The sequence below is a fragment of the Streptomyces sp. MP131-18 genome, from assembly GCF_001984575.1.
Taxonomy (GTDB): Bacteria; Actinomycetota; Actinomycetes; order Streptomycetales; family Streptomycetaceae; genus Streptomyces; species Streptomyces johnsoniae.
Genome location: NZ_LZNS01000001.1, coordinates 7,021,012 through 7,136,354 on the forward strand (window position 1 = coordinate 7,021,012; position 115,343 = coordinate 7,136,354).

The 115,343-nt window shown below is 72.7% G+C and carries 84 protein-coding genes and 1 tRNA gene (1 of these 85 running past the window's edge); 45 read left to right on the top strand and 40 right to left on the bottom strand.

Annotated elements, in window-relative coordinates; translation table 11 throughout:
* Both STBA_RS31240 and STBA_RS31245 read left to right on the top strand, forming a co-directional pair.
* Positions 1 to 2,149, top strand: a 2,149-nt coding sequence (locus STBA_RS31240) for a beta-ketoacyl reductase (protein WP_216355995.1), incomplete at its 5' end; no start/stop codon positions are given.
* Complete coding sequence (locus STBA_RS31245) at positions 2,146 to 11,466, top strand: type I polyketide synthase (protein WP_077062383.1); 9,321 nt, start codon at positions 2,146 to 2,148, stop codon at positions 11,464 to 11,466. The genes STBA_RS31240 and STBA_RS31245, both read left to right, overlap by 4 nt.
* Here the strand turns inward: STBA_RS31245 and STBA_RS31250 are convergent.
* The 8 genes from STBA_RS31250 to STBA_RS31285 all read right to left on the bottom strand — a co-directional run bounded on the left by STBA_RS31250 (position 11,402) and on the right by STBA_RS31285 (position 18,650).
* Entirely contained in the window at positions 11,402 to 12,046 is a 645-nt protein-coding gene (locus STBA_RS31250; protein WP_077062384.1) for a TetR/AcrR family transcriptional regulator, read from the bottom strand. The genes STBA_RS31245 and STBA_RS31250 overlap by 65 nt on opposite strands.
* A 205-nt stretch (positions 12,047 to 12,251) precedes the next feature.
* A complete protein-coding gene (locus tag STBA_RS31255) occupies positions 12,252 to 12,566 on the bottom strand; it encodes a hypothetical protein (protein ID WP_077062385.1) in 315 nt (104 codons plus the stop codon).
* Between the two features lie 98 nt (positions 12,567 to 12,664).
* Positions 12,665 to 14,227: a peptidoglycan-binding protein gene (locus STBA_RS31260; RefSeq protein WP_253195137.1), complete on the bottom strand. Its 1,563-nt coding sequence runs from the start codon at positions 14,225 to 14,227 to the stop codon at positions 12,665 to 12,667.
* Positions 14,228 to 14,432: 205 nt separating this feature from the next.
* Positions 14,433 to 15,458, bottom strand: coding sequence for a ketoacyl-ACP synthase III (locus tag STBA_RS31265; RefSeq protein WP_077062386.1), 1,026 nt, complete (start codon positions 15,456 to 15,458; stop codon positions 14,433 to 14,435).
* Between the two features lie 43 nt (positions 15,459 to 15,501).
* Entirely contained in the window at positions 15,502 to 16,335 is an 834-nt protein-coding gene (locus tag STBA_RS31270) for an arylamine N-acetyltransferase (RefSeq protein WP_077062387.1), read from the bottom strand.
* A gap of 6 nt (positions 16,336 to 16,341) precedes the next feature.
* Entirely contained in the window at positions 16,342 to 17,151 is an 810-nt protein-coding gene (locus tag STBA_RS31275; protein WP_077062388.1) for an arylamine N-acetyltransferase, read from the bottom strand.
* A gap of 6 nt (positions 17,152 to 17,157) precedes the next feature.
* The gene (locus STBA_RS31280; protein WP_079252256.1) at positions 17,158 to 18,153 is read right to left on the bottom strand and encodes an amidohydrolase family protein; all 996 of its coding nucleotides are present in this window, start codon (positions 18,151 to 18,153) and stop codon (positions 17,158 to 17,160) included.
* A 92-nt stretch (positions 18,154 to 18,245) separates the two neighbouring features.
* Positions 18,246 to 18,650, bottom strand: coding sequence for a DUF4440 domain-containing protein (locus tag STBA_RS31285; RefSeq protein ID WP_077062389.1), 405 nt, complete (start codon positions 18,648 to 18,650; stop codon positions 18,246 to 18,248).
* On the opposite strand from STBA_RS31285, the gene STBA_RS38135 reads away from it, so the two are divergent.
* The 3 genes from STBA_RS38135 (at position 18,649) to STBA_RS31295 (ending at position 20,494) form a co-directional block, all read left to right on the top strand.
* Positions 18,649 to 18,825: a hypothetical protein gene (locus STBA_RS38135; protein WP_171987829.1), complete on the top strand. Its 177-nt coding sequence runs from the start codon at positions 18,649 to 18,651 to the stop codon at positions 18,823 to 18,825. The genes STBA_RS31285 and STBA_RS38135 overlap by 2 nt on opposite strands.
* 37 nt (positions 18,826 to 18,862) lie before the next feature.
* Positions 18,863 to 19,543, top strand: coding sequence for an NAD(P)H-dependent oxidoreductase (locus STBA_RS31290; RefSeq protein ID WP_077062390.1), 681 nt, complete (start codon positions 18,863 to 18,865; stop codon positions 19,541 to 19,543).
* Positions 19,544 to 19,792: 249 nt separating this feature from the next.
* Positions 19,793 to 20,494 carry an NAD(P)-dependent oxidoreductase gene (locus STBA_RS31295; protein WP_077062391.1) on the top strand — a complete coding sequence of 234 codons (702 nt, stop codon included), beginning with the start codon at positions 19,793 to 19,795 and terminating at the stop codon, positions 20,492 to 20,494.
* A 44-nt stretch (positions 20,495 to 20,538) separates the two neighbouring features.
* Here STBA_RS31295 and STBA_RS31300 read toward each other — a convergent pair whose 3' ends face one another.
* Positions 20,539 to 21,543, bottom strand: a complete 1,005-nt coding sequence (locus tag STBA_RS31300) for a ketoacyl-ACP synthase III (protein ID WP_077062392.1) — start codon at positions 21,541 to 21,543, stop codon at positions 20,539 to 20,541.
* Positions 21,544 to 21,721: 178 nt separating this feature from the next.
* The gene (locus STBA_RS31305) at positions 21,722 to 22,447 is read right to left on the bottom strand and encodes a TetR/AcrR family transcriptional regulator (protein WP_253195139.1); all 726 of its coding nucleotides are present in this window, start codon (positions 22,445 to 22,447) and stop codon (positions 21,722 to 21,724) included.
* 230 nt (positions 22,448 to 22,677) lie between these two features.
* On the opposite strand from STBA_RS31305, the gene STBA_RS31310 reads away from it, so the two are divergent.
* Positions 22,678 to 23,385, top strand: a complete 708-nt coding sequence (locus STBA_RS31310) for an NAD(P)H-binding protein (RefSeq protein ID WP_077062393.1) — start codon at positions 22,678 to 22,680, stop codon at positions 23,383 to 23,385.
* A 105-nt stretch (positions 23,386 to 23,490) separates the two neighbouring features.
* Here STBA_RS31310 and STBA_RS31315 read toward each other — a convergent pair whose 3' ends face one another.
* Positions 23,491 to 23,691 (bottom strand): hypothetical protein, encoded by a 201-nt coding sequence (locus STBA_RS31315; protein ID WP_077062394.1) that lies wholly within the window; start codon positions 23,689 to 23,691, stop codon positions 23,491 to 23,493.
* 555 nt (positions 23,692 to 24,246) lie between these two features.
* Here STBA_RS31315 and STBA_RS31320 point away from each other — a divergent pair.
* The 5 genes from STBA_RS31320 (at position 24,247) to STBA_RS31340 (ending at position 30,242) form a co-directional block, all read left to right on the top strand.
* Complete coding sequence (locus STBA_RS31320; RefSeq protein WP_079252258.1) at positions 24,247 to 25,413, top strand: transposase; 1,167 nt, start codon at positions 24,247 to 24,249, stop codon at positions 25,411 to 25,413.
* Positions 25,414 to 25,676: 263 nt separating this feature from the next.
* Complete coding sequence (locus tag STBA_RS31325) at positions 25,677 to 26,849, top strand: 3-deoxy-7-phosphoheptulonate synthase (protein WP_077062395.1); 1,173 nt, start codon at positions 25,677 to 25,679, stop codon at positions 26,847 to 26,849.
* A gap of 67 nt (positions 26,850 to 26,916) precedes the next feature.
* A complete protein-coding gene (locus tag STBA_RS31330) occupies positions 26,917 to 27,687 on the top strand; it encodes a 2,3-dihydro-2,3-dihydroxybenzoate dehydrogenase (protein ID WP_077062396.1) in 771 nt (256 codons plus the stop codon).
* Positions 27,688 to 27,744: 57 nt separating this feature from the next.
* On the top strand, positions 27,745 to 28,368 hold the full coding sequence (locus STBA_RS31335) for an isochorismatase family protein (RefSeq protein WP_077062397.1): 624 nt from the start codon (positions 27,745 to 27,747) through the stop codon (positions 28,366 to 28,368).
* Positions 28,365 to 30,242 carry a chorismate-binding protein gene (locus STBA_RS31340; protein WP_077062398.1) on the top strand — a complete coding sequence of 626 codons (1,878 nt, stop codon included), beginning with the start codon at positions 28,365 to 28,367 and terminating at the stop codon, positions 30,240 to 30,242. The genes STBA_RS31335 and STBA_RS31340 overlap by 4 nt, the downstream gene beginning before the upstream one ends.
* 85 nt (positions 30,243 to 30,327) lie before the next feature.
* On the opposite strand, the gene STBA_RS31345 is transcribed toward STBA_RS31340, so the two are convergent.
* Both STBA_RS31345 and STBA_RS31350 read right to left on the bottom strand, forming a co-directional pair.
* The gene (locus STBA_RS31345; protein WP_077062399.1) at positions 30,328 to 31,515 is read right to left on the bottom strand and encodes an FAD-dependent monooxygenase; all 1,188 of its coding nucleotides are present in this window, start codon (positions 31,513 to 31,515) and stop codon (positions 30,328 to 30,330) included.
* 187 nt (positions 31,516 to 31,702) lie between these two features.
* Positions 31,703 to 32,245 (bottom strand): SRPBCC family protein, encoded by a 543-nt coding sequence (locus STBA_RS31350; protein ID WP_077062400.1) that lies wholly within the window; start codon positions 32,243 to 32,245, stop codon positions 31,703 to 31,705.
* A 251-nt stretch (positions 32,246 to 32,496) separates the two neighbouring features.
* Between STBA_RS31350 and STBA_RS31355 the strand changes: the two genes are divergently transcribed.
* From STBA_RS31355 to STBA_RS31365, 3 genes are all read left to right on the top strand, one after another.
* Entirely contained in the window at positions 32,497 to 33,477 is a 981-nt protein-coding gene (locus STBA_RS31355) for a LysR family transcriptional regulator (RefSeq protein ID WP_077062401.1), read from the top strand.
* Between the two features lie 88 nt (positions 33,478 to 33,565).
* The gene (locus STBA_RS31360) at positions 33,566 to 34,912 is read left to right on the top strand and encodes a carbohydrate-binding protein (protein ID WP_077062402.1); all 1,347 of its coding nucleotides are present in this window, start codon (positions 33,566 to 33,568) and stop codon (positions 34,910 to 34,912) included.
* Between the two features lie 97 nt (positions 34,913 to 35,009).
* Positions 35,010 to 35,819, top strand: a complete 810-nt coding sequence (locus STBA_RS31365) for a carbohydrate-binding protein (protein WP_077062403.1) — start codon at positions 35,010 to 35,012, stop codon at positions 35,817 to 35,819.
* Positions 35,820 to 35,840: 21 nt separating this feature from the next.
* On the opposite strand, the gene ptsP is transcribed toward STBA_RS31365, so the two are convergent.
* The 8 genes from ptsP to STBA_RS31405 form a co-directional block, all read right to left on the bottom strand.
* Positions 35,841 to 37,508, bottom strand: a complete 1,668-nt coding sequence (ptsP, locus tag STBA_RS31370) for a phosphoenolpyruvate--protein phosphotransferase (RefSeq protein ID WP_077062404.1) — start codon at positions 37,506 to 37,508, stop codon at positions 35,841 to 35,843.
* A gap of 2 nt (positions 37,509 to 37,510) precedes the next feature.
* Positions 37,511 to 37,825: an HPr family phosphocarrier protein gene (locus STBA_RS31375; protein ID WP_077062405.1), complete on the bottom strand. Its 315-nt coding sequence runs from the start codon at positions 37,823 to 37,825 to the stop codon at positions 37,511 to 37,513.
* A 43-nt stretch (positions 37,826 to 37,868) separates the two neighbouring features.
* Positions 37,869 to 39,866, bottom strand: a complete 1,998-nt coding sequence (locus STBA_RS31380; RefSeq protein WP_077062406.1) for a fructose-specific PTS transporter subunit EIIC — start codon at positions 39,864 to 39,866, stop codon at positions 37,869 to 37,871.
* Between the two features lie 91 nt (positions 39,867 to 39,957).
* Positions 39,958 to 40,917 (bottom strand): 1-phosphofructokinase, encoded by a 960-nt coding sequence (pfkB, locus tag STBA_RS31385; protein ID WP_077062407.1) that lies wholly within the window; start codon positions 40,915 to 40,917, stop codon positions 39,958 to 39,960.
* Entirely contained in the window at positions 40,914 to 41,675 is a 762-nt protein-coding gene (locus STBA_RS31390) for a DeoR/GlpR family DNA-binding transcription regulator (RefSeq protein WP_077062408.1), read from the bottom strand. Before STBA_RS31390 ends, pfkB begins: the two co-directional genes overlap by 4 nt.
* Before the next feature lie 178 nt (positions 41,676 to 41,853).
* Positions 41,854 to 42,261 carry a DUF779 domain-containing protein gene (locus STBA_RS31395; RefSeq protein ID WP_077062409.1) on the bottom strand — a complete coding sequence of 136 codons (408 nt, stop codon included), beginning with the start codon at positions 42,259 to 42,261 and terminating at the stop codon, positions 41,854 to 41,856.
* A complete protein-coding gene (adh, locus tag STBA_RS31400; protein WP_077062410.1) occupies positions 42,261 to 43,778 on the bottom strand; it encodes an aldehyde dehydrogenase in 1,518 nt (505 codons plus the stop codon). Before adh ends, STBA_RS31395 begins: the two co-directional genes overlap by 1 nt.
* Before the next feature lie 110 nt (positions 43,779 to 43,888).
* Positions 43,889 to 45,121 (bottom strand): helix-turn-helix domain-containing protein, encoded by a 1,233-nt coding sequence (locus tag STBA_RS31405; RefSeq protein ID WP_077062411.1) that lies wholly within the window; start codon positions 45,119 to 45,121, stop codon positions 43,889 to 43,891.
* Positions 45,122 to 45,390: 269 nt separating this feature from the next.
* Between STBA_RS31405 and STBA_RS31410 the strand changes: the two genes are divergently transcribed.
* Both STBA_RS31410 and STBA_RS31415 read left to right on the top strand, forming a co-directional pair.
* The gene (locus STBA_RS31410; protein ID WP_079252259.1) at positions 45,391 to 47,280 is read left to right on the top strand and encodes a calcineurin-like phosphoesterase family protein; all 1,890 of its coding nucleotides are present in this window, start codon (positions 45,391 to 45,393) and stop codon (positions 47,278 to 47,280) included.
* A gap of 201 nt (positions 47,281 to 47,481) precedes the next feature.
* Entirely contained in the window at positions 47,482 to 48,273 is a 792-nt protein-coding gene (locus STBA_RS31415; RefSeq protein ID WP_077062412.1) for a transporter substrate-binding domain-containing protein, read from the top strand.
* Positions 48,274 to 48,438: 165 nt separating this feature from the next.
* Here STBA_RS31415 and STBA_RS31420 read toward each other — a convergent pair whose 3' ends face one another.
* Positions 48,439 to 49,260 (bottom strand): helix-turn-helix transcriptional regulator, encoded by an 822-nt coding sequence (locus STBA_RS31420; protein ID WP_077062413.1) that lies wholly within the window; start codon positions 49,258 to 49,260, stop codon positions 48,439 to 48,441.
* Between the two features lie 317 nt (positions 49,261 to 49,577).
* Between STBA_RS31420 and STBA_RS31425 the strand changes: the two genes are divergently transcribed.
* The 3 genes from STBA_RS31425 (at position 49,578) to STBA_RS31435 (ending at position 62,930) form a co-directional block, all read left to right on the top strand.
* Positions 49,578 to 50,918, top strand: coding sequence for an MFS transporter (locus STBA_RS31425; protein WP_077062414.1), 1,341 nt, complete (start codon positions 49,578 to 49,580; stop codon positions 50,916 to 50,918).
* Between the two features lie 5 nt (positions 50,919 to 50,923).
* The gene (locus STBA_RS31430; RefSeq protein WP_077062415.1) at positions 50,924 to 61,786 is read left to right on the top strand and encodes a hybrid non-ribosomal peptide synthetase/type I polyketide synthase; all 10,863 of its coding nucleotides are present in this window, start codon (positions 50,924 to 50,926) and stop codon (positions 61,784 to 61,786) included.
* 100 nt (positions 61,787 to 61,886) lie between these two features.
* Positions 61,887 to 62,930, top strand: a complete 1,044-nt coding sequence (locus STBA_RS31435; protein WP_079252260.1) for a cupin domain-containing protein — start codon at positions 61,887 to 61,889, stop codon at positions 62,928 to 62,930.
* Between the two features lie 183 nt (positions 62,931 to 63,113).
* Here STBA_RS31435 and STBA_RS31440 read toward each other — a convergent pair whose 3' ends face one another.
* Positions 63,114 to 64,874 (bottom strand): hypothetical protein, encoded by a 1,761-nt coding sequence (locus tag STBA_RS31440; RefSeq protein WP_077062417.1) that lies wholly within the window; start codon positions 64,872 to 64,874, stop codon positions 63,114 to 63,116.
* 1,216 nt (positions 64,875 to 66,090) lie between these two features.
* Between STBA_RS31440 and STBA_RS31450 the strand changes: the two genes are divergently transcribed.
* Positions 66,091 to 66,822: an alpha/beta hydrolase gene (locus STBA_RS31450; RefSeq protein ID WP_077062419.1), complete on the top strand. Its 732-nt coding sequence runs from the start codon at positions 66,091 to 66,093 to the stop codon at positions 66,820 to 66,822.
* Between the two features lie 1,347 nt (positions 66,823 to 68,169).
* Positions 68,170 to 69,267, top strand: a complete 1,098-nt coding sequence (locus STBA_RS31465) for a MerR family transcriptional regulator (RefSeq protein WP_077063747.1) — start codon at positions 68,170 to 68,172, stop codon at positions 69,265 to 69,267.
* Positions 69,268 to 69,634: 367 nt separating this feature from the next.
* Here STBA_RS31465 and STBA_RS31470 read toward each other — a convergent pair whose 3' ends face one another.
* A complete protein-coding gene (locus tag STBA_RS31470; RefSeq protein WP_077062420.1) occupies positions 69,635 to 71,344 on the bottom strand; it encodes a helix-turn-helix transcriptional regulator in 1,710 nt (569 codons plus the stop codon).
* 152 nt (positions 71,345 to 71,496) lie between these two features.
* Here STBA_RS31470 and STBA_RS31475 point away from each other — a divergent pair, with 152 nt between their 5' ends.
* Both STBA_RS31475 and STBA_RS37420 read left to right on the top strand, forming a co-directional pair.
* Positions 71,497 to 71,658 carry a hypothetical protein gene (locus STBA_RS31475; protein WP_216355997.1) on the top strand — a complete coding sequence of 54 codons (162 nt, stop codon included), beginning with the start codon at positions 71,497 to 71,499 and terminating at the stop codon, positions 71,656 to 71,658.
* Between the two features lie 586 nt (positions 71,659 to 72,244).
* Positions 72,245 to 72,475, top strand: a complete 231-nt coding sequence (locus tag STBA_RS37420; RefSeq protein WP_143659594.1) for a hypothetical protein — start codon at positions 72,245 to 72,247, stop codon at positions 72,473 to 72,475.
* A 208-nt stretch (positions 72,476 to 72,683) separates the two neighbouring features.
* Here the strand turns inward: STBA_RS37420 and STBA_RS31480 are convergent, their stop codons facing one another.
* From STBA_RS31480 to STBA_RS31490, 3 genes are read right to left on the bottom strand one after another with little or no spacing between them, the layout of a single operon-like run.
* Entirely contained in the window at positions 72,684 to 73,079 is a 396-nt protein-coding gene (locus tag STBA_RS31480; RefSeq protein WP_253195141.1) for a hypothetical protein, read from the bottom strand.
* Positions 73,080 to 73,086: 7 nt separating this feature from the next.
* Positions 73,087 to 77,427, bottom strand: a complete 4,341-nt coding sequence (locus tag STBA_RS31485; protein ID WP_077062422.1) for a trypsin-like peptidase domain-containing protein — start codon at positions 77,425 to 77,427, stop codon at positions 73,087 to 73,089.
* Entirely contained in the window at positions 77,424 to 77,750 is a 327-nt protein-coding gene (locus STBA_RS31490; protein ID WP_253195143.1) for a CU044_2847 family protein, read from the bottom strand. The genes STBA_RS31485 and STBA_RS31490 overlap by 4 nt, the downstream gene beginning before the upstream one ends.
* Positions 77,751 to 77,984: 234 nt before the next feature.
* Here STBA_RS31490 and STBA_RS31495 point away from each other — a divergent pair, with 234 nt between their 5' ends.
* A complete protein-coding gene (locus STBA_RS31495) occupies positions 77,985 to 79,073 on the top strand; it encodes a recombinase family protein (RefSeq protein WP_077062424.1) in 1,089 nt (362 codons plus the stop codon).
* Here STBA_RS31495 and STBA_RS31500 read toward each other — a convergent pair.
* Positions 79,039 to 79,123 (bottom strand) — tRNA-Leu (locus STBA_RS31500). The two genes, STBA_RS31495 and STBA_RS31500, sit on opposite strands and share 35 nt — an antisense overlap.
* Before the next feature lie 126 nt (positions 79,124 to 79,249).
* On the opposite strand from STBA_RS31500, the gene STBA_RS31505 reads away from it, so the two are divergent.
* The 3 genes from STBA_RS31505 to STBA_RS31515 all read left to right on the top strand — a co-directional run bounded on the left by STBA_RS31505 (position 79,250) and on the right by STBA_RS31515 (position 81,886).
* On the top strand, positions 79,250 to 80,623 hold the full coding sequence (locus tag STBA_RS31505) for a M20/M25/M40 family metallo-hydrolase (protein ID WP_253195145.1): 1,374 nt from the start codon (positions 79,250 to 79,252) through the stop codon (positions 80,621 to 80,623).
* Between the two features lie 147 nt (positions 80,624 to 80,770).
* Positions 80,771 to 81,004 (top strand): chaplin, encoded by a 234-nt coding sequence (locus STBA_RS31510; RefSeq protein ID WP_077062426.1) that lies wholly within the window; start codon positions 80,771 to 80,773, stop codon positions 81,002 to 81,004.
* Positions 81,005 to 81,151: 147 nt separating this feature from the next.
* Positions 81,152 to 81,886: a chaplin gene (locus tag STBA_RS31515; protein ID WP_077062427.1), complete on the top strand. Its 735-nt coding sequence runs from the start codon at positions 81,152 to 81,154 to the stop codon at positions 81,884 to 81,886.
* Between the two features lie 55 nt (positions 81,887 to 81,941).
* Here STBA_RS31515 and STBA_RS31520 read toward each other — a convergent pair whose 3' ends face one another.
* A complete protein-coding gene (locus STBA_RS31520; RefSeq protein WP_077062428.1) occupies positions 81,942 to 82,130 on the bottom strand; it encodes a DUF5703 family protein in 189 nt (62 codons plus the stop codon).
* A 47-nt stretch (positions 82,131 to 82,177) separates the two neighbouring features.
* Here STBA_RS31520 and STBA_RS31525 point away from each other — a divergent pair, with 47 nt between their 5' ends.
* On the top strand, positions 82,178 to 82,837 hold the full coding sequence (locus STBA_RS31525; protein WP_077062429.1) for a hypothetical protein: 660 nt from the start codon (positions 82,178 to 82,180) through the stop codon (positions 82,835 to 82,837).
* A gap of 6 nt (positions 82,838 to 82,843) precedes the next feature.
* Here STBA_RS31525 and STBA_RS31530 read toward each other — a convergent pair whose 3' ends face one another.
* A complete protein-coding gene (locus tag STBA_RS31530; RefSeq protein ID WP_077063748.1) occupies positions 82,844 to 84,766 on the bottom strand; it encodes a helix-hairpin-helix domain-containing protein in 1,923 nt (640 codons plus the stop codon).
* 14 nt (positions 84,767 to 84,780) lie between these two features.
* Positions 84,781 to 85,767: an aldo/keto reductase gene (locus STBA_RS31535; RefSeq protein WP_077062430.1), complete on the bottom strand. Its 987-nt coding sequence runs from the start codon at positions 85,765 to 85,767 to the stop codon at positions 84,781 to 84,783.
* An 87-nt stretch (positions 85,768 to 85,854) separates the two neighbouring features.
* On the opposite strand from STBA_RS31535, the gene STBA_RS31540 reads away from it, so the two are divergent.
* The 5 genes from STBA_RS31540 (at position 85,855) to mshC (ending at position 90,366) form a co-directional block, all read left to right on the top strand.
* Positions 85,855 to 86,904 (top strand): LLM class F420-dependent oxidoreductase, encoded by a 1,050-nt coding sequence (locus tag STBA_RS31540; protein ID WP_077062431.1) that lies wholly within the window; start codon positions 85,855 to 85,857, stop codon positions 86,902 to 86,904.
* 24 nt (positions 86,905 to 86,928) lie between these two features.
* Positions 86,929 to 87,621, top strand: a complete 693-nt coding sequence (locus tag STBA_RS31545; RefSeq protein ID WP_077062432.1) for an MSMEG_4193 family putative phosphomutase — start codon at positions 86,929 to 86,931, stop codon at positions 87,619 to 87,621.
* Between the two features lie 65 nt (positions 87,622 to 87,686).
* Entirely contained in the window at positions 87,687 to 88,280 is a 594-nt protein-coding gene (locus STBA_RS31550) for a DUF3090 domain-containing protein (protein ID WP_077062433.1), read from the top strand.
* Entirely contained in the window at positions 88,241 to 89,086 is an 846-nt protein-coding gene (locus STBA_RS31555; RefSeq protein WP_079252263.1) for an SCO1664 family protein, read from the top strand. Before STBA_RS31550 ends, STBA_RS31555 begins: the two co-directional genes overlap by 40 nt.
* A gap of 50 nt (positions 89,087 to 89,136) precedes the next feature.
* Positions 89,137 to 90,366: a cysteine--1-D-myo-inosityl 2-amino-2-deoxy-alpha-D-glucopyranoside ligase gene (mshC, locus tag STBA_RS31560; RefSeq protein ID WP_077062435.1), complete on the top strand. Its 1,230-nt coding sequence runs from the start codon at positions 89,137 to 89,139 to the stop codon at positions 90,364 to 90,366.
* A 30-nt stretch (positions 90,367 to 90,396) separates the two neighbouring features.
* On the opposite strand, the gene STBA_RS31565 is transcribed toward mshC, so the two are convergent.
* The 5 genes from STBA_RS31565 to STBA_RS31585 form a co-directional block, all read right to left on the bottom strand.
* Positions 90,397 to 91,377: a PAC2 family protein gene (locus STBA_RS31565; RefSeq protein ID WP_077062436.1), complete on the bottom strand. Its 981-nt coding sequence runs from the start codon at positions 91,375 to 91,377 to the stop codon at positions 90,397 to 90,399.
* 246 nt (positions 91,378 to 91,623) lie between these two features.
* Positions 91,624 to 93,219 (bottom strand): glycerol-3-phosphate dehydrogenase/oxidase, encoded by a 1,596-nt coding sequence (locus tag STBA_RS31570; RefSeq protein WP_077062437.1) that lies wholly within the window; start codon positions 93,217 to 93,219, stop codon positions 91,624 to 91,626.
* A 6-nt stretch (positions 93,220 to 93,225) separates the two neighbouring features.
* Complete coding sequence (glpK, locus tag STBA_RS31575) at positions 93,226 to 94,767, bottom strand: glycerol kinase GlpK (RefSeq protein ID WP_077062438.1); 1,542 nt, start codon at positions 94,765 to 94,767, stop codon at positions 93,226 to 93,228.
* Between the two features lie 45 nt (positions 94,768 to 94,812).
* Positions 94,813 to 95,625 (bottom strand): MIP/aquaporin family protein, encoded by an 813-nt coding sequence (locus STBA_RS31580; protein ID WP_077062439.1) that lies wholly within the window; start codon positions 95,623 to 95,625, stop codon positions 94,813 to 94,815.
* A gap of 147 nt (positions 95,626 to 95,772) precedes the next feature.
* On the bottom strand, positions 95,773 to 96,537 hold the full coding sequence (locus tag STBA_RS31585) for an IclR family transcriptional regulator (protein WP_077062440.1): 765 nt from the start codon (positions 96,535 to 96,537) through the stop codon (positions 95,773 to 95,775).
* 220 nt (positions 96,538 to 96,757) lie between these two features.
* Between STBA_RS31585 and metH the strand changes: the two genes are divergently transcribed.
* The 3 genes from metH to STBA_RS31600 all read left to right on the top strand — a co-directional run bounded on the left by metH (position 96,758) and on the right by STBA_RS31600 (position 102,781).
* Complete coding sequence (metH, locus tag STBA_RS31590) at positions 96,758 to 100,270, top strand: methionine synthase (protein ID WP_077062441.1); 3,513 nt, start codon at positions 96,758 to 96,760, stop codon at positions 100,268 to 100,270.
* Between the two features lie 121 nt (positions 100,271 to 100,391).
* Positions 100,392 to 101,126, top strand: a complete 735-nt coding sequence (locus STBA_RS31595; RefSeq protein ID WP_077062442.1) for an HAD family phosphatase — start codon at positions 100,392 to 100,394, stop codon at positions 101,124 to 101,126.
* Positions 101,123 to 102,781: an ABC transporter substrate-binding protein gene (locus STBA_RS31600; RefSeq protein ID WP_077062443.1), complete on the top strand. Its 1,659-nt coding sequence runs from the start codon at positions 101,123 to 101,125 to the stop codon at positions 102,779 to 102,781. Before STBA_RS31595 ends, STBA_RS31600 begins: the two co-directional genes overlap by 4 nt.
* Positions 102,782 to 102,787: 6 nt before the next feature.
* Here STBA_RS31600 and STBA_RS31605 read toward each other — a convergent pair whose 3' ends face one another.
* Both STBA_RS31605 and STBA_RS31610 read right to left on the bottom strand, forming a co-directional pair.
* Entirely contained in the window at positions 102,788 to 103,456 is a 669-nt protein-coding gene (locus tag STBA_RS31605) for a response regulator transcription factor (protein ID WP_077062444.1), read from the bottom strand.
* Between the two features lie 63 nt (positions 103,457 to 103,519).
* Entirely contained in the window at positions 103,520 to 104,515 is a 996-nt protein-coding gene (locus tag STBA_RS31610; protein ID WP_253195147.1) for a PD-(D/E)XK nuclease family protein, read from the bottom strand.
* A gap of 99 nt (positions 104,516 to 104,614) precedes the next feature.
* Here STBA_RS31610 and STBA_RS31615 point away from each other — a divergent pair, with 99 nt between their 5' ends.
* From STBA_RS31615 to STBA_RS31625, 3 genes are all read left to right on the top strand, one after another.
* Positions 104,615 to 105,868: a site-2 protease family protein gene (locus STBA_RS31615; RefSeq protein WP_077062445.1), complete on the top strand. Its 1,254-nt coding sequence runs from the start codon at positions 104,615 to 104,617 to the stop codon at positions 105,866 to 105,868.
* Between the two features lie 24 nt (positions 105,869 to 105,892).
* Positions 105,893 to 106,792, top strand: a complete 900-nt coding sequence (locus STBA_RS31620; RefSeq protein WP_077062446.1) for a tRNA (adenine-N1)-methyltransferase — start codon at positions 105,893 to 105,895, stop codon at positions 106,790 to 106,792.
* A gap of 128 nt (positions 106,793 to 106,920) precedes the next feature.
* Entirely contained in the window at positions 106,921 to 107,484 is a 564-nt protein-coding gene (locus tag STBA_RS31625; RefSeq protein ID WP_077062447.1) for a hypothetical protein, read from the top strand.
* A 194-nt stretch (positions 107,485 to 107,678) separates the two neighbouring features.
* On the opposite strand, the gene STBA_RS31630 is transcribed toward STBA_RS31625, so the two are convergent.
* Positions 107,679 to 107,990: a ferredoxin gene (locus tag STBA_RS31630; protein ID WP_077062448.1), complete on the bottom strand. Its 312-nt coding sequence runs from the start codon at positions 107,988 to 107,990 to the stop codon at positions 107,679 to 107,681.
* A 242-nt stretch (positions 107,991 to 108,232) separates the two neighbouring features.
* Between STBA_RS31630 and arc the strand changes: the two genes are divergently transcribed.
* The 5 genes from arc (at position 108,233) to prcA (ending at position 113,845) form a co-directional block, all read left to right on the top strand.
* Entirely contained in the window at positions 108,233 to 109,999 is a 1,767-nt protein-coding gene (gene arc, locus STBA_RS31635) for a proteasome ATPase (protein WP_077062449.1), read from the top strand.
* Between the two features lie 171 nt (positions 110,000 to 110,170).
* Complete coding sequence (gene dop / locus STBA_RS31640; RefSeq protein WP_077062450.1) at positions 110,171 to 111,682, top strand: depupylase/deamidase Dop; 1,512 nt, start codon at positions 110,171 to 110,173, stop codon at positions 111,680 to 111,682.
* Positions 111,683 to 111,804: 122 nt separating this feature from the next.
* Complete coding sequence (locus STBA_RS31645) at positions 111,805 to 112,023, top strand: ubiquitin-like protein Pup (protein WP_077062451.1); 219 nt, start codon at positions 111,805 to 111,807, stop codon at positions 112,021 to 112,023.
* 150 nt (positions 112,024 to 112,173) lie between these two features.
* The gene (gene prcB, locus STBA_RS31650) at positions 112,174 to 113,019 is read left to right on the top strand and encodes a proteasome subunit beta (RefSeq protein ID WP_077062452.1); all 846 of its coding nucleotides are present in this window, start codon (positions 112,174 to 112,176) and stop codon (positions 113,017 to 113,019) included.
* 49 nt (positions 113,020 to 113,068) lie between these two features.
* Complete coding sequence (gene prcA / locus STBA_RS31655) at positions 113,069 to 113,845, top strand: proteasome subunit alpha (RefSeq protein WP_077062453.1); 777 nt, start codon at positions 113,069 to 113,071, stop codon at positions 113,843 to 113,845.
* Between the two features lie 3 nt (positions 113,846 to 113,848).
* On the opposite strand, the gene STBA_RS31660 is transcribed toward prcA, so the two are convergent.
* Positions 113,849 to 114,886, bottom strand: a complete 1,038-nt coding sequence (locus STBA_RS31660) for a LacI family DNA-binding transcriptional regulator (RefSeq protein WP_077062454.1) — start codon at positions 114,884 to 114,886, stop codon at positions 113,849 to 113,851.
* Positions 114,887 to 115,004: 118 nt separating this feature from the next.
* Between STBA_RS31660 and STBA_RS31665 the strand changes: the two genes are divergently transcribed.
* A protein-coding gene (locus tag STBA_RS31665) for an MFS transporter (protein ID WP_077062455.1) crosses the window boundary here: on the top strand, positions 115,005 to 115,343 show its 5' end (the start). It continues 924 nt past the right edge of the window; 339 of the gene's 1,263 nt are visible here — the first part of the coding sequence; it begins with the start codon at positions 115,005 to 115,007; its stop codon lies beyond the right edge, outside the window.

Consider the following 115,343-nt stretch of genomic DNA (forward strand, 5'->3'; position numbering starts at 1 on the left):
GGAGCGGTTTTTGGTGTCGGTGTCGGAGGCGTGGGTGCATGGGGTGGCGGTGGAGTGGGCGCGGGTGTTTGAGGGTGCGCGGCGGGTTGATGTGCCGACGTATCCGTTCCAGCGCCGCCGTTACTGGCTCGACGCGCCGCCGCCCGGCCGCCGCGGGACCGGCACGGACGACTGGCTGTACCGCGTCGCCTGGCGACCGGCGAGCGAGCCCGCGCAGCCACCCGCCCTCGCGGGCACGTGGCTGCTGCTCACCCCCTCCGGCGCCGTCGAGAACGACGCCATGGCCGCGGTCGCCGACGGTCTGAAGGGGGCGGGCGCCGACGTCGTGGTCGCCGCGGCCGGCGAGGCCGGGCCGCCCGGCTCGCAGGTCGCCGGGGTGGTGTCGCTGCTGGCCCTGGCCGACGCGGGTGACCCGCTGCCCGCCACCGCCGCGCTGCCCGGCGCGCTGGCGCGCGCGGGCATCGCCGCCCCGCTGTGGGTGCTGACCCGCCAGGCCGTGACGACGGGCACGGCCGACGCGCCGCCTGACCCGTGGCAGGCGCGGCTGTGGGGCCTCGGCCGCGTCGCGGCCCTTGAGCACCCCGAGCGCTGGGGCGGCCTCGTCGACCTGCCCGGCCAGGCCGACCAAGCCGCCGTCGCGCGGCTCGCCGCGGTGCTCGCCGGAGCCGCCGGTCAGGAGGATCAACTTGCCGTCCACGCCACAGGGTTGGCCGTCCGCCGCCTGACCCGGGCGCCCGCCGCCGCGGCGGCGGGCACGTGGCACCCCGGCGAGGGAACGGTGCTGGTCACGGGCGGCACCGGCGCGCTCGGCGCCCATGTGGCCCGCTGGCTGGCGCGCCGTGGCGCCGCCCACCTGCTGCTGCTCAGCCGCCGCGGGGACGGCGCGCCCGGCGCGGCGGTCCTGGCCGAGGAGTTGCGCGGCCTGGGCGCCGGGGTGACGGTGGCCGCGTGCGACGCGGGCGACCGCGACGCGCTTGCCCGCACCCTGGCGGATGTGCCGGAAGACCGGCCGCTGACGGCCGTGTTCCACACCGCGGGGGTGCTGGACGACGGGGCGCTGGACGACCTGACGCCGGAGCGGTTCGCCGCGGTGGCGCGGCCCAAGTCGGACGCGGCCCTGCACTTGCACGAGCTGACCGCGGGCCTGGACCTGTCGGCGTTCGTGCTGTTCTCGTCGTTCGCCGGGGCCGTCGGCAATGTCGGCCAGGCCAACTACGCGGCGGCGAACGCGTTCCTCGACGCGCTCGCGGAGCGCCGCCGCGCCGAGGGCCTGCCCGCCACCTCGCTGGCGTGGGGCGCGTGGGCCGAGGCCGGGCTCGCGACCGGCGAGGTCGGCGAACGGCTCAGGCAGCGCGGCGTCGCGCCGATGGACCCGCAGCGCGCGGTCGCCGCAATGCACACCGCCCTCGACGGGGACGAGACGGCCGTCGGCGTGGCCGCGATCGAGTGGGGCACGTTCGCGCAGGCGCTGCGGGCCGTGCGGCCCGCCCCGCTGCTCGACGAATTGCCCGAGGCGGCGCCCGCGGCCGACGACGGTGCGCCCGGCCAGGGACTGGCGGAGCGCCTCGCCGGACACGACGCCGAGGAGCGGCAGGAGATCGTGTCCGGGCTCGTGCGCGGCCACGTCGCCGCGGTGCTGCGCCATGCCGCGCCCGACAGCGTCGACGGGGGGCGGGCGTTCCGCGACCTCGGGTTCGACTCGCTGACGGCCGTCGACCTGCGCAACCGGCTCGGCGCCGCCACCGGGCTGCGGCTGCCCACGACGCTCGCGTTCGACCACCCGACGATCGACGACCTCACCGCCCACCTGCTGGCCGAGCTGGCCCCGGCGGACACCGGCCCGGCCGAAGGCGCGGCGGAGCTGCGCCGCCTCCTGGACCGCATCCCGTTCACCCGCCTCAAGGAGTCGGGGCTGTACGAGGCGCTGCGGAACCTGGCCGAGGAGCCAGCCCCGGAACGGCCGGCGGAGCCCGCGGGTACGGCGCAGGAGCGCGAGCTGGAGGACGAGGAGATCGACGGCATGAGCGTCGCCGACCTCGTGCAGCTGGTCCTCAGCGACGACGGGGACAGCTCGAACGGCTCGAACCACACGAGCGGCACGGACGACACGGACGACACGGCATACGGAAAGACGGGGGATCAGCAATGACCGGCACCGAGGCGAACGTCGTTGCCGCGCTCCGGGCCTCGGTGAAGGAAACCGAGAAGCTGCGCCGGCAGAACCGGGAGCTGGCGGAGGCCGCCAGGGAGCCCATCGCGATCGTCGCGATGAGCTGCCGCTTCCCCGGCGGCGTCGAGTCGCCCGAGGATCTGTGGCGGCTGCTGGAGTCGGGGGAGGACGCGCTGTCGCTGTTCCCCGACGACCGCGGGTGGGACCTCACCGCGCCCGCGGACGGGGAACCGGTGGACGGCGAGCCGTCCGGGGGTGCCGCGCGCAGCGGCGGATTCCTGCGCGACGCCGGTGCGTTCGACCCCGGCTTCTTCGGCATCAGCCCGCGTGAGGCGCTGGCGATGGACCCGCAGCAGCGGCTGCTGCTGGAGACGTCGTGGGAGGCGTTCGAACGGGCCGGCATCATGCCCGACGCGCTGCGCGGCAGCAGCACCGGTGTCTTCATGGGCACGAACGGCCAGGACTACGCCGCGCTGTTCCCCGGGGCCGCGGGCGGTGCCGAGGGCTTCCTCATCACGGGCACCGCGGCCAGTGTCGTCTCCGGCAGGCTGGCCTACACCTACGGCCTCCAGGGGCCCGCGGTGACGGTCGACACGGCCTGTTCGGCCTCGCTGGTGACGCTGCACCTGGCCGTCCAGGCGCTGCGCGGCGGCGAGTGCACCATGGCGCTCGCGGGCGGCGCCACCGTGATGGCCACGCCGACGGCGTTCGTCGAGTTCAGCCGCCAGCGCGGTCTCGCGGCCGACGGGCGGTGCAAGGCGTTCGCGGAGGCCGCCGACGGCACCGGCTGGGGCGAGGGCGTCGGCGTGCTGCTGCTTGAGCGGCTGTCCGACGCGCGGCGCAACGGGCACCCGGTGCTCGCGGTCGTCCGCGGCAGCGCGGTGAACCAGGACGGGGCCAGCAACGGCCTGACGGCGCCCAGCGGCCCGGCGCAGCAGCGCGTCATCCGCGCCGCGCTGGACAGCGCCGGTCTCGGGCCCGCGGACGTCGACGCGGTGGAGGCGCACGGCACCGGCACCACGCTGGGCGACCCGATCGAGGCCCAGGCGCTCCTCGCCACCTACGGCCGGGACCGCGACGCCGAACGGCCGCTGTGGATCGGCTCCGTCAAGTCCAACATCGGGCACACCCAGGCCGCCGCGGGCGTGGCCGGCGTCATCAAGATGGTGCAGGCGCTGCGCAACGGGGTGCTGCCCAGGACGCTGCACGTCGACCGGCCCACCCCGGCCGTCGACTGGTCCTCCGGCGCCGTGCGGGTGCTCACCGAGCCCGTCCCGTGGGCCGGGCCCGGCGGCCGCCCGCGCCGCGCAGGCGTGTCGTCGTTCGGCGTCAGCGGCACCAACGCCCACGTGCTGCTGGAACAGGCCCAGGACGCCGAGCCCGAGCCCGGCACCACCGGTGAACAGGACGGCCCGGCACGGCCCTTGGTATTCCCGCTGTCCGCCCGCTCCGCGGCGGCGCTGCGCGGCCAGGCCGAACGCCTCGGCGCGCACCTGCGGGAGCGGCCCGGGGCGCGGCTCGCCGATATCGCCCACTCGCTGGCCGGCACCAGGGAGCCGATGGAGCACCGCGCCGCGCTGGTGGCGGACGGCCGGGACGGCCTCCTGGCGGCCTGCGCCGCGCTGGCCGCGGGCGACCCGGCGCCCGGCGCGTGGACCGGCCGGGCCCGCCGCGGCAGGCTCGCGTTCCTCTACACCGGTCAGGGCAGCCAGCGGCCCGGCATGGGCGCGGCGCTCGCCGGGGCGTTCCCCGCCTACGCCGAGGCGCTCGACGAGGTCGCCGCGCACATCGACCCGCTGCTGGGCCGGTCGCTGCGCGACCTGCTGGCCGCGGAGCCGGGCACGCCGCAGGCCGAGGCGCTGCACGGCACCGACCTGGCCCAGCCGGCGCTGTTCGCGCTGGAAATCGCGCTGTCCCGGCTGCTCGCCACCTGGGGCGTACGGCCCGACGCCGTTCTCGGGCACTCCGTCGGCGAGCTGGCCGCGGCGCACGTCGCCGGGCTGCTGACGCTGCCCGACGCCTGCGCCCTCGTCGTCGCCCGCGGCCGCCTGATGGCGGCGGCGCCGGGCGGCGGCGCGATGGCCGCGATCGAGGCGAGCGAGCCCGAGATCGAGCCGTTCCTCAGCGGGAACGCGGACCTGGTGTCGCTCGCCGCCGTCAACGGGCCCTCGGCCGTGGTGATCTCGGGCGACGCCGACGAGGTCGCCAGAATCGCCGCGGCCTGGCGGGACAGGGGCCGCAGAACGAAGGACCTCAAGGTCAGCCACGCGTTCCACTCCCCGCACCTGGCCGGGGTCCTGGACGACTTCCGCGCCGTCGCGGACGGCGTCACCTACCACCGGCCCACCGTTCCGGTGGTGTCCAACGTGACCGGCGCGCTCGCCGACTTCGCGGAGATCGGCACCCCCGACTACTGGGTGCGGCACATGCGCGGCACCGTGCGCTTCGCCGACGGGGTCGCCGCCCTGCTCGGCCACGGCGTGAGCGCCTGCCTCGAAGTGGGGCCCGACGGGGTGCTGACCGGCATGGGGCAGGGCTGCGTGCCCGCGGACGCGGACACGCGCTTCCTGCCGACGCTGCGGGCGGACGGCGACCCCGTCACCGACGTCACCACGGCCGTGGCGCGGCTGCACACCGTGGGGCGGCAGCCCGACTGGGAGGCGTTCCACGCGGGCCTTGCGCCGCGCCGCGTCGATCTGCCGACGTACGCGTTCGCCCGCGAGCGCTACTGGCTGGACGCCGGGCCCGTCGCGGGGCCCGCGACCGGGCCCGCCCCGGCGGCCTCGGCGGCGCAGGCGGGCGACGAGGCGCCGGGCGACCCGCTGGGCGGCCTCGTGCCCGAGGAACGGCAGGCGGCGGCCCTCGACCTGATACGCCGCCACGTCGCCGCCGTCCTCGGCCACGCCGACCCCGGCGCCGTCGAACCCGACGTCGCCTTCAGCGACATGGGCTTCACCTCGCTGACCGCCGTCGAACTGCGCAACAGCCTCGTCGCCGCCACCGGCGTCGACCTGCCCGCCAGCCTCGTCTTCGACCACCCGACGGCGCGCGCCGCCGCCGCGCACCTCGCGGCCGAGGCCGCGGGCACCTCCGGCGCCGCCCGGGCCGCGCGGCTGCGGGCCGCCGCGGCGGCCCGCAGCCGCGCGGACGAGCCGATCGCCATCGTCGGCATGGGCTGCCGCTACCCGGGCGGCGTGCGTTCCCCCGAGGACCTGTGGCAGCTGCTCGCCGCGGGCGGCGACGGCATCACCCCGTTCCCCGACGACCGCGGCTGGGACCTCGACGGCATCTACCACCCCGACCCGGACCACCCCGGCACGACGAACGGCAGGGAAGGCGGCTTCATCGACGGCGCCGACCTGTTCGACGCCGCGTTCTTCGGCATCAACCCGCGCGAGGCGCTGGCCATGGACCCGCAGCAGCGTCAGCTGCTCGAAGTCGCCTGGGAGGCGCTGGAGCGGGCCGGCATCGACCCGTCGGCGCTGCGCGGCAGCGACGCGGGCGTGTTCGTCGGGGCCGCCACCCAGGACTACGGCTCCGACACGGCGGAACTGCCGGACGGCGTGGAGACCTACCTGATGACGGGCAACACCGGCAGCGTCATCTCCGGCCGCCTGTCCTACACCTTCGGCCTCGAAGGGCCGTCGCTGACCGTCGACACCGCCTGCTCCTCCTCGCTGACCGCGCTGCACCTGGCCGCCCGCGCGCTGCGCGAGGGCGAGTGCTCGCTGGCCCTGGCCGGGGGCGTCATGGTGATGCCCTCGCCGACGCCGTTCGTCGCGCTCGCCAAGCAGCGCGGCCTCGCCGAGGACGGCCGCTGCAAACCGTTCGACGCGGCGGCGGACGGCACCGGCTTCTCCGAGGGCGTCGGCATGCTCGTCGTCGAACGGCTCGGCGACGCCCGCCGCAACGGCCACCAGGTGCTCGCCGTCGTCCGCGGCTCCGCCGTCAACTCCGACGGCGCGAGCAACGGCCTGACCGCGCCCAACGGGCCCTCCCAGGAGCGCGTCATCGCCGCCGCGCTCGCCGACGCCGGACTCGCCCCGGCCGACGTCGACGCGGTGGAGGCCCACGGCACCGGCACCCGCCTCGGCGACCCGATCGAGGCCCAGGCCGTCATCGCCACCTACGGCCAGGACCGCGACGCCGAACGGCCGCTGTGGCTGGGCTCCATCAAGTCGAACATCGGGCACAGCCAGGCCGCCGCCGGCGTGGCGGGCATCATCAAGATGGTCGAGGCGATGCGGCACGGCACCCTGCCGGCGACCCTGCACCTCAAGGAGCCCACGCCGCACGTCGACTGGTCCCGCGGCGCCGTCGCCCTCCTCGCCGAGGCCACCCCGTGGCCAGACAGCCCCGGCAGGCCGCGCCGCGCGGGCGTGTCGTCGTTCGGCGTCAGCGGCACCAACGCGCACGTGCTGCTTGAGGAGCCCGCCCCCGAGGACCGGCCGGGCGGCCCCGGGACCGACGACGGAATCGGCGAGGAGGCCGAGGAGAGCGAGGCGGCGGCCGGGCCCGGGCCGTTCGTGGCGCTGCCCGTCTCGGCCAGGACCGGGACCGCGCTGCGCGCCCGGGCCGCCGGGCTCGCCCGGCACCTGACGCGGGAGCGCACCGGCCGGCCCGTCGACGTGGCGCACTCGCTGGCCACCGGGCGCGCCGCGCTGACCCGGCGCGCCGCCGTCCTCGGCCGCGACCGGGCCGGGCTGGCCGAGGCGCTGACCGCCCTCGCCGAGGACCGCCCGCACCCGTCCGTCGTCACCGGCCAGGCCGCCGCGGACGCGGCCAGGCCCGTGTTCGTCTTCCCCGGGCAGGGCTCGCAGTGGACCGGCATGGCCATGGAACTCCTCGACGGCGCACCGGCCTTCGCGGAACGCCTCGCCGAGTGCCAGCAGGCGCTCGACCCGTACATCGACTGGTCGCTGACCGCCGCCATCCGCGGCGAGCCGGACGCGCCGTCGATGGAGCGCCTGGACGTGGTGCAGCCCGCGCTGTTCGCCGTCATGGTGTCCCTCGATGCGCTGTGGCGCGCCCACGGGGTGCGCCCGGCCGCCGTACTCGGCCACAGCCAGGGCGAGATCGCCGCCGCCTGCTCCGTGGGCGCCCTCACCCTCCAGGAGGCGGCGCGGCTGGCCGCGCTGCGCAGCCGCGCCTACCAGCGGCTGGCCGGCACCGGCGCCATGGGCTCCGTCCTGATGCCGCACGAGGAGGTCGAGCCGCATCTGGAACGGTGGGCCGGGCGGGTGTCCGTCGCCGCCGTCAACAGCCCGGGCAGCACGGTCGTCTCCGGCGATCCGGCGGCCGTCGAGGGGCTGCTGGCCGAGCTGGGCGACGCGGGCGTCAAGGTGCGGCGCATCGCGGCCACCGCCGCCGGGCACTCCGCGCACATCGAGGCGCTGCGCTTCGACATCGACACGGCGGCCGGCGGCATCGAGCCGCGGCCGTCCGACGTCGCGTTCTGCTCCTCCGTCACCGGCGACCTCACCGGAACAGAAGAACTCGACGCCGCCTACTGGTTCGCGAACCTGCGGCGCACCGTGCGGTTCGACCGCGCCGCCAGGACGCTGATGGCGGCGGGTCACCGCGCATTCATCGAGCTGAGCCCGCACCCGGTGCTCACCCTCAGCCTCCAGGAGACCGCGGCGTCCCTCGGCCGTGACATCGTCGCGCTCGGCTCGCTGCGGCGCGACGAGGGCGGCACCGAACGTTTCCTCACCTCACTCGCCGAGGCCCACGTGCACGGCGTCGGCGTCGACCTGGCGGCTGCCGCGCCGGGCGGCAGGCGCGTCGCACTGCCCACCCAGCCCTGGGAGGGCAGCCGCTACTGGCTGACCCCCGGGCGCGGCGCGGGCGACCTCGCCGCCGCGGGCGCCGAGGGCGAGCCGCACCCGCTGCTCGGCGCGCACGTCGCACTGCCCGACGGCGGCCTCGTCCTCACCGGGCGGCTGGCCGTGAACGATGTGCCGTGGCTCGCCGACCACGCCGTCGCCGGAACGGTGCTGGTACCAGGCGCGGGGCTGCTCGAACTGGCGCTGCGCGCCGGCGCCGCCACCGGCGCGGCGCGCGTCGCGGAACTGACCCTGCACACCCCGCTGGTGCTGCCGGAACGCGGCGGCGTGCAGCTGCGGCTGGTCGTCGACCCGCCGGGCCCCGGCGGGCGGCGCGCCCTGGGCATCCACACCCGGCAGGCCGACGACGAGCCGTGGCTGCGGCACGCCGACGGCCTGCTGGCCCCGGCGACCGGCGACGCCCCGGCGGACGGGGTGTTCGCGGCGTGGCCGCCCGAGGGCGCCGAGGCCGTCGGCCTGGACGGCGCCTACGAGCGGCTCGCGGAGGCGGGCTACGACTACGGCCCCGCCTTCCAGGGGCTTGCCGCCGTGTGGCGCCGCGGCGAGGACACGTTCGCCGAAGTGCGGCTCGCCGAACGCGAACGCACCGAGGCCGAACGCTACGGCCTGCACCCCGCGGCGCTCGACGCCGCGCTGCACGCTGCGGCGGCCGGCCGTGCCGACACCGCGGTGCGGCTGCCGTTCTCCTGGGCGGGCGTCGACCTGCACGCCGTGGGCGCCGCGACCCTGCGGGTGCACCTGACGGCCCGCGGCGGCGACGCGATGGCGGTGCGCATCGCCGACGGCGCCGGGCGGCCGGTGCTGACCGCGGATGCCCTGGTGACCAGGCCCGTCGACGTCGACGCCGTGAAACGGGCGGGGGAACGGACCGACGCCGCCCACACCTGGCTGTACGAGACGGCCTGGACGCCCCTGGCCGCCGCGGCGCCGCCCGCGTCCGCCCCCGGCCGGTGGGCCGCGCTGGGCGGCATCGCCGCCGCGGAAGGGCTCCAGGCCGTCGGCGTGCCCGTCGACGCCTACCACGACCTGGCCGAGCTGGCCGCGGCCGTCGCCGCGGGCACCCCCGCGCCCGAACTGGTCCTCGCCCTCGCCGACGGCGCGGCACCAGGCCCCGACGAGACCGGCGAGACGGGCGAGACCGGCGAGGAGCTGGCGCTGCGCACGCACGAGGCGGCGCGCCGGACACTGGCGCTGGTCCGCGACTGGCTGACCGCGCCGGGACTCGCCGCCGCGCGGCTCACGCTGCTCACGCGCGGCGCCGACGCCGACCCGGCCGCGGGCGCGCTGTGGGGCCTGGTGCGGTCCGCGCAGTCGGAGAACCCGGGCCGGCTGACGCTGCTCGACGTGGCGGGCGCGGACGAGGAGGTGCCGTGGCGGGACGTCGCCGCGGCCCTCGCGGTCGCCGACGAGGCGCAGCTGTCGATCCGTTCCGGCGCCGTCCACGTGCCGCGACTCGCCCCCGCGCCCGGCGCCGCCGACGCGTCCGGCGACGCCACGCCGGCGCCGCTGCCGGGCACCGCGCTGATCACCGGCGGCACCGGCACCCTCGGCCGGCTCGTCGCCAGGCACCTGGTGACCCGGCACGGCACCACGCACCTGCTGCTGGCCAGCCGCAGCGGGGAACGGGCCGACGGCGCGGCCGAGTTCGCCGCCGAAATGGAGAAGCTCGGCGCGGCCGTCACCACGGTCGCCTGCGACGTCGCCGACCGCGACGCGCTCGCCCGGCTCCTCGCGGACGTCCCGGCGGAACACCCGCTGACCACCGTCGTGCACGCCGCCGGCGCCCTCGACGACGGGCTGGCGGTGTCCCTGACGGACGAGCAACTGGGGCGCGTGCTGCGGCCGAAGGCCGACGCCGCCGCCCACCTCGACGAGCTGACCGCGGACCTGGACCTGAAGGCGTTCGTGCTGTTCTCCTCCGCCTCCGGCACCTTCGGCGGCCTCGGCCAGGCCAACTACGCCGCGGCGAACGCCTTCCTCGACGTGCTGGCCGCGCGCCGCCGCGCCGCCGGCCGGGCCGCCGTGTCCCTGGCCTGGGGCACCTGGGCACCCGCGAGCACCATGACGGCGCTCACCGAGACGGACCTGCGCCGCATGGCCAGGGGCGGCATCGTGCCGCTCACCGCGGAACAGGGCCTGGCGCTGCTGGACACCGCCCTCGCCATGCAGGACCGGCCCGCGCTGGTCCCGGTGCGCCTCGACCTCGACGCGCTCGGCGCCCAGGCGGAGGCGGCGGGCGTGCCCGTTCCCGGCCTCTTCCGCGGCCTGGTGCGGCCCGCCGTGCGGCGGGCCGCGCAGCACGCGGCCGACCCGGGCGCCGGGCAGCGGCTGGCCGCCCTGCCGGACGCCGAACGGCTCGCCGCGCTACGGGAGTTGGTGCGCGAGCAGACCGCGACGGTCCTGGGCCACGGCGCGGCCGACGCGGTCGACGCCGAGGCGGGCTTCGGCGAACTCGGTTTCGACTCGCTGACGGCCGTCGAACTGCGCAACCGGCTCGGCACCGCAACCGGCCTGACGCTGCCGCCCACCCTCGTGTTCGACCACCCCACCCCGGCCGACCTGGCGCGGCGGCTGCACACCGAGCTGGGCGAGGCCGCCGCCGCCCCCGCGGCGGCGCCGGGCGTGGCGAACGGCGGGCCGGCGGGGGGCGGCAGCCTGCTGCCGCTGTTCGCGGACGCCGTGGAACGCGGCGAGATCAGGGAGTTCGTGGGCGCCATGAACGCGCTGTCCCGCTTCCGCCCGGCCTTCGACGACGCGCCGGGCGACGCCGCGGGCGTGCGGCTCGCGGGCGGTGACGAAGGACCGCTGCTGCTGTGCCTGCCGCCGGTCATCGGCATCTCGGGACCGCACCAGTACGCGCGGTTCGCCGCCGCGCTCCGCGGCAGGCGCACGGTGGTCGCCCTGCCGCACCCCGGGTTCCGCACCGGCGAGCCGGTCGCCGCCACCGCCCGCGCCCTGGCGCGCGCCCACGCGGCGACGGCGCTGCGGCTCGCCGCGGGGGCACCGTTCGTGGTGGTCGGGTACTCCTCCGGCGGCTTCGTCGCGCACGCCGTCGCCGAGGAACTGCAGGCCGCGGGCACCGCCCCGGCCGGCGTCGTCCTGCTGGACAGCTACCCGCCGGACGAGACGCAGCTGCTGGAACGGCTCATCCCGGCGGTCGTCCGCGGCATCCAGGACCGCAAGGACCGCATGCTGGGCGGCGAGGACGACGCGTGGCTCACGGCCATGGGGCGCTACATGGGCTTCGACTGGACGCCCTCGCCGGTCGCCGCGCCGACACTGCTGGTCCGCTCCGGCGAACCGCTCCCCGGGCTGCCGGAGAACGAGCCGTGGCGGGCCACGTGGAAGCACCCGCACGACGCGGTGGACGTGCCGGGCGACCACTTCACGATGATGGAGGAGCATGCCGCCGCCGCGGCGGCGGCGGTGGAGGAGTGGCTGGCGCGCTGACGCGGCGGCCCGCGCGGGCCAGGGGCAGCACCACCTCGTCGACCAGCCGGTGCCCCTCCTCGCGCGGCACGGACTCGCCCATCATCAGCCAGCGGAACATCACGACGGCGGGCGCGATCTGCCACAGCACCTCGACGTCGGCGTCCGGGGCGATCTCGCCGCGCTCCCTGGCGCGCGCGAACGCCCCCGCGGCCACCTGCTTGCGCGCGTCGAGAAAGCCCTCCCGCAGCGCCGTCGCCAGCTCCTCGTTCCGCCGTTTCTCGTCGATGAGCCCGGCCATCACGTCGGCCAGCCGCTCCATCTCGTTCAGCAGGTCGTCCATGCCCGCCAGCAGGTCGCCGCGGAGGCTGCCGGTGTCGTACTCGGCCGGCAGGTGGCTGACCGCGTGCACGAACGCGGCGACGACCAGCGCCGACTTGGACGGCCACCGCCGGTACACGGTGGCCTTGCTCGCGTGGACACGCGACACGACCTCGTCGATGGTCAGCCGTTCGTAGCCGGTCTCCTTGAGGACATCGAGCGTGGTGGTCAGCAGTTCATCCATGCGGGCCTGGCCACCCCGCAGCGGTGCGACGGACATGTGATCAGCTTACGTCGCGACCGACCGTACGGTACGAGGCGGTACCGTACACGCGCGGGCCGCCGCGGACTCACCGCAGGGGTCCGGGCCTCGCCTCAGGACCGGCGGGCCGCGTTTTCAAGCGGTCAGCGGGTATTTGCCGGGGGTGTCGTTATCCGCGACGAGTGGACGGCCGCGCTGCGGGCGTGAGGGAGACGTCCGGGGCTCAGAGTCCGCCGCTGCCCCCGGTCCAGGCCGGGGGCTCGGGCATGGCGTCGCCCTGGATGGTCCACGGACCGTCCGGGCCGGCCGCGGTGGCGTACGGCACGCGGCCGTGCCGCGAACCGGTGGAGTACGCCCAGTGGGCGCCGTTCTCCGTGAACACGTCCGGGTCGGGGAAATCGTCGTCGATCACCAGTCCCGGGGCGACCGAGCTGGGGGCGGGGGCGTCGGCGTCCTGGGCGTTCGCGGCGGGGGAGAGAGGCAGCAGCGCGGCGAAGACCGCCACCGCGCCGAGCAGCGCGCCCGTCGTGATGCGCATGGCGTGGCCCTTTCTACGCGGGAGTCGGGGACGTGCGGGACGTGCGTCAGGGCCTGCGGGGCGGGGGCCGCGCCGTGCGGCCCCCGCCCCGCGTGGCGCTACCTGCCCGCCTGGAGCGCTGCCCAGGTCTGCGGGCCGACGAGGCTGTCGGCGGACAGCCCGCGGCTCGACTGGTAGTCGTGGACGGCCTCGCCGGTGAGCGGGCCGAAGATGCCGTCGACGGAGACGGTGCGGCCGAGCGCGGCGGTCAGCGCCCGCTGGAGCCGTGACACGGCCTCACCCGTGCTGCCCTCGCCGAGCGAGGCGGTGGGTCCCGCGGACAGCAGCGCCGTCCAGGTGCTGCTGCCGACGACGCCGTCGACGGGCAGGCCGACCGCCGTCTGGAAGGAGCGGACCGCGGCCGCCGTGGCGGGGCCGAAGTCGCCGTCGGTTTCCCCGGCATCGTGCCCGTTGGTGGTCAGCAGGTGCTGGAGGGCCGCCACCTGGGGGCCGCTCTCACCTTCGGCGAGCGAGCTGTAGGCGGGGAAGTCCAGCTCGGGGGCGCCGGGTTCACCCGGGTCGCCGCCGACCAGCTCCATGTAGTAGTCCCAGTCCCAGTGCGGCCCCGGGTCGGTGTGGTCGTTGCCCGGGACCTCCACGTGGCCGAGGATGTGCTCCCGGTCCTTGGGGATGCCGTGCCGGTCGGCGAGGTGGCTCGTCAGGGCCGCGGAGGAACGGTACATCGCGTCGGTGAACCACGCCGGTTCGTCGACCCAGCCCTCGTGCTCGATGCCGATGCTGTAGGGGTTACCCGACCGCGCGTGCCAGGCGGTGTCCGCGTCGCGGACCGTCTGCGTGACCTCGCCGTCCGAGGAGCGGATCACGTAGTGGGCGCTGACCTGCGAGTCCGGGTTCTGGAACCAGCTGATCGCCCCGGCGTAGGAGCCCTGGGTGACGTGGATGACGACGGCGCTGATCGACTGGGTGCGGCCGGAGGCGTAGTTGGCCTCGTGCGCCGGGACCCAGCGCGCGGCCGGGTAGTCCTCGCTGAGTGCGACCGGTCCCGCGGTGGCGTACCGGCCGCGTTCCGGCGCGACCGCGCGGGGCGTGACCTCGACCGTCTCGCCGCCGCCGACGGGCGCCCTGACCCCGTCCCGCAGCAGCTCGTAGACGGTGTCCGCGTAGAGGCGGGCGGTGGAGTCCTCGGTGGCGCCGCCGTACTGCGCGACCACCGGGTACCAGGCGTCGAGGTCGGCGCGGTCGTGGGGGGACAGGCCGAGCGTGTCGGCGTACTCCCGCAGTACGGCGGCCCCGCCGCGGATGTTCGCGGCGGTGTCCTGCCGCAGCTCCGCGACCGGCAGGCCGGTCTCCGCCGCGGCGGTTTCCAGGGTGCGGTGGGTGGGGTTGCTCACCAGGTGCATCACGCCGTAGCCGCGGGCCTGGCTCGGCAGGCCGTCGTGGCCGTCGAGGCGGGATTCGCCGTAGCCGACCGCGACCAGCAGGTCCCGGGGGACGTCGTACTGTGCGGCGGCCTCGCCGAACGCGGCGGTCACCGGTGCGGTGGCGGCGTCGGCGGCGTCGGTGGCGGCCGCGGGCTGGGCGGGGGCGAGCAGCGCCGCGAGGGCCGCGCCCGCGAGTGCGGTGACGCCGATCCGACGGGGTGGGGCAGATCGTCTGGACACGCTTCTCCGTTCGCAGATACCGTGCGCACGCCCCGTGGGGTCGGGCGTGCGCCGGCTCCCACCCTCGGGCAGCGCCATGGCCATGTCAATCGGCGGGGCCGGTGGGATACCCCGTCCGGCCCACCCGGGTGCGGCGCGGCGGCCCGTACCGGGACCGCCGCGCCGTACCCGGGCCGAACGCGCCCCGCCCGCGCGTGGCGCGCCGTCAGTCCCCGGCCGCGTTGATCTCCTGCGGGAGCCTGAAGCACAGCGAGCCGAAGAGGAAGCCGGCGCCGATGGCTCCCATGACGACGACGTCGTCCCGCTTCGCCCTGCCCTCCTTCGCCAGGCGCCACAGCGACGTCAGGGGCGACACCGAGGCCGTGTTGCTCAGCGTGTCGGCGGTGACGGGCACCCGTTCGGTGTCCGCCCCGACGATGCGCGCCAGTTCGCGCACGAGCCGGGCGTTGGCCTGGTGCAGCGCGAAGCCGCTCACGTCGTCCACCGTGACGCCGGCGGAGGAGAGCGTCTCGGTGATGGACTTCGGCAGCCGGGTCAGCGCCTCCCTCAGCACCACCCGCCCGTCCATCTGGAGGTAGGGGTTGACGGGTGTCGGAGTGCTGGAGCCGGCCGTCTTCTGGTGCACGCGCCAGGGCGCCGCCATCCGGACCGCGTCCGAGTACACGTTCCCGAGGTCGTAGGAGAGGAGGCCGTCCGGTCCGTCCGACTTCCGCAGCACCGTCGCCGCGGCGGCGTCGCCGAAGAAGATCCGCGTCACCCGGTCCGTGGGGTCGGTGCCGCCGGAGCCGCGCTCGGCGCAGACGATCAGGGCCCGTTCGAGGCCGGGCTCCTGGAGCAGGGCGGAGGCCGTGTAGATCCCGTACACCGACGAGGCGCACGCGTGCTGCGTGATGTCGACGATGCGCGGGCTCTCGATTCCGAGGCGCTCGGCGATGCTCACGCCCATGGACGGCATGACCCAGTCCGGGGTGGTGCACGCGACGAGCAGGACGTCGATGTCCCGCGCGCCCGCGCCCGCGGCGTCCAGGGCCTTCTCCGCGGCACGGACGGCCAGGTCGAGCAGGCTGTCCTCCGGTTCGAGGAAACGCCGTTCACGTATGCCGGTCTTCTCCTCGATCCACTCCGGTGTCGTGTCCAGCGTTTCGCACAGCTCGGCGTTGGTGACGACCCTTTCTGGCAGGACAAGACTGACACTCTCGGGACTCACCGGGCTGAGTTGCCACCTGGGCATGACGGCCTCCTCTTCGGCAGTGGACAAGTCGGTGGTGCCGCACTCACTTTTCCTCGAACGCCATGCGCACACGGTCCTTGAGATAAGGGCTCGGGGTGGGGCGCGCGTCCAGTTTCACGCCGAACCACTTTTCGTACGCCGCGAGTATCTCCGCGTCGTCGGCAAGTACTTCGGTACGCGATTCCTTGCCGGTGGTGATCGTGAGCTTGTCGTCCTTGAGGATCACCCAGCCGTTTTCGAGCGGCAGGGAGCAGAACATGTTCTGGAGCAGCATGGAATCCGGGCTCGTCCGGTACCACCAGACCACCTGCTCGAAATCGGCCATCGACAGCGGGCCCTCGTAGAACTGGTACTGCGGCTTTCCGTCGCACAGCACGTCGGTGGCCTTGTCGCTCACCCTGCGCGTCGAGAAGCGGCCGTGCGGGTCGGGCTGCGGCTCGGCCGCGTCGAGCAGCACGGGGAACCGGCTGCCCTTTCCGAATCCCACGTCCACGATCCACGTCGCCCCGTCGATGACGACGGTCATCATGAAATGGTTGTAGGGCGCGTTGAGTTCGCCGCCGATCCACACCCGTGCGTGATGGGCGGTCACGTCGTAGCCGAGGGACTGGAGCAGATAGAGAAAGGCTGTGTTGATCTCGCCGCAGCCGCCGCCGCGGCGCTGGCGCACGATCTTGTCGACGACCCGTTCGTCCTTGTAGTAGATCTCCTTGCCGAGGTGGTAGTCGATGCTCTCGAAGGGCACCGACATCACGTGCCGTTCGTGCAGATGCCGCAGCGCGTCCAGGTCGGGCCGCTTCGGCGGCTCGGCCCCGATGCGCTCCAGGTAGGCGGCGATGGTCGCGTCGTCCAGGATGAGGACCTCGTCGGAAGTCATCTGTTCTCAGTCCTCCTCGAATGAGAACCGGAGCGTGTTGGTCATGTGCGGGCTCGGCGTGGGCCGCTCGTCGAGCTTGATTCCGAACCACTTTTCGTACGCCGCGAGCACCGCCGCGTCGTCCGGCAGCTTCTCGGTCCGCTTCTCCCGCCCCGTGGTGAGCGTCAGCAGGTCGTCGCGCAGGCTGACCCAGCCGCCGGGCAGGGGCAGGGAGCAGAAGAGGTTCGTCAGGAACGGCGAGCGCGGGTTGGTGCGGTACCACCACAGCGTCTGCCGGAAGTCGACCAGCTCCACCGGGTCGTCGTAGAAGCAGTACTGCGGCTTCCCGTTGCGGAAGATGTCGATCGCGCCGTCGTCCATCGGCCGCAGGGTGAACTCGCCCTGCGGGTCGGCCTGCTTACGTCCCGCTTCGAGCAGGAGCGGATGCCTGCTGCCCTTGCCGAAACCGATGTCCACCAGCCACCGCTCGCCGTCGATGGCCACCGTGGCCAGCAGGTGGTGGTACGGGGGGGTGGACCGGTCCCCGATCCGCAGCCGGCCCTGGTGCAGCGTGATGTCGAAGCCGAGCGCTTCGAGCAGCAGGAAGAACGCCGTGTTGATCTCGTAGCAGCCGCCGCCGCGGCGCTGGTGGACGACCTTGTCGACGGCCCGCTCGTCCATGTGTATCTCGGCGCCGAGGTGGTAGTCGATGCTGTCGAAGGGCACCGACATCACGTGCCGCTCATGCAGGTGGCGCAGGGCGTCCGCGTCCGGCTTCCCCGGCGGTTCGGCGGAAATGCGTTCCAGGTACTGGGCCACTGTCTTGTCGTCGAGCATGGCGACTCACCTCTCTTGTCCGTTGAATCGCGGGAAGAGGGCCCGGGCGTTGCCGTGGTCGATCCCGCGCAGGTCCTCGGTGCTGAAACCGCCGTGTTCCACGACGAAGCGCCCGGTGCCGACCGTGTACGACTCGGGCATCAGGGGGAAATCGGACCCGACCAGGATCTGGCTCGCGGGGGCGAAGGAACGCAGGGCCGCGAGGGCGTGCGCGTCGCCGGTCATCGCCACGTCGAAGTACAGCCCTTGGAGGGAGCCGATCGGGTCCGCCGGCAGGCGGTCGGCGAGCGGCGGGCTGATCAGCCCGCCCGAGGCGAGCCGCCCCGCGTAGTACGCGACGCCGCCCCCGCCGTGCGGCAGGATCACCGGCAGCCCGGGGAACCGCTCAAGCGTCCGGTTGTACAGCAGCTGGGCCGCCACCCGCACGCTCTCGAACGGGAACTCGTAGAGCGAGGCCGGCAGACCGAACATCGGCTGGTCGGTGGCGGGCGGCACCGTCGGGTGCACGAACAGCGGCGAACGCCTGCGGGCCGCCTCCGCGAACAGCGGGTCCATGGCCGGGTCCCCGACGTACAGGCCACCGTAGTTGGAGATCAGGCCCGCGCCGTCGAGCCCCAGCGTGTCCACGGCGTACACGAACTCCTGCACCACGGCGTCCATGTGCGGGAACGGCAGCGTGGCGAACGCCCCGAAACGGCCCGGGTTCGCCGCGGCCAGGCCCGCCAGGTACTCGTTCACCCGGCGCGCGAACGCCGCCGCCGGCTTCGGCGCCATCGGCGGAACGCCCGGCCAGATGCTCACCACGGCCGCCCGGATACCGTGCCGGTCCATCATGGTGAGACTGCTGTCCACACTCCACGACGGCTTGTCGACACCAGGAAGTATCGTCGGGATTCCGATGTCCTCCAGCGCGTCGCGGTAGAAATCCGGGAGGATGTGGTGGTGCACGTCGATGGCGTCCATCCACGGCCTGCCGGTGAACTCCTGGTCCGCAGCCAGCATTGATTCAGCCTCGATCCGAATCGTTGAAACGTCTTCTGGTGCCGGTGCGGGCACCGGTGGCCGTGCCCGGCGCCCGGTGCCCGCGGCGCGGGCTACGCGCGATCCGTGCCGGACGGATTGCTGATCACGCACCGCCAGACACCGTCGGCGCCGCGCCGCACGATGTCCGTCGCGGTGCCCTCGATCCGCACGTGCTTTCCGTCCGGGTCCTCGCCCTCGTGGACGTAGTCGATGATCAGGAGCGCGATGTCGCCCACGGCGTACGCGTGCCGGACCGAAAGGGAAATCGGCAGCCGGTGCGCGAGGGTCTCCTCGCTGGCCGCCCACAGTTCCTTGCCCGCCTGGTAATTCCCGGGCGAGATCACGCGCATGGCTTCCGGCTCGAAAATCTCCTTCATGGCCTGGAGATTCCCCGAGTTGAAGGCGTCCACGAACGCCGCGGCCATTTCCTCGGGCTCCGCCGGCAGGCTGATCTTCTCATCAGTGGGATTCGACATGCCAACAGCACAGGGCACCCGCAAGAGCCTCATCAACCGGATGCGGGCCAGTTTGTCAGGTCGCCGGCCCGGCCGCGATGAGCAGCTTTTCCCGTACCTGACGAACTATGCGCCGAATGGCTGGGCCGCCGACCGGCGCACCGATGATGATGCTGGTCACGAAGCCCAGTCGTGACGATTCCCCAGCGACGTTCACCTGCGAGGAGTGCCCCGTGACCAAGGTTGCCATCATCTTCCATTCCCGGAGCGGAAACACCTACCAGCTCGCCGCCGCCGCGGCGGATGCCGCCGCGAAGGCGGGTGCCGAGACCCGGCTGCTGAAGGTCGGTGAACTTCCCGACCCGATGGTGCTGGACAAGGAGGCGTATTCCGCACTGGAAACCGACACCGCCGACCTCAAGGTGGCGACACTTGAGGACCTCGTATGGGCCGACGCCATCATGATCGGCACGCCCGTGCACTTCGGTCTCCCCGCGCCGCAGATCATCAACTTCATCGATCACTCGGGCCCTGTCGCCATTCCGGGAAAGCTCGTGAACAAGGCGGTCACCGTATTCGCCTCCGGGTCCGCCCCGCACTCGGGGGCGCAGACCACGATCCTGGCCGTGCACAACTCGCTGTGCCACTGGGGCTCGCTCATCGTCCCCAACGGGTCGAGCGTCGAGATCCTCGGCTCCGAGAACAACGGGTCCCCGTACGGCACGTGCAGCATCTCGCGGCATGAGGCGAACAACGTGCACGAGGACAACCTGAGGGCCATCGAGTACCAGGCGCTGCGCCTGGTGGAGGTGGCCAGGGCGTACCAGATCGGGCTCCAGCAGACCGAGTCCGCCATCAAGTACGTCACCCTGGACGACCTCACCAGGAAGTTCCCCCGGCTGTCCATGAACTGACGACGGCGGCCACGGCACGGCCCCCGCGCCCCCGGGCGCCGGGGCCGAGCCGCAGACGTCGCGACGGGTGCCCCGCCCCGGGGGCCGTGCCGCCTCGCAGCGCGCACGGCCGCCCGGGGTTTTTCCTGCCCCGCCCGGTACCGCGCCGCGCCCGCCGCGGCATGGCACCGTGCGGTGGGGTAGCCGTTACGTCAGACGCCGTGCCCCCCACGGACAGCCGATGCTGTCGCACCCCCACAGGAGGAACACGTGAAACTGGTGATCTTCGGCGCCAGCGGCCCGACGGGCCGGCTCGCCACCGAACAGGCCCTCGCCGAGGGGCATTCCGTCACCGCCGTCACCCGGCGCCCGGATGCCTTCCCGGCGGGCGCACACCGCCCCGAGGTCGTCGGCGCGGACGTCATGGACGCGGCCGCCGTGGACCGGGCGGTCGCCGGGCACGACGCCGTCATCTCCACGCTCGGCGTCCCCTATACGAAGGAGAACGTGACGGTCTACTCCCAGGGCGCGGCGCACATCGCGCGGGCGATGGCCGGCCACGGCGTCCGGCGCCTGGTCTGCGTCAGCTCGATCGGCGTCACCCCCGAACACGCGCCGGGCGAGACGCTGATGTTCCGCAAGGTGATCGCGCCGATCCTGCTGAAGCTGGGGCGCACCATCTACGCGGACATGGGCCGCATGGAGGAACTGCTGCGCGGCACCGACCTGGAGTGGACCGTCCTGCGTCCCGCCGGGCTCTTCGACGGCGACGAGGTCACCGACTACGTCGTCGGGGAGCCGCGCATCCCCGGGCGTTTCACCTCGCGCCGTGACCTCGCGGACGCGCTGGTGCGCGCGGCCGTCGACGGGCGCCACGTCCGTTCCGCCGTCGAGGTCATCACCACCCGGGGCGTGCCGAGCTACTTCGGCGTCTTCGTCAAGGAGGCCCTGCACATCGGGAACAAGCGGTGATCCCTGCGGCTCCTGCGGCCCGTGAGGGCCGCAGGACGCCGCCGCTACCGGGCGCGCAGCAGCGCGAGCCCCATCGACATCCCGCCGCCGAACGCGGCCAGCAGGATCAGATCGCCACGGGCCACGGCGCCCGAACGGTTGAGCCGGTCCCAGGTGACCGGTACCGAGGCGGCGCCGGTGTTCCCGTAATCGGTGACCGTGGTCGCCGTTTTCTCCAGGGGAATACCGAGCTGCGCGGCCATGTCCGCCAGCATTCTGCCGTTCCCCTGGTGCGGCACGAAGTGCGCTATCTCCTCGGGCCGCACGCCCTGGTCGGCGAGGAACGCCTGAATTCCGGGAACGACTTCGGCCTCGACGAAGTCCCGTACGCCGCGGCCGTTCATGGTGAAGTAGTGCAGCCCTTCCCTGGCCGTTTCCTCCGTGGGGGGAATCCGGCTGCCCCCGGCGGGCACTCCCACGAGGTCACGCGCGCTCGAGAAACTGGCCAGCCGCGTCGCGACGAGCTGCTGCCGGCCGCCGCGGCCCAGGACGACGGCCCCGGCGCCGTCGCCGAACAGCACGGTCGTGCGGCGGTCGTCGGGGGAGAGGATGCGTGAGTAGACGTCGGCGCCGATGACGAGGGCGTGGTCGGTGTCCGCGTCCGCGAGCATGCGCTCGGCGACCGTGAGCGCGAACGCGAAGCCGCTGCACACGGAGTTGATGTCGAAGGCCGTGGTGCCGTCCGGGGCGCCGAGTTCGTCCGCGACGACACAGGCCGTCGGCGGCTGGGGGGAGTCCGGGGTCGAGGTGGCCACGAGGACGAGCCCGAGCTGCGAGGCCCGGACGCCCGCCTGTTCCATGGCCGCTCGTGCGGCGGCCAGGGCCAGGTCGGACGTCGCCTCCTCGGATTTCGCCCAACGGCGTTCGCGAATGGCGGTTTTCCGGTGGATCGCCTCCTCGGTCGTCCCCACCAATTCGCCCACGTCCTTGTTGGTGATGACGCGGCTCGGCACGTAGGAACCCGTTCCGAGCACGCCTGCAACCCGGTGCGCAGCACCGTATGTGATCATTTATTGCTCCGTTATCGTCCAGTCAGTGGCGGAGCACCGCACCCATGAAAAAGCACTTGGGAAACAGGACAGTGCACGTGCACGGAGACGGTCCAGACAATGCGTACGGGTCTGTCAGGTGAGCGGCGGCGGTACGACCGGGCGCCCAGCCGCGCGGATGGCCCGGCCGCGGGGATGGCTATGATGCGGAGCGGATCTGCGCCTCGAGTCCGTCCAGGACGTACGTCAGGCCGAGGCGGAAGTTCTCGTCCCACTCGTCGTCCAGCACGTAACTGTGGTCGAGCAGCGTCGGATACCGGTGGCTGTGGCGGCCCAACTGCTCGTGCGCCGCGTGGCGTTCCGCGTCCGTCCAGCGCAGGTTCGACTGGCTCGCGGTGGAGCCCTGGACGTGGCTGTACAGCAGCCAGCACGCCGCCTGGACGTGCCGGCCCGTGAGCCCGGCCCGGACCAGCGTCGCCTGGAGGTACTCCATCCACATCAGGAAGTTGGGCCCGATCACCGGCCGCTGCCGCAACGGCAGCGCCGCCGACCAGGGGTGCTTCAGGAGCGTGGCCCGGCATCCGGTGAGCAGCGCGACCACGTCGTCCCGCCAGCTCCCGGCGCGCTCCCCAGGCACCGCGGCCTCGGCGAAGATGGCGTCCACCGCGAGGTCGATGACATCGTCCTTGGTGTCGATGTGCCAGTAGAGGGTGGTCGCGCCCACCTGGAGGCGCTCCGCGAGGTGGCGCATCGTCAGCCGCTCGATGCCCTCCTCGTCCAGCAGGGCGACGGCCGCCTCGGTGATGCGCTCCCTGGTCAGGGGCGGCCCGTTCCGCGTGGCGGGCGGCGGTCGCAGCCATACGCTCCGACCACCGCATGTGGGCGCCGCGTCGTCCTCCTGTGGCTTACCCGTGATGATCTCCACCGCCCTTCCCCGGTCATCGTATCCCCGGTGGTAAAAGGGGGTAGTACATTGATCGGGAGGTGGACCAATGTACCGGTGCTCGTTCCGTGTTCGGCGGCTGAAGTATGGGTGATGGTGCCGTTCGCGGGGCATCCGCCGGCCGGCCGCGCTCCTCCACACCTCCCCGCCCGGCGCCGCGCGGCCCGTCCGCCGTCGGCACCCCGGCGGAGCCCGCGCAACGGAGACCTCCCATGAAGCTCGTCGTGTTCGGCGCCAACGGCCCCACCGGACGCATGGCCACGGCCATGGCGATGGCCGCGGGCCACAGCGTGACCGCCATCACCCGCCGGCCCCTCGCCTTCCCCTTCAACGACGTGGTGCTCCAGATCGCCGCGGCCGACGTGCTGGACGCCGACGCGGTGGACTGGGTGATGGCCGGACAGGACGCGGTCATCTCGGCCATCGGCGCGCCCGTGGGCAGCAGGGACGTCTCGCTCTATTCGCGGGGCACCTACAACATCGTCAAGGCGATGGTCCGCCACGGGCTGCGGCGCGTGGTCTGCGTGAGCTCCGCGGGTGTCGCGGGCACCGGCCCGCCGGACGGGGCACCGGTGTCCCTCGGGAACGTCCGGCCGCTGCTGCGGCGGCGGTGGCGGGGTGTCCACCAGGACATGCGGCGCATGGAGAGCATCGTGCGGGCGAGTTCTCTCGACTGGACCATCGTCCGTCCCGCGGTGCTCTTCGACGACGTCACGGTCACGGACTACCGGGTGACCGGGGACGGGGTGCCCGGCCGGTACACCTCACGCGCCGACCTCGCCCACGCGCTGCTCACCCGCGCCGTCGGCAGCCGCGACTGCGGCAGGACCATTCACGTGGTCACCACCGGGCGAACGCCGGGGCCGGCCGTCCTGCGGCCGCTGCGGCGCGCGGCTTCCAAGCCCTTTCCCTACCGCTGATTTGCTGCCGCACACCTGCTGGTGCGACGGCTCCGGGCCGCGGCGCGGCGACTCCGGCCGAAAAAACCTGTTTTCCCCGGCGTGCGCGCGGTGGCGGGCGCCACATCAGCCGGGCGGGGTTTCCCGTTCGAGGTCGAGTAGTCCGGCGAGGGTATAGGTCTCGTCGGCGGGGACTGGCAGATCCTCGCGCAGGGCGGTGCCTTCGAGGCGGCCCGCCAGCGTGTAGGTTTCCTCCGAAAAGGCCGCCTGCCGTGTCGTCTTCGATGGTTCGGGCGTTTGATCCTCCGGTCCTGCCTTGCCGCTCATACCTGCGACGGTGCAAGCGTGGGTCGGAGTGGTCAACGGGGACGGGAACAGTTCGTCACCTTCCCTCCGGGGACCCGGACGCCTTCGGGTCCCGCCTCCCGCGTTCTCCCTCATCAGCGTGGCAGGTGACATAAAAAGATGCCGGTGGTGGTGGCGTGAGGGAAGCGGCAATAAAGTCAGGTCCGGTTTGTTGATTCCCATGCAGCGGACAAGGTGCGACAGGGGCGCACAGGAAGGTGTAAGGGACGTTGGCGGCGGGTAACGGCTGCGCGCTGGCCGAGTAGCCGGTTGATTCCAGACCATGTCACCGCACGGTGACGACTTGCTGCCGGAGGGACACCGGCAGGGTCTTCCTGGGGGAACTGCGGAATCATCACCCCGTCATGCCCGCGTGCGAAACCGTCGAGATCCGTTAGATGTTGCCACGATAGTCCGCAGGCGTTGACTCTTGGCTTGCGGGAGCAATCTACTCGGGGGTACGCCGTGAATGCAGTATGGCTTCCATTGGCACGGATAGAACGCGACAGTGGCTACGCGAGTGGTTTACCTGGAGGCGTGGGGTGCTCCGGGAGTTTGCTCGCCGAAATATCCCGGTCACTATTCGCTTCGCTGCCGCGCGCTGACCAGCGCAAAAAAGGTGTCGAATACGTCCGGGGTCTCCTGGAGACTCCCGGGCGCAAATCAATAAGAAACATGGCCCACCTGCTCGGCGGCCGGGCGACGGACCAGAGCCTGCACCACTTCATCAGCGAGTCGACCTGGGACTGGACACCGGTGCGCCAAGCCCTGGCGCAGTACCTGGTCCCGCGCCTGCCGGTGGCCGCCTGGGTGGTGCAGAACATGGTGATCCGCAAGGCCGGGCAGCACTCGGTCGGCGTGGACCGCAAGTTCGTCCCGGCCGCGGGCCGCGTGCTCAACGCGCAGCAGGCCATCGGGGTATGGGCCGCCTCGGGCAGCCGGAGCAGCCCCGTCAACTGGGGTCTCCACCTGCCCCAGGGCTGGATCGAGGACGCCCCGCGGCGGAGCCGTGCCTCGATCCCGGACAACGCCGAGCTGGAGACGCTAGCCGACCGGGCCGCGAAACTGTGTGTCGAGCTGGTATCCGATTGGGCGATGCCCGTCCGGCCCGTCGTCTTCGACTCCCGCCTGATGGACGTCACCACGATCGTCGACCGGCTCGGCCGCCGGGGCATCCCGTTCGTGACCCGCATCGACGCATCGGTCCCCCTCACCGTCACCGACCCGGCGCTGACCGGCCACCGCGGCTCCACGGTCATGCAGGCGGCGGAGATCATACGAGCCGCCAAGGGCACGTCGCAGCCCGTCCGCCGGCGCGAGCCAGGTCCCGGGGGTGCCCTGCGTCCGGGCCGGCTGGCGCACGTGGCCGTCAAGTACCACGCCGGAAGGACGGGGCTGCGCAGGGCGTGCGGCGCCCGGCAGATGGTGCTGCTCGGCCTCGCCGACATCAACGCCCCGGACTCGCCGCAGCTGTGGCTCACCGACATGCTGAAGGTGCACCCCGCCGTCCTGCTCAAGCTCTGCGCGCTCCTCGACCGCGTCGAGTACGACTTCGACGAGGTCGCCAAGAACGTCGGCATCGAGGACTACGCGGGTCGCTCGTTCGACGGCTGGCACCGCCACGTGACCCTGGCCTCGGCCGCGCACGCCGTGTCCGTCCTGACGTCCGCGCACGGCACGTTCGCGGCGGGCGGCACGGGCTGACGCCGCGCCGCGCGGCACCGCGGTGGGCGGCGGCTCCCGGCACCGGGAGCCGCCGCCCACCGCCGTTCCGCCGTCCGCCGCGCCCGAACGCGGCGGTACCTGACGAAGTGACACACGGCTCGTTGGCCACCGGCGGCCCACGGCTACAGGATCGGGTTGCCGGTCGCCGCCCACTCGGCGCACCCCCGCACGCACCCGCGCCTCCCCGCACGCGGCCCGCGCGACGCACGCGCATACCGGTCAATCCACCACGGGAGAGATCAGTGGACAACCCTGTGCTCGACATCAAGTCCGAAACGGCGCGGCAGCAGCCGCGGTGGGACGACGCCGAACACGTCCGGCGCGTGCGGGAGGAGCTGGGGGCCGCCCCCGCGCTCGTCGGCGCCGACGACGTGTACACCCTGCGTTCGGTGCTCGCCGCCGTCGCCGCGGGGCAGGCGCACGTGATACAGGCCGGCGACTGCGCCGAGGACCCCGCGGAGTCCACCGCGGGCGACGTCGCCCGCAAGGCCGGCCTGCTCGACGTGCTCGCCGGCGTCCTGAAGGGCATCACCCACCGGCCCGTGGTGCGGGCGGGACGCATCGCCGGCCAGTTCGGCAAGCCGCGCTCCCACCCCACGGAACGCGTCGGCGAACTCGAACTCCCCGTCTACCGGGGGCACATCGTCAACGGTCCCGAGCCCGACCCGCAGGGCAGGCGCCCCGACCCGCAGCGCCTGCTCGACTGCTACCAGGCGGCCGGCGAGGTGATGGACCACCTCGGCTGGCGGCGGCGCCCGGACGGGCCGCGCATCGACCCGCCGGTGTGGACCAGCCACGAGGCCCTCGTCCTCGACTACGAGGTACCGCTGCTGCGGCGCGACGCGGCCGGCCGGACCTTCCTCGCCTCCACGCACTGGCCGTGGATCGGGGAGCGGACCCGGCAGGCCGACGGCGCGCACGTCACGCTGCTCGCCGCGGTCGCCAACCCCGTGGCCTGCAAGGTCGGGCCGGGCATGACCACCGGGGACCTGCTCGCGCTGTGCGAACGGCTCGACCCGGGCCGCGAGCCCGGCCGGCTCACCCTGATCGCCAGGATGGGCGCCACCGCCGTCGCCGACCGGCTGCCGCCCCTGGTGGCCGCGGTCCGGGCCGCGGGGCATCCGGTCATCTGGCTCACCGACCCCATGCACGGCAACACCGTCACCGCACCCGACGGGCTCAAGACCCGGTACGTGGAGTGGATCGTGCGCGAGGTACAGGACTTCCAGGCAGCGGTCCGCGCGGGCGAGGGCGTCGCCGGCGGAATCCACCTGGAGACCACGCCCGACCAGGTGACCGAATGCGTCCCCAACCCCTCTGCCGTCGACGAGACCCGCGACAAGTACACGAGCCTCTGCGACCCGCGGCTCCGCCCGGAACAGGCGGTGTCCGTGGTCTCGGCCTGGAACGGCTGAGCCGGGCCAGGACCGGACGAGGACCGGCACGCCGCACACGCACCGCCCGAACGAGGAGGACCGACAGATGGAGCACAGAACCGCACTGGTCACCGGAGCGGCAGGCGGCATCGGCGCCGCCGTGGCCCGCGCCCTGGGCGAACGGGGCGCCACCGTGGCCGCGGTGGACCGCGACGCCGAACGCCTGCTGCAAACCGTGCAGAAGCTGACCGCCGACGGCCTCAACGCCGAGGCGTTCCCGGCCGACGTCACCGGCCGCGCCGAGGTCGAGGCCGTCGTCGACGCCGTCGAACGCCGCCTGGGACCACTGGACTTCCTGGTCAACGCCGCGGGCGTGCTGCGGCTCGCAGAGGCGCGGCACCTGAGCGACCAGGACTGGGAGACCACCCTGGCGGTCAACGCCACCGGCGTCTTCCTGATGTCGCGGGCCGTCGTCAACCGGATGGTCCCGCGCGGCCGCGGCGCGATCGTCACCGTGGCGTCGAACGCCGCGGGCACCGCGCGCACCGACATGGCGGCCTACGCCGCGTCGAAGGCCGCCGCCACCATGTTCACCAAATGCCTCGGCCTCGAAGTCGCCAAGCACGGCATCCGCTGCAACATCGTCGCCCCCGGCTCCACCGACACCCCGATGCTCAGCTCGATGTGGCACGACGAGACCGGCCGGAAGGGCACCATCGAGGGCCGGCCGGAGGCATACCGGGTGGGCATACCGCTGGGCCGGCTCGCCGAGCCGGAACACATCGCCGACGCCGTCGCGTTCCTGCTGTCCGACCAGGCCGCCCACATCACCATGCACGGCCTCACCGTCGACGGCGGCGCCACCCTCGGCGTGTAGGCGCGACGCGATCCGAAACGGCGGAGACCCACGCGGAGAAAAGGCGGAGAAGAAGCCATGACCGGCATACCTGTCATCGAACCGTACGCAATGCCGACCGCGGGCGACCTGCCCGGCAACGTCGCCCCGTGGGCCGCGGACCCGCGCCGTGCCGTTCTGCTGGTACACGACATGCAGCGCTACTTCCTCGCGCCGCTGCCCGGCACACTCCGCGAGGAGCTGGTGCGCAACGCCGCGCGGCTGCGCGAACGCTGCGCCGCCCAGGGCGTTCCTGTCGCCTACACCGCGCAGCCGGGCGGCATGAGCGAAGAACAGCGCGGGCTGCTCAAGGACTTCTGGGGCCCGGGCATGCGCGTCGACCCCGAGCACCGCAGGATCGTGCCCGAGGTCGCGCCCGCGGCGGGGGACTGGCTGCTCACCAAGTGGCGCTACAGCGCGTTCTTCCGCTCCGACCTGCTGGCACGGATGCGCGCCCTGGGCCGCGACCAGCTGGTGATCTGCGGCGTCTACGCGCACGTCGGGGTGCTGATGACCGCCGTCGAGGCGTTCACCCACGACATCCAGACCTTCCTCGCCGCCGACGCCGTCGCGGACTTCTCGCCCCGCCACCACCGGCTCGCCCTCGACTACGCGGCCCAGCGCTGCGCCGTGGTCACCACCTCGAAGGAGGTCTTCGCGTGACACACGACCTGCTCGCACGCGTACTCGCGCCCCAGCCGCCGCCGTTCGCCCTGCTGTACCGGCCGGGGGCCACCGGCGCCGCGCGGCTGGACGTGCTCGTCGGCGACATCTCCACCCGGGACACGCTCGCCGATCTGCCCCTCCCGGGGCGAGGGCCAGGGCCAGCCGGCCGCGCCCGGCACGACGTGCTGGCCCTCGTCCCCTACCGGCAGATCCGCGAACGCGGCTACGCCTGCGCGGACGACGGCGAGCCGCTGCTCGCCCTGACCGTCACCGCCCAGGACACCGTGCCGGTGACCGATGCGCTGCGTCGGCTGCCGGACGTCCCCACCACGCCGACGGGCGGGCACTTCGTGCCGGACGACGACGCCTACGCCGCCGTGGTGCGCGACGTCGTCGCGGACGAGATCGGCACGGGGGAGGGCGCCAACTTCGTGATCAAACGGTCCTACCGCGCCCGGATCGCCGACTACGGCCCGCCGAGCGCCCTGTCCTTCTTCCGCCGGCTGCTGGAGCAGGAGGCGGGCGCCTACTGGACCTACCTCGTGCACACCGGCACCCGCACCCTCGTCGGCGCCTCGCCGGAGCGGCACATCAGCCTGTCCGGCGGCACGGTCGTGATGAACCCGATCAGCGGCACCTACCGCTACCCGCCGTCCGGTCCCGCGCTGTCCGGTGTGCTGGACTTCCTCGCCGACCGCAAGGAGACCGACGAGCTGTACATGGTCCTCGACGAGGAACTGAAGATGATGACCCGCATCTGCGACAGCGGCTGCGAGGTCAGGGGCCCGTTCCTGAAGGAGATGGCCCGGCTCGCGCACACCGAATACCTCATCGAGGGGCGCAGCACCCGCGATCCGCGGGAGATCCTGCGCGAGACGCTGTTCGCCCCGACCGTCACCGGCAGCCCGCTGGAGAGCGCCTGCCGCGTCATCGGCCGGCACGAGCCGGCCGGCCGCGGCTACTACAGCGGCGTCGTCGCGCTCATCGGCAGGGACGAACGGGGCGCGCACACCATGGATTCCTCCATCGTCATCCGCACCGCGGACATCGGCGGCGACGGCCACCTCGACATCGGCGTGGGCGCCACCCTGGTGCGCCACTCCGATCCCGCCTCCGAGGTCGAGGAGACGCGGGCGAAGGCCGCCGCGCTGCTCGCCGCGCTCGACGGCGGGCGCCCGGCCCGCTTCGCCGGCCACCCCGGCGTCGAGGCCGCCCTGGCCGAACGCAACGCGACCGTCGCCGGCTTCTGGCTCGCGGGGGAGAGGGCGGCCGTCCCCGCGCACCCGGCGCTGGCCGGGCGCACGGCCCTGGTCGTCGACGCGGAGGACACGTTCACCTCCATGCTCGGCCACCAACTCCGGTCGCTCGGGCTCTCGGTGACGGTGCGGCGCTTCGACGAGCCCTACGCGTTCGACGACCACGACCTGGTGGTGCTCGGCCCCGGGCCCGGCGATCCGCGGGCCACCGGGCACCCCAAGATCGCGCATCTGCACGCGGCGGTCGGCGCGCTGCTGGCCGCGCGGCGCCCGTTCCTCGCCGTCTGCCTCAGCCACCAGGTGCTCGGCCTGCGGCTCGGCTTCGACCTGGTCCGCAGGGAGGTCCCGAACCAGGGCGCGCAGCGGGAGATCGACTTCTTCGGCGCCCGGCAACGCGTCGGCTTCTACAACACGTTCGCCGCCCGCTGGGACGAGGACAAGGCGGAATGCCCGGGCGTGGGCGCGGTGGAGGTGAGCAGGGACCGGACGACCGGGGAGGTCCATGCCCTGCGCGGGCCGCACTTCGCGTCGGTGCAGTTCCACGCCGAGTCGGTCCTGACCCAGGACGGGGTGCGTATCCTCGCCGGTCTGCTGACCGACCTCGCCGGGGCGTGACGCGGCGGCGGTGCGCCCCCGCTCCGCCGGGCGCACCGCCGCGTACTTCCCCGCGCCTTCCTGGGCCTCGCCGGGCCCGCCGGCCTCAGCGGGCCGCCTCACCGCCGAAGTCCCGCATCCCGTGCATCCAGGCCACGTAGTCGTGCAGCTGCCCGGGGGACATCGAGGACAGCGTCGCGTTGCGCGCCTCGGCCGCCGCTCCGGCCGGGTGCCACAGCCGGGTGCTCTCCCGCGCGAGATGCGTGATCCGCGCGGTGCGGTCGCGCCGTTCCGCGTGGTACTTCTCGAACCGCTCGGCGAACGCGTCGGTGCACCCGTCGAGCAGGTCACCGAGCAGCACGGCGTCCTCAAGCGCCTGGCAGGCGCCCTGCGCGGCGTAGTGCAGCATCGGGTGCGCCGCGTCGCCGAGCAGCGCGACCCGGCCGTCGGTCCACTTGTCCACCGGGTCCCGGTCCACCAGCACCCACGACTTCCACTCCTCGCCCAGCGCCAGGAGCCGCTGCGCGGTGTCGCCGAGCGGGGCGAACGTCCGCCGCACGGTGTCCTTGTCCACCGGTACTCCGGAGATGGCCTCGGTGGCGCCGTTCTCCACGCTCGGCGCGAGGTTGAGGTAGGTGCCGCCGGCGATCGCGTAGTGCACGAAGTGCCGTCCCGGCCCGGCCCACCAGGTGACCGCGTTCCACCGCAGCTCACGCGGCACCCGCTCCATCGGGATGATCGTCCGGTACACCGTGATGCCCGAGACGCGCGGCTCGCCGTCGTCGACGAGCTGCCTGCGGATCGCCGAATGGATGCCGTCCGCCCCGATCACCGCGTCGCCGGTGACCTGTTCGCCCCCGTCGAGGAGCACCGTCGCCGACCCGCCGTCCTGCCGGTACCCGGTGGCCGGGCAGCCGGCGCGCAGGTCGATCGCGGGGGAGTCGCGGCAGGCGTCGAGCAGCAGCCGGTACAGCTCACCGCGGTGCACCACCACATACGGGTTGCCGAACCTGCGGCGGTACTCCCCGGTCAGCGGCAGGCTCACCACGTGCTCGCCCGTCACCCCGTCCATGAAGCGCAACTCGTCGATGTGCACGGCACATCCGCGCACCGCCTCGCCGAGACCGAGACGGTCGAGCGCGTGGATGCCGTTCGGCGCGAGCTGGATGCCCGCGCCGAGTTCGGTGAAGTCGTCGCTGCGCTCCAGTACGACCGCCCGGTGCCCGCTCCCGGCGACGCCGATGGCCGTCGCAAGACCGCCGATCCCGCCGCCGACAATAACTATCCTCGCCATGCCGCTCCTTCTGCCCTTTCCGCCGGTGCCTGCCACGCTGTCGTCCGTGGCGCACCTGCGGGCCCCGGCCGGGCCCCGCAGGTGCGCCACGGCACCGGCCGGCGGCTCGCGCCCCGGGCGGTGCCGTGGCTCTCCGTTCCCCGCGCGCACCGGGCGCCCGGTGCCGCCATCCCGCGGGGAACGGAAATCAGGCCCTTTCGATGACCTTCTTGATGCGCTGGACGGTCGCCGCGAGATCCGTCTTCAGCTTGTCGCTCCAGTCGGCGAAGAATTTCTCCTTCTCCGCCGCGTCCATCTTGGCGGTGATTCCGCGGATGCCCTCGGTGGCTTCACCCATCCAGTAATGGTGGACCAGTACGCTGCCTCCGTCCGCGGCCCGGATGTCGAAGGACCAGATGCTTTCCTGGCGCTGCCCCGCATGATTCCGGATCGACCAGCGGAACGTACGCCCCGGTTCGGCCGCGACTACCTCGGATTCCGTGGTCCAGTCGCCCCGGACGACAGGCGCCCAGGCCACCACGTCCTCGGTACGGTGGTTCTCCCCGCGAAAGACCGCGCCCACGGTTCCCGGCCGGCCGGAGACCCAGTTTCCGCCCCTGCATTCGATGCTCCACTCGCCGCTGCGAGGGAGGTCGCTGACCACGGCGTACACCTCTTCCGGCGACGCCGCAACATATACTTCGGCACTCACCTGAAAGATCGACGCGTGCTCGATTTTGGTATCAGCCATGGTCAAAAGCGTGGCGAGTCCGGTGGAAACCGGTCAACGGCCGCGGCACGTGTCAGTCAAGTCCGCGGACGTCCGGACGCGTTCCGCGCTCGTCGCCGGACAGGCGGAATGAACGGCGGCGAGCCGTGCGGGATCTGCCCCGAGTCCGCCGGTCCGCGGGCCCGCCGCCGCTCACGGGCGGCCGCCCGGCCGCGTGCGGCAGGGGCGCGGGACGGATTGCGGGAGTGCCCCGTGGACCGTACGTTCCGGACATGGAACTGGAGTTGCGGCACCTCAAGGCCATTCGGGCCATCGCGGAGACGGGCAGTCTCAACAAGGCGGCCGGACTGCTGGGGGTCGCGCAGCCCGCCCTCAGCACCCAGCTCAAGCGGATCGAACGGGCGCTCGGCGGAGCGCTGTTCCTCCGCGACCGCTCCGGCGCCCGCCCCACCCCGCTCGGCGAGTTGGTGCTCGAACGGGCCCAGGTGGTGCTCCCCGCCGTCCAGGAGCTCCAGGACGAGGCCATCCGCTTCGCGCGGGCGATGGGGAGCGTGCGGCGGTTACGCGTCGGCGGCACCCACGGCCCGCTGCTCGGCGGCCTGGTCGACAAGCTCACCACGGCCTACCCGGACGTCTCCGTCGGGCTCCACACGGCCTGGTCCGTGGCCGAGATCAGCTCCCTGGCGGCCGCCGGCCGCGTCGACATCGCGCTCATCGGCGTCTGCGGCCAGAGCCCGCCGCCGGAAGGCGACCGGCTGCTGTGGCAACCGGTCGGCACCGACCCGGTGTTCGTCATGCTCGCCGAGGGCCACCCCCGCGCCGCCGAACGGGAGCTTGAGCTGGCCCAGTTGGCCGGGGAACGCTGGGTCAGCGCCCCGGGGGACGGCTGCTTCGGCGACTGCTTCGTCGCCGCCTGCTCCCGGGCCGGATTCTCCCCGGCGTCGTTCTACGAGACGGACGTCGCGGCGTGCGTTCACCTGGTGCAGGTCGGCACCGCCGTGGGGCTGTGCCGGGCAACCCTGCCGCCCACACCCGGCGTCGTGGTCCGGCCGCTGGCCGGTGCCCCGCTGAGCTGGCGCCACCTGCTCGGCCGGCGGCCGGACAGCCCGCCGGAGCCGGTGGCCACCGACATCCTGGGGCACGCCCGCGGGGTGTACGGGGAGGCGGTGCGCCGCAGCGCCGGTTTCCCGGCCTGGCTCGCGGAACACCCGGAGTTCGGCACGGCCTCGTGGCCGGGCTCGGCCGCGTCATAAGGCCGCGGCATAACGTTTTTGACAGGTGCACGCACTGCGGTGGGGGCCGCTACGGTTCCGGCAACCCCCGACAGCGAGGAGTGCCCTCATGCACCGCAGACGTGGTGCGGCGATCGCGGCAGTCGCCGCGGCAGCCGCCCTCATCGCCACCACCGCACCGGCGGCGGCCGGCCACCCCGGCGCCGCACCGCCCGCGACCGCGGCCGACACCCCCCGGCTCCCCGCCGGAATGCTGGACGCGATGCAGCGCGACCTCGGCCTCGACGCGGAGCAGGCCACCGCCCGCGCCGCGAACGAACACCGGGCCGCCCTGGCCGAGCCGCAGATCCGCGCGAGCATCGGCGACAGTTTCGCCGGCTCCTGGGTACAGGGCCCGGCCTCCCGGCTCGTGGTGGCCACCACCGAGCAGGACGACATCGCCGCCATCGAGGCCGCGGGCGCCACCGCCGAAGTCGTTCCGCACTCCCTGGCGGAGCTGGAAACCGTCAAGGAATCCCTGGACGACGCGGCCGGGACACACGCCACCACCGGGGCGCCCGTCTGGTACGTGGACGTCACCAGCAACACGGTCGTCCTCCACACCCGGCAGCAGCAGGCCGCCGAAACCCTCCTCGCCGCCGCCGACGTGTCCCCCGAACGCGTCCGGATCGTGCCGTCCGCCGAACAGCCCCGCCCCTACCACGATCTCCGCGGCGGCGAGGCGTACTACATCAACAACTCCGGCCGCTGCTCCGTGGGCTTCCCGGTGACCCGGGGCACCAGCCCGGGATTCGCCACCGCGGGGCACTGCGGCAGGGCGGGCGCCACCACCCAGGGGCACAACCGCGTCGCACAGGGCACGTTCCAGGCATCCGTCTTCCCCGGCCGCGACATGGCCTGGGTCGCCGTCAACAGCAGCTGGACCCCCACCCCGCAGGTGGCGGGCCAGGGCGGCACCACGGTGACCGTCGCGGGCTCGGCGCAGGCCCCGGTCGGAGCCGCCATCTGCCGTTCCGGCTCCACCACGGGCTGGCACTGCGGCCAGATCCAGCAGCACAACACCAGCGTCACCTACCCCGAGGGCACCATCACCGGCGTGACCCGTACCTCGGTCTGTGCCGAGCCAGGAGACTCCGGCGGCTCCTACATATCCGGCGACCAGGCGCAGGGCGTGACCTCGGGCGGCTCCGGCAACTGCCGCACCGGCGGCACCACCTACCACCAGCCGATCAACCCGCTGCTCTCGCAGTTCGGTCTCACCCTCGTGACCAGCGGCGACGGCGGACCGGACGACCCGGGCCCCGGCGACCCCGGTGGCACCTGGGCGGCCGGCACCGCCTACCGGACCGGCGACACGGTCACCTTCGGCGGCGCCGAGTACCGCTGCCTCCAGGGCCACACCGCCCAGCCCGGCTGGGAGCCGTCCGCCGCTTCCTCCCTGTGGCAGCGGCTCTGACGCCGCCCCACCGGCCCGGCCGCACGTCGGCCGGGCCGGTGGGGGGGGGCCGGCGCAGGCCCCCTCCCATCCCCGCAGACGTCGAAGGAGCAGGCACGTGGAAGGCGAGAACCGCCCCGACCCCCGCAAGGGCATCAGCCGCAAGAACCTCCTCAAGGCGGCCGTGGCCGCACCACCCGCAGCGATGCTGATGGGAGGCGCCGCGCCCGCTCTCGCCCGCGACCGCAGCGGAACGGGCCAGCCGCTCGCCCCCACCCCGCAGTGCGACGACGGGGACGATCCCACCCCACCCCAGATGGAGGGCCCCTATTTCAAGCCCGACTCGCCCCGGCGCACCTCACTCCTGGAGCCGGGCGACACCGCCCTGCTCACGGTCGCCGGTTTCGTCTTCAGCCGCACCTGCCGGCCCCTGCCCGGCGTCCTGCTCGACTTCTGGCAGGCCGACGTCCGCGGCGCCTACGACGGCGTGGGATATCGCTACCGCGGCCACCAGTACACCGACGCACGCGGCGCCTTCGCCCTGAGCACCGTGTTCCCCGGCCTCTACCCCGGCAGGACCCGGCACCTGCACGTCAAGGTCCAGGCACCGAACCAGCCGGTCCTGACCACCCAGCTCTATTTCCCGGGCGAGCCGCGCAACAACACCGACGCCCTGTTCGACCCGGCCCTGCTGATGGACGTGCGCCCGTCAGGACCGGGACGCGAGGCGTCGTTCGACTTCGTGGTCGACGTGCCAGGCGGCGAGGGCCCGGGCCCCGGCCCGGGCGACACCTGGCGGGCCGGCGCCGCCTACGGCGTCGGGGACCTGGTGCGGTACCAGGGCGTGAGCTACCGATGCCTGATCGCCCACCAGGCGACCCCCGGCTGGGAGCCCCCGCACACCCCGTCCCTCTGGCAACGCCAGTAACGCCGGCCCCGCGCGGACGGGTCAGTCCCGGTCGGCGAGCCGTTCGCGTACCCGGGCCCTGGCGGCCGCGGCGTCCGGGGCGGTGCGGGCCAGCTCGGCCAGGGCCCGGCAGTCGGCGAGCGGGTGGGCGGCGAGGGCGGCCCTGACGTCGGGGACGGCGGCCGGCGCGGCGGACAGGCTGGTCACGCCGAGGCCGGTCAGCACCAGCGCGAGGGCCGGGTCGGCCGCCGCCTCGCCGCAGACGCCGACCGGGCGGTCGTGGCGGGCGCCCGCCGTGGCGGTCAGGTGCACCAGGTCCAGGAGCGCGGGCTGCCAGGGGTCGAGCAGCCCGGCCAGGCTCGCCAGGGTGCGGTCGGCGGCGAAGGCGTACTGGGAGAGGTCGTTCGTGCCGATGCTGAGGAAGTCGCATGCGCGGGCCAGCCCGTCGGCGCGCAGGGCCGCCGCGGGCACCTCGACCATGGCGCCCGCGCGGGGGAGGCCGTGGGCCCTGACCCGTTCGGCGAAGTCGGCGGCCTCGCCCGGCAGCGACACCATGGGGGCCATCACCCACACCTCCGCCGTGCTGTCCCCGGCCGCCCGGGCGAGGGCGAGGAGCTGGTCGTCGAGCAGCCCGGGGTCGCGGGAGGCGGTGCGCAGGCCGCGGACCCCGAGGGCGGGATTCTGCTCGTCGGCCGCGGTGGCGAACGGCAGCGGCTTGTCGGCGCCCGCGTCCAGGGTCCTGACGATGACCCGGCGGCCGGCGAAGGCGGCGAACACCCGGGCGTAGGCGTCGGTCTGCTCCGCCACGGAGGGCGCCTCGGTGCGGTCGAGGAAGAGGAACTCGGTGCGGAACAGGCCGACCCCCTCGCTGTCGGCCGCCGCCGCGGCCTGGAGTTCGTGCGGCGCCCCGAGGTTGACCAGCAGCTTGACCGGGTGGCCGTCCGCCGTGCGGCCCGGGCCGGTCAGCCCGGCGGCCCGGCGGCGGTGCCGCTCCTCCCGTGCCGCGGCGGCGGCAACCGCCTCGGGCGCCGGATCGGCCTCGACGGTGCCGTCGGTGCCGTTCACCAGGACCGGCTGCCCGTCGGTCAGCGCGCCGGCGCCGACGCAGCCGACGACGGCGGGCACGCCGAGGCTGCGGGCCAGGATGGCGGTGTGGCTGGTGGGCCCGCCCTGCTCGGTGACCAGGGCGACAACCTGCGCGGGGTCAAGCAGCGCGGTGTCCGCGGGGGCCAGGTCGGCGGCGACCAGCACGTAGGGGTGGCCGGGCTCGGGCAGCCCCGGCATGGGCAGGCCGAGCAGCCGGGCAACGGCGCGGTCCCGCAGGTCGTCCAGGTCGGCGACCCGTTCGGCGAAGAGCCCGCCCGCGGCCCCGAGTGCGGCGCGGAACTCGCCGAAAGCGGCCGTGAGGGCGCGCGGGCCGTCGGCCCCGTCCCGCACCAGGGCCTCGGCGCGGTCGGCAAGCGCCGGGTCGGCGACCATCATCACCTGCGCGGACAGCACCTCGGCCGCGGGTCCTGTCGTGGCCGCGGCGCGCTGGTCGAGGGCTTCCGCAACTCCCTTGAGCGCGGCGCGGACCCGGGCCGCCTCGGCCGGTGCCTCGGCGGCGGGAACGGTGCGCGGGGCAGGCGGGACGGGTGCGGGGGCCATCCGGGCGACGGGCCCGAAGACCGTGCCGCCGCCGGTGCCGACGCCCTGGAGAACGGCCGGCATCGCTACTCCCCGCTGCCCGCGGCACCGGCGGCACCCGCGGTCTCGTCGGCCGGACGGTCGTGCTCCTCGGCGACCAGCGCGGCCAGTTCGGCGATGGCCGCGTCCGCGCCGTCGCCCTCGGCCGCGAGGACCACGGGCTCCCCGGGGCCCGCGCCGAGCGCGAGCACGGAGAGCAGGCTGCGGGCGTCGACCGGCGCGTGGCCCTGGCGGGCGATGGTCACCGTGACCGGCTGCCGGGCGGCGGCCTGGACCAACAGCGAGGCGGGACGGGCGTGCAGGCCGCTGCGGGAGCCTACGGCCACGGTGCGCTGGGGCATGGGATCTCACTCCAAGGTGTGACGGTCGGTGGGTGGGGAGGAGTCAGCGGGCCGGGGCGGGGGCGGCGGCCGGCTCCGCGGCGGCGGGGGACTCCCCGGCCGCGCCGCGGTCGGACCCGGGAGCGGCGCGGCCGGACTTGAGCAGGATGACCAGGCCCGTGCTGAGCAGCGTGCCGGCGGCGATGGCCACCAGGTACAGCAGCGGGGAACCGATCAGCGGTACCACGAACATCCCGCCGTGCGGGGCGCGCAGCGTGGCGTCGAAGCTCATGGACAGGGCGCCGGTGAGGGCGCCGCCGGCCATCGCGGACGGGATCACCCGCAGCGGGTCGGCCGCGGCGAAGGGGATGGCGCCCTCGGTGATGAAGGAAGCGCCGAGCACCCAGGCGGCCTTGCCGTTCTCCCGCTCGGTGCGGGTGAACAGGCCGCCGCGCACCGTGGTGGCCAGGGCCATGGCCAGCGGCGGCACCATGCCCGCGGCCATCACCGCGGCCATCACCTTGAGGTTGCCGTCCCCGGCCTCGGCGAGGCCGCCGACGGCGAAGGCGTAGGCCACCTTGTTGAGCGGGCCGCCGAGGTCGAAGCACATCATCGCGCCCAGCACCAGGCCGAGCAGCACGGCGTTGGAGCCGGAGAGGCCGTCCAGCCAGTCGGTGAGCTCCCGTTGCAGCGCGGCGAGCGGCTCGCCCACGACCACGAACATCAGGAAGCCGACGACCGCGGAACCGATCAGCGGGATGACCAGCACGGGCATGATCCCGCGCAGTGCGGGCGGGACGCCGACCCGCTGAATGGCCATCACCACCGCGCCGGACAGCAGACCGGCGACCAGGCCGCCGAGAAAACCGGCCTCGATGGTGACGGCGATCGCGCCGCCGACGAAGCCGGGCACGAGTCCTGGGCGGTCGGCCATGCCGAAGGCGATGTAACCGGCCAGCACGGGCACCAGGAAGCCGAACGCGGCGCCGCCGATCTGGTTGAACAGCGCGGCCCAGCTGTCGCCCTCGGTCCACACGAAGTGCTCGGCGACGGACGGCGCGTTCGCTATTTCGTGGCCGCCGATCGCGAAGGACAGCGCGATGAGCAGACCGCCGGCCGCCACGAACGGCACCATGTAGCTGACGCCGCTCATCAGGTAGCGGCGGAGCCGGGCGCCGAAGCCCTCGCCCGGGGCGCCCGCCGCCTCCGGCTCCGCGGTCCCCGCGGCCGGGCTCGCTTCCCCGCGTTCGGCCATGGACCTGACCTGCGCGATCAGCTCGGCGGGCCGGTTGATGCCTGCCTTCACACCGACGTCGACGGTCGCCTTGCCGGCGAAGCGCGCGCGTTCCCGCACCTCGACGTCGTGGGCGAAGATCACGCCGTCGGCGGCGGCGATCACCGCGGGGTCGAGCCGGCTGAACCCGCCCGAGCCCTGCGTCTCGACCGCCACCTCGACGCCGGCCTCGCGGCCCGCCCGCTCCAGGGACTCGGCCGCCAGGTAGGTGTGCGCGATGCCGGTCGGACAGGAGGTGACGGCGACGACGCGGAACGGCCGGGACGGCTCGTCGGCGGCGGCCGCCTCCGCCGTGTCCTCGGCGGCGGTGTCCTCGGCAGTCGCCTGCGCGTCACCGCGGATGAGCGCGGCGGCGGCCGCGGGATCGTGCTGGGCGCGCAGCGCCTCGGTGAACGCGGGGTCCATCAGGCGGCGGGCCAGCTGGGACAGGATGGCCAGGTGGTCCCGGTCGCCACCCGCGGGGGCGGCGATCAGGAAGACGAGGTCGGCGGGCCCGTCCGGCGCGCCGAAGTCGACACCCGCGGCGCTGCGTCCGAACGCCAGGGTCGGCTCGGACACGTGCTCGCTGCGGCAGTGGGGGATGCCGATGCCGCCCTCGAGACCGGTGGGCATCTGGGATTCGCGGGCGGCCACGTCCGCCAGGAACGCGTCGAGGTCGCCGACCCGGCCCGCGGCGGCCATGCGTTCGGCGAGGGCCCGCACGGCCGCCTCCTTGGTGTCGGCGGGCAGAGCCAGGTCGACCAGCTCCGAGGTGATCAGCTCGGCCATCACGCGGCTCCTTCGCTCGCGGGCCGCCCGGCGGGCGGCGGGGGTGACGGGAACGTCAGGACAGTTCGGGGGGAACGAGGGCGCCGCGGGCTCATGGCGGCCCCCCGGTCCGCGGATCGGCCAGCGGCCGGTCGACGGGGATGTCGGCGGTGGTCACCACCGAGGCGGGGTCGAGATCGGCGGTGCCCGGCATCGCGCTGCCGGGCAGCCCCACGGCCGCCGCGCCGTGCGCCACCGCGGCGGCGAGCGCGGCCGGGCCGTGCCCGCCCGCGGCGAGGAAACCGGCCAGGGAGGCGTCGCCCGCGCCGACGTTGCTGCGGACGGTCGCCACCGGGGCGTGGCCCCAGTAGGTGCCGCCGTCCGACACGAGCAGCTGGCCGTCGGCGCCGAGGCTGGCCAGCACGGTCCCCGCGCCGCGGGCGCGCAGCTCCTCGGCGGCCTTGACCGCGTCGCCGACGGTCGCCAGGGAACGCCCCACGGCCTCGGCCAGCTCCTCCGCGTTCGGCTTCACCACGTCCGGCCGGCCGGCGAGCGCCGCGGTCAGGGACTCGCCCGAAGTGTCCAGGGCGATCCGCGCGCCGGCCCGGTGCGTCCGGGCGACCAGCTCGGCGTACCACTCGGGCCCCGGACCCCGCGGGAGGCTGCCGCAGCAGGCGATCCAGTCGGCGTGCGCGGCACGGGAGCGGACGGCCAGGAGCAGGGCGGCGGCCTCCGCCGCGGTGAGCGCCGGGCCCGCCGCGTTCACCTTGGTCAGGGTCCCGTCGGGCTCGACCAGGGTGACGTTGACCCGGGTGGAGCCGGCGAGCGGCACGCCCGCCACCTCGATGCCCTGCTCGTCGAGGAGCCGGGCGAGCAGGGCGCCCTCCGCCCCGCCCAGCGGCATGACGGCGGTCGTGCGCCCGCCCGCGGCGGCGACGGCGCGCGAGACGTTCACCCCCTTGCCACCCGGCTCGACCCGGTCCCCCTCGGCGCGGAGCAGGGCCCCGCGGTGCAGCCCCCGCACCTCGTAGGTGCGGTCCAGGCTGGGGTTCGGGGTGACGGTGAGGATCATGCGCGCACTACCTCCGTGCCCAGCCGCTCGATGGCGGCGGCGTCCTGAGGGCCGAGGCCCGTGTCCGTGATGAGCAGGTCGACGTCGGAGAGGGCGCCGAAGCGGGCGAAGTGCTGCCGGCCGTGCTTGGCGGAGTCGGCCAGCAGAACGGTGCGGCGGGCGGCCGAGATCATCGCGCGCTTGACCGCGGCCTCGGCCAGGTCGGGCGTGGTCAGGCCCGCGTCGGCGGAGAAGCCGTTGGTCGCGAGCAGCAGCAGGTCGGCGCTGATCTCGGCGTAGGCGCGCAGCGCCCAGGCGTCGACGGCGGCGCGGGTGCGGTGCCTGACCCGGCCGCCGACCAGGTGCAGGGCGATCCCCGGGTGGTCGGCGAGCCGGGCGGCGACCGGCAGGGCGTGGGTGACGACGGTGAGCGGGCAGTCCACGGGGAGGACGGCGGCCAGCCGTGCGGTGGTCGTCCCGGCGTCGACGATCACGCTGCCGCTCGCGGGTAGCTCGGTGAGGGCGGACCGCACGATGCGGTCCTTCTCGTCGGCCGAGACGGCGTCGCGTTCCCTGAGGTCCGGCTCGAAGTCGAGGCGGCCGGCGGGGATGGCGCCGCCGTGCACGCGGCGGACGAGCCCGGCCCGGTCGAGGACCTTGAGGTCCCGCCGCACGGTCTCGGCCGTGACCTGGAACGCCTCGGCCAGGGACAGCACATCGACGCGCCCGTCCTTGTGGGCCAGGCGCAGGATCTCCTGCTGGCGCTCTGCTGCGTACATGTGGGTTTACGCCCGTTTCACTGCCCGGATCTGTTGATGCCGTTGAGGTTACGCCCCTGTCGTGGGAAAGTAAACAGAACTGGGCACACCGCAGACATGATCGGGCATCGGGCATCGGGCATCGGGCATCGGGTAGCGGGCCCGGCGCGGGCATCCGCCCGCCCGGCGGTTCCCGGCGCTACGGCCCGTCGGGGTCGGCGCCGGTCGGCAGGGCCGGCTCCGCCTCGATGCGGAGCGTCTCCTCGTCGGTCAGCAGCCGCGAACGCAGCAGGAAGCGCACGCCCTCCGGCGCCTCCAGGGAGAACCCGCCGCCCCGGCCCGGCACCACGTCCACCGTCAGGAAGGTGTGCCGCCAGTACGCGTACTGGTCGGCGCTCATCCAGAACGGCACGTCCCCGGCCACCACCCCCAGCAGAACGTCCTGGCCGCCGACCCTGAACTCCCCGCGTGGATAGCACATCGGGGCACTGCCGTCGCAGCAGCCGCCGGACTGGTGGAACATCACCGGCCCGTGTGTCCCGGTCAGCCGCCGCACCAGCTCCTCGGCGGCCGGGGTCAGCTCCACGCGGCGGCTCCGGGGCGCCATCAGAACAGCCCGAGTTTCTTCGGCGAGTAGCTGACCAGCAGGTTCTTCGTCTGCTGGTAGTGGTCGAGCATCATCTTGTGGTTCTCCCGGCCGATACCCGACTTCTTGTAGCCGCCGAACGCCGCGTGCGCCGGGTAGGCGTGATAGCAGTTGGTCCACACCCGCCCGGCCTTGATCTGCCGGCCGAGCCGGTAGGCGGCGTTGCCGTCCCTCGTCCACACCCCGGCGCCGAGCCCGTACAGGGTGTCGTTGGCGATCTTGAGCGCCTCGTCCACCGAGTCGAAGGTGGTGACGGAGACCACGGGACCGAAGATCTCCTCCTGGAAGATCCGCATGTCGTTCGTGCCGCGGAAGATGGTCGGTTCGACGTAGTAGCCGCCCTCGTAGCCCGCGACGGTGCGCGGCCGCCCGCCCGTGAGGACTTCGGCGCCCTCCTGGGTCCCGATGTCGATGTAGGACAGGATCTTCTCGTACTGGTCATTGCTGGCCTGTGCGCCGATCATGGTCGCCGGGTCCAGCGGGTCGCCTCCGGTGATGGCCCGGGTGCGTTCGACACAGCGCGCCATGAACGCGTCGTAGATCGACGAGTGGATCAGCGCCCGGGAGGGGCAGGTGCACACCTCGCCCTGGTTCAGGGCGAACATCACGAAGCCCTCGACCGCCTTGTCCAGGAAGTCGTCGTCGGCCGCGGTGACGTCGGGCAGGAAGATGTTCGGGCTCTTGCCGCCCAGTTCGAGGGTGACCGGGATGATGTTCTCGCTCGCGTACTGCATGATCAGGCGCCCGGTGGTGGTCTCGCCGGTGAAGGCCACCTTGGCGACCCGCGGGCTGGCGGCCAGCGGCTTGCCGGCCTCGACGCCGAACCCGTTGACCACGTTGACCACCCCCGGCGGCAGCAGATCCGCGATCAGCTCCATCAGCAGCAGCAGGCTCGCCGGGGTCTGCTCGGCCGGTTTGATCACCACGCAGTTGCCCGCGGCCAGCGCGGGTGCCAGCTTCCACGTGGCCATCAGCAGGGGGAAGTTCCACGGGATGATCTGCCCGATCACGCCCAGCGGCTCGTGGAAGTGGTAGGCCACCGTGTCGGCGTCGATCTCCGCGATGCTGCCCTCCTGGGCGCGGATCACCCCGGCGAAGTAGCGGAAGTGGTCCACGGCCAGCGGCAGGTCGGCGGCCAGCGTCTCGCGGACCGGTTTGCCGTTCTCCCACGTCTCGGCGACGGCCAGCTTTTCGAGGTTCTCCTCGATCCGGTCGGCGATCTTGTTGAGGATGACGGCCCGTTGGGCGGGCGAGGTGCTGTGCCAGCGGCCGGCCGCCGCGTGTGCCGCGTCCAGGGCGAGCTCGACATCCGCCGACGTCGAACGGGCGACCTGGCAGAACGTCTGCCCGGTCACCGGCGAGGGGTTGTCGAAGTAACGGCCCTCCACCGGCGCGACCCACTCGCCGCCGATGAAGTTCTCGTACCGAGAGGCGTAGCTGACGATGCTGCCGTCGGTGCCGGGCTGCGCGTACACCACGGTCGACCTCCTCCGTCGGAATGGGTGAGGCACATCACTGTGGGACGCGAAGGTTGGCAAAAGGTTGGCGCCACTGCCGCGGCGCGAGCGGGATCGCGCGCCGCGGCCGGTCAGTACCGCAGCGCGGCGCTCAGCCGGCCCTCCGCGGCCGGCCTGCGCACGTCGTCCGCGGCCAGCAGGCCCAGCGCGTGCTCATGGATCTCCACGTCGTACGGGGCCAGTTCGCCGAGTCGCAGGGCGTGTTCCGGGCGGTCGCTGGCGAGCACGGCCACCCGCATGGCGACCTCCAGGTGCGCGCGCCAGGCCGCGATGCCCGGCGCGTCGGAACGCGGCAGCAGCGCCCCGCCGTACCGGCGGACCGCGCCGTCGGTGTCCCCCGCCTCCAGCGCGCGCAGCACGTCGAGCGCGTCGCAGGCCACGGGCGCGGTCAACGCGTAGGTCCGGGAGGCGATCCGGCCGCCGAGCGCCCGCCGCAGATGGGACACCTCCGCCTTGAACGTCGAGGCGGTGACCGGCCGGTCACCGTAGACCGCCGCGCGCAGCCGCTCCGGCGACAGGCCCCTTGGGTGGAGGGCGAGCAGGGTGAGGATCTCCAACTGCCGGGGCCGCAGCCGGAGCGGCCGGCCGCCGCGGGCCGCGCGAGCGGTGCCGAGGCAGGTCAGCCGCACCGCGTCGGCTTCCCCCGCGCCGGGGCGCCGTTCGACGCTCCCGGCCTGGAGCCTTGCCTCGATGGCGGAGGCCAGCGTGCGCACGGTGGGCATGGCCAGCGGGTGCGAGCGGTCCCAGGTGCTGGAGAGGTCGAGGACGCCGAGCACCGTGCCGTCCGGGCCGTGGATGGGGGCGCAGTAGCAGACCCAGCCGTGCAGCGCGGCCACCAGGTGCTCGGCGGAGAACACGGTGCTCGGCCGACCGGTGCGCAGGGCGAGCGACAAGGCGTTGGTGCCCATGGCCTGCTCGTCCCATCGCCCGCCGGGCGCGAAGTTGACGAGTTCGGCGCGCCGGCGCATGACCCGCCCGCCCGCGGTCCACAGGATGGTGCCGGACTCGTCGGTGACGGCGGCGACGAAGCCCGCGTCGGCGACGGCGTGCAGTTCGTCGGCGAGCGCGTCGACCGGACTGCGCAGCACGGAGCCTGACCAGCGCGGGTGCACCGAGCCGCCGTCGCGCACCGGGGCGCTGTCGCGCAGCGGGTCCACGGTGCCCAGCGAACGGGCCCAGGAGTCGGCGACCTCGGGACGTACCGGCGGGCGGCCGCCGTGCGGCCCTCCCGACCCCGGCACCCAGCGGGCCCATTCCTCCTCAAGGGCGGTTCTGCGGTCCCGGAGTTCGGCTGACACAGACATGGCCCTCCCCGACCTCGTCGTCGTTCGGAAGAGTCGTTCAGAAGACCCGCGCATTGTCCCGCAGAACGCGCCGCCCGGCACCACCCCGGCGTGCTCCGGGGGGAGTGCTCCGGCACGGGTTCGCCGAACGTTTGCACCCGGGACCGTTCGGGGACGGCTGGTGTTATCCCAGGCAGCGGGCTGCGTTCAGCCTCGTCGCGCAGGATCAGCGCCGCGGCCGGCCGACGGCGCCGGCACCCGCGTCCGACGACTCACCGGAGTACCCCCGCATGTTGAGTTTCCCCTCGCGAAAACACAGCAGCCTCCGCGTCGCCCTGACGGCCCTCACGACCCTCGCGGTCGCCGGAGGGGCCGCGGCGATCCCCACCACGTCCACCGCCACGCCGAACGCGGCGCCCAAGTCCTGGGACGAGACCGCCTACCGCGGCCAGGTCGAGGTCGTCCGCACGCCGGAAGGACCGGCCGACACCGAGTACCTGACCGGCAAGGTCTTCGTCGATCAGGACCGCGACAGCGCGAGCGACCGCAGGGAACGCGGCCTCGCCGGCGTCGTCGTGTCGAACGGGCGCGACGTCGTGACGACCGACCGCCACGGCCGCTACCGGCTGCCCGCCTACGACAACATGACGGTCTTCATCACCCAGCCCGCCGGCTACCAGGTGCCGGTGGACGAGTCGAACGTCGCGCAGTTCCACTACAACCACCTGCCCGAGGGCTCGCCCGAGCTGCGCTACGGCGGCATCGCGCCCACCGGGCCCCTGCCGGACGCCGTGAACTTCCCGCTCGTGCGCAGCCAGCTCACCCGGGCGCAGGAACAGCACTGCGTCATCGCGGGCGACCTGCAGACCTACGACAGGACCGAGGTCGAGTACGCCCGCCAGGGCGCGATCAACGACCTCGCCGGGCGCCGCGACTACCAGGGCTGCGGCACCCTCTTCATCGGCGACGTCGTCGGCGACGACCTGTCGCTCTACCCGGACGTCAAGGACCTCACGAGCCTGACCAACGGCCCGGCCAGGTTCCTGCCCGGCAACCACGACCTCGACTTCGACTCCGCCACCGCCGAGCACGCGTTCGACACCTTCCGTGCCCAGATGGCGCCCGCCTACTACTCCTACGACGTCGGCGACGTGCACATCGTGGCGCTCAACACCGTGCGCTACCCCTGCACCCCGGACGTCGACAACGCCGACGGCCGGCGCCCCGAGTGCGACGACCCGGAGAACTCGCCGCGGTACAACGGCCGGCTCGACGAGAATCAGCTCGCCTGGCTGGAGCAGGACCTGGCCGCGGTCGACGACGACAAGCTCGTCGTGGTCGCCGGCCACATCCCGCTGCTGACCTTCGCCGACGAGGGCAGCGCCATCCACCAGGTCGACCAGGTCCGCGAGGTCTACGAGCTGCTGGAAGGCCGGGAGGCCGTCTCCGTCGCCGGGCACACCCACTCGATCGAGAACATGCGCACCGGCGACCTCGTACAGGGCTGGCAGGACCTCTTCGGCGTCGAAGGGCTGCCGTTCCCGCACATCACCGCGGGCGCGATCTCCGGTGACTGGTACTCCGGCGAGCTGACCGAGAACGGCTACCCCGTCGCGGTCGGGCGTGACGGCGGTCGGCCCGGCCTGCTCACCCTCGACATCAGGGGCGACTCGTTCCGGGAGCGCTACACGGTGACCGGCGAGAGCGACCGCGTGCAGACGCAGCTGGGCATCAACAGCCCCACCTACCGCGACTGGTACGCCGAGCGGCAGGCGTGGAACGACGACCCGCAGGGCGCAGCCCCCGAGCTGGGCGACCCGCACGTGGTGACCCGCGAGGACCTGGCCGGGCAGACCTGGCTCACCACCAACTTCTGGATGGGCTCCACCGGTTCCACGGTCGAGGTCGAGATCGACGGCCGCCGGGCCCGGGAGGCCACCCGCACGCAGGAGATGCGCGGCGAGGACCAGCTGATCGGGCCCGAGTGGTCCGACCCGCACGCCGTCGCCCAGCAGCTGGTCCACGGCGGCAGCGTCGCCGACCGGACCATGCACCTGTGGCGCTTCGAGCTGCCCGCCGACCTCGGCACCGGTCGCCATCGCGCCGAAGTGACGGCGACCGACGCCCACGGCCGCGAGTACACCGACGTGCTGCACTTCCGCGTCGTCGACCAGCCGTAACGGCTCCGCACCCACCCGGGGGCCGCCACCGCACGCCGGTGGCGGCCCCCGCCGCATGCGCCGGCGCGGGGCCGCGGCAGCCGTCACCACCAGGAGGTAATTCGCGCCCGGGGGCTCGGCGAGGCGCGCGTTCTGCCCGACACTTCGTCGTACCACGTGGCCGGCGGCGTCCCGCGCGCGGCCGGCAGGGAGGAGATTCACATGCGTCGCATGGCCGTTCTGCCCGCCGCCGCGATCGTGGCGGGCGGTGTGCTCGCCGTCGGCGGTGGCGGGCCGCCGGAGCCGGAGACCGTACTGGAACGGGTCCAGGAACGCGGGGTCCTGCGGGTGTGCACCACCGGCGACTACCGCCCGTTCAGCCATCTGGACCCGCACACCGGGGAGTACGAGGGCATCGACGTCGACATGGCCCGGGACCTCGCCGGAAGCCTGGCCGTCGAGGCGGACTTCGTGCCGACGACCTGGGGCAGCCTGCTCGCGGACCTGACCGGCGGCGCCTGCGACATCTCCATGGGCGGTGTCTCGGTGACCCTGGACCGGGCGCGGGAGGCGTACTACAGCGTGCCGTACCTGACCGACGGCAAATCCCCGATCGCCCGCTGCGCCGACGCCGACCGCTACCGGACGCTGGAGGACATCGACCGGCCGGGCGTGCGGGTCATCGTCAACCCCGGTGGGACGAACCAGCAGTTCGTCCAGGAGCACATCGACCGGGCCACCGTCGTCGTGCACCAGGACAACGTCACGATCTTCGAGGAGATCATCGCCGGACGCGCCGACGTCATGATCACCGACGGCAGCGAGACCCGCTACCAGTCCTCCCAGCACCCGGAACTGTGCGCGACCAACCCGGACGAGCCCTTCACCTTCGCCGAGAAGGGCTATCTGCTGCCGCAGGGCGAGGAAGAGTTCCAGGAGTACGTCGACCAGTGGCTGCACCTGGCCCTCAACGACGGAACGTACGACGGCCACGCGGCGGACTGGTTCGACTGAGGACCGGCGCACCCGCCACCCGGGCACGGGGACAGGCCGTCCGCACCCCCGCCGCCGGACGGCCTGTCCCCGTGCACGGTCCCCGAACACCGCGGAGGCGATGCTGCCATGCCCGATGTAAGAATCCCGCAAGAGCCGGTCAACCGCCGGACCGGCGCCCGCGCGTCACGGACCGGCTGCCGGGGCGAGGGCGTCGGCCAGCGGGGAACCCGGTTCCACGGTGTAGGCGATGAGCAGTTGGTCCGGCTCCTCTGGCAGGCTCAACGCCCGGTAGGGCAGCGTGAAGTCCCCGAGCCGCTCGTGGCGGAACCCGTAGGCGCCGTGCGTCTTGTTCTGCACGTGCTGCTCCGCCCATATGCGGCGGAACTCGGCACTGCACCCCGCGAGTTCGTCCACGAGCTCGGTCAGCGCCGTATCGTCGGGGCAGCGGCCGAAACCCATGCGCAGCCGCGCCGTGACGTTCCGCGCCTTCTCCTCCCAGTCCCGGAAGAAGCGGCGGGCGACCGGATTGAGGAAGACCTCGCGCACCGCGTGGCGGCGCTCGGGCAGGACGGAGAAGACCTCCCCGAAGACCAGACGCGCCGGCCGGTTCCAGGCGAGTAACTCCGTACGGCGGCCGACGACATATGCGGGAACGGCCGGCATCGAGTCGAGCAGCCGTTGCAGGCCGGGCACCGGCTGATCGGGACAGACCCGTGACGCCTCGCGGGAGGGCCTGGCCAGCCGGCACAGATGCGCCCGCTCGGCCTCCGCCAGCCGGAGGGCCCTGGCCACGGCGTTGAGCACCTCGGCGGACACCTTCTCGTTGCGCCCCTGTTCGAGCCGCACGTAGTAGTCGGTCCCGATCCCGGCCAGCCTCGCCACCTCGTCCCGCCGCAGACCGGGCACGCGCCGCAGCCCCCCGTAGGTGGGCAGACCGACCTGGGCCGGGGTCAGCCGCGCGCGACGGGACTGGAGGAAGCCCCTCAACTCCGAACGCCGGTCCATACGGCGAACATACAGTTCACCTTCAACCCGTGGCACCACACGCAGCACGGGCGCACGGCGGCGGGAGTCGACACCGAACGCGCGCGGAATCCCCGGATCGACTCCGCCGTATCCCCATGACATGATCGGAGACCGGCCGTCGCCGACATCCAGAAGCTGGAGAGGGCCCTCGTGCGTGACAAGGACAGCCTCGCGGAACGTGACGAGGAGCGCCGGGTCGCGGGCCAGGACACCGGGCGGCGCGGCGTCGTCCGCCCCCGGACCCGCCCTGCGCGAGCGGGGGTTCCGTTCGCTCCGGCGGAACCGGCCTTCCGGCCATGAGCCCGAGCACTGAACTGACCCGGCCCCGGGAGCCGGTGGAAGGGCCGGACCGGAAGTTCCGGGTGCTCGCGGGCGCCTACGGGGTCTCCACCTATGGCAACTACCTGAACCTGATCGCGCTCGGACTGTTCGCCTACGAGGTCACCGGTACGGCGTTCGGCGTGGGCGCGGTGATGGTGCTGCGGTTGTTCTGCGGGTTCGCCGCGGGTCTGGCCGCGGGGGCGGTGATGGCCAGGGTGAGCCGCCGGAGCGTCATGATCTGGGCGGATGTCGCCCAGGGGACCGCCATGATCATGCTGGCGCTCGCCGCCGAACGCGCGCCGCTGTGGCTGCTGGCCGCGGCGGCGATGGTGCTGGGCGCGGGGAACACGCTGTTCACCGTGGGCCTGCGCAGCGCGGTTCCGGCCCTCGTCGGCCACGAGGCGCGTGGCCGGGCGAACAGCCTGCTGGTCACCTCCCGTTCCCTGGCCACGGTGCTCGGGTTCGCCTCGGCGGCCCCGGTGATCGCGCTGGGGGGTTACTCGCTCGCGTTCGCCTTCAACGCCGCGAGCTTCGCCGTATCCGCCGTGGCGCTGTGGGTGTTGTTCCCGCGCGCGGACGACGAGCCCGGTGCTGACCACGACGGCACGGCCGGCACGGTCGGCGAGGACGGCGCGGAGGACGGCGCGGAGCAGGGCGCGGAGAAGGGCGTGCTGGCGGGGAAGCGCTCCCGGTGGCGCCTCGCGAGAAGTCTCCCCGCTCTCCTCATGGGCATGATCGCGCTGAGAGGGCTGGACGCACTGGCGTCCTCCTCGCACAACGTCGCCCTGCCCGTGGTCGCCCATGACTCCGCTCCCGACGAGCCCGCTGTGTTCATGGCCCAGTTCTGGGCGGCATGGGCGGTCGGCACCGTTCTCGCCCAGCTCGTGCTCAGACGCCGGTGGGGCGAAGCGGCCTGGGGGGAGCGCGCGTTCGCCCTCGGCACCTGCGCCATGTCGCTCTCGTTCATCGCCGCGTTCCTGGGACTCCCGGCGGTCGCGCTGGTCGTGGCCGCCGCGTCGGCGGGGTTCGCGGACGGCTGGACCGAGACCGTCTACACCTCGCGCCTCCAGATGGCGTCCGCCCGGCAGCGCGACCGGCTCTTCGGACTGTCCGCCACCGTGGAGCAGTCCGGGTTCGCGCTGGGCACGGTGGCCGCCGCGGCTGCGTTGGAAAGAGTGCCCGCACTGGCCGTTGTGGCCGTCTTCCACGGAGCGGCCGTATGCGGAGCGCTCGTTCTGCTGCGGGCCACGGCCGGCAGGCGCGGCGCAGACCGTCTGCGGCGGGCGCGATTGCCCGCGGCCGATCAGAGGAGATGACTCGCATGGAACGCCTCCGGGGACAAGCGGAATGCCGTGGCCCCGAGCCGGCTCGCACCGAGGACGATCCGCGTGACGCGGTGCGGGCGTTGCTGCGAGCCGCTCGGGCCGCCTCCGGCGCGGCAGTCGTCACCGTCGCCGCGGACGGCACGAAGACGTCCCAGACCTACCCCGAACTGCTCGATGGCGCACGCCGCTTGCTCACGGGGCTGCGGACACGCGGGATGCGGGCCGGGGACACCGTCGTGCTGTGCGGACTGCCACTGGAGGAGTTCTTCCCCGCCTTCTGGGCCTGCGTGCTCGGCGGCGCCCGGCCCGTGGCCATCGCGGAGCACCCCGCGCCGGGCTCCCCGGCTCTGGAACGGCTGCTGCACGCCCACCGACTGCTGGGCCGTCCGCTCGTGGTCAGTGACGCGTCCGGTGCGGCGGCGCTCGCCAGGACCGCACCCGAGCTGCGCGTCGCGGTCGCGCGGGACTGCCGGGACGCGCCGCCTGCGGCGGAGCAGGACGGGCCGGACGATTCCGGGACCGCCCTGCTGATGCTCTCGTCCGGCAGCACCGGAGTGCCCAAGGCCGCGCGGCTGACGCACACCGGCCTCGCGGACTTCGCGGCGAGCAGCAGGCGGATACTCGACGTCCGGCCGGACGACACCATGGTGAACTGGCTGCCGGTCGACCACAGCGGCGCGTTTCTGCTCTACCACGTGCTCGCCGTCTTCGTCGGCTGTACCAACGTCCACGCCGCCACGGAACGGGTCCTGGCCGATCCCCTGCGGTGGCTCGACCTCCTCCACGAGCACCGGGCGCGGCACGGCTGGGCGCCGACCTTCGCCTACGAGCTCGTCGCGGACGCACTCGCCGAGCAGCGGACCGGTCCCCAGGAGGGGCGCTGGGATCTCGGCGGCCTCAAGTCCCTTGTCTGTGGCGGAGAACGGGTCGTTCTGCCGGTGCTGCGCCGCTTCCTCGACGCGACGGCCCCTTACGGTGTCCGCGAGCGGCACGTCGTCCCGGTGTGGGGCATGGCGGAGACGGTCACGGCGTGTACCTACGGCCGACTCGACCTGCCGGGCACCGTGTTCCGACTGCTCAAGAGCAGCCTGGGCGGCGAACTGGTGCGGGCCGCCGAGCAGACGCCGGACGACGAGTGCGTGACCTTCGTCGCCTCCGGCTCGCCCGCGCACGGCGTCACCCTTCGCATCGTCGACGAGAGCGGAGACCTCTCGCCACCGGGCCGCATCGGGCGGCTCCAGGTCCACTCACCCGCGCGTCTCACCCCGGGCTACGCGCATAGCCCCGAGGCGGACGCGGAGGCGTTCCCCACCGGACCGGACTGGCTGGACACCGGCGATCTGGCCTTTCTCGACGGCGGTCAGGTCGTCATCACCGGCCGGCGCAAGGACGTGATCATCCTCAACGGGCACAACGTCTACTGCCACGAGGTCGAGGAGGTCGTCACCGCCGTCGCGGGCGTCGGGCAGGGGGAGGTGGCGGCCTGCGGCATCCCGAGCCGGGATCGCGGCACGGAGGAGCTGGCCGTCTTCTTCGTCAGCAGGGGCGCCGCCGAGGACGCACGGATCGACCGCGAGGTGCGGGCCGCGCTCTTCGGCCGGCTCCGGCTCACCGCGGCCCACGTCGTGTCCGTCGCGCCCGGCGATTTTCCGAGGACGCCCGCCGGCAAGGTGCGCCGCGCCGCGCTCAGGGACCGCCTGACGGACGGCGGGCCCGGCCAGGACACCTCCCCGCCCGCCCGGCCGGACCACGACGCGGTGGTGCGGATCGTGCGGGAGGAGCTGGGCGTGGTGCTGGGCCGCCCGGCCGGGGCGGATGTGCCGTTCTACGACCTCGGCCTGAACTCCGCCCTGCTCGTGCGCCTGCGGGCCCGGCTGGCGGAGCGGCTCGGGACGACGATCGACCGGACCGCGCTCTTCGAGCACCCGACGGCCACCGCGCTCGCCGCGCATCTGTCCGGCGGCATCGGGGTGCAGGCCGCGCCCGCCAGGACCGCGCCCGCCCCGGCGGACGCCGCCGACCGGCGCGTCGCGGTCATCGGGTTCTCGTTCCGCTTCCCTGGCGCGGATTCGGCGGAACGGTTCTGGGCCAACCTGAGCGACGGGGTGAGCAGTGTCCTGACCTTCGGCGAGGAGGAGCTCGCCGAGGCGGGCCTGACCCCGGAGCAGCGGCGCGCCCACGACCTCGTGCCCGTCGGCGGGATACTCGACGGCGTCGACGAGTTCGACGGCGGCTTCTTCGGCATGAGCCCCCGCGAGGCCGAACGCACGCACCCCGCCCACCGGTTGTTCCTGGAGTGCTGCCACCGCGCGCTCGAGGACGGCGGGTACGCGGCCACCGATTCCGACGAAACGGTGGGGGTGTTCGCGGGCTCCGGCATGAACCTGTACGACCACCAGCAGTCGCACGAGCCGTCCGGCCCTTACGACGCGGCGGACCCCGCCGCCGGCATGCAGCGGGCCATCGCCCAGCAGCCGGACTTCCTCGCCACCCGGGTCGCCTACCGCCTCGGGCTGAAGGGGCCGGCCATCGGCGTGCAGACGGCGTGTTCCACCTCACTGGTCGCCGTTCACCTGGCCGCGCAGGCGGTGCTGAGCGGCGAGACGGATCTGGCGCTCGCGGGCGCCGCGGCCGTGCACCACCCCCAGCGGACCGGCTACCGCAGCCACCCCGGCTCGATCCTCTCGCCCACCGGACGCTGCCGGGCCTTCGACGCCGAGGCCGACGGCACCGTCGGCGGCAACGGCGTGGCCGCCGTGCTGCTCAAGCGGCTCGACCGGGCGCTGGCCGACGGGGACACCGTGCACGCGGTGATCCTCGGCTCCGCGGTCAACAACGACGGCTCGCGCAAGGTCGGCTTCACCGCGCCCGGCGTCGCCGGACAGGTCGATGTCGTGCGCCAGGCCCTGCGGCGGGCGGACGTGCCCGCGGAGACCATCTCCTACGTGGAGGCACACGGCACCGGCACCGCGCTCGGCGACCCGGTGGAGCTGAAGGCACTCGGCCGGGCGCTCGGCGAAGGCACCCGGCGCACCGGGTTCTGCGCTGTCGGCTCCGTGAAGCCGAGCATCGGGCACCTCGACAGCTGCGCCGGAATGGCCGGGCTGATCAAGACGATGCTTATGCTGCGGCACCGCACTCTGGTACCGACCGCGCACCTGACCCGTCCCCATCCCGAACTGCGCCTCGAAGAGGGCCCGTTGACACTGGCCACCGAGCTGCGGCCGTGGTCGGTGCCGGACGGGGCGCCGCGCCGGGCCGGGGTCAGCGCGCTCGGCGTCGGCGGCACCAACGCCCACCTGGTACTGGAGGAGGCGCCGCCCGCGCCGCCCCGGCCCGCACCCGAACTGCCCGCCCTGGTACCGGTGTCGGCCCGCGATCCCCAGGCATTGGACGAGCTGTGCGGCCTGCTCCTTGACCGGCTGCGGCAGCGGCCCGAGCTCCGGGCGGCCGACGTGGCCACCACTCTGGCACTCGGCAGGCCGCACCGCGCGGCACGTACCACGGCCATCGGCCGCACCGCCGAGGAGCTTGCCCGGGCACTGGAGGAACCGAGAAACGCCACGGCCGCCCCACTCGGCCCGCTGGCCTTCGTGTTCCCCGGCCAGGGCAGCGCACGGCGCGGCATGGCGAGCGGCCCGTACGCCGCGAGTTGGGCTGCCCGCCGGACACTCGACAGATGCGCCGAGATCTACGCCGACGAGTTCGGCGGCTCCCTGCTGCCGCTCCTGATCGACGCGCCCTCCGACACGGAATCCGCCGCGCGCGAGGTCTGGCCCACGGAGACGGCCCAGGCCGCCCTGTTCGCCCACCAGGCGGCACTGGCCGACGCGTGGCGCGCCGCCGGTGTCCGCCCGGCTCTGCTCCTCGGCCACAGCGTCGGCGAATACGCCGCGCTGTACGCGGCCGGGGCCCTGAGCCTCGATGACGGGCTGCGGCTCACCGCCCGGCGCGGGCACCTGATGGGCACGGCCTGCCCACCCGGCGGCATGCTCGCCGTCCGCGCCGACACGCGCACCGCGCAGCGCATTGCCCAGGCCGTCGGCGTGGAAGTGGCCGCGGTCAACGGCCCGCGCGCCCACGTGCTCTCCGGTCCGCCGCAGGCGCTTGAGGAGGCCGTACGCCTGCTGGACCGGGAGGAGTTGCGCTGGAAGGTCCTGCCCGTCGACCGGGCCTTCCACTCGGCCGCGGTCGAACCGGCGCTGAGCGCGTTCCGCCCCCACGCGGAGCAGGCGGCGTACCGCCCGCTGGACGCCACGCTGGTGACGGCCGCCGACGGCGAGCTGCACCCCGCGGGCCGGACCGTCGGCGCGGACTACCTCTGCCGCCAGGCAAGGCAGCCGGTCCGCTTCGACCTGGCCATGGCCGCGGCCGTCGGGCACGGCTGCGAGGACTTCGTCGAAATCGGGGCGGGGAACACCCTCACCGGTGCCGGACGGCACTGCGCCCCCGGGAGCCGCTGGTTGAGCGGCCAGGGCGAGGGCGAGGCGGCCGACCAGGTCCGCGGGTTCCTCTCGGCGCTGGGCTCGCTCCACAGCCGGGGCGCCGAGCTGGACTGGCACGCGATCGCCGGCGGCGGGCGGCGGGTGCCGCTGCCGGGCCATCCGCTGCGCCGGGTGCCGGTGGCGGCCCCCGCCCCGCGCACGCCGGAACGTCCGCCCGCCGCCGCGCAGCCCGCCGCCGCGCGGCCCGCCGCCGTGGACGGCCTGCTGGAAGGCGTCAGGGAGGTGGCTGCCGCCAAGCTGGGCATAGGCATTTCAGAGATGACGGCGGACGCATCGTTCTTCGAACTCGGCGCGGACTCCCTCGCCATGATGAGCATGACGACCGAACTGGCGGCGCGGTACGGCGTCCGCGTCCCGGTCCGGGAGCTGTTCGACCATGCCGACACGCCGCGCAGACTGGCCGACCTGCTGGCCCGGACGCGCGGTGACAGCGCCCCGGCGCCGTCACCCGCCGTGCGGGACCCGGAGGCGCGACAGGAGCCGGGGGAGCGGGGGGAGCCGGGGGACGATCCGGTGGAGGTGCCGCGGCCCGCCGCGGACGGCGAAGCACCCGAGCTGCACGCCCTGTTCGGACAGCAGCTCAGGATGATGGAGACGCTCGCCGACCGGATGACCGGAGTGATCTCCCGCCAGCTCGACATGCTCGCCGCCCAGCACGCCCCGGCGCCGCCCACCGCCTCGCCCGCACCGAGGCCCGTACCGGCACCGGCACCGGCGCCGAGGCCGGCCAGGGAGCCGAGTCCCGCCCCGGCCCCCGCCCAGCGGCCGGCCCCCGCCCGGGCCCCGGCTTCGGCCCCCGCCACCGGATGCGACTTCAGCCTCTACTTCTTCGGCGACTACCCGGACGACGCCGCCCACGACAAGTACGCGCTGATCCTCGATGCGGCGGAGTTCGCCGACCGGAACGGCTTCCACGCCCTGTGGTTCCCCGAGCGGCACTTCAACTCGTTCGGCGCGCTCTTCCCCAACCCCTCCGTCCTCGCCGCCGCGCTGGCGGCGCGGACCAGCCGTGTCCGGCTGCACGCGGGGTCCGTCGTGCTGCCGCTGCACCATCCCGTCCGGGTCGCCGAGGAGTGGTCGGTCGTCGACAACATCTCCGGCGGCAGGGCGGGCCTGTGCTTCGCCAGCGGCTGGCACGCGACCGACTTCGCCCTCGCCCCGCAGAATTTCGGCCGCCACCGCGAGGCGCTGTTCGAGCAGGTCGGGACGGTCCGGCAGCTGTGGTCCGGACAGCCCCTGGCGACGACCGCGGGGGACGGCAAGCCCGTGGAGATACGGTTGCAACCCCGCCCGATCCAGGACCAACCCCCCATGTACCTGGCCGTGGTGGGCAATCCGGACAGCTACCGCCGGGCCGCCGCCGAGGACTTGGGCGTGGTCACCAACCTGATGGCGCAGACCGTCGAACAGCTGACGGAGAACATCGCGCTGTACCGGCGCACCCGTGCCGAGCACGGCCTCGACCCGGCGGCCGGGCGGGTCGTTGTGCTCGTGCACACCTACCTCGACGAGGACGGGGAACGCGCGCGGGCCGAGGCGTACCGGCCCTTCGTGTCCTACCTGCGGTCCTCGCTCGCCCTCTTCGACCAGGTGACCAACAGCCTGGGTGTCGAGGTGGACCTCGACAACACCCCCGAGGAGGACGTGGAGTTCCTGCTCGAACGGGCCTACGACCGCTACTGCGCCTCCCGCGCCCTGATCGGCGACGAGCACGCGGCCGCCGAGGTGGTGAGCCGCCTCACGGCCGCCGGAGCGGACGAGATCGCGTGCTTCGTGGACTTCGGGGTGCCGAAGGACAAGGTCCTGGCCGCACTGCCGGTGCTCGACCGGGTCCGTCTGCGCACCGCGGGCGCCTCGGCCGGACGGGTGCCGCCCGCACCGCGGCGCGAGCCGCTGTCGCCCGCGCAGCGCCGCATCTGGTTCCTGGAGCAGCTGCACCCCGGCACCAGCATGTACCACGAGCCCAAGGCCATCCGCCTGGACGGCCCGCTGAACGTGCCGGCCCTGCAACAGGCGCTCCGGAGCGTCGTCGCCCGGCACGAGGCGCTGCGGACGGTTTTCCGGCAGCACGAAGGCGTTCCCTACCGGGAGGTCCTGCCCCGGATGGGCCTCGACTGCCCCGTCGAGGACCACACCGGCGCGTCGGAGGCGGAGGCGCTGCGGGCCGTCCTGCGGAGCGCAGGGCACCATCCGCTCGACCTCGGCGCCGGCCCCCTGCTCTCCGCCCGCGTGCTGCGCCTGTCGGAGGAGCGGCACCTGCTCTTCCTGATGGCCCATCACCTCGTCTTCGACTCGGCCTCCACGGTCGTGCTGGTCCGCGACCTCGCCGCGCACTACCGTTCCCTGTCCCACGGCGACCCGGAACCGCCGCCTCTCGCCGACGCGCCCCGCGCCGACCTGCCCGGGGCCGGCCGGCCGGACCAGGACCGGTCCGCCGAGTCCCTGGAGTTCTGGCGGCACACGCTGAGCGGCGCCCCCGAGCTCGACCTGCCCACCGACCGGCCGCGCCCGCCGGTCAGGACGGGGGCGGGCGCGAGCCTCACCCACGCTCTGGACCGCCGGCTCGTCGGCCGCCTGCGGGCGTTCTCCGCCGAGCACCGCGCCACCCTCTTCATGACGCTGACGGGCGCCGTCGCGGCCGTCCTCGGCCGGTTCAGCGGACAGCGGGACCTGGTCGTCGGCACCGCGGTCGCCGCCCGTCCGCCCGGCGCCGAGGACCGGATCGGGCTCTACCTCGACACCGTGCCCCTGCGTCTTGACCTCGGCGGCGACCCGGATTTCCCCGCGCTGCTGCGCCGCGTCCGGGACAGCAGCACGGCGGCGTACGAACACCGTGACGTTCCCTTCGACGAACTGGTCGCCGCGGTCAACCCGCGGCGCGACCCCGGCCGCAACCCGCTCTTCCAGGTCATGGTCGAGTACGAGAACGAGGGCGAGGCCGACTTCGACCCGCCACGGCTCGCCGCCACGCTGCTGGACGTGCCCAGCGCCCGAGCCCCGTTCGACCTCAGCATCTACCTGACACACCACGGGGACGGCGTCCGGTTCATGGTCGAGTACGACACGGCCCTCTTCGACGAGAGCACGGTGCGCCGGCTCGTGGACTACGTGGAACAGGTGCTGCGCCGCGCCCTCGCCGCGCCCGCCGCGCCACTCACCGACCTGACCGCCCTCACGCACGCCGACCGGGCGGCCCTCGTGCGGCTCGGCCGGCTGGACGAGCCGCGGCCGGCGGCCGGGGACACCCTGCACGGGCTGTTCGAGCGGCAGGCCCGCGGCACGCCCGACGCGGTCGCCCTCATCTCCGGTCGGGAACACGTCACCTACCGCGACCTGGCCGCTCGCGCCCGGGACCTCGCCGGGCGGGCGCGCGCCCGCGGCGCGGGGCGCGGCGAGCGCGTGGCGGTCCTGCTGCCGCGCGGGCCCGAGCTGATCGCCGCCCTCATCGGGGTACTGAGGAGCGGCGCCGCCTACGTGCCGCTCGACCCCTCGCTGCCCACCGCGCGGCTCGCCGCGCTCCTCGACGACAGCGCGCCTGCCCTCCTCCTGACGTGCGACGCCGTCCTCGCCCGGCACCCCGAGCTGGCGCCCCGGGTGCCCGTGCACCTGACCGCGGCGGCACCGGGCACGGACGTGCCCGGCACCTCCGCGCAGGACGTTCCGGTCGAGGCCGTTCCGGACGGCGGGGCCGGGCCCGACGATGCCGCGTACTGCATCTACACATCGGGCTCGACCGGCCGCCCCAAGGGCGTCGTGGTGCCCCACCGCGGTCCGGCCAACCTCGTGCGGGAACACCTGCGGCGGCATGCCGCCCTGCGCACCCTTCAGTGGACGTCCCCGGCCTTCGACGTCAGCGTGCAGGAGATCTTCACCACCCTCGCGTCCGGGGCGGCCCTCGTCCTCGTGGCCGACGAGGTGCGGCACGACCCGGACGCCGTGACGGCCGCGGTCCGCGAACACGGGGTGGAGCGGATGTTCATGCCCTGCACGCCGCTGACGCACCTGATGGAGACCGCCCCCCGCATGCCGTCCCTGCGCGAGTTGTTCTCGGCGGGCGAGGCCCTGCGGCTCACGGGAGCCTTCCGCCGGTTCCTCGCCGCTCATCCGCGGTGCGACCTGTACAACCAGTACGGTCCGACGGAGGCTTCCGTCATCGTCACTTCCCGCCGGGTGGACCCCGGCGGTGACGATCACCCGCCGATCGGCAGGCCGGTGCCAGGTGCCCGCATTCAACTGCTCGACGGTGCAGGGCGGGAGGTGCCCGTCGGGGCGGTCGGGGAGATACACGTCGGCGGCGTTCCGGTGGCGTACGGCTACCACGCCCGGCCCGAGGAGACCGCGGCGGCGTTCCTCGACGACGGTTCCGGGCCGGTGCGGTACCGCACCGGCGACCTGGGGCGCTGGCGCCAGGACGGGGCCCTTGAGTACCTCGGCCGCACCGACGACCAGGTCAAGATCCGCGGCCACCGCGTCGAACCCGCCGAGGTCCGGGCGGCGCTGACCGCGCTCCCCGGCGTCCGCGAGGCGGCCGTCGTGCCCCGCCGCGACCGGCACGGAGAAACGGAGCTCGTCGCCTACGTGGTCCCCGCGGCGTTGCGGGAGGACTTCGCCGGACTGCGCGCCGCGCTGGCCGCGGACCTCCCCGACCATCTGGTCCCGCGCCGCTGGGCGGGCCTCGACCGCCTGCCGGTGAACGCCTCGGGCAAGCTGGACCGGGCACGCCTGCCGGAGCCGGGCGAGCCGGGCGAGGCGGGCGTGCAGCAGGAGGGCGCGGAGCCGGCCACGCCGCTGGAGAAGACGCTGCACGGTCTGTGGTGCGAGGAACTCGGCCTGAGCAGGGTCCCGGTGACCCGCTCGTTCTTCGAACTGGGCGGCCACTCCCTGAGTGCGATCCGGCTGGTGAACCGGATGGCCGCCGAGCTGGGGCTGACCCTGCCCATGTCCGACCTGTTCCGCTCGCCGACGATCCGGGGGCTCGCGGCCCGGCTCGAACAGCCCGGCACCGCGGCCGCGGAGCAGCAGGCGCCCGCCCCGGACGACGTGCAGGACACCGTGCCGATGACGTCCATCCTGCGCAGGCTGTGGCGCCGCCACCACGAACGAGCCGATCCCAGCGTCTACAACGTCGCCCACCGCGTCGACCTGCACGGCCGGCTCTCGCCCGACGACCTCGAACGGGCGCTGGCGGACCTGGTGACACGCCACGACGCGCTCCGCAGCCGGGGTGCGCACCGCGGCGGCGTTCACCTCGTCGAAGTGCTCTCCCGGGTCCCGGTGGACCTTCCGGTCAGCGACCTGTCCGAACACGCCACGGACGAGGACCGCCTGCGGGAGTGGTGCCGGGAGCACGCGTCGCGCCCGTTCGCGATGGACCGTGCCCCGCTGTTCCGCTTCCGGCTGGCCCGGCTCGGCCAGGACCGCTGGACGCTCGTGATCGTCCTGCACCATGCGATCTGCGACGGCTGGTCCATGGGGGTCCTCTGGCATGAGCTACAGGAGCTGTACAACGCCCGCCGCGGGGGCGCCGGCGCGCCGCTGCCGCCGCGGCCCGCGCAGTTCACGGACTGCGCCCGCGCCGAGCGTGCGCTCGATGACCGGCGCCGGGCGCGGCTGGAACGGTTCTGGCGTGCCGAGCTTGAAGGGGTCGCGCCGACGCTGGACCTGCCGCACGACCGGCCCCGGCCGGCCGTGCTGTCCGGCCGGGGGGCCCTGCGCACCTGGACCGTGGACGGCGCCCTGACCGGGCGGCTCCAGAAGGCCGCCGGCCGGCTGGGCACGCCGCCGTACGCCGTGCTCGCGGCGGGCTTCGCCCTCTGGGCCGCCGGGCGCCGCGGCCGGTCCGGCGACCTCGTGCTGGCCGCGTCCAGCGCCAACCGGCTCGGCCCCGAACGAGCGGATGTCGTCGGACTGCTGGGCGAGGCCGTGCTGTTGCGCGTCCGGATCGGCGAGGCGGCCACCTTCGCCGACCTGGTGCGTCAGGTCGGCACCGCGCTCTTCGCCGCGCTGGACCACCAGGAGCTGCCGCTGGCCGAGGTCGCCGATCTGATCGCGCCAGGCACCTCCGACGGACCGTTCCCCGACGTGCTGTTCACCGTCGTCACCACTCCGCCGCCCGTCCTGGACCTGCACGAGGTGTCGGCAACGGTGCACAGCCTGCCCACGGAGGGCGTCGCACGGAACGACCTGTACGTCGTCCTGGTGCCGCGGGAGGAGGGCATGACGGTGACCTTCGAGTACTCCACCGATCTGTTCGAGCACGCGACCATCGAAGCCTGGGGCGAGGAGTTCACCGCCCTGCTGGACAGGGTCGTGCAGGACCCCACGAGCCCGCTACCGGACCTCCCACGCCCCTGAGCTTGCCCGGACCGATGGGGTAAGTGTTTACTTACCTGCGGTGGGTGAGTATTCACTCACCACTGCTGTCCGCCTGCACGTCACCATGGGAGGAAGCCCTGTGACCTTTGTCCCGCCCGAGCCGCCGCACCTCGACCTGTACACCCGCAACGGGTTCACCGGTCCTGCCACCCCGATCGTTCGCGCCCAGTACACACCGCCCTACAGCCGCGTCCACGGCTCCTACGCGCCGCACCGCATGGAGGTGGGGGCCCTGGTCACCGGCCTGCCCGCGGAGCCGCGCGCACTGCCCGTTCCCCTGCTGGCGGGGGAGGGCGTGAGCGTCGAGGCCGCCCGCCGCGAGGTGCCCATGCCCTTCGCCCTGCGCAACGTCCGCGCCGACGAACTGCACTATGTGCTCCGCGGGCAGGCCCGCCTGGAGACCGACCACGGTGTCCTCGACGTGCACGCGGGGGACTTCGTCCTGCTGCCCCGCGCGGTCACCTACCGGTTCGGGGCCGTTGCCGAGCCGCTGGAGGAGATCGTCGTGGTCACCGAGGACCGGCTGAGCCTGCGGACGGACGACGACCCCGAGGTGCTGGACACCCGGCGCCACGTGGACACCCCCGCCCCCCAGGGCCCGCCGCCCGCGGCCGAGAAGGAATACGAGGTCGTGATCCGCCACGGCGACGGCCTCACCTCGTTCTTCCATCCGGTGGACCCGCTGCCGTGTCTGGCCGTCGAGGGCGCCCCCGCCGTGCGGCGGTTCCGCATCGAGGACGTGCACGCCCCCGACCCCGCCGCGCGGCCCGACCCCATGCCGGTCTGCCTGCTCGGCGACGACGCGACCCGAACGATGATCTACTCCGTGGGCAGCCGCCGCACCCCACGGCCGCCGGTCCACCGCAACGCCGACTACGACGAGGTGATCGTCTACGCCGCCGGTCCGGGGGCGTACGGAGCGGTGGACGCGCCGGGCACGCTGCTGTGGACGCCGAAGGGCGTGCCCCACCAGGGGCCGGAGGAGGACGTGCCGGGTGGATACCGCGCGTGGCTCCTGGAGACGCGCGCCTTCCTGTCCCCGACGCCCGCCGGCCGGGCCGTGGCACGGCTGATGGAGACCAGCGAATTCGGCGTGCACCCGTCGGCCGCCGAAACCCGTTGACCCGCTCGGCAACCGCGGCCCCGGTGACGACGAAAGCGCCCGGGCCCCGCCCCGGCCGACTCGCCGCCGCGATGCCGGGCAGTACGGCACTGGCCTGCGTCACCACGCCACGACTGTCGCCCTCGACCCGGCCGCGCTTGTTCGACCACGCGTCGGACACACCCACGGTCGTGCAGCGCGAGGTCAGTTGACACCGTCGTGAGGGTCGTAGGGCAGCGGAACGAGGCGGTAGTCCTGCGCGCGTTCGTTCAGCGGGCGGCCGACCTCGCTGCGCAGCCCCTCCATGTCCTGGCCGAGCTTTTCCCGATACACCGGCAGCATGTCCTGCGAGATCCACTGCCAGCGGGACTCGAAGTTCGCGATGTTGCCGGTGGGCAGCGGGGAGTCGAACGTGAGCGCGTCCGGGATGTCGACCTCGACCGGCCCCGCGCCCGGCAGGGCCGGTACCGGCATCCGGATCTGGTCAGGGAGATCGACCCGGACATCGTTCACCACCTCGCGGAACGGCCTGCCGTCCGGTACCGGCGACTCGGAGGTGACGCCGAGCATGTAGGTGACGGCGCGGCCGAGGTCCCGCTCCTGCATCGCGTCGTAATCGTCCTGGAGGATCATCTCCTGCTCACGCCGGAGCAGGGCCACGTTGCCCTGCTCGATGCGCTGCGGATCGCCGGAGGCGATGTCCTCCCAGGCGGTGAGCAACTGGGGGGAGAGCTCGCCCCCGGCGGCCAGGCGCCGCATCTCCTCGATCCCGCCGCGGTCGTAGGCCGCGTGCTGCCAGCCCATGTCCACGAAGATCTCCTTCTGCATGGCGACGAACGTGTCCTCGTAGTGGTCCAGCTCCGCCTCGCCGGCGGTGGCCAGCGCCATCGCCAGCCCCGGCGGCATCCCCGGCATGGCGGACGCGATCCACGCCAGGCGCTCGTCGCCGCTGAGCCCGCGCAGCACGTGCAGGTCCTGCATGCCCGCGTAGACCAGGCCACCGGCCAGCTTCGCCATGCCCGCCCACTGCAACTCGGGGTTGCGCAGGAACAGGTCGGCGTAGTACTCGTACACCCGTGTGATGCGGTCGTCGTTGAAGGACAGCCCCCGGGTGGTGTCCCAGGCGGCGGGGTCGATACCCAGTTGCCGGCAGAGCTCCAGGAACGCCTGCTCGTTGGCCCACCGGTCCATCTCCGTGGTGGAGAACAGCCCGAGCGGCCCCGCCGACACGTCGTGCCCGAGACGTCTCAGCTCGTCCGCCCGCTCCGCCATCAGCCGGCGGTACCTCTCGATCTCCGCCTCGATGTCGTCCCAGGTGGTGGCCGCGTCGCCCGCCGCGAGCCGGAGGTGCTTCTCCCGGATTCGCCCGGCCAGGTCATCCGGGAGGGCGTAGCCGTCCGAGGTCAGCGACGCCTGCACCATCTCACCGTTGTGGCTGACGATCAGCGGGGGCGGCTGTTCGGTGAACCAGACACGCCCCCGGTACTCCGCCAGCGCGTCGTTGAACGCCCGTGCCCAGCCGTTCCACTCCTCGGCGGCGGCCCCGAGGTGGTTGCCGTACTTGGTATCCAGCCCGCCGGGGTTGTGGATCAGCCCGCGGACGTCGTCCTTGGTCGCGAGTGCCAGGTTCATGGCGTGGACGAGGTGGCCGACCACGGCGTCGACATCGGCGCCGCCGTCCTGCAGGCCGCCTCGTGTCTCGTCTATGCGCGCCTCGCCGTCCACCAGCGCGGTACCGTCCAGCCCCCCGCCCCGCGCGGAGATCTCCGTGGCGCGCACGGCGAGGTCCTGCGCCCCCAGCGCCTCGGCCGCCGCCCGCCCGTAGGCGGCCGCGGCATCGGCGATCGCGTCGGCGTCGACCTCGGTGTCGAACTCGGTCTGCCGGGTCCACGGCCTCTTGCCGCCGGGTGCCGCCGCCTCGACATCGTCTCTCGTGAAGTGGAGGTTCGGGGGTTCCGGGGGCATGAGCGATCCACTCCCTACCAGCCGTGCGACGCGGTCGCGTGGACCGCCGGGTGGCGAGACCTTGGCAGACCGGCACCGGGAGGGGTCCCGGACCGGCGGCCCGGGAGCGCACGTACGCGTCGGTGTGATGCTCGATGGCCGTTTGGCGCTCGGTCCTCGTCGCCGGCTGGCCCCCGGTCGCCCTCCTGCTCCCTGTCGAACTGCTGGTTCCTCACCGGGCGGGTGGCCAGTCCGCCGGAGACGACGTTCCCGAGGGAGACCATCTTCGGGCGCGGGGCGTCGAGGAGTGCCAAGAAGTCGACCCGCGGAAGGTTCACCGGCCTCCGGCGGGACCTTCTCTGCCGACATCGGTGTCTGAACCTGCCGTGCCTCGTCCTCCGTGCGGTGGTGGGCCGGATTTCGGCAGTGCGGGTCCGGTAGCTGCTGCGAGCGAAGGACCGGCTGGCCCGCCTGCGTCGCCTGCTGGTCAGCAGCGGAGGGCGATGGGTGGCCGTCGCGGACGGCAGCGACGGCCCTCGCCCCTGAACGGTGATCTTCTGGAACGGGCCCGGATGGAAGACGCCCGTCATCGGCAGGAGCATCAGCGGCCGATCTCCGCGGAGACGCTGAGGAAGCGGCTTGACGTCGGGGCGAAAAAGTCCCGGGCGTCGGTCGATACCGTACGCCGGGAGGCGGCTGACGCCGAGAAGGGGAGCCCCGGGCAGGAGTCCGGCCAGCGGCGGGCCGATGACTCGGTGTCGGCCGGGAGAGGATAGGCCGGGTCCGGTCGGGCGCTCCTTGGGTCGAACTGCCCGTTCGCCAGGGAGACTTGCGCGATGGCCTGCCCCCTGTTCAGGGAGCACTCACTACCGGTGGATGCACGCCCCGGGCAGACACCCGCGCGTTCACCACCCTCGACCGGCTACACCACCTCACGGGACGTGACCTTACCGACCGCGGGAGCTCGTGTACCTGCTCTGAACTGCGGCGATTCGTAGACTACATGTTCGTGACGATGGGACGGGGTGGCTGCAGCAACTCGTGCCGCAGCAGGCGGCATTCGCTCTGTCGATGGCCTCGTGCAGGCGCGGAAACCTGTTGTGATACGTTCGGCGGCGCCGTGCGCTGCTGTGAACTGAGGAGGTGAGACCGATCAACGCTGTGACAGGTCGGGACTCCCTCCATTGCATGGCCTAGGGAGTGCCCGCGGAAGGCATCCCGAAAGGCTTGAAACGCTATGCGCTTCGCCTCTGAGGCGTCGTTTGACGGCGTCTGCGAACAGCTCTTTACCCTCGGTGAGATTCCCGGCGTGCTGTGGACGCCGGCAGGTGCCGCCGGGACTCGTCCCCTGATCCTTATGGGACACGGCGGCGGCCAGCACAAGAAGGCCCCTGGCATCGTGGCCCGTGCGCGCAACTTCGTGGCCGAGTGTGGTTTCGCGGTGGCGGCGGTCGACGTGCCCGGCCATGGCGACCGGCCGAAGGATGAGGAGTACGACCGGATCGCGACCGAGAACCGGGCGCGCGTGGATGCTGGCGAGGAGCTGGCTCCGCTGGTCGCTGGGTTCCAGGCGCTCGTAGCTCGCCAGACCGTCCCGGAGTGGCGGGCGGTCCTGGACGCGGTCCAGGGACTCGACCACGTCGGCACTGGTCCGGTGGGCTATTGGGGTGTGTCGTTGGGTTGCGGACTCGGCGTTCCGTTCGTTGCCGCCGAGCCTCGGGTCGGCGCGGCGGTGCTGGGCTTGGGCGGGGCGCTGGCATCGGCCGAGGCTGCCGCGCGGATCACCGTCCCGGTGGAGTTCCTGGTGCAGTGGGACGATGAGCGGGTGCCGCGGGCTCAGAGCTTGGCACTGTTCGAGGCCCTGGCCTCGGCCGAGAAGACGCTGCATGCCAACCCCGGCAAGCACGGGGAGATCCCGGCATTCGAGCTGGACAGCACGCTGCGGTTCTTCGCCAGGCACCTCGGCTGATACCGCCGCCCGCAGTCCGTGACGCGCTGAGCGGGATCGGATCCCGCTCAGCGCATCGGGGGCTGGTGGGATGGCCCGTCCACCGGGACGGTGGACGGGCCATGAGATGCCGGAGGGATGTAATCAGGCCGGTGGTTCCGGCCGGTGAGGCGGGCTTCGAGGTCGGCGACGCGCCGGTCCGGAAGCGGAGGTTGGATCGGGCGGCTTTGAGCCGCTCGTCGAGGGTGCGGATGTCGGCGGTCAGTTGGCGGACCCTTTGCTTGAGGGTGGTGTTCTCCGTGGTGATCCGCTGGACGGCCTCTTCGGTCCACTCGGCTCCCAAGCCCCGGATCTGGCCGAGGAGTTCACCGATTCGGGTGCGCCGGGCGAGGATCTCGGCCTGGGCGGCCTTGAGCGCGCCCTCGGCGTTCAGCGCGCGCTCGCGCCAGGTTGCCTCGCGCTCGTCGACCTGCCCGACGAGCATCCGAGTCCGGCGATCACCTGCCTCGGCCATCGCGGAGGCGATGGCGGCCCGGGCCTCGGGGTTGGCATAGAGGAAGGTGCGTGTCCCGGCATCGCGCTGCCGACGCCAGAGCATCTCGTGGGCCGAGCACAGGTCGCCGTGGCCCATCGTGGTCCGTTCGCAGTCCGTGACCAGACAGTTCGTACGGTAGACGGGGTGATCGGGCGGGATCGTGATGACGTCCGGACGGAACAGCGGGTCGGAGGATGGCGCGTTGATCAGCGCGGGTCTCGGTGCGTTCGGCGTGCTCGGACCAGATGGGGCGGTGACAGGGGTGGTAGGTGGCCTGCGGGCAGCGGGCGGAGTCACACATCCCGACCAGTGGACGGTCTGCGGTCGGGGTGCCGGCCAGCTTGAGGCAGAGCGTCCGGGACGGGTCGGTGAACCAGCAGTAGTTCGCCGGGCCGAGGTGGAGGACCTTGGCGCGTTTGGTCAGGAGGTTGAGCCCGTCGCGGTCACTGCGCTGGGTCTTTGGCGCCTTCGCAGCGGTCGCGTCGAGTTTGGCGTCGATGTGCGCGAAGAACTCGGTGAGGCTGCGGGCGCCGGGACCAGCTGGGAGGATGCCCTGCTGGTAGTTTTGGGACTCGGCGAACACGAGGTCGAGATTCCGGTCGCTCTCGTGCTTGTTGACCGATTCCGGCGAAGGCACGCTCGCAGGTGGCTGTGTCAGTTTCCGAGGGAGTCATTTCGGAGCGACTTCGGGAGTCATTCTGGGGCGGGCATCGTGATCAATGTCAGTGACCTCGGACCGCCGCTTCGCGTTCAGCTCTTGCTGCCGTGAGTGAGCTCTTGACCCTCACGTGGCGTCAGGCTGCATAGTCGGTGCCGTGGAGGATCACTGGACCGTGGGACGCGTAGCCGAGCTGGCCGGCGTGAGCGTCCGCACGCTGCATCACTATGACGAGGTCAGGCTCGTTCGGCCGTCGGCGCGGACCGCGGCCGGGTACCGGGCCTATTCGGCGGGCGACGTGGAGCGGCTGCGGGAGGTGCTGGCCTATCGGCGGTTGGGTTTCGGGCTGCGGGAAATTGCGGATCTGGTCGGCGACCCGTCCACCGACGCGGTCGCGCACCTGCGCCGACTGCGCGGCCTGATGCTGGAGCGGCGTGATCGCGTTGACGCCATGGTGGCGGCCATCGACAGGGAACTTGAGGCACGGGCGAAGGGACTGAAGGTGACACCGGGGGAGCAACTGGAGATGCTCGGTGCGCGGCTGTACGACGCGATCGGCGGCGCTTACACCGCGACACGGCGTACCGAGCCGCGGATCGCCGCGCGGATCTTGGACGCGCTCGGGGACGCGCAGACGGTGCTGAACGTCGGGGCCGGCACCGGCTCCTACGAGCCTGCTGATCGCGCCGTGACCGCGGTGGAGCCGTCGGCGGTCATGCGGTCGCAGCGGCCTGCCGGCTCGGCACCGTGCGTGGCCGCCGCCGCGGAGAGCCTGCCGTTCGAGGACCAGTCCTTCGACGTCGCGATGGCCGTCTCCACCGTTCACCACTGGGGGGACCCGATAGCGGGGCTGCGCGAGATGCGGCGTGTGGCCCGACGTGTGGTGGTGCTCACGTTCGACACCGACGAACCTGGATGGCAGGACCGGTTCTGGCTTACCCGCGACTACCTGCCCGAGTTCGCCGCCGTCCTCGCAGAGTTTCCCTCGCTTGCGGGGATGGCCGACTCGATCGGCGCCCGCGCTGAGCCGGTGCCCATCCCGTGGGACTGCACCGACGGCCTGTTCGAGGCGTACTGGCGCCGGCCGGGTGCGTATCTGGAGGATCACGTGCGCCGTGCGATGTCGGTGTGGACGAGGGTCGGGTCGGAGGCCGAGCAGCGGGCGGTGCGAAGCCTCAGCGACGACCTCGACTCCGGCCGGTGGGCCAGGCGCAACAGTGACCTCGTCGACCTCGACGCGGCAGATCTCGGCCTCCGCCTGCTCAAAACGTGACCCGCGCCGCAGGTTCAGCGTCATGGCAGCTCCTGGACGAGCCGCTGGTTCGGGCGATGCGCTTGAGCTCTCCGCAACGGCCGCAGAGGCGTCGTGGCCGACGGCGTCGGTTGTAGCAGAGGTGACAGAGTGCGTCGTCGTCAACGAGGGCGGCTGCTGCTGTCTTTCCGCAGCCCACGCAGTGTGCGTCGGACGTTACACGGTATGGGGCACGACGTCCTCGGCCTGTACGCCACTGGCCACACCGATGGACGAGTGGGACTGCGGGTGCGAGTAGTTGCGGTGCAGAAAGTGCCGCCGAAATTGATCAGGCGTGGCCGGTACATACGCGAAAGACCGTGTCATCAGTCGCAAAGGGATGGCACCCCTATGACGCATCTGGCGGTGTGCGTGGGACGTACACGGACGGTTGCCATGAGAGTGTCGGTATGCCATCCGGGTCCAGACCATACGGCCATCGCCTGACGAGTTGCTCCCTCTCTTGGGCCATGTCGCTGCCGAAGTCGGCGGCCTGCCGGAGAAGGTCTTCGGCGCCAGCCCGGTCCCCGGCTTTCGCCCGCATGTCCGCCAGGCGAGACAGGGCAACGGTGCTGCCGTGGTCGGCGGCGCGGCGGCGGAGGTGGTGGGCCCATTCCAGCCGATGGCGTTTGTCGGCTGCTTCGGCGAGTTGGTGCAGGTCATCGGGGTGGGTGAGGTGGGTGTGGGCGGCGTGCCAGAAGGATCCGGGCGGGCATAGGTGGCGGCGGCTGGTCCGGCCGTGTTGTTCGAGGTAGTCGGCGAGCCGAAACTGTGGCCCCGCCGCCTGCGGTGCCACAGTTCCGGCGCCAGGGGTGGTGGTGGGCGGACGCCGTGGGGGGCGCGGGTTGGTACGGGGCAGAGGTGCCTGTTTGCCGTGGACAAGCTTGGCGAGTTCGGCATAGGCCCGTTCTGCCCAGTTGTCCGTGAGCTGGTCATAGTCGCTCTGGCTGAGGTAGTCGGTGGCCGCGTCGGTGAGAAAGGCTTGCGGAAGGTGCAGGCCGACGCCGAGGCGGCGCGCGTCCATCGCGGCGTGCAACAGTGCCTTGGCGGCTGGGCTGGCGTGTTGGTAGCGGTTGAGGAGTTCGGGGGCACCGGCCAGGTCCTGGGTGAGGCGTCCGTCGGTGCGGGCGCGGGTGAGGGTGTCGGCCAGCAGCCGGTCACCTTCCTCAGCAAGGACAGCAGCGGCAGACAGGGCCGGGGCGTCGAAGGCGTCGGGGACGGCCAGGGTCCGGCCGGCGAGCAACTCCCTTACCCGGCTGTACGGATCCGCTTCGCCCGGTCTGGGCAGGGCGTTGTACTGGGCTTCGTACTCGGGCCAGAGTGTGCCCAGCACGAGGACGGGCCCGCGCTCCGGTCTGACCAGCAGGTGGTGCACGGCCGCCGCGATCTGCTCGCCCAGCGCACGGTCGCCGAGATAGTGCTGGGCCTCGTTCAGCCACACCACCGTGCGGGGCCGGACGTGGTGCAGCTGCTCCAGCGCGGCCTGCGCGCGGTCCGGGTGGAAGGGATGCCACAGCCACCACCCTTGATCGGCGAGGGGCTGAACCGCCTCCCAGCACGCCCGAGTCTTGCCCGTGGACGAAGTGCCGACCAGTACCACGAGTCGGCTGCGGCTGGCCTTCGCGTCGCGGACCGCTTCGGCCAGCACCCGGTCATGCTCGCGGGGCACGTATCCGGGCAGCGCCCGCTCCGCGCTCGCTTCAGAACTTGCTGCCGTCGTGCCGGGTCCGGCAGGATGAACCTCCAGGTCGTGCGGCTCCCACTCGCCGATCGGGCGGCCCGGCCCGTCGGCGGTGACCGTGCCCGCCTCCTGCGCCGCGGTCCGTTGCAAGTCCAGCAGATCTGGGACCGGCAGCCTCAGTGCGCGGGCCAGTGCTGCCACCGTCTCCGCAGACGGCACGGGCTTCCTGGGCGAGAGTGCTTCCGACACGGTGGTCCGCCCGAGACCTGCCCGCTGAGCGAGCTGCTGTTGGTTCAGCCGGGCTTGCGCCACCCCGTCGGCCACCCTCCTGCGCAGTTCGGTGAGTGCCGAGCCATGGCCGTTCTGCTCGTCATTCATGCGCCTGCCCCCGCGACCCGATGTGTTCGACGGTGTTCATTCTCGTCCCGGCGAACCCCGGCGCACAGCAGCTCCACGACCTTGGACCATGTCAACGCCCCACCTTCTACCGGGAGTCCGTCGTGGCCGTCGTTCTTCTATACACCCTACTCGTGACCGTCGTCGCACTGCTGACCGCTGCCTGCGCAGGCAAGCTCGCCCGGATGGACGGCGCCACCTTCCCCACCGCTCTCGCCCGAGCCGCCACCACCTTTGCCACGGTGGTCACCCTCGCCGCCACCGTGACCGCGGCCCTCACCGCACTTCCCACCTGAACGCCTCATCCAGAGGAGCGGAACCGCAGCAAGATCAATCTTGCCGTGACTTCCTGTACCGCAACTACTCAGGCCCGGGGAGGCCCATGAGTTCACGGAATCCGAGGGTTCTTTACCATGAGCCTGCGGGTGCGATGCTCTGATTCTGGGGGATGAGCCAGTGGGTTCACAGGCAACTCGACCTGGGTCCTCTTGTCTGCCTCACGGTGCAAGGTAGTCATGGCCCGGCACGCGTCTGAACTTCTCCCAGGGCAGAGAAGACGATTCGTCAGATGGCAGTGCCGGACAATGAAACATCCCGCTCTCTGGGCGGTGGTCCTCAGCCTTCGACCTGCCGTCAGAAGGCTGCGATGGAGAAAGGCCCTTGCGGCAGCGGATCGTTGACAGGTGGAACCGCCTCGGGCTCGCTGGCAAGGCGGGTGTGATCGTGATCAGTAGCGTGGCCGCTGCGGTGGTCACAGGTCTCATCGCGTCTTCTAACACCCGCACCACTGCGGCCGGTGCAGTCGAGGAAGAGGGCACCGACTCACCCCGCCCGCTGGTGGACCAACCACGCTGGCGGCTACTACGTGTGCAGTCACCAGGGGTGCCGCAAGAAGGTAAACCCGACCATCCTCGGTCACGACTGCTGCGGCCGCTGCTGGCCCGGGACTGCCTGAGCGCTGCGCAACGCGACTACGACGGCCCCGGTGGCTTCTCTCACAACTACTTCGAGGGGCTCATGCGCCCTGGCGTCTGCACCGTCTGCGGCGAACCGCCCGAGGAACACCCCTGGGAGTTCGACTCCCTCACCGGCCGGCGCCACCCCGCCGACTGACCCGCGCCCGGCGATGTCGCCCAGCTCCCTGACAACTACCCGTCAGTTACCCCTCCCCTTCGGGCCGCGGAGGAGTCCGGGGCCCGAAGCGCTGATTCGGCTTCGGCGGCCTGCTCCAGCAGACCCCATGCGGAGTCCGCGTAGCGCATCGCGGTCTTCTCGTCGAGCCCGAAGACCTCCGCGAGGTGAAGCGGGGCAGGCCCATGGGTCAGGGCCCCTTCGAGCTGTCGGTCGACACGGGGCCGCTCCAGAGTGGCGTCCTGCCTCGCATCGGTGCGCTGATCCAGTGATTGCCGGCCCGGCCGGTTGTGTTGGCGGTCTGGTTGTTGATCAGCAGGTGGAGGTTCGCGGTACTCGGCCACCGGCGCCGCCGGTGGTCCAGCCAATCGATCAGAAGCTTCAGGGTGAGGTCGTCGAGAGGCCGGGCGCGTCCGGCGACGGTCAGGCGGCGGTTGCCGAGAACGACGTCGTCGAGCATGAAGGCGGCGATCTGGGCGACTCGGGCGGCGTGGATCGCCGCGAGGACGAGAACGAGCCGCGCCGCCGGTGTCATCGCAGCCGCGACGGAGCGCTCGACCTGCTCGGGGAGGAGCGGTTGCAGCACGGCGTACTCATTCTGCCCGTCCTTGATCCGGCTGGTGGGGTTGCAGAAGATCAGCCTCTGCCGTTTGGCCCAGGTGAAACTTCTCTGCACTTTCCCCTTCCCTGGACGGGTCGCACAGCTCTCCGGCCTGGATTCCGGTGGCCTCCCGAACCCTTTCGCCGTCGGTGACCGTGATCCAGCCGGTGATGCGGCAGACGGCGTCGCGCCAGACGTCGACATCGTCGAGGCGGATGACGCTCACGACGCCCTCACCTCCCCAGCCGTCGTCCGCGTCCCAGGGAGAGTAGAGCAGTGTGTTCCCGTCGGACGAGGCGGCGAGGAAGTCGCCGCCGGTGCTGGCCTGCCAACGGGCAGTCGGAGCTGCGGAGTCGTGGTCATAGACTCGGACTTGGCCGGCGCTGGCGAGTTGGAAGCGGCCGTCTGACCGCAGGGACGGTGCGATCACGAACTGGTCGGGGCAGCCGGCGCAGATCTCGGTAGGCCCCGTCAACCGGCGCGCGGGGGCGCCGTCGGACGGTGACGGGATGCGCCACTGCTCCCACGAGGTGCCGCGTCGCACGACAATCAGGTGCTGCTCGTCGCGGGGGTTGAAGGTCACGGTGTTGACGCGTTCGCCTGTGTCGATGCGAAGCTCGGGCACCTCGCGGTCGGCTCGCACGTCCACCACCCGTACCTCGGGACCGCCGTTGACGACGGCGATATGACCGTCCCGCGCCGCAGAGGTGATGCGGAGCGACTCAGCGTGGAGTGGGTCGTCGCTGAGCAGCCCGAGGTCGGCCAGGTCGACGTGATCGGTTCGCCGGCCGGTTCTGGGGTCCCACCGTTCCACCAAGCTTCCCGACCGGGTGACCAGTCGGCCGTCCTCCTGGAAGATGATCTCGACCCCGGGTGCGGAATTGGGGTGCGGCTCCGTGGGCGGCGGCGTCACCCGGATGTCGGTGACGGGGTCAAGTGTCTCGATGTCACGGATCAGGATCCAGCCTTCCTCGGTCATGAGGTCGGCCATCAGCCCTGCATGTTCGGAGATTGGCGTGGCAGTGGTGCGGTCTGGAACGAAGGTGGCACCCGACCGCTCCACTTCCGCCAGTTCCTCACGTTCCTCGCCGGGGAGCTCGCTGATGTCGTTCAGGATGAGGGAAGAGTCGTCGGCGGACCCGTCACCGTTGCCGTCGTAGGTGTAGGCGAGCATCCGGTCACCGTCCCGGAGGAGGCGGAACGAGGCGAACTCGGGTTCCGGGGTGGTGGGCTGCTCGATCAACACCACGGCGTCGGAGTCCGCGACGAGGTGGAAGTACCGGTCGCCGTCCTGAAGGATTTCCCCGAGGGTGGTGTGGTCGAAGCCGCTGGTCAGCACGTTCCCTGGGGCTTCCGGCAGGAGAACCGCCTCTCCGTCTCCTGACAGTCGGTACACCCTGGGTACCACCGCCCCGTTCGACACGTACTGGCCGGTGTGGTCGAGTGCGGGCGTGTCCGTGAGACAGGCGTTCGGGATCGAGGTGTGGATGGTCTCATTGGCGCGACCCACGAGCAGCGTCCCGTCATGGCCACAGACGGCTATCGTGGTGCCGTCCCCGGAGAACGTGGTGCCTGCGGCGTCCTCGACCACCGTGGTGGTCTCACCGGACCGCAGGTCGACCCTGAGCACGTCGCGCTGAAAGGCTCCCACCTCGACCAACACGAAGTTCGGGTCGCGGCCGAACCACACGTTCTCGATGGCGACTTCTCCCTCGATGGTGATGGGCTCCGCGACAGTGCCCGCCTCCAGGTCCCAGCGGACCAACTGGTTGCCCAGGGACTCCGCCGCCACGATTCGATCGCTGTCCTGGGAAACGGCGACCATCCGCTGACCTGGACTCAGGTCCATTTCGTCCATGGAGAACTCGTGACCGGGCAGCGTGTGCTTTTCGTCGAGGTCATCCGAGGGATACCAGACGAGGGCGCCGGAGCGGGTCACATACCCGATGCGATCCCCGTCCCGTGACACGAAGGGGTAGATCGCATAGTCGTCGCCGAACGGCAAAGGTTCGCGGTGCAACTGGTCAGCCCTGTCCCGACGGAACAGGGTGGCCTGCCCCTGCCGGCCGCTGGTCAGTATCACCCGCCCGTCGCGGCTTGCCGCGACGCGCCGCACGCCGCCACGCGCCCCGGACATCACCAGCTCGGTGTTTCCGTAGGTGACGTACGTCTGGAGCAGCGCGTCGCGGGCTTCGTCTGTGGGCGCCCGCTCGTACGCCGCCAGCGCGTAGATACCCGCGAGCGTGGGATCGGTGGCCAGCACGGTGGCGGAGGACGCGGCGAGGGCACGGGAGTCGGACTCGGCGTCGCGGGTCGCACTGACCCGGGTCTGGTAGGCGAAGAGCGCCGTCAGGACGGCGATGACCACGACGACCGTGCCCGCCGAGCCGAACAGGCCGCGGCGCACGCGTTGTTGACGGCCATGACGCGCCCAGCCCCGGTCGAGGAAGTCCAGCGCCGCGGCGTCGATGTCGTCGCGGCGCTCGGCGATCCACGGCTCGGCGGCCGCCAGGGCCGTGGCACCGGGCAGCAGGTCGTTCGGGGTCCTTTCTGCCACCCAACGCTCGCGGTCCTGCCGCAGCCGCTCGTACCAGGCGAGGAAGTCCCGGTCGGCCTCCGCCCACCGCTGCAGCCGTGGCCAGCCGCTGATAAGTGCCTCGTGGGCCAGCTCGACGCTCTCACCGAACCGGGTGTCCGCCTCCGTCGCGGGCGGTGCGATCACTAGCAGCCGCTGGTCGGCCAAGGTCCGCGCGGCGGCCCACTCGCCGGGGGCGAGTTCGGCCCGGCGCACGGTGCGGCGGATCGGCGAGTGGGTGCCTGGCGGCAGCCGGATCAGCCGGATCAGCAACCGGCGGACGTGTGCGGCTGCCTCCTCGTCCACGCCGTCAGCGGTGTACTGCCGCCAGGCGCGCTCCGCCCGCTGGGCGAGCGCCCCGTGCACCCCACCGAGCTGAGCGTACGTCTGCTGGGTCAGGCGTCCGGTGCGCTGCTCGCGCCACAGCTGGTCGAGGGTGAACCCCAGTAGTGGCAGCACGCCCACGGCGTTGCCGACGTCCCCGACGATCCGGTCGACCAGCCCATCCTGGTAGGAGACGGCCGGCACCCGCGCCACCGGGCCGGTCACTGCCTCCCGGACCTGGCCGGCCGTCATCTGTGGCAGCAGGAAGGTGGCGCCGCGCACTGCGCGGCCCAGTAGCGGGTTCTCCTCGACCGCTGGCAGAAAGTCCACCCGGAGGGTCGTCAGGATCCGTAGGCCCTCTGGTGGGTCGTCACCGAACAGCAGGGCGAGCGCCGGTGCGGCATCCACGTGGGTGAGCAGTTCCTCCAGCTGGTCCACGACGACAACCAGGCCGTCGACGCCCCGCGTGGCGCGAATCTGGTCCACGAGGTCGGGCAGGCCCCCCTCGGTCAACTCGCGGCGCGTCGAGCGGATCGCCTCCCGCTGCGCCGCGCCTTGTAACTCGGGCTGGACCAGCGAGGTGAGGCCGGTGGCGAGCGCTCCGAGCAGGTCGCGGGTGCGTGGGAGCACGCAGGTGGCCATGCCCGCCGCGCGCAGCCTGGGCACGACGCCGGCTCGGACCACGGAGGACTTGCCGCAGCCCGAGGCGCCGAGCACGGTCAACAGCGGATGGTCGAGTATCAGGCGCGTGATCTGCCCCGTCTCCCGTTCCCGGCCGAAGAAGGCCGCGGCATCGCTCTCCTGGTACGCCTCCAGACCGGGGAACGGGGACGGCAGGCCGACCACGTCGCGTAGTGAAGGGGATGCGGCGACCAGCCGCTCGGTGGGGATGAGGAACGCCACCGGGTGGCCGAGGTCGGCCGCGACGACCATGCCGACCACGGCGGCCACCTCGTCATCCCAGACCGGCGCTCCACTGAAGCCCCGGCGGACAGCGTAGCGGCCGTCGGTGGCCTGCTCGAACTGGAGCCAGCCGTTACCCTGCTGCTGCCGCAGCACCGCGGCGTGCCAGACGCCCTGGTCGTGGTTCCTGGGAAAGCCGAGCGTCCTCGCCCGATGGCCCCACAGCAGGTCCCCTGTCTCCACCAGGGGCACCGGCCGCGTGCCGGGCAACGGCGCGCCCAGCTCCAGCACGGCGACGTCCGCGTCGGGATGCCACTCGCGAACGGTGGCGGGGAAGGGACCGGGACCATCGGCGACACCAACATCCACCATGACCTGCGGACCGGGCCCAGCGCCGCCCGCCCCGATCACGTGGGCGCAGGTGACCGCCAACCGCTCGGCCACCAGGAAGGCCGCGCCAGCGACCGCGCCGTCGTCACGCAGCACGCGCAGAACGCCGCCTGCCAACGGCGCCGGCTCGGGCGCGGTCACGGCTGGTCCTGCCGCCGGTGCCAGGTCAGCGTGACGGAGAAGTTTGCCTCCCCCGCAGTGGTGGCGATCAGCACGTCCGCTTCGGCCGTCAGCGAGATACCGAAGTCGAGGCCGACCTCGTCAGGCGGTCGCTCCATGTCCGACAGACGCGCCACGAACCGTTCGGCGACGGGGCGGACGACGCCCAGCATCGCGTCCAGAGACTGAGCCGCCCGCCCGACGGGCGGCTCCCCGGCCCTGCCAACCGGCACCACACCCAGCTCAGGATCCGCCCCCGTCTCCCGAACCTGCACGAGCACGCTCTCGTCGCCGTCATCGGTCACCGGTAACTCAACCGCACGCATGAGAAATCTTCCCCTCCCTCGCGACCATTACGAGGATATGTCAGAAATCACACGCCAGGGAGGCCACCCTGCCGTTCTCCTCGTCAGTCCCTTGTATGGGCACTTTGTGCTTGTGTCTCAGGCATTGTCGCGGGTTGTGCCCCACCGCTTCGCACTCTGTAGCGAAAAAGAGGGCAGCGACATGACCGACCCCGGCGATGAAAGGAGGGCTGCGTGACCATCACCTTTGCCTTCGCGGGCCGATGCTCCACCGAAGACCAGCAAGACCCCGTCGCATCAAGGAACTGGCAGCTCACGCGCGCGCAGGCCCTCACGGCCGCCCACGGCCGCGACCGCCACCGTTCCGGCATCGCCTGGTCCAAGAGCGCCGTCCGCACGATCCTGGCCAATCCTCGCTACACCGGCCACGAGGTCCGGAACAAACAGCGCAAGGAAGAATCGCTCATCGACGTCGAGGACGTCGCCCTGGGGCACCGGACCAAGCAGACCTGGAACGACAAGAACGACTGGGTCTTCTCCGAAGAGCCCGCCCACCCCGCCCTCATCACCAAGGGGACCTTCGAGCGGGCCCAGCGGCGCCTGGCCTCCCGCGGTCCCGCCTCCACCGGCCGCCACGTACGCACCCAGCACCCCTACGCCTTCAAAAGACTGATCACCCACCGCACTTGCGGCCGGCGCATGCACGGCAACTGGGTCCGCGACGAGGCGTACTACCGCTGCCGCTTCCCCGCCGAATACGCCATCGCCAACAAGATCGACCACCCGCGCAGCGCCTATGTCCGCGAAGCCGACCTCATCGACCCGCTGGACACCTGGCTGGCCGGAGTCTTCGCCCCCGACCGGATCGAGCACTCCCTCACCGCGATGGAAGACACTCAGCCGCGGGAGGACCCGCAGGCCGAAGCTCTCCGGCGGACCGTGGCCGAGTGCGACCGCAAGCCGGCCCGGCACCGCGCCGCGCTGGAAGCGGGAGCCGATCCCGCTCTCGTCGCCTCCTGGAGCCGCGAGATCCAGGCCGAGCGCCTCGCGGCAGAGACTCGGCTGAAGCAGCTCAAGGGCCCCACCGGCCCCGCGCGGCGAATGTCCCGCCAGGAGATCCGCGACCTCGTCGACGCCCTCGGCGGACTGCTGAACGCCCTGCGTCAGGCCGACCCGGCGGACAAGGCGGAGGTGTACCGCCATCCGGGGCTACGCTTGAACTACGACCATGAAAAACAAGAGGTGCTGGCCGAGTCCCGGCCAGCACCACGCGTGGGCGTACTGGTCGTGTCCGAGGGGGGACTTGAACCCCCACGCCCTTAATCGGGCACTAGCACCTCAAGCTAGCGCGTCTGCCATTCCGCCACCCGGACGGGGTGTGTGTCGCCTGGGCGTGCGCCCCGGTGACGACGTGGGAAACCATAGCAAAGTCCTGGCGTGGTGATCTCCCCGGGCATCGGGGGCAGTGGGCCTTGGGGTGGGTGGGGGGACGGGGGAGTATGGGGGCCGAGCCCACAGCAGGAGGAGGCAGCGTGAGCCAGTCGAGCCCGACACCGGATCATGACGGAGGCAGCCGGCGCGCGGAGGAGGAGGTGGTCGGTCTCTGCCGCGACCTCATCCGGATCGATACCAGCAACTACGGGGACGACTCCGGGCCGGGGGAGCGGGCCGCCGCCGAGTACGTGGCCGAGCAGCTCGCCGAGGTCGGGCTCGAACCGCGGATCTTCGAGTCGCGGCCCGGCCGCGCGTCCACCGTGGCGCGGATCGAGGGTGCCGATCCCTCCCGGCCCGCGCTGCTCATCCACGGGCACACCGACGTGGTGCCCGCCAATGCCGAGGACTGGACGCACCACCCGTTCTCCGGGGAGATCGCGGACGGCTGTGTGTGGGGGCGGGGCGCCGTCGACATGAAGGACATGGACGCGATGACCCTCGCCGTCGTGCGCGAGAGGCTGCGCACGGGCCGCAAGCCGCCCCGGGACGTCGTGGTGGCCTTCCTCGCGGACGAGGAGGCGGGAGGCGTGTACGGGGCGCGTCATCTCGTCGATCATCACCCGGAGCTGTTCGAGGGGGTCGACGAGGCGATCAGCGAGGTCGGCGGCTTCTCGTTCACCGTGAACGAGAACCTGCGGCTTTACCTCGTCGAGACGGCGCAGAAGGGCATGCACTGGATGCGCCTGACCGTCGATGGCACGGCGGGGCACGGATCGATGACGAACAACGACAATGCGATCACCGAGCTGTGCGAGGCGGTGGCGCGGCTCGGGCGGCACAAGTTCCCGGTCCGGGTCACCAAGACCGTGCGGTCCTTCCTGGACGAGCTGTCCGACGCCCTGGGCACCGAGCTGGACCCGGAGAACATGGAGGAGACGCTGGCCAGGCTCGGCGGCATCGCCAAGATCATCGGGGCGACGCTCCAGAACACGGCGGCGCCCACGCAGCTCGGCGCCGGGTACAAGGTGAACGTGATTCCCGGGCAGGCCACCGCGCACGTCGACGGGCGGTTCCTCCCCGGTTTCGAGGAGGAGTTCCTGGCCGACCTGGACCGGCTGCTCGGGCCGCGGGTCAGGCGCGAGGACGTGCACGCCGACAAGGCGCTGGAGACCACGTTCGACGGGGCGCTGGTCGAGGCCATGCAGTCCGCGCTGCAGGCGGAGGACCCGATCGCCCGTGCCGTTCCGTACATGCTGTCGGGCGGGACGGACGCGAAGTCCTTCGACGATCTCGGCATCAGGGGTTTCGGGTTCGCGCCGTTGAAGCTGCCCCCGGAGTTGGACTTCGCCGGGATGTTCCACGGTGTGGACGAGCGGGTGCCCGTTGACGGACTGAAATTCGGCGTTCGGGTGCTGGACCGATTTCTGGACCAATGCTGAGCTTTTGCGACCGGTCATAATCGATCAGGCGTCCGGTGTTCCTCAAGGTGAGTGAAAGACCGGAACGTTTCGTGCCCTCGTTTCACTCCTCCTCGTTGCAGCAAGTGCAGTCCCCGGCTGGGACCGCATTGTCAACAAGGAGGAAGAATGATCAAGAAGGTCGTCGCTGTTGCGGCTGCCACCGGCGGTCTGATGCTGGCTGGGTCGGGTCTGGCGCTCGCGGAGTCCAACGCCGGAGGGGCCGCTGTCGGTTCTCCTGGTGTCCTCTCCGGGAACGTCGTGGAGGTGCCGATCAACCTCCCGATCACCGTCTGCGGGAACACGATTGACATCATCGGCGTGCTGAACCCGGCCTTTGGCAACACCTGCATCGTCAAGTGAGGTTCTGCCCCACTTCTTGAGGGCTTGAGCCGCGGCCCCGGAGGACGAGCACCGCTCACTCCGGGGCCGTTCCGGCTGCACAGTCAGGCCGCGGGTGCCCTCACACCCCCACCCCGCGTCCATGAGAATCGAGGCAGGGGAATCACCATGCGACAGGTCACGAAAAAGGGCCTGATCACCGTAGCCGCCGCGGGCGGTCTGCTCGGCCTGGCGGCCGGCTCGGCACAAGCCGAGTCGAACGCGGGCGGCGCCGCCGCGAATTCGCCCGGGGTGGCCTCGGGCAACACCATTCAGGCACCGGTCAACGCGCCGGTCACGCTCTGCGGGAACACCGTGAACGTGGTCGGTGTGCTCAACCCGGCGTTCGGCAACAACTGCGTCGTCGGCGGCGGCTCCGGCGGCGGCCCCGGTGGCCCTGGCGGGGGCGGTGGCGGTGGCGCCGAGGCGAGCGGAACGGCGGCCGGGTCTCCCGGCGTGGCTTCGGGCAACAACATCCAGGCGCCGGTCAACGCACCGGTGACCGCGTGCGGGAACAGCGTCTCGGTCGTGGGCGTGCTCAACCCCGTGTTCGGCAACGGCTGCGCCGTCGACGCCGAGGCGCCTGCGCCGCCTGCGCCACCTGCGCCCCCGGTCTCGCCGGAGGCTCCCGAGGAGCCGACCGACCCGGCCCCACCGGCCGAGCCGGTGGACGAGGAGCCGGCTCCGCTGCCCGCCGACCCGGCGCCGGAGGCGGTCCCGGTCAGCGACGCTCAGGACCCGGCCGGTGAACTGGCGGCGACGGGCGGCGGCCTGCCGGTCGCCGGGGTACTCCCGCTGGGTGCCGGCTTGCTGTTCGGCGGTGTGGTGCTCTACCGGCGCGGCCGGCTGGCGCGCCAGGGCTGATCCACGAAGGTACGGATACGACGAGTGGGCCCCGCCCGTTGGCGGGGCCCACTCGTCACCATGTGGCTCGCAGTTGACGGATGATGCGACGTCGCAGCCTCACCCGGCGGCTGCCGTCCGGATACAGGCGGAGCCGGGCCAGCTCCCAGTGGCCGTACTCCGCGTGATCGGTCAGCAGGCGGGTGGCGGCGGCACGGGAGACCCCCCGTGGCACGTACACATCGCGAAACTCATATTCCGGCATCGTATCTATTGTGCGGGCAAGCCCTGGATGCCGATACCGTCTGCACCATGTCTGATGCTGTGCAGCCGACCGCTGCCGAAGTCCGCGCCGCCGCCGACGCGCTCAAAGAGGCGATCGACCGGCATCTCGCCGCCATCGAACGGCGAGCCGAGGCGCCTGAGGCGGAGGCCGAGGCGGACGCCGCGGTGTTCGCCGCATTCAACGAGATGGCCGCCGCGGGCGAGGCGTACGACGAGCTGCTGTACGACGCCTACGACGAGGTCACCCCGTTCGAGGTGCCGGAAACGGACGGGGGAGCGGTGTACGCGGGGCCGGAGGAGCCGGACGCCCTGAGCGTCTTCATCCGGCGGGACTACACGGTGGTCGAGCCGCGGCGGCTGCTGGCGCAGGCACAGCGCGTAGCGGAGCTGGACCCGGACGCCACCGACGGAGACGAGGCGGATGGCGAGGAGGGCGCGGGCCGGAGCATGCAGACCGCGCTCGGCGTGCTGTTCGGCGAGTTCGACCCGGACGAGATCGCCAGCAGATACAAGGAGTTCGGCCTCGACGAGGGCGACTCGACGCTCTGGGTGACGGCCGGCGACGAGCCGGCGGAGCCCGGCGAGTGGCTGACCGCCCCCTTCGAGTCGGTCGATCCCGAAAGCGTCATCTGCCGCTTCGACATCAGCGAAGCCTTCGAGGAGGACGACCTGGACCCCGCCGACTGACGGCCCTCAGGGGGCCGGCGCCGCGGAGGCCGCCTGCTCGCTCAGCAGCGCGCGCAGGCGGGTCGTGCGCGGGTGCGCGGGCGGCTCGGCGACCGCCCGTGCCAGGCCCGGCCCGGTGCCCTGTACGACGGACAGGTGGCGCTCCCCGCGGCTGAACGCCGTGTACACCCAGGCGCGGTCGATCGCGGCCGAGGCGTCGCCCGGCAGGACCACGACCGCGGCGGGCCAGCGGCTGCCCGCCGCCTGATGCGCCGTCAGCGCCCAGCCGTGCCGCACCGTGTCGGCCACCCGCTCCTTCGCCACACGGAACCTGCCGTCCACCCCGTCGAGCCACAGGCCCTCGCCGTCCGCGTCGGCCACGGTCGCCAGGCGCGTGTGCCCCGGGGCGGGGGAGTGGGCGACCCGGTCCCCCGGATCGAAGCCGCCGAACGTGCCCGGCCCCGGATTCAGCCGCTCCTTCAGCGCCGCGTTGAGCGCGCGGGTCCCCGCCGCGCCACCGTGCCCCGGCGTGATCACGCGCACGTCCGCCGCCGGCACCCCGAAGGCGCGCGGCACCGAATCGGTGACCAACTGGGCCGTGCGGTGAACGGCCTCGCCCGCGTCGCGCACCGGCACGATCACCACCTCCTTGTCCGGGGCGGCGACTTGGTGCAGCTCGCCCACGCCGATCCCCGAGATCAGCTCGCCCACCGGGCCGGGGTCCGGCGTTCTGGAACGGACGTGCGGCGCGCAGCCGGCGGCCAGCACATCGGCCAGGACCTGGCCCGGGCCGGCCGCGCCGAGCAGCTGCGGATCGCCGCTGAGCACCAGGCGCGCGCCGTCCGGCAGCGACTCCACCAGGGCGGCCGCGGCCTCGGCGCCGAGCCGGTCGCTGTCCAGCACGGCCAGCAGGTCGACGGCGAACAGCCCGTCCTCGTCGCGTCCGGGGCCCTCGGCGCCGTCGAGCAGCCCGCCGACGGTCACGGCCGCGTCGGCGGGCAGCAGGGCGGCGAGCCGCCGTCTGCCGTCCTCGGTGTGTGCCGCGGCGCAGGCGCGCAGGCCGAGCGCGCGTGCGGCCGCGACGAGCGCGGCCGGCTCGGCGCGCGCCGCCTCGCCGCCCGTGTGGACGACGAGGGCGCTGCGGGCCGCGGCGCCGATCAGCTCGGTGGCGGAGGGCGACGGCGCCGCGGCAGCCGCCGCGGCCCAGTCCTGGCCGCCGTCGGCCGCGGGCCCGAACGTGCCGCGCAGCCGGGAGAGGCCGTCCGCCAGGCTCTCCTCGGCGAGCGCGTACCTCTCGAGGCCGAGCAGCACGGACACGGGCGGAGCCTCGTCCTCGCCGGCCGCAGGGCCGCCCGGCAGCGGGTGCTGGAAGACCAGGACCGTACCGGCCTCGATGGCGTCGCGGACGGCCGCGTCGGGGTCGGGCACCGCGTGCTCGGCCAGGCTTCTCGCGACGGACGCGGGCTCGAGCGCGGTGTGCCCGGCCGCGGCGGCCCGCTCCATCAGCCATGCCGTGAGCGCCCGCGTCCTGCGCTCGTCCCCCGGCGCGCACTCGGGCCCGAGCAGCGCGCGGGCGAATCCGTCGGCCTGCTCGGGGCGCACGCCGTCCACGGCGAGCAGCCGCCACGGATCGGCCGCCAGCTCCTCGGCGGCGCCCTCGCCCAGAGCGGCCACCACCCGCGGGGCCAGGGCGTCCGGCGCGCCGCCTCGCGCGAGCAGCTCCGGAACGGCGGCGGGAACGGCCGCCGGGCGGGCCGCTCCCGCCGCCGCCCCGCCGGGCCGCACGCCGCCTGGCCGCGTCGCGGCGGGCCTGGGCGGCGGGGGCGCGGGCCGGGTGAAGAACGAGGCGGCCGGCCGCTCGCCGGTCTCCACGGCGCGTACGGCCGCGCGCAGTTCTGCTGCGGGGTCCTTGGCGGCCGCAGCCGCGGCCGCGGGCTCGTCGGCGGGCACGGCGTTCTCGGCGGTCACAGCGAACTCCAGTCCTGGTCGGGGTACCGGTGCACGGGCGCCGAGACGTCGTCCAGCGCTCGGCAGATCTCCTCAGGAAGGCTAAGGTCCTCCACTGACAGCGCTTCGCCGAGCTGGTGCACCGTCCGGGCGCCGACCAGCGGCGCCGCGACGCCCGGCCTGTCCCGCACCCAGGCGAGGGCGACGTGCAGCGGGGTGACCGCGAGGCCGTCGGCCGCTATGGTCACGGCGTCCACGATCCGGCCGGCGGCCTCGTCGAGGTAGGGCTCGACGAACGGCGCCAGCTGCTCGGACGCGCCCCGCGAGCCGGCCGGCGCCTCGCCCCTGCGGTACTTGCCGGTCAGGACGCCGCGGCCGAGCGGCGAGGAGGGCAGCAGCCCGATGCCCAGGTCGAGGGCGGCGGGCAGCACTTCGCGTTCCACTCCGCGCTGGAGGAGGGAGTATTCCATCTGCGTGCTGGCCAGGCGGGTGCGCGCGCCCGGCGCGGCCAGCTGCCAGGTGGCGGCCTTGGCGAGCTGCCAGCCGCAGAAGTTGGACACCCCGGCGTACCGGACCCGGCCGCTGCCCACCGCGATCTCCAGGGCCTGGAGTGTCTCCTCCATGGGCGTTTCCGGATCGAACGCGTGCACCTGCCACAGGTCGACGTAGTCGGTGTTCAGCCGTTCGAGGGAGGCGTCGAGCGCGGCCAGCAGGTGCCCGCGGGAGGCGTCGAAGCGCCGGTCGGGGTCGGGCACGCTGCCGGCCTTGGTGGCGACCACCAGGTCGCGCCGGGGCACCAGCCCGTCGAGCAGCCGCCCCAGCAGGTACTCGGCGCCGCCGTCCCCGTAGACGTCCGCGGTGTCCACCAGGGTGCCGCCCGCCTCCCAGAACGTCTTCAGCAGTTCCGCGGCGTCCTGTTCCCCGGTGTCCCTGCCCCAGGTGAGGGTGCCGAGTCCGAGCCGCGAGACGCGCAGGCCGGTGCGGCCCAGGTGCCTGAGATCCATGAGCGTTGAGCGTACTTGCGGCCACACGTTACAGTCCGGGGGGACGGGTGGGTTACTGACGGGTAAGAGCGGGCTGGAGGAGCGCACATGCGACTCGGAATCAACCTCGGCTACTGGGGAGCCGGGATGGACGCGGACAATCTGGCCGTGGCCCAGGAGGCCGACCGGCTCGGCTACGAGGTCTGCTGGGCCGCGGAGGCGTACGGCTCGGACGCGCCCACGGTGCTCTCCTGGGTGGCCGCGCAGACCAGCAGGATCGACGTCGGCGCCGCCATCATGCAGATCCCGGCCCGGGCCCCGGCCATGACGGCGATGACCGCCGCCACCCTGGACGCGCTCTCCGGCGGCCGGTTCCGCCTCGGCCTGGGCGTCTCGGGGCCGCAGGTGTCCGAGGGCTGGTACGGCACGGCGTTCGACCGGCCGCTCGCCAGGACCCGCGAGTACGTCGAGATCGTCCGAAAGGCGATGTCCCGCGAACGGCTGACCCACGAAGGAGAGCACTGGACGCTTCCCCTGCCCGGCGGCCGGGGAAAGCCGATCAAGCTCACCGTCCACCCCGTCCGCGAGCGCATCCCGCTGTACATCGCGGCCATCGGCCCGAAGAACCTGACGCAGACCGGCGAGATCGCCGACGGCGCGCTGGTGCTGTTCCTCGCGCCCGAGCACGCCGAGGAGACCACGCTGGCGCCGCTGCGCGCCGGGCGGGAGAAGGCCGGGCTGACGCTGGACGGCTTCGACGTCGTGCCGACCGTTCCCATGGCCGTGGGCGAGGATCTGGACGCGCTCGCGGACCACTTCCGCCCCTACACCGCGCTCTACGTCGGCGGCATGGGCAGCAGGGAGCAGAACTTCTACAACCGGCTGGCGCAGCGCATGGGGTACGAGAAGGAGGCCGACGAGATCCAGCGCCGCTACCTGAGCGGGGACCGGGACGGCGCGGCCGCGGCGGTGCCCCGTTCGCTGATCGACGCCACGACGCTCATCGGCCCGCTGCCGCGGATCGCCGACCGGATGCGGGCCTATGCGGAGTCGGGCACCACCACCCTGTCGCTGATGCCCGCGGGCTTCACGCTCCAGGAGCGGATCGCCGGACTGCGGGCCGGAGTCGAGGCCATGGAACGGGCCGGGCTCGCCTGAGCCCCGCTGATCTACGCTTGCCGCATGCCCACCCTGCTGCTCATCCGGCACGGCCGGACCACCGCCAATTCCGCAGGCGTCCTCGCCGGCCGCGCGCCCGGCGTCCGGCTCGACGGCCACGGCACGGAGCAGGCCGCCGCGCTCCCCGGCCGGCTGGCCGGTATTCCGCTGGCCCTCGCCGTGCACAGCCCGCTGGAGCGCTGCGTCCAGACGCTGGCCCCGCTGCGCGAGGCGCGCCCCGGCCTTCCGGTGCACGCCGAGCCCCGCGTCACCGAGTGCGACTACGGCGAGTGGACCAACCGCACGTTGAAGGAGCTGGCCGGGGAGCCGCTGATGGCGACCGTCAGGAGCCAGCCGTCGGCCGTGGTGTTCCCCGGCGGGGAGGCGATGCGGGAGGTGCACGCCCGCGTGGTCGCGGCGGCCAGGGAATGGGACGCCAGGGTCGCGGCGGAGCACGGCCCAGAGGCGGTGTGGCTGATGTGCACCCACGGTGACAACATCAAGGCGGTCGTCGCGGACGCCCTCGGCCTGCACCTCGACCTGTTCCAGCGCATCGTTCCGCACCCGGCGTCGGTGACCGCCATCCGTTACGGCGAGCCGCCGCTGCTGCTCAGGTTCGGCGACACCGGCAGCCTGGAGGAGTTCGTTCCGGACACGGAGGAGGCCGCGCGCGATGCCGCGGAGGCCACCGAGGCTCCCGTGGGTGGTGGTGCCTGACCACGGTGATCGCGAACCGCAGTAGGGTGCCAGTGTCTCAAGCAGTCGACCCAACGGAGCAGTACGTGTCCCGTCAGGTATTCCTCTACGACCCTCCCGAACGCTTTGTCGCCGGGACGGTCGGGCTGCCTGGCCGCCGTACCTTTTTCCTTCAGGCATCGGCGGACGGCCGCACGACCAGCGTGGCCCTGGAGAAGGCCCAGGTGGAAGCCCTCGCCGAGCGCATCGACGAGCTGCTCGACGAAGTAGTGCGGCGTGCGGGCGGCAACACGACCGTGCCCGCCGTCGCGCCCGCCGAGCTGACCGACACGGGACCGCTGGAGTCCCCCGTCGAGGAGGAGTTCCGCGTCGGCACCATGGCCTTGGCCTGGGACAGCGACAGCGAGCGCATGATCGTCGAGGCCCAGGCCCTCGTCGAACTCGAAGCCGAAACCGAGGAGGCCTTCGCCGAGGCCGAGGAGCGGCTCCTGCGGGACGACGAGAACGGCCCGCCCATGCTGCGCGTCCGCCTCAGCGGAACGATGGCCCGTGCCTTCGCCAAACGCGCCCTCGAAGTGGTGAACGCCGGCCGCCCGCCCTGCCCGCTCTGCAGCCTGCCGCTCGATCCGGAGGGACACGTATGTCCGCGCCAGAACGGATACCGCCGCAGCCGGGTGTGACGGCCGACGAGGTGCTCTCCCGCGGCGAGTTGACCGTCCACGGACGCATCGTGGACGCCTCCAACACGGTGCTGTACGCCACCGCGGAGTGGGCGGGGCAGCGCCTCGGCTGCGTCTACAAGCCGGTTTCGGGGGAACGCCCGCTGTGGGACTTTCCCGAGGGCACCCTCGCGCAGCGCGAGGTCGCCACGTACGAGGTGTCCCGAGCCCTCGGCTGGGACCTGGTGCCGCCCACGGTGCTGCGGGACGGCCCGCTGGGGCGCGGCATGTGCCAGCAGTGGGTGGGACCCGCGCCGGGCGCGGAGGGGGCCGGCAAGGGGCCCGACTCGCTGCTCGCGCTGATCGACGCCGAGGCGCCGGAGCCGGGCTGGAAGGCCGTGGGCCTCGCCCAGGTCGGGGCCGGGCGAACGGCCCTGCTGGTCCACGCGGACGACGAGCGGCTGCGCCGGGTGGCGGCGCTGGACGCCGTGATCAACAACGGTGACCGGAAGGGCGGTCACCTGCTGCCGCTGCCCGACGGCCGCCTGTACGGAATCGACCACGGCGTCACGTTCCACACCGACAACAAGCTGCGCACCCTGCTGTGGGGCTGGGCGGGCGAGCCGCTGCCGCCCGCCGTACACGAGTCGCTGCGCACCCTCGATGCCGAACTCGCGGCGGACCGCCCGCTGCTGACGCGACTGCGCGCCCTGCTGACCCCGGACGAGTGCGAGGCGCTGCGCGCCAGAACGGCCACGCTGCTGCGCACCGGGCGCTACCCGGAGCCCAGCGGGGAGTGGCCGGCGATTCCGTGGCCCCTGGTGTGATCCCGCCCGGCCCTGTCGTGACTGCGGCGGCATGCGGTTAGGCTCGGGGCATGCATGCCTGGCCAGCCTCAAAGGTTCCCGTTCTGCCCGGTCAAGGCCGTGATCTCTCGATTCACGACACCGCGACGAACGGCCGGGTGACCCTCACCCCCGGACCGGTCGCCCGGATCTACGTCTGCGGCATCACCCCCTACGACGCCACCCACATCGGCCACGCGGCCACCTACACCGCGTTCGACCTCGTGCAGCGGGTCTGGCTCGACACCAAGCGCCAGGTGCACTACGTGCAAAATGTCACCGATGTCGACGACCCGCTCCTGGAGCGGGCCGCGGCGACCGGCGTCGACTGGTCGGCGCTCGCAGAGCGCGAGACCGCCCTGTTCCGCGAGGACATGACGGCGCTTCGCGTCCTGCCGCCGCGCGACTTCGTCGGTGCGGTCGAGTCGATACCGGCCATCGTTCCCCTCGTCGAGCGGCTCCGGGCCGCCGGCGCCGCCTACGACGTCGACGGTGACGTCTACTTCTCGGTCCAGGCCGACCCGCGCTTCGGGTCCGTCTCGCGGCTGGACGCCGCGGCGATGCGGACGCTGTCGGCGGAGCGCGGCGGTGACCCGGAGCGGCCGGGCAAGAAGGACCCGGTGGACCCGCTGCTGTGGCGCGCCGCCCGGCCGGGGGAGCCGTCCTGGGACGGCGCCTCGCTCGGCCCCGGCCGGCCGGGCTGGCATATCGAGTGCGTGGCCATCGCGCTCGACCGGCTCGGGATGGGGTTCGACGTGCAGGGCGGCGGGACCGATCTGGCGTTCCCGCACCACGAGATGGGCGCCTCGCACGCGCACGTCCTCACCGGCGGCCACCCCTTCGCCCGCTCCTACGTGCACGCCGGGATGGTGGGCTACGAGGGCGAGAAGATGTCGAAGTCGAAGGGGAACCTGGTCTTCGTCTCGCGGCTGCGGCAGGACGGGGAGGACCCGGCGGCGATCCGCCTGGCCCTCCTCGCGCACCATTACCGAGCCGACTGGGAATGGACGGAGGCGGTGTTGGCCGCTGCGATGCGCAGGCTCGCGCACTGGCGGTCCGCGGTGTCCCGCCCCGAGGGGCCGCCCGCCGAGGGGGCCGTGGAGGAGATCCGCGCCGCGCTGGCGGACGACCTGGACGCGCCGGCGGCGCTGGCCGCCGTCGACCGCTGGGCCGATGACCAGGCCCGCGAGGGCGGCGGCGATCCGGGTGCCCCCGGCGTGATCAGCAGGGCCGTGGACGCCCTGCTCGGCGTGGCTCTCTGACAGCTCCGCGGCCGGGGCCCCGGCGGCTGATCAGTCGTCCGGGTCCCCGGCGCCCGGCTCCTGCCCGCTCTGGTCCGACTCAGGCGGGCGTCTGCGCGGTCTGGTGCGCCCGCTGCCCGGGTCGCGGAGGTAGGAGCCGGTGTCCCCGGCGGGCGGCTGCCCGTCGCGGCGGCGCAGATACCGTTCGAACTCCTTGGCAATCGCCTCCCCGGAGGCTTCGGGCAGCTCCGCGGTGTCCCGGGCCTCCTCGAGCGACTTCACGTACTCGGCGACCTCGCTGTCCTCCGCGGCCAGCTGGTCCACGCCGATCTGCCAGGCCCTGGCGTCCTCCGGCAGGTCGCCCAGCGGGATGCCGACGCCGAGCAGGTCCTCGAGCGCGTGCAGCAGCGCCAGCGACGCCTTCGGGTTGGGCGGCTGCGCGACGTAGTGCGGAACGGCCGCCCACAGCGTCACCGCCGGCACCCCGGCGTGCGTGCAGGCTTCCTGGAGGATGCCGACGATGCCGGTGGGCCCCTCGTACCTGGACTCCTCCAGGTCGAGGGAACGGGCCAGGTCCTCGTCCGACGTCACGCTCGTCACCGGCACCGGCCGGGTGTGCGGGGTGTCACCGAGGAGGGCGCCGAGCACCACCACCATCTCCACGCCCAGTTCGTGCGCGAAGCCGAGGATCTCGTTGCAGAACGAACGCCAGCGCATGCTCGGCTCGATACCGCGCACCAGAACGATGTCGCGGCGCGGTACCGGCCCGTGCTCCGAGCCGATCCGCACCACCGACAGCCGGGTCGTCGGCCAGGTGACGCGGCGCACCCCGCCGTCCAGCCAGATGTGCGGGCGGTTGACCTGGAAGTCGTAGTAGTCCTCGGCGTCCAGTGCCGCGAACACTTCCCCCTTCCACTCCCGCTCCAGATGAGCGACCGCGGCGGAGGCGGCGTCACCAGCATCGTTCCAGCCTTCGAACGCGGCCACCATGACCGGGTCGACCAGCTCGGGAACTCCGTCGAGCTCGATCACCCAGCGCCTCCTCCCGGCCGGGGCGGGGGAGGTGCTCCCGGCCCGGCTGCCGTAAGTGTTCCGTGCGGCCCCAGCCTACGGCGTGACCGTGCCCAGCCCGCAGTCCTCGTACGCATGCGCACGGTCATCCACGGTGACCGGTCGCTCACTCCGCCGGTCGTCGTGCGCCCCACGGCGCCCGGCCCGGGCGCAGGTCCCGCCGCGCGATGTTGCCGCCGGGCGAACGCCCGGGGCGGCCGGGGCCGTTCAGTGCCCGCGCAGCAGGTCGGCGACGCGGGCCCTTACCTCCTCCGTGTCGAGGCCGCGGATCGTCACCGTGGTACGGCGGCGCAGCACGTCGTCCACGGTTCCGGCCCACTCGCGGTCGCGCGCGTACACCACCTGGGCCCAGATCTCGGGACCTTCGGGGTGCACGCGTTCGCCGAGTGCCGGGTTCCGGCGGACGAGGTCGGCGATCTCGAAGGCCAGGGAGCCGTAGTGGGTGGCCAGGTGCCGGACCGTCGCCGGGGCGAGGGCCGCGCCCGGGTCGCGGTCCGCGAGCAGCCGGTGCGCGACGGCGTCCGGATTGGCGACTCCCGGCAGCGGCACGCGCCGCACCAGGTCGCCCACCGGTGCCATGTCCTCGGCGAGCACCGAGCCGGGCAGTTTGGCGACCTTGTCGAGCACGGTCCGCCCGATGTGCCGGTAGGTGGTCCACTTGCCGCCCGCGACGGACAGCATGCCGCCGCTGCCCTCGGAGACGACCGTCTCGCGCCGTGCGGACGTGACGCCGCCGGGACCGGCGGGCAGCACGCGCAGTCCCGCGAACGCGTAGGTGAGCAGGGAACGGGACAGGTGTTCGTCGCGGATGGAGAGGGCGGCCTCGTCGAGGATCTGCCGGATGTCGGCTTCGGTGGCGTGGACCTCGGCCGGATCGCCCTCGTACTCCTCGTCGGTGGTGCCGAGCAGCAGCTGGTCCTCCCAGGGGAGGGCGAAGGTGATGCGGTACTTGTCCACCGGGGTGGCCAGTGCGGCCCGCCAGGGCACCGTACGGCGCAGCACGATGTGGGCGCCCTTGGACAGCCGGATGCTCGGCTCGGCCCCCGGGTCCTCCATGCGCCGCAGGTGGTCCACCCAGGGTCCGGTGGCGTTGAGCACCAGCCGGGCGGTGACGCCGAACTCGGTGCCGTCCAGCCGGTCGCGCAGGTCCGCGCCGGTGACGCGCCCGCGGGTGAAGCGCAGGCCGGTGACCTCGGCGTGGTTGAGCACGGCGGCGCCGGATTCGACGGCGGCCCTGACGGTCATGACGGCCACGCGCGCGTCGTTCATCTGGTGGTCGCCGTAGACCGCGACGGCCTTCAGGTGCTCGGTGCGCAGCGCCGGGTTGGCGGCCGCGGCCTTGGCGGGGGAGATCACGCGCCCCACGCCGTCGCCGAACGCGGACAGCGCCGAGTAGGCGAACACGCCGGCGCCCAGCTTGGCGGCGCCGTGCGGCCCGCCGCGGTAGACGGGGAGGTGGAACGTGAGCGGGTTCACCAGGTGCGGGGCGACGTCGCGGGAGAGGACGCGCCGCTCGTGGTGGTTCTCCGCGACCAGCCGGACGGCGCCGGTCTGGAGGTAGCGCAGCCCGCCGTGGACCAGCTTGGAGGAGGCCGATGAGGTGGCGCCGGCGAAGTCGCCGGCGTCCACCATCGCGACCCGCAGTCCCGACTGGGCGGCGTGCCAGGCGACGGATGTGCCCAGGATGCCGCCGCCGACGACCAGCAGGTCGTAGGCGGCGGTGGCGAGCCGGTCCCTGGTCTCGGCGCGCCGCTCCGTGGCGGTCGTGGCGACGGCTGCGGCAGCCGGGTGCGGGGTGTTCATCGTCTGTCAGCTCTCCTCATCGAGCCAGCCCATGGTCCGCTTCACGGCCTTGAGCCAGAACTGGTACTCGCGGTCGCGTTCGGCCGCGTCCATCTGCGGGGTCCACTCGGCGGCCCGGCGCCAGTTCGCGCGCAGGTCCTCGACGTCGTTCCAGAAGCCGACGGCCAGCCCGGCCGCGTAGGCGGCGCCGAGACAGGTGGTCTCGGAGACCATCGGCCGGACGACGGGCACGTCGAGGAAGTCCGAGATGTTCTGCATCAGCAGGTTGTTGGAGGTCATCCCGCCATCGACCTTGAGTGTGGTCAGCTCCATCCCGGAGTCCTTCTTCATGGCGTCGACGATCTCCCGCGTCTGCCATGCGGTGGCCTCGAGCACGGCCCTGGCGAGGTGTGCCTTGGTCACGTAACGGGTCAGGCCGGAGATGACGCCGCGGGCGTCGGAGCGCCAGTAGGGGGCGAAGAGGCCGGAGAAGGCGGGCACGAAGTAGGCGCCGCCGTTGTCGTCGACGGACAGGGCGAGGGTCTCGATCTCGGCGGCGCTGTTGATCAGCCCCATCTGGTCGCGCATCCACTGGACCAGGGCGCCGGTGACCGCGATGGAGCCCTCCAGCGCGTACACGGGGTCCTGGTCGCCGATGCGGTAGCCGACGGTGGTGACCAGGCCGGCGTAGGAGTTGATGGCCTTGGGCCCGGTGTTCATCAGCAGGAAGGTGCCCGTGCCGTAGGTCGACTTGCCCTCGCCGACGGAGAAGCAGGTCTGCCCGAACAGCGCGGCCTGCTGGTCGCCGAGGGCGGAGGCCACCGGAACGCCGTCGAGCGCTCCGCCGCGTGCGGTGCCGAACACCTCGGCCGAGGAACGGATTTCGGGGAGCAGCGCGGTGGGGACGCCGATGGAGTTGCAGATCTTCTCGTCCCACTGGAGGGTGCGCAGGCTCATCAGCAGGGTCCTGGAGGCATTGGTGACGTCCGTGACGTGTACGCCGCCCTCGGTGCCCCCGGTGAGGTTCCAGATGACCCAGGAGTCCATCGTGCCGAACATGATCTCGCCGCGTTCCGCGCGCTCCCGCAGGCCCTCGACGTTGTCGAGCAGCCAGCGGATCTTGGGGCCGGCGAAGTAGGAGGCGAGCGGCAGCCCGGTGTCCCGGCGGAAGCGGTCCTGGCCCACGTTGCGGCCGAGTTCGCGGCACAGCGCGTCGGTGCGGGTGTCCTGCCACACGATGGCGTTGTGGACGGGCTCGCCGGTGGCCCGGTCCCACAGCAGCGTCGTCTCGCGCTGGTTGGTGATGCCGATGGCCTTGACCTGCTCCTTGGAGATGCGGGCCTTCGCGAGGGCGCCGGCGACGACCTCCTGCACGTTGGTCCAGATCTCGGTGGCGTCGTGCTCCACCCAGCCCGGCTTGGGGAAGATCTGCTCGTGTTCCTTCTGCTCGACCGAGACGACGCGCCCGTCCCGGTCGAACACGATGCAGCGGCTTGACGTGGTGCCCTGGTCGATGGCGGCGATGTACTCGCGCGGGGCGCCCGAGGTGTCGTCGTGTGCGTCGGTCATAACGCGGCTCCTGGTCGTGGTGCGGGCGGGGGCGGACGGCGGGGGTCAGAACAGCAGGTTGTGGATGCCGGCCGCGATGGCGGCGCCGATGAGCGGGCCGACGACCGGAACCCAGGCGTAGCCCCAGTCGGAGCCGCCCTTGTTCGGCAGCGGCAGGAGGGCGTGGACGATGCGGGGGCCGAGGTCGCGGGCCGGGTTGATGGCGTAGCCGGTGGGGCCGCCGAGGGAGAGGCCGATGCCGACCACGACCAGGGCGACCATGAGCCCGCCGGTGCCGGACATGGTGAGGCCGTCGTTGAGGCCGATGCCGAGGACGAGGAAGATCAGGACGGCGGTCCCGATGATCTCCGTGGTGACGTTCTGCACGCTGTTGCGGATCTCGGGGGCGGTCGCGAACACGCCGAGCACGGGGCCCGGCTCCTGGCGCGAGGGTTCCCGGCGTTCCTCTGTCTCCGCGGCGGCGTCGAACGCCTTGGGGCCCGGGGTCCTGGAGCCGCTGACGACCTTGTGGTGTTCCAGGTGGGCCTGGAAGTGGCCGTAGTACGCGAGCCACACCAGGACGGCCCCGAGCAGCGCACCGGTCATCTCCCCGGCGACGTACGTGGGCACGTCGCCCCACTCGCCGGTGTCGATCGCGAGGCCGAGCGTGACCGCCGGGTTGAGGTGGGCACCGGAAAGCTGGGTAGAGACGTAGAAGCCGGAGAGCACGCCGATGCCCCACCCGAAGGTGATGGCGACCCATCCGGCATCGAAGGACTTCGACTTTCTGAGGACGTTTCCTGCGACCACGCCGCAGCCGAGCAAGACCAGTACGGCGGTGCCGAGGACCTCGCCGAAAAAGATGTCGGAGCTGGACACCCGTGACTCCTTTGTCCTTCGTCCAGGGATTCCTGGTCGACGTCCGTCCGGTGTTCGACAATGTCGACCATCGAACGGGAGTTTTCTCCCCGAAGAGGCTGTCGTCAAGGGTTGGGCGGCAGATACCTCTCGGGTATCCGGATTGTCCTAGAAGCGCCCGGCTCCGAGATCGCGCGACACGGACCTCGCGCAGTCCCGCACCGCGGCGATGAGGCGCGGGCTGAGCGCGCCGTCGGATCGCATGCGCTCCTCGGCGCCCGTGATCCCCACCGCGCCGACCGGCATTCGGCGGCGATCGAGGATGGGTGCGGCGATGGAGGCGACCCCGTCCCACGTCTCGCCGACGTCACTCGCCCAGCCGCGCGCCCGAACGCGTTCAAGCCCGCGTTCGAACTCCGCCGGGTCGGTCACGGTCAGCTCGGTGATCGCCGCGAAATCGCTCTCCATGACCTCGTTGTGCGCGACCGGGTCGTAGGCGGCCAGCACCTTGCCGAGCGCGGTGCTGTGCAGCGGCTGCATCGCGCCCACCTCCAGGACCTGCCTGCTGTCGTCCGGCCGGAAGACGTGGTGCACGATCAGCACGCCCTGTTGGTGCAGCACGCCGACGTACGCGCTCTCCCCGCTGGAGCGCGCCAGGTCGTCCGTCCACACCAGGGCCCTGGCCCGCAGCTCGTGGACGTCGAGATAGCTGTTGCCCAGGCGCAGCAGCTCCGCGCCGAGCTGATAGCGGCCGGAGGAGGGGTCCTGCTCGACGAAGCCCTCCTGCTGGAGGGTGCGCAGCAGGCCGTGCGTGGTTGCCTTGGCGAGACCAATGGCGGATGCGATGTCGGACAGACCCAGCCGCCGCTCGCCGCCGGCGAGGAGCCGCAGGACTGCCGCGGCACGCTCAAGCGACTGGATGGTCCGAGCCATGGGGCCGCCTCCTTGTTCCGGGTAACCCAAGCGCCTCCCGTTCGGCATTGTCGAACACGAGCGGGTCATGCCGATAGCCCCCGGGGGCGAATTGAGTGTACGGCGGTCCCGGGACCTGCGGTGTCTCCCAATCCGGCGTCCCCGGCCGTTAGGCTGACTCGGTGCGCTCCGTCACGGAGGCCGCATAGCCGACAGCCGTCGCACCCCAGGGAGCAATTCCATGGCCTCTGCAAGCCCGCCCCTCGCCAGCCCCTCCGACCGGGCCACCGCCCTGCGCGAGGCATTCGCCTCGCGGGTCGTGGTCGCCGATGGCGGGATGGGCACCATGCTCCAGGCGCAGGACCCGTCGCTCGACGACTTCCAGCAGCTCGAAGGTTGCAACGAGGTGCTGAACGTCACCCGTCCCGACATCGTCCGCACCGTTCACCGCGCCTACTACGAGGCCGGCGTGGACTGCGTGGAGACCAACACCTTCGGCGCCAACCTCTCGGCGCTCGGGGAGTACGAGATCGCCGACCGCGTCTTCGAGCTGTCCCGGGCCGGCGCGGGCGTCGCCCGCGAGGTCGCGGACGAGTTCACCGTGCGTGACGGGCGCATGCGCTGGGTCCTGGGCTCGATCGGCCCCGGCACCAAACTCCCCACCCTCGGCCACGTCTCCTACGGCGAGCTGCGCGCGGCCTACCAGCAGAACGCCGAGGGCCTGATCGCGGGCGGCGCGGACGCCCTGCTGGTCGAGACCAGCCAGGACCTCCTCCAGACGAAGGCCGCCGTGCTCGGCGCCCGGCGCGCCCTGACCGCCGCGGGCGCCAGCCTGCCGCTGCTCGTCCAGGTCACGGTGGAGACGACCGGCACCATGCTCCTCGGCTCCGAGATCGGCGCCGCCCTCACCGCGCTCGAACCGCTCGGCATTGACATGATCGGCCTCAACTGCGCCACGGGCCCCGCCGAGATGAGCGAGCATCTGCGGTACCTGTCCCGGCACGCCGGCGTGCCGGTCTCCTGTATGCCGAACGCGGGGCTGCCCGTGCTGGGCAAGGACGGCGCGCACTACCCGCTCGGCCCGGCCGAGCTGGCCGACGCGCACGAGTCGTTCATCGCCGAATTCGGCGTCTCCCTCATCGGCGGCTGCTGCGGCACCACGCCCGAGCACCTGCGGCAGGTCGTGGAGCGGGTGCGCGACCTGCGGCCCGCGGAGCGGGACCCGCAGCCAGAGGCGGGCGCCTCCTCGCTGTACCAGACGGTGCCCTTCCGGCAGGACGCCTCCTACCTGGCCATCGGCGAGCGCACCAACGCGAACGGCTCCAAGAAGTTCCGCGAGGCCATGCTCGCCGGCCGCTGGGACGACTGCGTGGAGCTGGTGCGCGAGCAGATCAAGGAGGGCGCCCACCTGCTCGACCTGTGCGTCGACTACGTCGGCAGGGACGGCGTGGCCGACATGAAGGAGCTGGCCGGCCGCTTCGCCACCGCCTCCACGCTGCCGATCGTGCTGGACTCCACCGAGCCCGGCGTACTCGAGGCCGGCCTGGAGAAGCTGGGCGGCCGGGCCGTGATCAACTCGGTCAACTACGAGGACGGCGACGGCCCGGACTCCCGCTTCGCGAAGGTCACCCGCCTCGCGGCCGAGCACGGCGCCGCGCTGATGGCCATGACGATCGACGAGGAGGGCCAGGCCCGCACCCCCGAGCACAAGGTGGCCATCGCCGAGCGGCTGATCGCCGACCTCACCGGCAACTGGGGCATCGCCGAATCCGACATCATCATCGACTGCCTGACGTTCACCATCTGCACCGGGCAGGAAGAATCCCGCAAGGACGGCGCGAACACCATCGCCGCCATCCGCGAGCTGAAGCGGCGCCACCCCGATGTCCAGACCACCCTCGGCCTGTCGAACATCTCCTTCGGCCTCAACCCCGCCGCCCGCCTGGTGCTCAACTCCGTATTCCTCGACGAGTGCGTCAGGGCCGGGCTCGACTCCGCGATCGTGCACGCCGCCAAGATCCTGCCGATCGCCAGGATGGAGGCCGAGCACGCCGAGGTCGCCCGCGACCTGATCTACGACCGCCGCCGCCCCGACTACGACCCGCTGCAGCGCTTCCTCGAACTCTTCGAAGGCGTCGACACCAAGTCCATGAAGGCGGGCAAGGCCGAGGAGCTGCGGGCCCTGCCCCTGGAGGAACGTCTCCAGCGGCGCATCATCGACGGCGAGCGCAACGGCCTGGAGGCCGATCTCGACGCCGCACTCGCCGAACGGCCCGCCCTCCAGATCGTCAACGACACGCTGCTGGCGGGCATGAAGGTCGTCGGCGAGCTGTTCGGCTCCGGGCAGATGCAGCTGCCGTTCGTCCTCCAGTCCGCCGAGGTCATGAAGAACGCGGTCGCCTACCTCGAACCCCATATGGAGAAGACGAGCGACGACGGCAAGGGCACCATCGTCCTGGCCACCGTGCGCGGCGACGTCCACGACATCGGCAAAAACCTCGTGGACATCATCCTGACCAACAACGGCTACAACGTGGTCAACCTCGGTATCAAGCAGCCGGTTTCCGCGATCCTGGAGGCCGCCACCGAGCACCGCGCCGACGTCATCGGCATGTCCGGGCTGCTGGTGAAGTCCACCGTGATCATGAAGGAGAACCTGGAGGAGCTGAACCGGCGCGGCATGGCGGCCGACTACCCCGTCATCCTCGGCGGCGCCGCCCTCACCCGCGCCTACGTCGAGCAGGACCTGCACGAGGTGTACGAGGGCGAGGTCCGCTACGCCCGCGACGCCTTCGAGGGCCTGCGGCTGATGGACGCGCTCGTCGCCGTCAAGCGCGGCGTCCCCGGCGCCACCCTGCCGGAGCTGAAGCAGCGGCGCGTGCCCAAGCGCGAGAGCCCCCTGCCGCTGCCGGACGACACGGACGCGCCCGCCCGCTCGGCCACGGCGACGGACGTGCCGGTGCCCGTTCCGCCGTTCCTCGGCACCCGCGTGATCAAGGGCGTTCCGCTGAAGGACTACGCGGACTGGCTCGACCCCGACGCGCTGTTCAAGGGCCAGTGGGGCCTGAAGGCGGCCCGCGGCGACGACGGGCCCGACTACGCCGAGCTGGTCGAGACCGAGGGCAGGCCGCGGCTGCGCGGCTGGCTGGACCGCCTGCACACCGACAACCTGCTCCAGGCCGCCGTCGTCTACGGCTACTTCCCGTGCCACGCCGAGGGCAACGACCTGGTGATCCTCGACGAGGACGGCAAGGAGCGCACCCGCTTCACCTTCCCGCGCCAGCGGCGCGGCCGGCGGCTGTGCCTGTCCGACTTCTTCCGCCCCGCGGAAAGCGGCGAGACCGACGTGGTCGCCCTCCAGACCGTCACCATCGGGCCGCGGGTGAGCGACGCCACCGCCGAGCTGTTCGCGGCCGACGCCTACCGCGACTACCTGGAGTTGCACGGCCTGTCCGTCCAGCTCGCCGAGGCACTCGCCGAGTACTGGCACGCCCGGGTCCGCGCGGAGCTCGGCATCGCCGGTGGCGACCCCGAGGCGCTGGACGGGATGTTCCGCACCGAGTACCAGGGCTGCCGCTACTCCCTTGGCTACCCGGCCTGCCCGGACCTGGAGGACCGCGCCAAGATCGCCGAGCTGCTCGGCTCGGAGCGCATCGGCGTGACGCTCTCCGAGGAGTTCCAGCTGCACCCGGAACAGTCCACGGACGCCCTCATCCTTCACCATCCCGAAGCCAACTATTTCAACGCCCGCTAACCCGTGCGAGTGATATGGGGCGGCGGCAGTTTTTGCGCCGACGTAGACTGATCGGTCCGGTACAGGCCGGCCGTCCCGCCGCGGACGGCCGGCCTGCTCGCCCCCATGGAGGTGCGCGCGGATGACGAGTTCCCTGTTGGCCGTCGACACGGCCGTGCCCGCAGGGCCCGGCCCTCAGGCCGTTCTGCTGGACATGGACGGCACGCTGGTCGACACCGAGGGCTTCTGGTGGGACGCCGAGTGCGAGGTCTTCGAGGCCCTGGGCCACCAGCTGGCCGAGGAGCACCGCGAGGTCGTCGTCGGCGGCCCCATGACCCGCAGCGCCGGCTACCTCATCGAGGTGACCGGCGCGGACATCACGCTCGACGAGCTGCGCCTCCTGCTCAACGCAACGTTCCTGCGCCGCCTGGAGGCCGGCGTCCCCCTGATGCCCGGCGCCCGCAGGCTGCTGACCGAACTGGCCGCCCACCGGGTGCCCACCGCGCTGGTCTCCGCCTCGCACCGCACCGTCATCGACCGCATCCTCGGCTCCCTGGGGCCCGAGTACTTCGCGGTCACCGTCGCGGGCGACGAGCTGCCCCGCACCAAGCCGCACCCCGATCCCTACCTCACCGCGGCCACCCGCCTCGGCGCCGACCCGGCACGCTGCGTCGCCGTCGAGGACACGGTCACCGGCGTTGCCTCCGCCGAGGCGGCCGGCTGCCGCGTCGTGGCCGTGCCCTCGGTCGCGCCCATCCCCGCCGCCGCCGGGCGAACCCTGGTGCGCACGCTGGAGGAGGTCGACCTCGCGCTCCTGCGCGCCGTCGCCGCCGCCCCGGCCCCCGGAGGAACGCCCGCCAGGACAGTCCGCCCATGACCCACCCCGCCGGCGGATCGCCGCCGCGCGCGGCCGCCCGGCGGGAGCGCCCCTTACGCGAACGTGCCACCCGGGTGGCTCTGCCGCTCGCCTGCGGCCTGCTCGCCGCGCTGTTCCTTGGCCGTCACCTCGGCGGCGAGGACGCCCCGGTCCTGGACGAGCGGGTCGTGGTGGGCACCACCGAGGAGATCGCCGCCGTCGACCCCGCCGCCGGCGGCGGGCCCGGCAGTGCCGTGCTCCTGGACAACGTCTTCCAGTCGCTGCTCGCTTTCCCGCCGGGCCGGACCGAACCGCAGCCCGACGCGGCCGAAAAATGCGGCTTCACCGACCGCGTCAGCCGCCGCTTCACCTGCACCCTCCGTGACGACCTGACGTTCACGAGCGGCGAACGGCTGACCGCGGCGGCCGTCAAGTTCTCCTTCGACAGGACGCTGCGCATCGAAGCCCCGGGCGGCCCGGCCGCGCTGCTGTCCTCGATCGACCGCATCGAGACCCCGGACGAGGAGACGGTCACCTTCCACCTCGGCCGGCCCGACGCGACCTTCCCGCAGAAGATCGCCTCCGCCGCGGGGGCCATCGTCGATCCCGGTGCCTACCCCGCCGACGCCCTGCGCACCGACGGCGGCGCCACCGGCTCCGGCCCCTACCGGCTGGAGCGGCTCACCCGGGACGAGGCCGTCCTCTCCCTCAACACCGACTACCGCGGCCCCGCCGTCGCCCGGAACACCGGCGTCACCCTCCGCCTCTTCCACGGCGACCGGGCGGCGCTGCGGGCGGCCCTGGCAGCCGGCGAGGTCCACGTCGCCCGCGGCCTCGGCAGCGCGGACCTCGCGGGCCTCGCTGTCCTTGAGCCGCCCGCCGCGGCGGGCGGCGGCGGCCCCAAGACGGTCGACGGCACCGGCGCCGCTGCCCTGCACCTCGCCTTCAACCTGGACGATCCGGTCGCGGGCCGGCCTGGCGTCCGCCGTGCCGTCGCTCACCTCGTCGACCGCGCCGCCCTGATCGAGGACGTGCGGCCGCGCACCGCCGAGCCCCTGTATTCCGTCGTCCCGGCCGGGATTCCCGGGCACACCCCCTCGTTCCTCGACGCCTACGGAGACGAGCCGCGGCGCGACCGTGCCGAGGCGGCGCTGCGCGAGGCGGGCATCACCGAGCCCGTCGCGCTGACGCTGTGGATCACCCCCGACCGTCACGGCCCGGAAACGGAGGCGGCGTTCGAGCACCTCGCCGCCCGGCTGAACGCCAGCGGCCTGTTCGACGCGCAGGTCACGAGCGTGGCCGCCGACACATTCGAACGGGGGGTGGCGGACGGCTCGTTCGGCGCCTTCGCGCACGGCCGGGCGCCCCAGTACCCGGATGCGGACGCCTATACCGTCCCCTACTTCGGCACCGGCGGGCTGCTCACCGGCGGCTACGCCGCGCCGCGCGTGACCGAGGAGCTGATCCCGCGCACGGAGCGGCAGGGCGACCGCGGCGCGACCGCTGAGGACTTCGCCGCGCTCCAGGACATCGTGGCCGAGGACCTGCCGCTCATCCCGCTGTGGCAGACCAGGCAGTACGCCGTCGCCGGCGAGAACGTCACCGGGCTCCCCTGGGCCCTCGACCGCACGGACGTCTTCCGCCTGTGGGAGATCGCCCGCACGCCGCAGGACTGACCGGCCTCAGCTGCCCGGCCGCACCAGACCGCTCTCGTACGCGAACACGGCCGCCTGCACCCGGTCCCGCAGGCCCAGCTTCGTCAGCACGTGTCCCACATGCGTCTTCACCGTGGTCTCGCTCACGAACAGGTCGGCCGCGATCTCCGCGTTCGACAGGCCGCGTGCCACCAGCTTCAGCACCTCGACCTCGCGGTCCGTCAGCGTGTGCAGCGCGTCCGGCACCGGCTCGTCGCCCGACGGCAGCTTCTCCGCGTACATGTCCAGCAGCCGCCGGGTGACGCTCGGCGCGAGCATCGCCTCGCCCGCCGCGACCACCCGGATGGCCTGCACCAGCTCCGCCGCCGGCGCGTCCTTCAGCAGGAACCCGCTGGCACCGGCCCGCAGCGCCTCGACCACGTACTCGTCCAGGTCGAACGTGGTCAGCACCAGTACCTTCACCGGGCCGTCCTTCGCCGGGCCCGTGATCTGCCGCGTCGCCTCCACCCCGTCCATCCGCGGCATGCGAATGTCCATCAGCACCACGTCCGGCTGGAGCGCCCGCACCTGGTCAAGCGCCTGAAGACCGTCCCCGGCCTCCCCGACGACGGCGAGGTCCTGCTCCGCCTCCAGGATCATCCTGAACCCGGTGCGCAGCAGCGGCTGGTCGTCGACCAGCAGAACGCGGATCGGCATGAAGGCACCCTTCGGTCGGGGGAGGACGGCCCGAGACGCCGGTGGCCGCGCCCCCATTCTGGCTCACGGCGCAGCGGCCCCCGCGCCCGGGAGCCCGCCCGCACTCCCGACGCCGTCCGTATCCGCGCCGTCCGCGTCCGCCTTCGCCTCCGGCGCCGCCTGCGGCGGCACCGCGAGCGGCAGCTGATCCTGGACCAGCAGCGGGTAGGGCGGGGGAGTGCCGCCGAACTCGGGGCAGCGCGAGCGGTGGTCGCACCAGTCGCACAGCCGGCCGGGGCTCGGCCGCCAGTCACCGCTCTCCGTCGCCCGCCGGATCGCCTCCCACAGCGCGAGCAGCTTGCGCTCCACCCCGCGCAGATCGGCCTCGTCCGGGTCGTACGTCAGCACGTCGCCGCTGCCCAGGTACACCAGCTGGAGCCGCCGCGGAACGGCCCCCCGCAGCCGCCACAGCACCAGCGCGTAGAACTTCATCTGGAACAGCGCTTCCCCGGCGAACTCCGCGCGCGGGGCCCGCCCCGTCTTGTAGTCGACGATCCGCACCTCGCCGGTGGGTGCCACGTCCACCCGGTCGATCACCCCGCGCAGCCGCAGCCCCGAGTCCAGCCGCGTCTCCACGAACAGCTCCCGCTCCGCCGGCTCGAGCCGCGCCGGGTCCTCAAGGGTGAACCACCGCTCGACCAACTCCTCGGCCTCCGTGAGCCACTTGGCCAGCCGCTCGGCGTCGACCTGCGGTGCCTGCGCCCCATCGCCCTCCGCCGGCTCCGCCGCGCCGCCGTCCTCAGGCGCGAACAGCCGGGCCAGCTCGGGCCGCCGCGTCAGCAGCCGCTGCCACTCGCGCACCACGAGCGAACGGGCCCGCCGCGCGCTGCGCTCCCCGGCCGGTGCGTCGAAGACGCGCTCGAGGACCGCGTGCACCACCGTCCCCCGCGTCGCCGCGGCACTCGGCTCCTCGGGCAGTTTGTCGATCACCCGGAAGCGGTAAAGCAGGGGACACTGCATGAAGTCGGCAGCCCGGGAAGGAGAAAGAGAGTGGGGCGGCGCCGCGGAAGACCCAGTCATGGAACGAACCCTACGGCGCGTCACTGACAGACAGCGGCATACCATCGACTCCGGGCCCGGGGCACGGCATGATCGGGCTTAACGCGACGAGGGGAACCGGTGGGAGACTCGGACAGCGACCGGACAGCGCGCTCCGGGGCCCAGGAGGCTCGGGACGACGAGCAGCGGCGCCCCAAGGAGGGCGGCGGGGGCATCCTGATGGGCCGGGTGTTCGGCGTTCCGGTCTACGTCGCTCCCAGCTGGTTCCTGGTCGCCGCACTCATCACCTGGTTCTTCGGCAATCAGCTCGACCGGGTCCTGCCGGAGCTCGGCGGCAGCCGTTATCTGGTCTCCCTCTTCTTCGCCGTCGCCTTCTACGCCTCCGTGCTGGTTCACGAGCTGGCCCACACCCTGGCCGCGGTCCGCTTCGACCTGCCCGTGCGGCGCATCCAGCTCCAGTTCTTCGGCGGCGTCTCGGAGATCGAGAAGGAGTCCCAGACCCCGGGCCGTGAGTTCGTCCTGGCCGGCGTCGGCCCGCTGCTCTCCCTCGTCCTCGCCGGCGTCTTCTACGTCGGCATGCTGGCCGTGGAGTCCGGCACCGTACCCGGCGTCCTGCTGGCCGGCCTGATGATCTCCAACCTCATCGTCGCCGTCTTCAACCTGCTCCCCGGCCTGCCCCTGGACGGCGGCCGGATGCTGCGCGCCGTCGTATGGAAGCTCTCGGGCAGCCCGATGACCGGCACCGTCGCCGCGGCGTGGACCGGGCGCGTGCTGGCCATCGTCGTGCTCATCGGCTTCCCGCTGGCCACGCACATGGGCTCGGTCGCCGACCGCGACTCGTTCTCCGGGCTCCAGTCCCTGACCGACGCGCTGCTCGCCGCCATCCTCGCCGCCATCATCTGGACCGGCGCGGGCAACAGCCTGCGCATGGCCCGCCTCCGCGAGCGCCTGCCCGCGCTCAACGCCCGCGCCCTCACCCGCAGGGCCGTCCCCGTGAGCCCGGAGACCCCGCTCTCCGAGGCGCTGCGCCGGGCGAACGACGCGGGCGCCCGGGCCCTCGTCGTGGTGGACGGCCAGGGGACGCCGCAGTCCGTGGTGCGGGAGTCGGGCATCGCCGGCGTTCCGCAGCACCGCAGGCCGTGGGTCGCGGTGAGCACACTCGCCCAGGACCTGACCGAGGGCATGCGGGTGCCCGCCGACCTCACCGGCGAGGGACTGCTCGACCGGCTGCGGGCCACCCCGGCCACCGAGTACCTGGTCGTCGAGGAGACCGGCGAGATCTACGGTGTGCTCTCGACGAGCGACGTCGAACGGGCCTTCATCGACGCCATGGCCCGTCCGGCCGCCTCCCCCCGGCCGCGGTCGGCGCCGTGACCCGGGTGGACTAGGCTTGCGCCCATGTCCGAACCGACCGGTGCCGCCCGCCGTCGTGGGCCCTTCAAGGTCGGGGACCAGGTTCAGCTCACCGACCCCAAGGGACGCCACTACACGTTCACGCTCGAAGCAGGGAAGAGCTTCCACACCCACAAGGGCGCCTTCCCGCACGACGAGCTGATCGGTGCCCCCGAGGGGACCGTCGTCCGCACCACCGGAAACGTCGCCTACCTCGCGCTGCGCCCCCTGCTCCCCGACTACGTCCTGTCCATGCCGCGCGGCGCCGCCGTGGTCTACCCCAAGGACGCCGGGCAGATCCTCGCCATGGCCGACATCTTCGCGGGGGCCCGCGTCGTGGAGGCGGGCGTCGGCTCCGGCTCCCTCAGCACGTTCCTGCTGCGGGCCATCGGGGACCAGGGCATGCTGCACTCCTACGAACGGCGGGCCGACTTCGCCCAGATCGCGCAGGACAATGTCGCCCGCTACTTCGGCGAGCCGCACCCCGCCTGGCAGTTGACGGTCGGTGACCTTCAGGACCACCTGTCCGACACCGACGTCGACCGCGTCATCCTCGACATGCTGGCGCCCTGGGAGTGCCTGGACGCCGTCTCCAAAGCCCTGGTGCCCGGCGGCATCGTGTGCGCCTACGTCGCCACCACCACGCAACTGGCGCGCACGGTCGAGAGCATCCGCGAGCACGGCACGTTCAACGAGCCGCGCGCCTGGGAGACCATGGTCCGCACCTGGCACGTCGAGGGCCTTGCCGTGCGCCCCGACCACCGCATGATCGGCCACACCGGCTTCCTGCTGACCGCCCGGCGCCTCGCCGACGGCGTCACGCCGCCCCTGCGCCGCCGCCGTCCCGCGCCCGGCGCCTACGGCTCCGACTACACCGGGCCCGGCTCGGGCAGCGGCTCCGACTGACCCGCGCCGCGCGTGGGGGACCCCGCCGTCGGGTGCGGGTGTGAGATATGGCACGATGCCGGAGCCTGCCGACGGGCGGGTCCCGGCACCGTTCCGTTCCTCCTCCGCTGTCCTTTGGAGTCCCCCACGTGCAGCTCCCGGCAGGCCACGGCACCTCCGACCTTCCGCACACCCGGGCCGGCGCACGGCACTGGCTGATCACCGCGCTCGCGCTGGCAGCCGTGACGGCCGCCGCCGCCCTCGTCCAGCCCTCGGGCGCCACCGCCACCCAGGAGGGCCCCAGCGGCGGCCCCGACCCGGCCCGCGCCTCCTACCCGGTGGACTGCGGCCCGCTCGGCGTCGTGGTCGCGGACCGCGTCGAGGTCGACCTCGACGCGGACGGCAGGGCCGAGACGGTGGCCGTCGTCCACTGCGACGCCGGCTCCGGCACGCCGCCGCACGGCGTGTACGTCCTGGCGCACCCCACCGAGGAGGACGGGGCGCCGCGCGTTGCGGAGACCCTGGTGGACCCGGGGGAGCGCATGACGGTGGACGGGCTCGGCATCGACGGGGGAACGATCTCGGCGCGGTTGCTGGGCTACTCCGCACCCGAGGTACCCAGGTGCTGCCCGGATATGCGCCGCGACGTCAGCTGGGCGTGGCAGGACGGGCGGCTCGAACTGACGGTGGCGCCCGCCCCCAACAGCGTCTGAACCGTCCGCGGCCCGAAGGCCAGGACCGCTAGGCCCTGTCCGGCCGATCTTGCCGGGCCCGCGACGCCAGCTACGGCACCTCGCTGCGTTACCGAATCGCGCGAATACGGACAGGTATGAGCTGCGATCCGGCGCCTTGCGATGCACCGCATCTGACGCCGCGGGCTTATCCGACAAGATCGACAGGACAGGACCTAGCCGGCGTCCGGGCCGTACACCTCGGTGCGGTCCGCGACGCGGCGTACGTGGATGCACTGGCCGGGGCAGTCCTTGACCGACTCGGTCACGTCACGCAGGAGCGGCAGTGGCACGCGGGCGGCCGCGCCGGGCTCGGTCAGCAGATCGGCCTCCTCGCCCGGCGGGACGGGCGGCTTCACATAGGCGAGGCCGTCGATGTCCAGCTCGAACACCTCGGGGGCGTACTGCGCACAGATCCCGTCCCCCGTGCAGAGGTCCTGATCGATCCAGACCTCAAGCTCCTCGGCCGCATCGTTCTGCACGGTCATTGGCCTGCCGTTCCTCGTGGGTGTGCATCAAAGGGAGCCGTCCCTGACGGGTGTTGACCGCTTACGACCATACAGCGGGCAGCTTTCCCCTGAGGCAGGGTGGGTATTTCCCTGGCGTGAGGGAGTGCGCAAGGGTGAAGATCGGACACACCCCGACCGTCTTTGTGATCTAGGGGTTTCGAACTGCACCGGTCCAGGTAGGGTCTGGAAGCGTCCAGCTCCCCTTGGAGGAGGTGAGGACCGTGGTATCCCAGAACGACGACAGCAACCGCGGCATCCGGCCCGGTCGAGGGTCAGACGACTCGACCGGACAGATTGCCGACCTTGAGCAGGAGATCACCGTCCTGCGCCGAAAGCTGGCCGACTCTCCGCGGCACACTCGGATTCTCGAGGAGCGGATCGTCGAGCTTCAGACCAACCTGGCCGGCGTATCGGCGCAGAACGAACGACTGGCGAGCACGCTCCGCGAGGCGCGCGACCAGATCGTCGCCCTCAAGGAAGAAGTCGACCGGCTCGCCCAGCCGCCCTCCGGCTTCGGTGTCTTCCTGTGCGCCAACGACGACGAGACCGCCGACATCTTCACCGGTGGCCGCAAGCTCCGGGTCAACGTCAGCCCGGGCCTGGAGCTCGCCGACCTCAGGCGTGGCCAGGAGGTCATGCTCAACGAGGCGCTCAACGTCGTGTCCGCCATGGAGTTCGAGAGCGCCGGGGACATCGTCACGCTCAAGGAGGTCCTCGAGGACGGTGAGCGCGCCCTGGTCGTCGGCCACACCGACGAGGAACGGGTGGTCAAGCTCGCCGATCCGCTGATGGACCTCACGCTGCGGGCCGGCGACGCGCTGCTGCTCGAGCCGCGTTCCGGCTACGTCTTCGAGGTCGTGCCCAAGAGCGAGGTCGAGGAGCTGGTCCTCGAAGAGGTCCCGGACATCGACTACACGAAGATCGGCGGCCTCGGCGGCCAGATCGAGCTGATCCGGGACGCCGTCGAGCTGCCCTACCTGTACCCCGACCTCTTCCGGGAGCACGAGCTGCGCCCGCCCAAGGGTGTGCTGCTCTACGGCCCGCCCGGCTGCGGCAAGACGCTCATCGCAAAGGCCGTCGCCAACTCGCTGGCCAAGAAGGTCGCCGAGGTCACGGGGCAGCCCGCGGGCAAGAGCTTCTTCCTCAACATCAAGGGCCCGGAGCTGCTGAACAAGTACGTCGGCGAGACCGAGCGGCATATCCGCCTGGTCTTCCAGCGGGCCCGTGAAAAGGCCAGCGAGGGCACGCCCGTCATCGTCTTCTTCGACGAGATGGACTCCCTCTTCCGTACCCGCGGCTCCGGTGTCAGCTCGGACGTGGAGAACACGATCGTTCCGCAGCTGCTCTCGGAGATCGACGGGGTGGAGGGCCTGGAGAACGTCATCGTCATCGGCGCCTCCAACCGCGAGGACATGATCGACCCGGCGATCCTGCGCCCGGGACGGCTCGACGTCAAGATCAAGATTGAGCGCCCGGACGCCGAGGCCGCGCGGGACATCTTCTCGAAGTACCTCACGCCGCGGCTGCCGCTGCACGCCGAGGACGTCTCCGAGCACCGCGGCAGTGCCGAGGCGACCGTGGCCGGCATGATCCAGACGGTCGTGGAGCAGATGTACGCCGAGACCGAGGAGAACCGTTTCCTGGAGGTCACCTACGCCAACGGTGACAAGGAGGTCCTGTACTTCAAGGACTTCAACTCCGGCGCCATGATCGAAAACATCGTGGACCGGGCGAAGAAGATGGCCATCAAGGACTTCCTCGACCACGACCAGAAGGGTCTGCGGGTCTCCCACCTGCTGTCCGCCTGCGTGGACGAGTTCAAGGAGAACGAGGACCTGCCCAACACCACCAACCCGGACGACTGGGCCCGCATCTCCGGCAAGAAGGGTGAGCGGATCGTCTTCATCCGCACGCTCGTCACCGGGAAGCAGGGCGGCGACACCGGCCGGTCCATCGACACGGTGGCGAACACCGGACAATACCTGTAGTGCGACGAGCATTCGGCTGCGGGGCACGCGAGGGCGGGCCCCGCAGCCGAGCACGTTTCCCAGACAGTCCTGAAGGAAACCCGCAGTGATCTCCTCACCGCACCCCGTGTCGCCTACGCTCGTACCCAGCAGCGGGACGGTGAGGAGCCGCCGCCGGGCAAGGAGGGCCGCATGACTGTACGGCGAGTGATGGGCATCGAGACCGAGTACGGCGTCTCCGTGCCCGGCCACCCGAACGCCAACGCCATGCTCACCTCGTCCCAGGTCGTGAACGCCTACGCGGCGGCCATGCACCGCGCACGGCGGGCGCGCTGGGATTTCGAGGAGGAGAACCCGCTGCGTGACGCGCGGGGCTTCGACCTGGCCCGGGACAACGCGGACGCCAGCCAGCTGACCGACGAGGACATCGGCCTGGCCAACGTCATCCTGACCAACGGGGCGCGGCTGTACGTCGACCACGCGCACCCCGAGTACAGCGCCCCGGAGACCACCAGCCCGATGGACGCGCTGCTGTGGGACAAAGCGGGCGAGCGGATCATGGCGGAGGCGGCGCGCCGTGCCGCGGAGGTGCCGGGCGCCCAGCCGATCCACCTCTACAAGAACAACACGGACAACAAGGGCGCCTCGTACGGCACCCACGAGAATTACCTGATGAAGCGGGAGACGCCGTTCTCCGACATCGTGCGCCACCTGACGCCTTTCTTCGTCTCGCGGCAGGTCGTCTGCGGCGCGGGCCGGGTCGGCGTCGGGCAGGACGGCGGCGAGCACGGGTTCCAGCTCAGCCAGCGCGCCGACTACTTCGAGGTCGAAGTGGGCCTGGAGACGACACTGAAGCGGCCCATCATCAACACCAGGGACGAGCCGCACGCCGACGCGGAGCGTTACCGCAGGCTGCACGTGATCATCGGCGACGCCAACCTCTCCGAGGTCTCCACCTATCTCAAGCTGGGCACCACCGCGCTGGTGCTCTCGATGATCGAGGACGGCTTCATCGCCGTCGACCTCGCCGTCGACCAGCCGGTTCGTACCCTGCACCGGGTCAGTCACGATCCGTCGCTGCGCGAGCAGGTCACCCTGCGCAGCGGGCGGTCACTGACCGCCGTGCAGCTCCAGATGGAGTACTGCGAGCTGGCCAGGAAGTACGTCGACCAGCGCTGGGGCGCCGACGCGGACCCGCAGACCACCGACGTGCTCGACCGCTGGGAGGAAGTGCTCGGGCGTCTGGAGCGGGACCCGATGAGCCTGGCCGGCCAGCTGGACTGGGTCGCCAAGCGGGAGCTGATGGAGGGCTACCGCCGGCGGGACGGCCTCGGCTGGGAGGCGGCCAGGCTGCACCTGGTGGATCTCCAGTACGCCGACGTCCGCCCGGACAAGGGCCTGTACAACCGTCTGGCGGCCCGCGGCCGGATGACCCGGCTGCTGTCGGAGGAGGACATCCTGCGCGCCCAGAGCAGCCCGCCCGAGGACACCAGGGCCTACTTCAGGGGCCGCTGCCTTGAGCAGTACGCCGATGACGTCGCCGCCGCCTCGTGGGACTCCGTGATCTTCGATCTGCCGGGGCGCGATTCCCTCCAGCGCGTGCCCACCATGGACCCGCTGCGCGGGACACGGGAGCACGTAAAGGACCTGCTGGACCGCTGCGCGACGGCCGAGGATCTTGTTCGTGCGCTCTCGGGAGGCTGATATGCCGCCGATCCGGGAATCATGGAGGTGGTTCCCGGACGTTGTAGCAAAGAAGGGCCGATGTCAGCCCCGGCTAGTAGGGTCTGATCTTGATACTTCGAGCAGAGCATGGGGTGAGGGAAATGGCGACGAAGGACACGGGCGGCGGCCAGCAGAGGGCGTCGCGCACCAGCGAAGAGGCCGAGGAGCAGACTCAGGACGCGGAGGTCTCCGAGGACCTCAAGGAGCGCCAGGAGGCTCTGACGGACGACGTGGACTCGGTGCTGGACGAGATCGATGAGGTGCTCGAGTCCAATGCCGAGGACTTCGTGCGCAGCTTCGTGCAGAAGGGCGGCCAGTGACACTGGCCGTCCGGCGGCCGCACGACCCGGGTGGATCTTCAGCATGTGACGGGTAGGGTCCCTGCCATGCGCTGCCCGAAGTCCCGGCCGCACTGCCGGATCGGGGCAGCGAACCGTTTCTCTGCCTGCTCAACTCCTGGAAGGAAACCTGTGGCGGCCAACTCCCACGACCAGGGGCGACTCCCGGCGGCCTTCCTGCGGCCGGGGTCCTCCTCCTTTTTCGACTTCCTCTCCGACTACGCCCCCGAGCGCCTGCCCGGCGGCCGGGCGCTGCCTCCGGTGGAGGGCCCGGTGGAGACGGTGCACGGCACCACGATCGTGGCGGCCGTGTTCGCCGGCGGCGTGGTCCTCGCCGGTGACCGCAGGGCCACCATGGGCAATATGATCGCCCAGCGCGACGTGGAAAAGGTCTTTCCCACCGACGAGTTCTCCGCGGTCGGCATCGCCGGCACGGCCGGGCTCGCGGTCGAGATGGTGAGGCTGTTCCAGCTGGAGCTCGAGCACTTCGAGAAGGTCGAGGGCCACGTGCTCTCCCTCGAGGGCAAGGCCAACCGGCTGTCCACCATGATCCGCGGCAATCTCGGCATGGCCATGCAGGGCCTGGCCGTCGTGCCGATGTTCGCCGGCTATGACCTGGACCGACGGCGGGGCCGGATCTTCTCCTACGACGTGACCGGCGGCCGTTCCGAGGAGCTGGGCTTCGCCGCCGTCGGTTCCGGCTCGGTCTTCGCCCGCGGCTCGCTCAAGAAGCTGCACCGCGAGGACCTCGGCGAGCAGGAGACCACCACGGCCGTGGTGCAGGCGCTCTACGACGCGGCGGACGAGGACTCCGCGACGGGCGGCCCCGACCTGGCCCGGCGGATCTTCCCCATCGTCACGGTGATCACCGAGGATGGGTTCCGCAGGCTCGCCGAGGCGGAGGTCTCCGAGATCGCCAGGGCGGTGCACGAGGCCCGGCTACAGCTGCCGAACGGGCCGCAGGCGCCGGTTCTGTAGATTCCCGCCCGGTAACACTTTCCGACGGACAGGAAGGGACGAATAGCCGGTGTCGACGCCGTTCTATGTCTCACCCCAGCAGGCCATGGCGGACCGCGCGGAGTATGCGCGCAAGGGCATCGCGCGCGGGCGCAGCCTGGTCGTGCTCCAGTACGCCGACGGCATCGTGTTCGTCGCGGAGAATCCCTCGCGCGCGCTGCACAAGGTCAGCGAGATCTACGACCGGATCGCCTTCGCCGCGACCGGCAAGTACAACGAGTACGAGAATCTGCGGATCGGTGGCACGCGCTACGCCGACCTGCGCGGCTACACCTTCGACCGCCAGGACGTGAAGGCGAGGGGGCTGGCCAATCTTTACGCCCAGACCCTGGGGAACATTTTTTCCAGCGGCGCGGAGAAGCCCTACGAGGTGGAGCTGCTGGTAGCCGAGGTCGGCGAGACACCGGCGGACGACGAGATCTACCGGCTGCCGCACGACGGTTCGATCATCGACGAGCACGGTTCGGTCGCGGTCGGGGGCAATTCGGACCAGATCGGCAGCTACCTCGATCAGCGGCACCGGGACGACATGGGCCTGGGCGAGGCGCTGCGGCTGGCGGTCGAGTCGCTCGGCCGCGACCCCGGCGGCAACGACAGGGAGTTGACGGCGGACCAGCTCGAGGTCGCGCTGCTCGACAGGAACCGGCCGCAGCAGCGGAAGTTCAAGCGTGTGCTCGGCCAGCAGCTCGCCCGGCTGCTCGAAACCGAGGCGGCACCCCCGGCGGCCGAGGCGGAGGAGCAGGAGGAGGGCACGGAGTCCGCGCCCGAGGCCGGCTCCGAGGACTGATCCTCACTCCGGTGCCCCAGGAGCCGCCGGCTCCTGGGGCACGGCCGTGGAGCCGCGGCGCACCAGCTCCACGGGGAGGACGGTGGCCCCCGGGCTCTCCCCGCGCAGGGCGGCCAGCAGGGCGCGCATCCCCGCCGCGCCCAGTTCCTCGCCCGGCAGCCGCACCGTCGTCAGCTCCGGCTCGACGGCGGTCGCCACCGTCAGATCGTCGAATCCGGTGACCGAGACGTCGTCCGGCACCCGCAGTCCGAGGCGCCGGGCGGCCTTGCACGCGCCCACGGCCAGCATGTCGTCGTCGCACACGAGCGCCGTGGGCCGCTCCGCCGCGGTCAGGGCGCGTTCCGCGGCCAGCACCCCGTCCGGCACCCCGATCGGGGCCCGCCGGGTGCCGACCAGGCGGGCGCCGCGCACCGCGGCCAGCTCCGCGGCCAGGACCCGCGCCCGTTCGCGGAACGTCCAGGAGTCCACGTCGGCCGCCACGTGCGCGAAGCGCCGGTGGCCGAGCGACAGCAGGTGCCGCGCGACCAGCCGCATGCCCGCGGCGATGTCCGGGTTCACGGTCGCCGCCGCCCCGGTGCCGGGCTCGCTGTCCAGCATGACCAGCGGCAGCCCCTCCCCGCTGAGCACCGCGAGGGCCTCGGCGGCCATCGAGGAGGCCAGCACGCCGTCCAGCGTGGCGCCGGCCGAGGCGAACGGGTCGCGGGCCGGGCCCGTTTCGAGCGGGGAGGTGTAGAGCACGACGCCGACGTCGTCCCCGGCCGCCACCCGTACCGCGCCGGCGTGCACCCGCGCGAAGAACTCGTTGGTCAGTGCGGGCACGACCACCAGCGCGGTGCGCGACCGGCCGAGCCGCAAAGTGCGGGCCGCCACGTTGGGCCGGTAGCCCAGCTCGCGGGCGGCGGCGCGTACCGCCTCGGCCCGGGCGGGGGAGACGCGGCCGTGCCACCGGTCGCGGAGCACGAGGGAAACGGTGGCCTGCGAGACCCCGGCCCGCTCCGCGACATCGCGGCTGGTGGGCCGGGGCGGCAGGGCGCCCCTCACCGCGCTCCCCGGCGCACGCGTTCTTCACTCATCGTCTGCGCTCCCGTCGTTTCCCGGAACCCGGCCATCGTACGTAGAATCACGGGGGTTATACGTAACACTTCTGGAGGGTGCGGTCATGGCCACGGGCTATCTGGAGCTGCTGCGGGCGGGGCATGTACTGCGGCTGCTCACCGGCACGCTGATCGGGCGGCTGCCGCACGGCACCGCCGCACTGGCCATCGTGCTGTTCACCCGGGCCGAGGGCGGCGGGTATTCGCTGGCCGGGGTGTTCGCCGCGGTGCACGGTCTCGCCACCGCCGTCGGCCAGCCGCTCCTCGGCCGACTCGTCGACCTGTACGGGCAGTTCCGCGTGATGCTTCCCGCCGCCGTGGCATCCGCACTGGCGATGGGCCTGTTCGCCGTGGCCGGGACCGAGCCGTTCGCGCTCGCCTGCGCCGCCGTCCTGGTCGCCGGT

Coding starts and splice junctions, on each gene's coding strand:
- STBA_RS31265 (WP_077062386.1), bottom strand. CDS start 15,458: ATGCCCAGGTGGCAACTCAGCCCGGTGAGTCCCGAGAGTGTCAGTCTT.
- STBA_RS31470 (WP_077062420.1), bottom strand. CDS start 71,344: ATGAATGACGAGCAGAACGGCCATGGCTCGGCACTCACCGAACTGCGC.
- STBA_RS31335 (WP_077062397.1), top strand. CDS start 27,745: ATGACCGGCATACCTGTCATCGAACCGTACGCAATGCCGACCGCGGGC.
- STBA_RS38135 (WP_171987829.1), top strand. CDS start 18,649: ATGCCAACAGCACAGGGCACCCGCAAGAGCCTCATCAACCGGATGCGG.
- mshC (WP_077062435.1), top strand. CDS start 89,137: ATGCATGCCTGGCCAGCCTCAAAGGTTCCCGTTCTGCCCGGTCAAGGC.
- STBA_RS31620 (WP_077062446.1), top strand. CDS start 105,893: ATGTCCGAACCGACCGGTGCCGCCCGCCGTCGTGGGCCCTTCAAGGTC.
- STBA_RS31425 (WP_077062414.1), top strand. CDS start 49,578: ATGAGCCCGAGCACTGAACTGACCCGGCCCCGGGAGCCGGTGGAAGGG.
- STBA_RS31380 (WP_077062406.1), bottom strand. CDS start 39,866: ATGGCCGAGCTGATCACCTCGGAGCTGGTCGACCTGGCTCTGCCCGCC.
- STBA_RS31505 (WP_253195145.1), top strand. CDS start 79,250: ATGGGGGCCGAGCCCACAGCAGGAGGAGGCAGCGTGAGCCAGTCGAGC.
- STBA_RS31570 (WP_077062437.1), bottom strand. CDS start 93,219: ATGAACACCCCGCACCCGGCTGCCGCAGCCGTCGCCACGACCGCCACG.
- STBA_RS31250 (WP_077062384.1), bottom strand. CDS start 12,046: ATGTCCGTCGCACCGCTGCGGGGTGGCCAGGCCCGCATGGATGAACTG.
- STBA_RS31430 (WP_077062415.1), top strand. CDS start 50,924: ATGGAACGCCTCCGGGGACAAGCGGAATGCCGTGGCCCCGAGCCGGCT.
- STBA_RS31420 (WP_077062413.1), bottom strand. CDS start 49,260: ATGGACCGGCGTTCGGAGTTGAGGGGCTTCCTCCAGTCCCGTCGCGCG.
- STBA_RS31310 (WP_077062393.1), top strand. CDS start 22,678: ATGAAGCTCGTCGTGTTCGGCGCCAACGGCCCCACCGGACGCATGGCC.
- metH (WP_077062441.1), top strand. CDS start 96,758: ATGGCCTCTGCAAGCCCGCCCCTCGCCAGCCCCTCCGACCGGGCCACC.
- STBA_RS31270 (WP_077062387.1), bottom strand. CDS start 16,335: ATGACTTCCGACGAGGTCCTCATCCTGGACGACGCGACCATCGCCGCC.
- STBA_RS31610 (WP_253195147.1), bottom strand. CDS start 104,515: ATGACTGGGTCTTCCGCGGCGCCGCCCCACTCTCTTTCTCCTTCCCGG.
- STBA_RS31375 (WP_077062405.1), bottom strand. CDS start 37,825: ATGCCCCAGCGCACCGTGGCCGTAGGCTCCCGCAGCGGCCTGCACGCC.
- STBA_RS31390 (WP_077062408.1), bottom strand. CDS start 41,675: ATGTACGCAGCAGAGCGCCAGCAGGAGATCCTGCGCCTGGCCCACAAG.
- STBA_RS31440 (WP_077062417.1), bottom strand. CDS start 64,874: ATGCCCCCGGAACCCCCGAACCTCCACTTCACGAGAGACGATGTCGAG.
- STBA_RS31280 (WP_079252256.1), bottom strand. CDS start 18,153: ATGCTGGCTGCGGACCAGGAGTTCACCGGCAGGCCGTGGATGGACGCC.
- STBA_RS31245 (WP_077062383.1), top strand. CDS start 2,146: ATGACCGGCACCGAGGCGAACGTCGTTGCCGCGCTCCGGGCCTCGGTG.
- STBA_RS31450 (WP_077062419.1), top strand. CDS start 66,091: ATGCGCTTCGCCTCTGAGGCGTCGTTTGACGGCGTCTGCGAACAGCTC.
- STBA_RS31595 (WP_077062442.1), top strand. CDS start 100,392: ATGACGAGTTCCCTGTTGGCCGTCGACACGGCCGTGCCCGCAGGGCCC.
- STBA_RS31525 (WP_077062429.1), top strand. CDS start 82,178: ATGTCTGATGCTGTGCAGCCGACCGCTGCCGAAGTCCGCGCCGCCGCC.
- STBA_RS31515 (WP_077062427.1), top strand. CDS start 81,152: ATGCGACAGGTCACGAAAAAGGGCCTGATCACCGTAGCCGCCGCGGGC.
- ptsP (WP_077062404.1), bottom strand. CDS start 37,508: ATGCCGGCCGTTCTCCAGGGCGTCGGCACCGGCGGCGGCACGGTCTTC.
- pfkB (WP_077062407.1), bottom strand. CDS start 40,917: ATGATCCTCACCGTCACCCCGAACCCCAGCCTGGACCGCACCTACGAG.
- STBA_RS31300 (WP_077062392.1), bottom strand. CDS start 21,543: ATGATCACATACGGTGCTGCGCACCGGGTTGCAGGCGTGCTCGGAACG.
- dop (WP_077062450.1), top strand. CDS start 110,171: ATGACTGTACGGCGAGTGATGGGCATCGAGACCGAGTACGGCGTCTCC.
- STBA_RS31395 (WP_077062409.1), bottom strand. CDS start 42,261: ATGGCGCCCCGGAGCCGCCGCGTGGAGCTGACCCCGGCCGCCGAGGAG.
- STBA_RS31645 (WP_077062451.1), top strand. CDS start 111,805: ATGGCGACGAAGGACACGGGCGGCGGCCAGCAGAGGGCGTCGCGCACC.
- STBA_RS31545 (WP_077062432.1), top strand. CDS start 86,929: ATGCCCACCCTGCTGCTCATCCGGCACGGCCGGACCACCGCCAATTCC.
- STBA_RS31285 (WP_077062389.1), bottom strand. CDS start 18,650: ATGTCGAATCCCACTGATGAGAAGATCAGCCTGCCGGCGGAGCCCGAG.
- STBA_RS31630 (WP_077062448.1), bottom strand. CDS start 107,990: ATGACCGTGCAGAACGATGCGGCCGAGGAGCTTGAGGTCTGGATCGAT.
- STBA_RS31330 (WP_077062396.1), top strand. CDS start 26,917: ATGGAGCACAGAACCGCACTGGTCACCGGAGCGGCAGGCGGCATCGGC.
- STBA_RS31605 (WP_077062444.1), bottom strand. CDS start 103,456: ATGCCGATCCGCGTTCTGCTGGTCGACGACCAGCCGCTGCTGCGCACC.
- STBA_RS31405 (WP_077062411.1), bottom strand. CDS start 45,121: ATGTCTGTGTCAGCCGAACTCCGGGACCGCAGAACCGCCCTTGAGGAG.
- STBA_RS31355 (WP_077062401.1), top strand. CDS start 32,497: ATGGAACTGGAGTTGCGGCACCTCAAGGCCATTCGGGCCATCGCGGAG.
- STBA_RS31345 (WP_077062399.1), bottom strand. CDS start 31,515: ATGGCGAGGATAGTTATTGTCGGCGGCGGGATCGGCGGTCTTGCGACG.
- STBA_RS31510 (WP_077062426.1), top strand. CDS start 80,771: ATGATCAAGAAGGTCGTCGCTGTTGCGGCTGCCACCGGCGGTCTGATG.
- STBA_RS31585 (WP_077062440.1), bottom strand. CDS start 96,537: ATGGCTCGGACCATCCAGTCGCTTGAGCGTGCCGCGGCAGTCCTGCGG.
- STBA_RS31350 (WP_077062400.1), bottom strand. CDS start 32,245: ATGGCTGATACCAAAATCGAGCACGCGTCGATCTTTCAGGTGAGTGCC.
- STBA_RS31540 (WP_077062431.1), top strand. CDS start 85,855: ATGCGACTCGGAATCAACCTCGGCTACTGGGGAGCCGGGATGGACGCG.
- STBA_RS31410 (WP_079252259.1), top strand. CDS start 45,391: ATGTTGAGTTTCCCCTCGCGAAAACACAGCAGCCTCCGCGTCGCCCTG.
- STBA_RS31255 (WP_077062385.1), bottom strand. CDS start 12,566: ATGCGCATCACGACGGGCGCGCTGCTCGGCGCGGTGGCGGTCTTCGCC.
- STBA_RS31415 (WP_077062412.1), top strand. CDS start 47,482: ATGCGTCGCATGGCCGTTCTGCCCGCCGCCGCGATCGTGGCGGGCGGT.
- STBA_RS31275 (WP_077062388.1), bottom strand. CDS start 17,151: ATGCTCGACGACAAGACAGTGGCCCAGTACCTGGAACGCATTTCCGCC.
- STBA_RS31360 (WP_077062402.1), top strand. CDS start 33,566: ATGCACCGCAGACGTGGTGCGGCGATCGCGGCAGTCGCCGCGGCAGCC.
- glpK (WP_077062438.1), bottom strand. CDS start 94,767: ATGACCGACGCACACGACGACACCTCGGGCGCCCCGCGCGAGTACATC.
- STBA_RS31555 (WP_079252263.1), top strand. CDS start 88,241: ATGTCCGCGCCAGAACGGATACCGCCGCAGCCGGGTGTGACGGCCGAC.
- STBA_RS31315 (WP_077062394.1), bottom strand. CDS start 23,691: ATGAGCGGCAAGGCAGGACCGGAGGATCAAACGCCCGAACCATCGAAG.
- STBA_RS31600 (WP_077062443.1), top strand. CDS start 101,123: ATGACCCACCCCGCCGGCGGATCGCCGCCGCGCGCGGCCGCCCGGCGG.
- STBA_RS31535 (WP_077062430.1), bottom strand. CDS start 85,767: ATGGATCTCAGGCACCTGGGCCGCACCGGCCTGCGCGTCTCGCGGCTC.
- STBA_RS31520 (WP_077062428.1), bottom strand. CDS start 82,130: ATGCCGGAATATGAGTTTCGCGATGTGTACGTGCCACGGGGGGTCTCC.